Genomic DNA, 115,343 nt, shown 5'->3' with positions numbered 1-115,343 from the left:
AAACTGTTGTTTTACCAATTAGAGATGGCTTAACCATTAGCCGAAAATTATAACATGATTTGTTTCTTATGACGCTTGAGTATTTACATAAGATTTTTTCTTACTATTTTGAATATTGTCGTTTATAGTTTGATAAAACTCGTAATTATCAAAAGGTTTTGTTATTACTTGGTTATACCCAATGTCTAAATAGTTTTGTTTTACCTCTTCAATATCGGCAGCAGTTAAGGCTATAATAGGAATATCTTTATTAAATGCTCTTATGGTTTCTGTGGCTTCGTTTCCATTCATGATAGGCATATTAATATCCATTAATATTAAATCGTAAGTACCATTTTTAGCTTCGTATAACGCATCTCTTCCATTTTCTACAATAGTACATTTGTAGTGTTGCTTTTCTAATAATTTTTTGGTTACTACTTGGTTTATTTTATTGTCTTCGGCTAATAAAATATTACACTTCTCATTAGTGTTTACCAAGCTTTTTATAGCTTTTAAATTGGACTGTTTATTGTTGGTGTAATTGTTTTTAATTTCATCCTTTTCAAAATCTATTATAAAGCTAAATTTTGTACCAACACCTTCTTGACTTTCTAATTTAATTTCGCTTTTAAATAGCTCTATTAGTTTTTTAGTAATTGACAACCCCAAACCTGTGCCTTGGTAGTTTATATTACTATCCTTTAGTTGAGAAAAGTTTTCAAAAATACTTTCAAATTTATTTTTTGGAATACCAACGCCATTGTCCTCGACCTCAAAACCTAGACTAACCATTGCGCCATATGTTTTTATTAATTTTACTCTTAAATTAATGGTGCCATTTGTTGTAAATTTAATGCTGTTTCCAATAAGATTAATTAAAACTTGAGACAACCTTACTTTGTCGCATTTAATTGTTTTAGGGATATCGCTATCAAAAGAAACCTTTAAATGGTTATTTGTTTCTTGTAATTTATAGTCGAAAGAATTTACAATATTTTCTAGCGTACTTTTTAAATTAACAGAGGTGTTTTTTAATTCTATTTTATTGGCTTCCATTTTACCAAATTGAAGAATATCGTTTATTAAATTCAATAAATAATCGCCAGAATATTTAAGCGATTTTATATATTTTTTGTCGCGTGCTCCTAATGTACTATTTTCAAGTAATAAAGAAGTAATTCCAACCACTCCATAAAGCGGAGTTCTTAATTCGTGCGATACATTAGATATAAATTTAGTTTTTAATTCTGATGATTTTAAAGCCTCATTTCTAGCTATTTCCAATTGTTTGTTTCTTAATGCTAGTTTAGAGCTTAATTTTCTTTTAGAAATGTACCCAAAACAAATTATAACTAAAGAAATTAACAAGAGTATTGATACTACAATAACGATACTATTTACTCTTTTAATTTTATTTGCTATTTCTATTTGGTGCAGTTTTTCTGTATTTGCTTTTTCGGCATTATTTTTATAATCTTCTATTAAAAATTTAGAGTTTACAATTAAATTTTGTTTTACCTTCTCTTGGCTTAAAAACTTCTCTTTATAACTATTATGTTTTAATAAATTTAAAAAAGCATCTGCATTATTACCAGACTTAGCTAAAGATATTGATAATTGTTTGTGTACTTTACTTAAAAGCATGTAGTCTGTATCGCCGCCATCATTTTCTATTAAACTAACGGCTTTTATAAATTTAGCATTAGCATTATTATAAAGTGCTTTATTAGCGTAGTATGTGCCATATATATAATTATAATGACCTTGTAATGCAGGACTAATGTTATTTTTTTTTATAAAATTTCCTGCTTTTAATAAATTAATAAGTGCCTCTTGGTAATTCCCTGTATTTATATACAAGTCGCAAAGGCTTAGTCTTACTTGAAACTCGACTGTTTTAAGTAAAACTTCGTCTGATGTTCTTTGAAGATTATGTTTTGATATAGCTTTTAAAGCATATTTTAAATACTGGTGTGCTTTGGCAAACTTTTTATTGTCCTTATATAATGCTGCAATATTTTTATATGCACTAGAAATTAAATAATTATCTTCTATTTGTTTGGCTTGTTTTAATGATAAAAAATAGTAAGATTTAGCAGACTCATAATTCTCCATTAAATTATAAATATTACCAATATGATAATTAGCAAACGCACTACCATAAGCATCTTGAATAGAATCTGATAGTGTTTTAGCTATAAGAAATTCTTTAAAAGACTTTACAATATCTTTATTTTTAAATGAAACTAATGCCGAGGAATTGATATCATCAATTTCTTTAATGACATCTCTATCGTTTTTACCAAAAGACAATATGGTAATAGACAGAAAACCAACAAGTAGGATTGTTTTCATGTTCAATAATTTAGGTTTGGGACTCTAAATATATTTTAAAGAAAACACGAGGTTTTACTAATTCGTTGAATGGTAAGATTAAATTGATTAATAGACGAACGACACATCGATGAATAGACGAAAGGTTAAAATTTGCGTTTTACTGAGCCTGTAAATTCTTCAATATCATCTTTTACTTTATCCAGTTCTTTTTTTACATCTTTAGTAATGCTGGTGTCTATTCCGTTATTTTCGGCTGTTTTTGTAATTTCATGCTTAATATCGTTAGTTGCATCTTTAAGCGTACGCATACCTTTGCCTAAACCTCTGGCTATTTCAGGTAATTTATCGGCACCAAAAACCATAATGGCAATAAATAGTATAAAAGCTATTTCAGCGCCACTAATAAATAAAAATGTTGCTAGTTTAATCACGTTACAAATATAGTGAGTTGTTTTTATTTAATCATTTAACAGTTAAATTTATTAGAATAAAAAAAGCCGATTTTTATAAAAAATCGGCTTTTTTTGTTCAAGTATTAGGGTTTACATTAACCTTTTACTTTTTCTTTAAATTTATCAAACTTATTGGCTTCTTCTTTTTTAGGCCAAGAGTTATTTGAAATATCAACATCGGCAGTTTCTAAATCTGGATCGACAGTTAACCCTACAATAGCCTTATCGGTTCTAAATACTTTGCTAACTTCTCTTTCATTATATCTCCATATTTGAGCTGGAAATGTTTTTCTTTCTTTTGTTCCATCTTCATAAGCTATTTCTAAAATAATAGGCATTACTAACCCTCCTGGTTTTTCGAAGGTAACTTCGTAAAAATAGTTAGGTGCTTCTTTTATTTCAGATTTCATGTCTTCTGGTAAATTTTCAAGAAAATCATTTAATACTTTAAAATCTGATGCTTTTTTAGCGTTTTTAGGCTCTACTCCTTCTTCTAGTTCTGCGTAATAAACTAATTTATCTTTATAATCATCTAGATTCATGTTATACTTCTTAGCTGTTGCTTTAGCAGCTTCGGTTGGTTGGTCTGTTAAATAATATTGTTTAACACCTTTAACTCCTATATCTGTATAATCTGTTGTATAAAACCATCCTCTCCAGAACCAATCTAAATCCATTGCAGAGGCGTCTTCCATAGTTCTAAAGAAATCTGCTGGTGTTGGGTGTTTAAACATCCAACGTTTAGAATATGTTCTAAATGCGTAATCAAATAGTTCTGGCCCCATTATAGTTTGCCTTAACATGTATAAACCTGCTGCTGGTTTAGTGTAGGCATTAGGACCAAATTTATGTACATAGTCGCCTTGCGACATTATTGGAGAGATAAAGCTTTGATCGCCTCCCATGTAAGGTACAATATCTTTTGGAAGATTTCCTGTTATAAAGTTAGGGTCGTAATCTAACTCGGCTAAAGTTTCTACAAAAGAGTTTAAACCTTCATCCATCCATGTCCATTGGCGCTCATCGCTATTAACAATCATTGGGAAAAAGTTATGCCCAACCTCGTGTGTAATAACGCCAATCATTCCTCTTTTTAATCGCTCGGAATATGTTCCATCTGGATCTGGACGACCGTAGTTAAAACAAATCATTGGATATTCCATACCCATTTGTGCGTGTACAGATATTGCTTTACTGTAAGGGTAATCGAAAGTTAGTTTTGAGTATTCTTCTAATGTGTTTGCTACTACGCGCGTAGAGTGCTCTTCCCATAATGGGTTACCTTCTTTAGAATATAATGAAATGGCCATTACAGATTTTCCATTAATGTCTACAGCCATAGCATCGTAAATAAACTTTCTAGAAGTTGCAAAAGCATAATCTCTTACGTTTTTAGCTTTAAAATGCCATGTTTTTTCTTTTGTACTTCTTTGAGTTTCTGCTTTTTCGGCTTCCTCTTGAGTAATTACAAAAACTGGATTGTCAAATGTTTTTGTTGCTTTTTCGTAGCGTTTAAGTTGCTCTTTGGTGAAACACTCTTTTCTGTTTTGCAAATCGCCTGTTGCTTCTAACATGTGGTCTGCAGGTACGGTAATTTTAACATCAAAATCACCAAATTCTAAAGCAAATTCACTTCTTCCCCAGAATTGCATATTTTGCCATCCTTCAACATTATCATACACACAAAGCCTTGGGTAAAATTGAGCTATTACATAAGTATTGTTACCATCTGGAAAAGCCTCATATCCAGACCTTCCGCCTTCTGTAATATGATTATTTACGTTATACCACCATTTTATTTGAAATTTAAATACTTCACCTGGCGCTAATGGTTTTTCTAAATTAATACGCATCATGGTTCGGTTTATCATATATGATAAATCTGAACCATCATCGTTTTTAACATATTCTATATTAAATCCGCCATCAAAACGTTTTTTTAAGTTCGCTTTAGCAAACGATTGTGGGCCATTAAATGCAGCATTAAAACTTTCTGAATTAATATCTGGTGTTTTAGAGTCTCTTGCACGCATATTTTGGTCTAACTGAACCCATAAATATTCTAAATGATCTCTAGAATTATTATGGTATGTAATTTTTTCGTCACCAAAAATTTGGCTTTTATTTTCGTCTAAACGAATATTCATTACATAGTCTACCTGTTGTTGTGTATAGGCATGACCTGGAGCACCTGAAGCTGTTCTGGTTTCGTTTGGTGTAGCCAAAACATCTTTCATTTGTCTAAATTTGTTCTGATCGGTATGACCTTGTGGTTTTTCTTTGGTTTGCTCTTGAGCAAAAACACCAGAAAAAAGGAATACAAATGATAAGAACAGATACGCGTGTTTTCTCATAGTTGATTTTAGTTATATTAGAAAAAAATTGTTTTTTTCTAACTTTCGTTAGAAGATTATTACAAAATGTCGTCCAAAATACTAAATTCTGTACTCAGTTTACATTTATTTAATTAAATTTTAACAAAGCATTAGGATTTTTTGTAGAGAGAATAACGCTTTTATTTTTAGAGTTTATTTTTGTTTTAACAATATTTTGTTGGTCTTTCTGCAAATCGAACAAAATGCTATTGGTTATAGAAAAAGTTTCTATAGATTTCACCTGTTCAACCTCTAGGTAACACCTAACAATATCGCCCTCGTACTCTTTACCTATAAAGGTAAAATTAACGGCTTTATTATTTACAGTAAGCTTAATTTTATCTTGTAAATATTTATTAATATAAGTGTCTATTATTAAGGCTTCATCTTTCTCGGCAAGTACAATAGTATTATCGTAATTTAGTTTTAAAGCATTTTCAAAATCATCTATAAAAATTCTAGATATAATTTGAATAGATTCTTTTTCTTTTACATAATTAATTTGAGTTACACTTATATAATATTTGTGTAGCGAAGTAAATGCAAATAGCGGAATTAATAAAACAATTACCAAATATTTTAAATGTTTCATATCTATTATTTATAAGATGACTAAAGTACTTATTTTGTTTTTCAAAAAGTATTCCAAAAAAAAATTATTTTTTATCTAAATTAGAATTAAGTAAATATTGTTTATACTTTGCTCTTAAAAAAATTAAAATTTTAAAATCGGTCTGGTTTTTACAATGCTTAATAAAATTTTCATCATCTGCACAAAAATAAAAAAAGTCCATTTTTAGTGTTTCATCTAATGGGTTTGAGGCAAAAAAATCTTTTGATAGTCTACCTTTAATACTTTGCATTAGAGTTTCTTTTTCTTCAATTTTAACTCTATTTTTTAACATTTTTGTTCGTCCTGTTAAGGCGTTTATTAATGGTGTAAACGAAACAGAGCCTCCCATCCCTCCTAAAGATCCTCCTGCTTTTGGAGCAAAGTTAGAAGCTTCACTTAACCGCCTTTCACTCTGGGTTGCTGGTTTTCCTGTATAACCTGGAATACCTACATCGTAAAAATTAATTGGCGCTTTCCCTTCTACGTTATTAATATCTTGCATTAAATTGCCAGATAACACTTTACCTACAACAACCTCGTCTAACTCATTAATTTGTTCATTTAACACCACGTAAACAACCTTATTTTTTATTATTTCTTTTGATACAATGATATCTTTTAATTTATGTTGAATTGAAGAAAAGGTTAAGGTATCGTTTATTTTTGCCGTAATAGTAAAATGCCCACGTTTGTCTGTAATAGTAAAAACTTGAGCTGTTTTATTTATAACATGAATGTTTTCTACATTAGTTTTACTTTCTACCCGTCCTAATATTTCTATAGATTGGCTTAAAGCAGTAATTGGCAACAAAGCAAATAGTAAATTTGTAAATACGCGACTCAAATTAATTATAAATTAGAGTATAAAGAACGTATTTCAAATCTTAAAGAAAACGTAAATAGCTTGTAATGTTTTGTTAAAAGCTTTTATTTTAGTTTTATCTATCCTTTAGTATTTAAAAACTCTGCGCTTTTAATATTTAAAAATTCTAGAAACTCCATTTCTTTTCCGTAGTTAAGCAAAGCATAATCAAAATTGCCACGTTCAATAAACCTAATAAACTCTTCCACGCGGTGTTCTGGTATTTTAAAATTATCAACTAAAAACTCTGCGCCAAAGTAATATTTAATAGCCTTAATAGGTACATCGGGCACACCTGCTTTTTTATTATCTTTTAATTTAGACCTAAATAAAGGTAACAGTAATTGGTCTACAACATTAACAATATTTAAACCATTTACCATAGGTAAGTGTTGCCTATCTACTGTAACATTACTTACCTCGGTTTTATAATCTTTTTCAAAATTATATTCTTTACTGTTTTTAACACCAAAATACAAGGCATCTAATTGCGGTTTAAATGGTTTGGTAGCTTCTAAATCGGTATTTAAATTACCCGAAAGCCCTTTAGTAAAAACAATAACCTCGTCTAACTTATTAATTTCTTCTATTAAAAAAAGCTTCATTTTTTTAGACTTAATAATAGCTTCATTAACCTTAAAACTTATATTTTGGTACTGTAATGCGCTTACCTCAATATTATCATTTAAGGTTACTTTTAAAGTAAACGCCCCATTCTCATCGGTAATTGTTCCGGTATTTGATGATGTATTAAAAACGGTTATACCAGAAATATCACTACCCTCTACTATAATTTTACCAGAAACCTCAATTCTTGTATTATTTTGAGCCGATAAGCTAATGGCACTTATAAAAGTTAAAAATAGAATGAATTTTTTCATGATTTTTTTATTCTTTAAATTACCACTTTTAATTTAAATGATAAAGCAAAACACATTAATTTTTTTATAAAAAACCAATTTTATGCTTTGCTTTTTTAACACCTAAAATACACCATGCAAAACATTATTATTGCAAGCACCTCTACAATACATGGTAGCGGATATTTAGACTATATTCTAGAAGATTTAAAAATATTCTTCAATCAAATAAACACCATACTTTTTGTACCCTATGCAAGACCAAGTGGTATATCGCATAATGCTTACACCCAAATAGCAGCAAAAGCCTTTTCAAAAATTAATATAAAAGTAAAAGGTATTCATGCATATAAAACCCCTGCCGAAGCCATAAAAAAAGCCGAAGCCATTTTTGTTGGTGGCGGCAATACATTTGTATTAGCAAACCAACTGCACAAAAACAATATAATACAAGCACTAAAGGAAACCGTGCAAAACGGAACACCATATTTAGGCACAAGTGCTGGCAGTAATATTTGCGGCTTAACAATAAAAACAACTAACGACATGCCCATTGTGTACCCTCCAAACTTTAATGCATTAGGCCTAGTACCATTTAACATAAACCCACATTATCTAGACCCAAACCCTAAAAGCAAACACAAAGGCGAAACCAGAGAAACACGAATTAAAGAATTTCATAACTACAACACCCAACCCGTTATTGGTCTAAGAGAAGGCAGCTGGCTACATGTAAAAAACAACTCTATACTATTAAAAGGGAAGCTAACAGCACGAATTTTCGAATACAACAAAACACCTTACGAAGTAAATCCGGGTACAGAGTTAAATCTATTAAAATAATTTGGGCGTGCCCCAAGGGTCGGGCTATTCGCTACAAGTCCTCGCTCGTACCTCGCTGTGGGCTATCCGCTACTATCCCTCACGCAAGTAAGTACATATTTACCAAAGCATATAACAAAAACATATGCATAAAAAAAGCTTCATCGTTTTTGATGAAGCTTTTTTTTAGAGCGGGAGACCAGGTTCGAACTGGCGACATTCAGCTTGGAAGGCTGACGCTCTACCAACTGAGCTACTCCCGCCTTTTAAATTTAAGACTGCAAATATATAAACACTTTTTTACTGTGCAAGAAAAATTATAGCTTTTTTATAAAATGATACCCCAAAATTTTAAACCCCTCGTTATAATAAAATTTATGTGACTGATAATTACTAACATAAGTATTTAACTCCATAGCCTCATACCCCTTTTCTGTAACATAATTATAAATCCATTTAAAAAACTGCTTACCTAAACCCTGTCCTCTATAAGCATCATCAATAAAAACATGATCGGGCTCTACACTTTTACCAGAATAATGTCTAGTACAATACCATAATCCACAAACACCTATTAGTTTATCATCATCATAAACTACAGCGCACTCATAATTTTGCTTAATCATTTCAGCAAAACGCACCTTTAAAAGCGCTTCAGAAATCTTAAATCCATTTAACCTTTCTACCAAAGGTATAATATCATTAATACTTTCTTTTTCTATGATTTTAAATTTAAACGACATAAAATTATTTTTAAGTGAAGATAATAATTCTACAAATTATTTTTAAGTTTGGTTTACATAAAAAATCAACACTATTAAAACAACCAGTTACAAAATAAAGCTAATAAGCGCAACCGAAACTTACCCAGTAAGACACCCCGTTTTAAGGGCCGGAAAACCCATATCAACGTGTGCTTTTAATGGCGATAATCTTGAAACAACCTTTCATTTAGGACTATTTACAAATTCTAAATTAATAGCAGTTGCTTCATTTTTAAAAAACAATAACCTCAATATAACAACAACCAACCAATATCAATTACGAGGCATGGCTGTTTTAAAAACTTTTCAAGGCAAAAGCTTAGGCAAAATAATTTTAAAACACGGCGAAACCTTATTAATAGAAAAAAACACTACTACAATATGGTGCAACGCAAGAGAAATAGCTGTTAATTTTTACAGAAAATGTGGTTATCAAACCATTGGAGAATCGTTTAACATTAAAGACATTGGTAAACATTATACCATGTACAAAAACCTATAAAACAAAGCATTTGTGACTAAATAAAAAAGCAAGTGTCTAAATATACATAAACTAAAATTTTGTAATTTTAGTTTCTAATTATTTTATGATGAGAGGAAAAAACCTAAAAGTTAGACTACTTATTGGCGTAGCAATTGCCTTATTCTTTGTATTAAAAAGGTGTAGCCAAAGAGAAGAAAACCCATATACAGGTAGGATGCAAACCATATCGATGACGCCCGATAAAGAAATTGCTATAGGTTTACAAAGCGCACCGCAAATGGCACAGCAACACGGTGGTTTACACCCAAACAAGCAATATCAAGCCTTGGTAGACAATGTTGGAAATAAATTAGTTAACAATAGTATTGCAAAACAAACCCCATACAGATACGAATTTCATTTATTAGCAGACCCAAATACAATTAATGCTTTTGCATTACCAGGCGGCCAAATATTTATAACTCACGCCCTTTTTGCAAAACTAGAAAACGAAGACCAATTAGCTGGTGTTTTAGGACATGAAATTGGGCATGTTTTAGGCAGACATAGTGCCGAACGAATTGCAGAAAGCGAATATTGGCAAGGCTTAGCCACAGCAGGATCTGTTGGTGCAGATATGGGAGGCCTAGTAAGTGGTATTGGCCAAAACACACTATTAACAAATGGAAGAGATGATGAGTTGGAAAGTGATGACTTAGGCGTTAAATTTATGATTAAAGCTGGTTACAACCCTAAAGAAATGATTGGTGTTATGGAAATTTTAAAAGCTGCTGCAGGCCCAAATCGAGTTCCCGAATTTAAAAGCACACACCCAGACCCCGATAACAGGATTGAAAAAATTGAAGAAGCTATTAATAAGTATAAAAATTTATAGCACAAAAAAAGCCTCGAAATTCGAGGCTTTTTTTGTGAGTGACTAGCTCAAATAATTATTTAATATTTTTATTTTTTTCTCTTTTTAGCAGCTTTAGCATCAGCAATTGCCTTTACTAAAATAGCCTCAGCATCTTTAGCACCGTGTATCTGCGCATATTTTAAAGCTGTCATGTTTTTATCAGACTTAGCTTTTAAATTAGCTCCATGTACAATTAACAGTTTTAAAATATCTGTTCTGTTAAACTTTGCAGCGTACATTACAGGAGTCATACCGTTAGATTTGGCATTTACATCTGCACCTCTACTAATTAGTTTTTGTACCGTTTCTAAATCGCCTTTAGCAATAGACACACAAAACGAGTTTACTTTAAAAAAAGCAGCCGTTTCATAATTAACATTTAAATTTACTGGTGTTGCATTTACAGATACAATTGAAAAGCATAATGCGATTGCGGAAATAATGATTGTTTTTTTCATGATGAAAGATTTTAATTTGATTTATTGATTTATGTTTTTTGATTATACTATTAAAGACGTAAATAATTTCAAAATGTTACACCAACTAAGCTTTATAACATTTTTTTAACATTTGTTTCACACATTATTAACGAAATCGTTTTCTTTTGCAATTACTGTATAAATGCTTAATAAATAAGGGTTTTCAAAGGTTTTATATCCGCTTTTATAAGTTACTTTCATATATTTGCTTAGTTTTAAAATTTTAACAACAAAAATGAACAAAAAAGTTATTTTAATGATTCTTGATGGCTGGGGTAACTCTCCAGACCCTAAAGTTTCAGCTATCGACCACGCCAATACACCTTTCATAGATGCCCTACATAAAAAATACCCTTATGCCACTTTACGAACAGATGGATTACATGTTGGCTTACCAGAAGGCCAAATGGGAAATAGCGAAGTTGGTCACATGAATTTAGGTGCTGGTAGAATTGTATATCAAGATTTAGCCAAGATTAATTTAGCAATAGAAAAGGACACCTTAAAAAACGAAGCTGTTTTAGTTGATGCTTTAAAATATGCATCTAAAAACAATAAAAACGTTCATTTTTTAGGCTTATTAAGTAACGGTGGTGTTCATGCACACACCAATCATTTAAAAGGTTTTATTGATGCAGCAAATAATGCTGGAGTAAATTCTTTTGTACATGCATTTACAGATGGTAGAGATGTAGACCCTAAGTCTGGAAAAAGTTATGTTGATGATTTAGAAAACTACATACAAGGTACAAATACAAAAATAGCAACAATAACGGGTCGTTATTACGCCATGGATAGAGATAATCGATGGGAACGCGTACAACTAGCCTATAATGCAATTACTAACGGCGTTGGTACAAAAACTACAAACCCTAAGTCTGTAATTCAACAAAATTACGATGCAGATATTACAGACGAGTTTATTAAACCAATAATAGTTACAAATAATAGTAATGAACCTATAGCTACCGTTAAAAAAGACGATGTTGTTATCTTCTTTAATTTTAGAACCGATAGAGGTCGAGAATTAACAGAAATGTTAAATCAAAAAGATTTCCCAGAGTATAACACAAAAAAAATAGATTTATACTACGTAACCATTACAAACTATAGCGATGCTTTTAAAGGCATAAAAGTTATTTTTAATAAAGATAATATAACCGAAACCTTAGGCGAAGTACTATCTAAAGCCGGAAAAAAACAAATAAGAATTGCTGAAACCGAAAAATACCCGCACGTAACATTTTTCTTTTCTGGCGGACAAGAAACACCTTTTAATGGCGAATCTCGTATTCTTAAAAACTCACCAAAAGTTGCCACCTACGATTTAAAACCAGAAATGAGCGCTTACGAGTTAAAAGATGCTTTAGTACCCGAACTAAAAAAAGGCGAAGCAGATTTTGTATGCTTAAATTTTGCAAATGGCGATATGGTTGGCCATACAGGAGTTATGGAAGCCGCCATAAAAGCTTGCGAAGCTGTTGACGAATGTGTAAAAGACGTTGTAACTACTGGATTAGAAAACGGATACACAACACTTTTAATAGCAGACCATGGCAACTGCGAAACCATGATAAATCCAGATGGTTCCCCAAACACCGCACATACCACCAACCCAGTTCCTATTATTTTAATAGACAATGAACTTAAAAATATTAAAGACGGCGTTTTAGGAGATGTAGCACCAACTATATTAAAACTCATGAATGTAAAACAACCTGCAGCCATGACTCAACACTCACTAATTTAAAACAGTTAAAATGAAAAGTGTACCTTTATACACATATTAAAGCCCTAAAAAATGAATTTTAGCGACACTCTTATTATTGCTGTTGATTTTGATGGTACTATTGTTGAAGACGCCTATCCAAAAATTGGAAAACCCATGTTATTTGCTTTCGAAACTTTAAAAAAGCTACAAGAAGATGGGCATAGACTAATTTTATGGACATACAGGAGCGGAGACAAACTAGAAGAAGCTGTTAAATTTTGTGAAGATAATGGCATTCGTTTCTATGCTGTAAACAAAAGTTTTACTGAAGAAGAATTTACCAACGATGTTAGCCGAAAAATAAATGCCGATTTATTTATTGACGATAGAAATGTTGGTGGCTTTCCTGGCTGGGGAGAAGTATATCAAATACTAACAAACACTACGCCTCCAATTCCTAAAAAAAAGAAAGGTTTTTTTAGCTTATTTAAATAACAGCAGTTTTTAAGTATCTTTGCACTCCTATTTTATTATTATATGATTATTGTTAAAACCAAAGAAGAAATTGAATTAATGCGTGAAAGCGCATTAATAGTATCTAAAACCTTAGGCGAATTAGCTAAATTTATTAAGCCAGGAGTTACTACACTTGAATTAGATAAAATTGCTGAAACATGCGTAAGAGATCATGGAGCTATTCCTGGTTTTTTAGGTCTATACGATTTCCCTAACACACTATGTATGAGTCCAAACTCTCAAGTAGTACATGGTATACCTAACGGAACTCCTTTGGTTGAAGGCGATATTATTTCAATTGATTGTGGCGCCTTAAAAAATGGTTTTTATGGAGACCATGCGTACACATTTGCCGTTGGAGAAATTGCTCCAGAAACAAAAAAACTACTTCAAGTTACTAAAGAATCTTTATATGTAGGTATTAGAGAATTTAAAGCTAATAATCGTGTTGGCGATGTTGGTTATGCCATTCAAAAACATTGTGAAGATCATGGTTACGGTGTTGTAAGAGAGTTAGTTGGACATGGATTAGGAGCCAAAATGCATGAAGACCCAGAAATGCCTAACTACGGTAAGCGCGGAAGAGGCAAAAAATTCGTTGAAGGTATGGTTGTAGCTATCGAGCCTATGATAAATATGGGTACACAACGTATTAAACAACATAGAGATGGCTGGACTATTACCACTCAAGACAACAAACCATCTGCACATTTCGAGCACGATGTAGCCCTAGTTAATGGTAAACCAGAGTTACTTTCTACATTTGCATATATATACGAAGCATTAGGTATTGAGAGTAATGAAGAAGATGAATTTAGACAAAAAGCACTAGTGCTTTAAAAAACATGAAACGTCTTTTTAAAACTATTCTTAATATAGTTCCTAGACCTTTACTTATTAGGGCAAGTTACTTAGTTCGACCTATTTTAGCATACTTTCTAAAAGGCAATACATTTACAGACCCTATAGATGGTAAAAGTTTTAAAACCTTTTTGCCTTACGGCTATGGTACACAGCGCAATAATGTTTTATCGCCTTCAACATTAAGCTTAGAGCGTCACAGATTATTGTGGTTATATTTAAAAAATGAAACCCGCTTTTTCTCTGCCCCCAAAAAAGTTCTTCATTTTGCACCAGAACAATGCTTCCTTAATCGTTTTAAAAAATTAAAGCATTTAAATTATACGACAACCGATTTACTATCTCCTATTGCAGATGTAAAAGCAGACATTTGTAACCTTCCTTTTAAAGATAACAGCTACGATATTATTCTATGCAACCACGTTTTAGAACACATTCCAGACGATACTAAAGCCATGCAAGAATTATATCGAGTTATGAAGCCTGGCGGATATGGTATTTTTCAAATACCGCAAGACTTAAATAGAGAAAACACTTTTGAAGATAACAGTATTACAGATAAAACCGAACGCGCTAAAATATTTGGGCAATACGACCATGTTCGCGTATATGGTCGGGATTATTTTGATAAACTACGAAGTATCGGGTTTAAAGTTAAAGAAATTGATTATACCAAAACACTTACAGAAGAAAATATTGTAAAGTACTGTTTAGCTAAAGGCGAAATTATTCCTGTGGCTTACAAATAATTAGTTATCAGGAAAGTCATTTAAAGCCAAGGTTTCAAATTCTTGATTTTCATTCTCAAAAATTAAAAACACTTTTAGTTCTGGATGCTTTTCTAAAAATGCTTTAACTCTATTTATTCCCATCGATTTAAAGGCTGTAGCATAAGCATCGGCTATCATACAGTTTTGTGCAATTACAGTAATACTTAACAAGTTTGTTTTACTTGGATACCCAGTTTCTGTATCTATTATGTGAGCATATCTATTTCCATTTTCATCAATTTTAAATTTTCTATAAGTCCCCGAAGTTGCCATAGCTTCATCTTTTAATCTTATAGATTTTAATATAGACTGTTCTCCATTAAAATTTGGCTCTTCTAAACCTACCTTCCAACGACTTTCTTTTTCTATATTAAGGCCTCTAACTCTAATTTCGCCCCCTATTTCAACTAAATAATTATCTAGAAAATTAGACTCTAAAAACTCACTAATTACATCAACAGCATAGCCTTTTGCAATGGCATTAAATTCTAAATAAACATTAGGATTCAATTTTCTTATTTCATTTTCCAGTCTATAAGTTTTATCAAATCCAACATACTGCATTAAACTATCAATTTTAACACTATCTAAAACCTTAATGGTATGTTCTGCTCCAAACTGCCATGCATTTACTACATTACCTATTGTAGGATCGAAAGCGCCTTCTGTTAACCCAAAAACTTCTTTAGAGGCATCATAAACTTTAATAAAATGATTATCAATATTATAAGATTCGTTTCTGTTTAATTTTGAAATATCAGAATTCGTTTCGTATGTTGATAATGATTTATTTATGGCATAAAATAAACTATCTATCTCTTTTTGGTAATTAACTCCAGAGTTATAAATTATTGAATAACTGGTACCAAAAACAGATCCAGAAAGTTTTGTGTTTTTATTATCTTGTTTACAGGAAATAAAGACTATTAGTAATAATGCAAAAAATTTATTCATTCTAATTCTTACTTTCAATTTAAATTCGTGTCTAAAACCTGAATGCCATTATACTCTAATAAATAATCTTGATTTAAATAAATAGGCTTTTCTTCTCCTTCGGGATTTCCTATACCAACACCTGCATATAAAACTTTTGCATCTTTTTCTCTAGCATGATTTTTAAAAGATTCCATCCAAACCACATCGTAATTATTAGGGTTTTCTGGCAAAATTACAGCTCTAACAATAACAAAAAAGTATTGCTTGTTCTTATCAATACATACAAATTGCGGATGCTTTTTAAGTTGGCTATTTATAGCAATAAACTCGAAGCCACGTTGCTCTAAATCTTTGCCAACATGATTCATGGCTAGATTATGTAATTCTTGCTTAGTTAAAGGTTTGCTCATGCCATAAAAATAATATAAAAGTTAAACAGATAATTACATTTTAAAATTGTTTCGATAAGATGATAAATAAATCATTTAACGTGCAAAAGTTAATTGAATCAACTAAAAACAAATAAATTAAAATTGGGTAGTTAACCGAAATATTAATCGTTTGGTAGTGAAGTATTTGTATTACAAACAAATAATTGTATATTTCTTTTTTACCTAGTAATTTAAAGACGTGTTGCCTTAACAAAAACACACCTAAAACATTTAATTTATGTTAAATTACAAGTAACTAAAACAACCAGAGCAGAAAATATTATAAACGCTAGCTTTGGTTTATAATGACTGAAAATTGGAAGACCATAATAATATATCACAAGAATTATTAGAAATTATAGAACGTTACTTAAACGGTTCTTTAACTATACAAGAATTAAAAGATTTTAACCAGCTACTAGAACTTGATAACGATTTTAAGCTTAAAGTAGAAGCTATTAAAGCAAAGCATGAAAAAACAACATTAAAAAGGCACAGTTTAGAACCTGAAAAAAAACAACAAAATAAGGCTAGACTATTAAATTACAAAAAAATAACATTAGGAATAGCTATTACAATTGCCATTAGCAGTATTTGGTTTTTTAATACACCACAAAACGAAAAATTATATAATAAATTTTTTAAGCCTGCTCCGGCCTTACAAAACATTAAAAATGATGCTTCTAACTTTAATGATGGTATGTCCAATTACAAAAATGGCAACTATAAAACAGCCATAAATAAATGGAAAGTTTTACAAGAAAATAAAAGTAAAAATGACTCGCTTAACTATTTTTTAGGAGTTGCTTATTTAGCAAGTAAAAATACAATTGAGGCTATTCCTTTTTTAGAACGTGCTATTGAAGCTAATGATAGTTTTGCTTTTATAGACGAATCTTACCTCTACCTTGGGCTTGCTTATTTAAAAGAAGGCAATATTAAATTAGCAAAAAAATATTTAAATTCTAGCGAGACAGATACTGCTAAAATAATTATTAACGAATTAGAAAATTAAATATCTTATATCTAATCTAGTTTAAACCATTAATAAGCTAAATACATATTAAATCTTGCTTATTTACTATAATTTCTAAAAATTATATTAAGCATATTGCAATAATGCTTAAAACCCAAAATACCGTAAGAATAGAAGCCTCATTTATAAAAAAAGTGGTTATTAACTCCGCTTACAGCCTAAAAATTATAAACCTAAAACCCTACCTATAATCCAATCCTGTTTATCAATTTAATTACAACTATTGTTTTTTTATACAAGTAAGACAAATGTTTTATCAAATGATATAAATAAGATAAAAAAAACACACTTAATCGGAAAAATAACACGTTTTATCTTTTATTTGTAATATTTGTTTTATATATTGCAGTTTAATCCTTACAAGAGTTATTATGTTCGATCCCTTAAAGTTATTAGACTCTACAAAAAATAGTGCATATTTAGATTTTATACAAAGTTATGCCGAAATTGGCACATGGGAATTTGATATTAAAGACTCCATTTTAAATTGGAGCGCGCAAACTAAATTAATACACGAAGTTTCTACAAACTATATACCAGAAGTAGATACAGCGCTTAGTTTTTACAAATCCGGTTATAGCTATAATACCATAACTAATGCATTTAGTAATTGCGTAGAAAACTTCAAGGATTATGATGTCGAACTTCAAATAGTAACAGCAAAAGGAAAAGAAAAATGGGTAAGAGCCATTGGCAAACCTATAGTAGAAAACGGAAAATGCGTTAAAGTTATTGGTTTATTTCAAGATATAGATCAAAAAACTAAAAACTCTAAAACATTAGAGCATAAAGAAGAATTACTAAGAAAAAACTTCGAACATGCCATTATAGGTATGGCTACTGTAGATTTAAAGGGTAATTGGCTATCGGTAAACAAAAGCCTTTGTAATACTTTTGGTTATACAAAAGAAGAATTTTTAAAATTAACTGTTTTAGATATAACACACCCCGACGATTTAAGAAATGGAAAAAAAGCCATGGTAGAAATGATTAATGGCCAAATAGACCATTATGAATCTGAGAAACGATATATTAAAAAAAATGGAAAAATAATTTGGGCTTCGTTATCTACCTCTATAATTAAAGATCAAAATGGTAAACCTTTACATTTTATAGCCCAAATAAAAGATATTTCGCATATAAAAAAGAGTACAAAAAAAATTGTAGATTTACTCGAAACTACAAAAAACCAAAACAAACGTTTATTAAATTTTGCCCACATTGTATCGCATAATCTTAGATCTCATTACAGTAATTTAGATATGTTATTAGACATAATTAAAGCAGATATGCCAGAAAATACTCAAAATGAAGTATTCCCTTTAATAGAACAAGCTGTAAGTCACTTAGGCGAAACCATAGAAAACTTAAACCAAGTAGCATCAATTAATGTTAGAAAAGATATTATATCTGAGCCATTAAATTTACTTAAAAATTATGAAAAAGTTGAGGCAAGTATAATAGGCTTAATTTTAGAATCTAAAACCGAAATAACAGTTAATATTAATCCTGATATTTATGTTAATGCAGTTCCTGCTTACTTAGAAAGTATTTTACTAAACTTTTTAACTAATGCAATAAAATATAAAAAACCAAATGAAATAGCTAAAATAGAATTAAACACAAGTATTGAAGATGATAATATAGTATTAGAAATAAAAGACAACGGATTAGGCATAGACCTAGATAAACATAGAAATAAACTTTTTGGCATGTATAAAACCTTCCATAAACACGAAGATTCAAGAGGCATAGGTTTATTTATAACAAAAACACAAGTTGAAGCCATTGGCGGAAAAATAGAAGTAGAAAGTAAAGTTAATGTAGGAACTACATTTAAAATCTATTTAAAACATTATGAAAAAGATTGATATTGCATGTATTATAGATGATGACCCCATATTTGTATTTGGTTTAAAAAGAATGATGAAATTAGCAAACTTTTGCGAGTCGTTCATGATTTTTAAAAATGGTGAAGAAGCTATTAATAAATTAACTCCAATTTTAAATTCTGGTGAAGATATACCCAATGTTATTCTATTAGATTTAAATATGCCTATAATGGATGGTTGGCAGTTTTTAGATGAATTTATAAAAATAGAATCGCATCGTTTAATAACCATTTATATTGTTACTTCATCTATAGACCCTCAAGACAAAAACCGAGTAAAAAAATACGAAAGTGTTTCTAACTTTATAGTCAAACCAATTACAATTGATTTATTAAAAAATATATCGGAACAATTTAGCACAAAATAGCATTTGGCAGTAATGTTATTTTAGGATTAGTGCACACATTAAATAAAAAAACCAACTCTTAATTATTAAGAGTTGGTTTTTTTATTGAAATAGGCTAGTACTAATTAGCCTCCAAAATCATCAAATCTAATATGCTCATCTGGAATACCAAAATCTTCTCCCATTTTTTGAACAGCTTTATTCATTAATGGAGGTCCACAGAAATACAACTCGATATCTTCTGGGGCGTCGTGCTTGCTTAAATAATTATCTATTACACAATTATGAATAAAACCAACAAAACCATCACCAGGCGCATCAATATCTGCTTTAACCTTCCAATTATCTTCTTCCATTGGTTCAGATAATGCTAAGTAAAATTTAAAGTTAGGGAAGTTCTTCTCTAAATCATAAAAATGATCTAGGTAAAACAACTCTCGTTTAGAACGACCACCATACCAATAAGTAACTTTTCTTCCTGTCTTTAAAGTTTTAAATAAATGATATAAGTGAGAACGCATTGGTGCCATACCAGCACCTCCACCAACGTAAAGCATTTCGCTTTCAGACTCGTTGATAAAAAATTCGCCATAAGGACCAGAAATAGTTACTTTATCTCCTGGTTTTTGATTAAATATATAAGATGAAGCAACACCTGGGTTTACATCCATCCAACCATTTTTAGCTCTATCCCATGGCGGAGTTGCAATACGTACGTTTAACATAATTTCACGTCCTTCTGCAGGGTAAGAAGCCATAGAATATGCTCTTTCTACCGTTTCGGTATTTTTCATTACTAATGGCCATAAACCAAATTTATCCCATTCAGTTTGAAACTTATCTGCCGTTTCATGCTCTTCAGGGTGTGCTGTAATATCTATATCTGCATATTTAATTTCGCAAGGCGGAATTTCAATTTGAATATAACCTCCAGCTTTATAACCCATATCTTCTGGGATTTCTACAACAAACTCCTTAATAAAAGAAGCAACATTATAATTACGTACAACTGTAGCCTCCCATTTTTTAATACCAAACACTTCTTCAGGAATGGTAATATCCATATCTTGTTTTACTTTAACTTGACATGATAAACGCGCTCCGCTTTGTAATTCTTTTCTTGAAAAGTGAGGTGTTTCTGTAGGTAAAGCTTCTCCTCCACCAGATAATACGTGGCACTCACATTGAATACATGTACCACCACCACCACAAGCCGATGGTAAAAATATTTTTTGAGAGCCTAATGTAGATAATAAACTACCTCCTGAAGCTACCTCTATTTCTCTTTCGCCATTTATAGTAATTTTTACTGGTCCAGATGGCGATAATTTTTGTTTTACAAAAAGTAACAAACTAACAAGTACTAGCGTAATTAATAAAAACGCTGCAACTGTTGCTATAATTGTTCCTGTTGTTCCTGCTGCTAAAATCATATTTACTTTACTATTTTAGTATTATCTGCTAAATCTTTAGCTTCTTCAGTTTGTGCTTTATTTACTTGTACGGCTGTTTCTGTAGCTGGTTGCTCTTCATCATCGCCTCCTGTTAACATACCTCCAAAACTTAAAAAGCCTATACCCATTAATCCTGTTATGATAAAAGTAATACCCAATCCTCTTAAAGGTGCTGGCACATTACTATATCTAATTTTTTCGCGAATTGCAGCTATAGCTAAAATGGCTAAAAACCATCCAATACCTGAAGATACACCATAATTAAAAGCTAGGCCTAAAGTTTCTATTTCGCGAGATTGCATAAATAACGAACCTCCTAAAATAGCACAGTTTACAGCAATTAATGGTAAAAATATACCTAACGAATTGTATAATGATGGTGAAAACTTTTCAACCACAATTTCAACTAATTGTACCATAGTTGCAATGGTTGCAATAAACATGATAAAAGAAAGGAAACTCAAATCATACTCTGCATACTCACTTCCTAACCATTTTAAAGCTCCAGGTTGTAATAAATATTGATCTAGTAACCAGTTTAATGGTACTGTAATTGCTAATACAAATATAACTGCCGCTCCTAAACCTACTGCAGTTGCTACTTTTTTAGATACTGCTAAGTATGAGCACATTCCTAAGAATACTGCAAATACCATGTTATCTATAAAAATCGATTTAAAAAATAATTCTATGTGTTCCATATTATTTTAATTATTTGTTATTAATTATTGACGTTTTACACCAATAAACGATAACAAAATTTAATCTTCTATTAATGCTTTATTTCTACTACGTTGTACCCAAATTATTAATCCTACTACTATTAAAGCCATAGGCGGCATTAACATAAACCCGTTGTTTTCATAACCTATTGAATACACACCAGTTTGTTCTATAGGGTCTCCAAGTACAGGTATTCCGAATAAGGTACCCGAACCTAATAATTCTCTAAAAAAACCAACAATAACAAGTATTAAAGCATATCCTAAAGCATTACCTATACCATCTAAAAATGATTTCCAAGGTCCATTACCTAAAGCAAAAGCCTCGAAACGTCCCATAATAATACAGTTGGTAATAATTAATCCAACAAATACAGAAAGGGTTTTACTTAATTCGTAAGCAAAAGCTTTTAAAACTTGATCTACAATAATTACTAAGGCTGCTACAACAATAAGCTGAACAATAATTCTAATTTTTGAAGGAATTATGTTTCGCATTAAAGAAATAACAACATTACCAATACCTAAAACGAAAAGTACAGCAATACCCATTACTAATGATGCTTTTAGCTCGGCAGTAATTGCCAATGCAGAACAAATTCCTAATACTTGAATGGTAATTGGGTTGTTATCTGTTAACGGGTCTGTAATTAACTTTGCATCTTTTTTTGAAAGTAGTCCCATATTATTTTAACGTTTTAAAGTAAGGTAAATATAATTTTAAATCTTTCTTAATCATAGCAGAAACGCCATCACCAGTAATAGTTGCTCCAGCTAAGGCATCAACTTCAAAGTCGTCTTTTATATCGTTTTTAGGATCGTTATTACCTTTAGCAACAGCTATTCCTTTAAAAACACCTGACTCTGTTAGTAATTGTTCTCCATTAAAATCGTCCATAAAATAGCGTTGCTTAATGTTTGCTCCTAAACCTGGTGTTTCTCCAGCATGATCGAAAAAAGCACCCAGAACAACCATATTTTTATCTAGAGCTACATAACCCCAAATAGCATCCCATAATCCTTTTCCTCTTATTGGCGCTATATAAAATGTTTTACCATCTTTTTCACCAACAAATAAAGGTAAGCGTCTTGTTCCGCCATTTTTAGCTTTGGCTTGTTCTTTTTTAATATCTATTAAATAGGCTTTATCGTCTTCTTTAGCTACATTATTTTCAATTACTAATTGCTTTTTAATGTACTTAGAAAATTCGTCTGCAACTTTATCTGTTCCAACGAAAGTAATATCGCCAGTTCCTTCATTTTCATTTACTCCCATAGCATACAGAATATTCTGTTGCTTTTCCATACGTTTATTCTCGTCTATATTTGGTCTTAACGATGATGCTGTAAACGCAAGTAATGAACCTACTACCAATACCATCGCCACGGCAAAGATTATAGTATATGAGTTTTTATCTGTATTAACTGCCATAATTATGCTGTTTTAACTTTTAAACGTTTCATTCTTTTCTTTACATTGCCTTGAACTACATAATGATCGATAGTTGGAGCAAATACATTCATTAATAATATTGCTAGCATAACACCTTCTGGGTAAGCAGGATTGAATACACGAATCATTATAGAAATAAATCCTACTAAGAAACCATAAATCCATTTCCCTTTATTGGTTTGCGATGCTGTTACAGGATCGGTAGCCATAAATACAGTACCAAACGCAAAGCCTCCTATTATTAAATGTTCCCAAAATGGAGCACTCATTAAACCATAAAAGTTACTACTTTCTGATATCCATTCTAGAGCCACAACTTGATTAAAAATTAAGCCCATTACAATTGCTCCAATTACTGAAGACAACATAATTCTCCAACTTCCTATTTTAGTGAAGATTAAAAACAAACCTCCTAAAAGGATTAATAAAGTTGATGTTTCTCCAACAGAACCAGGAATAAATCCTAAAAACATGTTCATTATATCGTGTCCTGCTTCGTTACCTTGAGCTAAACTACCTAAAATAGTTTCTCCAGAAATAGCATCTGGCTGAGCACCAGCTGCTAAGTCTTGAACTCTAGGATCTGCGCCATGAACCCAAACTTTATCTCCAGACATCCATGTTGGATAAGCAAAGAATAAAAAAGCTCTAATGGTTAATGCAGGGTTTAATATATTCATTCCTGTGCCTCCAAAAACTTCTTTTCCAATTACCACTCCAAAGACTACTGCTACTGCAAGCATCCATAATGGAATATCTACAGGAACAATAAGTGGCACTAACATACCTGTAACTAAATACCCTTCTTCAACTTCATGCCCTTTAATTACAGCAAAAATAAACTCTATAAGTAATCCTACACCGTAAGACACGATTACTAATGGAAGAATTTTAGCAAGCCCAACAAGAAAGTTGTCCATAGTCCAAAACTCTGCACTAAAAAATCCTCCAGAAACGGCTTGAATATCTCCAATAGCTAAATGGTGTTGATAACCTGCATTAAACATACCAAATATTAAACATGGTACCATAGCCATAATAACCGTATTCATGGTACGTTTTAAATCGTCGGCTGCTTTTATATGAGTTCCTCCTCCATGAGTAGTCTCATTTGGTAAATATAAAAACGTATGGATTGCGTTAAACGCAGGAGCCATTTTTTTGCCTCTATATTTTCTCTTTAAAATGTGTAATTTATTTTTTAAACTCATTACCCTATCTCTTTTAACATTAAGTCTAATCCTGCTCTTATTATTTTTTGATGTGGCTGTTTAGACACACATACAAATTCTGTTAATGCAAAATCTTCAGGAGCTACTTCATACATGCCTAAAGCTTCCATTTCGTCTAAATCTTGATACATACAAGCTTTTAATATTTGCATTGGAAAAATGTCTAAAGGAAATACTTCCTCATAAGTTCCTGTGGTTACAAATGCTCTATGCTCGCCGTTTGTATTGGTATTTAAATCGTATTTTTTCTTTGGGTTTAACCAAGAAAAAGTCATAGCTCTAGAGGTAGAAACCTTATTAAATACTGGCTTATTCCACCCAAACAACTCATAATCGTCTCCTTCTGGAATAATAGAAACTACATTACTATAATAATCTAAACTTCCGTCAGGACTTATTTGCTTACCTGTTAAAACATTACCAGATATAATTCTGTGGTTAGCATCTTTACTGTTAACAGCGATACCTTTATCGTAAACCAAAGTAGATATTTCGCTACCTGCAAGAGTTTTAAAATATCTTGGCTTTTCAACAGAAGATCCAACTAAAGCAACTATACGTTCTGCATTAAATTTCCCTGTTAAAAGTAACTCGCCAATAATAACTAAATCTTGAGGGTTAACCGTCCAAACAACTTCGCCTTTATTTACAGGATCTATTTTATTAATTTGAGTACCAACATTTCCTGATGGATGCGGCCCAGATACTTTATGTAACGTTATACCTGACAATCCTGCTAATGGCGAATTAGATGTTTTACCTACAGAAACATGCACTTTACCTTCGGTTAACTTACCTAAGGCTGAAATTGCAGCTTGCAACTCGGCTTCTTTACCTTGTAGTGTAAAATCTAAATCGGCAGCTAATGGTGCACTTGCATAACCTGACACAAAAATTGCTTTAGGTGTTTTTTCTGGGTTTGCAATTACATCATACGGACGTTGTTTTACAAATGGCCAACAACCAGAAGCAAGCAAATGCGCTTTTATTTCTTCGGGTTTAGAAGCATTAATATCAAACTTTCCAAAATCTTCAAAAGTTTGTGTTTTATCTGCTTCAATTTTAATGGCATCAATGCGTCTTTTTGGGCCTCTAACCACCTCAACTACGGTCCCAGATACTGGCGATAAAAACTTTATCGCTTCCTGAGATTTATCGAAAAACAAAACACCGCCAGCTTTAACTGTGGTTCCTTCTTTTGCAACAAGTTTAGGTATTACGCCGTGAAAATCTTCTGGCCTTACGGTGCAAGAGTTACTGATTATCGCTTGTTCAACGGTTTTTTCAGCTTCACCTATAAGTTTAATGTCCAGACCTTTTTTTATACGAATGTCGTTTGACATATTTATTTTATTGAAATTAGTTGTCTAAAAATCGGTGCAAAAATACGAATAAATAGCTAATTTGTTAACCAAATTATTCGCTGTTTGTTATTTATATTAATTCTAAATAAAAGACTGAGCTTAGGCATAGATTTTGTTTACCTTTACAAAAAAACTCTTAAATGTCTTTTAAACGCATTCTTAATTATTTATGCCTAATAGCTTCGGGGCTTATTTATAGCCAAGTCGCAGAAATAAACCCTCCTGATTACATAAAATCAATTACTTTTAAAAGCAATAGTACCGATTTAGGCGAATTACCTATAATAAAACTAGGTGAGACATTTTTTTTAGAATTTGATGCTCTTGTTGCCGACGAGCCTGATTTTTATTATAAAATTGAACATTGCGATTATAATTGGCAACCATCAATTTTAGTAAAACCCGAGTACCTTCTTGGTGTTGATAATTTTAGAATTCAAGATTACACAAACTCTTTCAATACTTTTAAAATGTATTCGCATTACAGTTTAGCAATACCTAATCAACAAACTAAACGCTTAAAAGTATCTGGAAACTACATCATTTCAATTTTCGATTCGTTTGGCGACTTAGTTTTCTCTAGGAAATTTATGATTTATGAAGATAAAGTAACACCAGGTATTGCTATTAAAAGATCTAGAGATGTAAGCAACATTGAAACCACTCAAACCGTTGATATTGAAATTGAATGTGGCACCCAAATTAACAACCCGCAACAAACAGTAAAAACGCTAATTATACAAAACAGCAATTTAAACACCGCTATTTCAAACCTAAAACCACAATACACCGTAGGCCATACACTCATATATAGATATACCAAAGAAACAGCTTTTTTAGCAGGAAATGAATACTTGTTTTTCGAGACTAAAGATGTTAGAGCCGCCACCAATCGAATACAATCTATTGCTTTAGAAGACATTTATCAATCTTATTTATATACTGATTTAGCTAGATACAATTTACCCTATACCTACAACCCAGATATTAACGGGCAATTTAAAATTGTTGCCATTGATAGAGATGATGTTTCTATTGAGGCCGATTATGTACAAGTACACTTTTCTTTAAATTACCCAGAACTTACAAACGGTGAAAGCATATACATTTATGGCAATTACAACAACTATGCTTTAAATGATTACAACAAAATGACCTACAACGCCAAACGCAACTTATACGAAACCAACTTAATACTTAAACAAGGGTTTTACAACTACAAATATGTAGTAGTAAATAAAGACAATACATTAAATGAAGGCGCCATAAGTGGCAACTTTTGGCAAACCGAAAACAACTATAAGGTATTGGTTTATTATAGAGATTTAGGTGCGCGCTACGATCGTATTATTGGCTTTAACCAAGTATCGTCCACCAATATTTCTAATTAAACTGAAAAAAGAGCAACAAAATAAATAAAATACAACTCGTTATAATTGATTTTTAAACAACTATTACTGATTAAAAATGCATTTTATCTAATAATTACCATCTAACACGTTAAAATTTACGTTAACCGCTTAATATTTATTATTTTAGCAGCCGATAATACTTTGCTCATCAATGGTTCAACAGGTTACAAAGGGAATAAAAATTTCAGTCGAAACTCATTTCGAAGGTTCATTTTATAAAAATTATAAAATACAGTATGCCTTTGGCTACACGGTTACCATAGAAAATCAAAGTAAAGACTCTGTACAACTTAATGCACGCCATTGGGAAATTTTAGACGCATTAAATAATGTTGAAGTGGTTTCTGGTGAAGGTGTTATTGGTAAAAAGCCTGTACTAAAACCAGGAGAATCTCACACTTACACTTCTGGCTGTTTATTAACTTCGCCATTTGGTGCTATGCAAGGTCATTATAGCATGATAAATTTTACAACTACACAAAAATTTGAAGTTGCCATACCTACATTTAAATTAAGCGCCCCTTTTGCTATTAACTAATTTTATTTGAGACTATAAATCTCTACAGCTTTCTTTATAACTTCCATTTGGGTTTGAATAGAGTTTCTTCTCCTATAATCGCTTTTGGTTTTATATGCAAGAACAACATCTATTTCTGGATAAACTGTAATATTTTGCCCAATAGCGCCTTGAGCAGAATAAGCATTTTTTAATTTATAATCATTTGTATTTTCTATTAACCACCACATATACCCATAACCTAAATCTAGACCATCTTCTTTAAGTAACGGTACATTTTTTTGAGCCTCTTTATACGAAGTACGCTGTTTAACTATTTCGCTAACCCAATGTTCTGGTATTATTTGTTTATTTTTCCATTTACCCTTTCTTAACATAAGCAACCCTAAACGCGCCATATCTCTGGTTGAAAACCACATGTGGTATGCTGGAAATTTAGAAATCTTATAATCGCCATTTTTGGTTTGCAACGATTTATCCCAATCTTGCATTTGTAATGGTAATACTAGTTGAGATTCTACTTCGTTATAAATATTGCTTTTAGTTTCTTGTTCAAAAATAAAACCTGCAACATTAAAATCCCAGTTATTATACAACCAATACGCACCTGGATTTACAGAACCTCTTTCTGGAGCAAACCTTCTAAAATCACCTCCATTAGAACCATTTAAATACACACCCGATTTAGCAGAAATTAAATCTCGTATTCTAGCTTTTTTTTCAATTGGAAGCAACGGATTTACATCGCTAATATTTAATTCGCCTAACGTTTTATCTAAGTTAATAGTACCGTTTTCAACATATTTTCCAAACAACATAGCTAAAACACTTTTTCTGCACGAAGCGATATAACTATTTTCTTCAATATCGCCATACTGCAAAACAATTTGCCCTTTATGAACAATAACTAAACCTGTAATATTAGTTTCGTTTATTATATATCGTGTAAACTGAGATCTATCAATATCATCCCAACCAGAATCCTCTGGATTTTCATTTATTAACCACTCTTTATTTGGATATATTTGAGCTTCGCTAGAACAACTTAATAGAAACGAAACCACTAAAAAAACGCATATAAATTTCATTTAACTTATAATATTAATTACAAAACTAAGTTAATAAAGTTTTAGAAAAATACTAATATCTTATTCTGCTTCTGCTGTTTAATTTATTCAAGGTTTAGCTTTTCTATCAAACCTATACACAACGCCATTTTGTTTTATATGAAAAAATTTACAGTTTGAGTAATGTATAAACTCATAATCTAGGTCGTAATTAAATCCGCTTTCGCCTATAATATATTTATCATGAACATCAATATTTCCGAAAGGTGAAATACGCTTAAAAAAATACTCGTTTTCGATTTCTGTTTTATACAACTCAAACCAAGCACCAGCAGCAATACCAGCTAACCATTGCGCATTTTTATGCAACCCCGCAACTGGCTTAGGCTTTAATGTACCTATTAAATTTACTTTATGATGCTTTAACCGATCTAAAAAACAACGTAAATTTTCACTTTGCTGAGAACCTTTAAATTGAGTAATTACACCAACCTCTGAAGCTTGATAAGGATAATTTTCGGTATCTGCCAACAATACATTACCTACCGTACTTGGTGTAAACCATTTAGAGTTTTGTAAGCGTTTTTTAATTTTAACATCTGTTACTGATGCAATTAAAGTATCGGTAACAAATCGAGCACAGTTACAAGCTCCTTTAATAAAAGCAGCATACCTTATAAAATGCTTGTTTTGCATTTTGGTTATATGAACTCGCGCTTTTTGATAATTAACTGCTTTACAAACCGAAGCTACTAGTTTCCCATCGCCATGTGTTAATTTAGGGTGTGTTGCCAAAAACTTTAAAATAGCATCTAAATTTTTAATTGCATTATTTTCTATTTCAGCTTTTAAAGGAAAACACAACTCATTATCGGTATCGTTTCCTCGAACCCTACCGTTAGGTTCGGGAGTTATATAACGTCCAAAATCATGATATTCTAAAACTCCCGTTTCCTTATTAATAAGCACCAAAGCCGCATGGCCTGCTCGCAAATAATCTTTCTTACCAATACCTAAAAATCTTAAAAAAGGCGAGAACCACTCTTCAGAAACCATAACAATAGTATCTGGATAAGCCAATGTTAAAATAATACCTGTATTATCCATTAATTATTTCTGGAATATTAAATGTATTAGTAGTTACTCTATTGCTATTAAGACTTTCATATCGCATGCTAACCTTATTATCTTGTTTTTCAATTTGAGTTATACTTGTTGTTTTTACAAAACCTCTATCCATTATTACGCCATAATCCTTATTTTCAATATCGGTATCTTTATGAAACTTTAATACCGAATTTGCATTTAAAGTATTTAAGCCCTCAAAATTTTTAAACCATTGTTGGCGTTCGCGTTGCATACTTGCATTGTACAATGTTGAAGACGACCAAATTCTAGGCTCTAAAGGCAACTCTACAAAATGTTTACACTCACCATTCCAAACAAGCTCGAAAAATTTTAAACCAAAATTCCAATCGGCTATAACCATTGTAAAAGGCTCAATACCATCCAGATTATAAGATTGTACGGTTGCTTCAATATTATTAGCAATCATAAAATCATTAGCCACAACACCTCGGCTTTTCCTATAATTTGCTTGTCTTTTATGTTTTACAAAACCACCGTTTAGTACACAAACCACACGATTTTTTTCACTAACACCAATCCATGTACCTCCCTTTTTATCTTTTGGAAAAAGTAATTTTGTATTACTAATAGTATAAAATTCTGGGGTTAACGATACTCTGTCTGGGGCCTCGTCTCTGTTTGAAGTTAACACAAAGCTAGTTCTTCCTTTTGGTATTATTGTAACTGTACACATATAAAACGTAGTCTTAAAACGCATTGGCAACTTACAAAAAATAAATAAAATTTAACTTGCTTTTAAGAAGCCATAGCCTAAAATAATACTTTAATTATTCGTAAATTTGCTGCTCATTTACTGAAAATTCTATAACAAAAAATTAAAAATCATGGGAAAAGGCTTTTTTAATGTACCAATTGCTGTTAACGAACCTGTAAAATCTTATGCTCCAGGCTCGCCAGAGCGAGATGCAGTACTTAAGGCTTACAAAGCAATGTTTAATAGTCAAATTGATGTGCCTTTATATATAAACGGTAAAAATATAGAAACTGGAAATACCAGAACCATGTCGCCTCCACACGACCACCAGCACATTGTAGGAACCTACCATTTAGCAGAACAAAACCATATAGACGATGCCATTTCCACGGCTTTAGAAGCAAGAAAAACATGGTCTAAAATGCCTTGGGAACAACGCGCAGGTATCTTTTTAAAAGCAGCCGAATTAATTGCGGGCCCTTACAGAGCTAAAATTAATGCAGCAACCATGATTGCGCAATCTAAAACTATACATCAAGCAGAAATTGACGCTGCTTGCGAGTTTATAGATTTCTTACGTTTTAACGTACAGTTCATGACAGATATTTATATGGAGCAACCAGAAAGCACAAGCGATGCCTGGAACCGTATAGAATACCGTCCTCTTGAAGGATTTACTTACGCTGTAACCCCATTTAACTTTACCGCTATTGCAGGAAACTTACCAGCCTGTATGGCTTTAATGGGTAATGTTGTGGTTTGGAAACCAAGTGACAGCCAAATATATTCTGCAAAAGTAATTATGGATGTTTTTGAAGAAGCCGGTGTACCTCCAGGGGTAATAAACGTTGTTTTTGGAGACCCTGTAATGATTACTAATACTGTAATGGCAAGTCCAGATTTTTCTGGTTTACACTTTACAGGTTCTACATTTATATTTAAAGAACTTTGGAAACAAATAGGAAATAATATACATAACTATAAAACTTACCCAAGAATTGTTGGAGAAACTGGTGGTAAAGATTTTATAGTAGCACATAAATCGGCAAATGCTAAACAAGTAGCAACAGCCATAGTTCGTGGCGCTTTCGAGTTTCAAGGTCAAAAATGTAGCGCAGCATCTAGAGCTTATATTCCACAAAGCTTATGGAGCGAGGTTAAAAACTTTGTTTTAGAAGATTTAAAGTCTTTTAAAATGGGATCGCCAGAAGACATGAACAACTTTATTACCGCTGTAATTCACGAGGGATCGTTTGACAAATTAGCAAAATATATTGATGGCGCTAAAGCTGATGCTGATGCCGAAATTATTGCTGGCGGAAATTACGATAAAAGCAAAGGTTATTTTATTGAGCCTACTGTTATTGTTACCAAAGACCCTAAATACACAACAATGTGTACAGAACTTTTTGGCCCAGTAATTACTATATATGTATATGCAGATGACGCTTACGCGGAAACTTTAAAACTAGTAGACGAAACTAGTGAGTATGCACTAACTGGAGCTATCTTAGCTAAAGACCGCTATGCAGTTACACAAGCAACTGAAGCGTTACAAAATGCCGCAGGAAACTTTTATATAAACGACAAACCAACTGGAGCCGTTGTAGGACAACAACCATTTGGTGGCGCCAGAGCATCTGGAACTAACGATAAAGCTGGTAGTGCCCAGAACTTATTACGTTGGGTATCGCCAAGAATGATTAAAGAAACATTTGTAACTCCTACAGATTACAGATACCCATTTTTAGGAGAGTAATTCCTAAAAAAACACGCATATAAAAAGAGACTATCTAAGTTTAGATAGTCTCTTTTTTTTATTACCAATATTAAATTTTATAAAACAATGGCAATACTCAAATAATAAAACAAACTAATCTATAATTATTTTTTTATTTAACTTTCCTTGCTCTGTATTTAATTTTACAATATATGTTCCTGCTGCAACCGTAAAAGGTATAGACTCATTTATAGAAGAGTTTATCTTAGCCTCTAGTACATTTTGCCCTAGAACACTATACAAGCTTATATTTGAAACATATACACCATATTTATTAACTAACTTTAATTCGCCTGAATTAGAATCATAATACACTAAAACGTTATTTAAAACCTTACTTTCTTCTGTTACCGATAATGCATTTTTACTTTGAAATACAAGCGAAAACCTATCGTTATAAACTCCTGGATCTAAAAACAAATCGAACGAATTATTATTTATATTATACGTTTCGCCAGTTGAAGCATCTTTTATAAAAAGCGCTATGTTTTCATCAAAATTTTCGATAACATCCAGCTTAATCTTTATTATTCCAGCTTGTTTAACAACTAAACCTAAACCAAACTCTTGAGAGTCATCAAACTTATCTACGCCTTGTATTACAAATTTACTTTCATCAAAATACCAATACATATCCTCTTCTGCAACATCTGTCATAAAAGCATCGTAACCCATATCAAAGTCTATCGAAGCATTTTTATTAGCCCCAACAAGTATTTGTCTATGATAGCCTTTAGGAGACTGATACATTAATTTAATTCTAGGTGTATTATTGGTTTTATTATTTGCACTACTTTTCTTTTTATTTGTAGACGATTTTACAAACATTGATGTAGAACCATCTTCGGTTGCAAATACACGTTGGCTGTTTTTAAAAATAATATCGCCTCCATCTACAGTTACTATTGGTGTACCGTTATCATTATTAAAACCATCAATAGCTGTAGACACGAAAAAACCTTGATTTACAGCAACATATTGCCCTGGTATTTTTGTTCCTGTGGCTAGATTATTATTAATCCTAGCATCATTAGAAATAGCAATTGTACCACCTGTTAAATTTCTGGTTGCATAACCACCAACATACTCGGCTAATACATGACTATTTTGTTCTCCAAAATGATCCCAGAAATATAAGGCACCATTAAACACGGTTCCTGATGTATTATTCCCACCATCGGCTACACTTAAATTATCTAATATAAACTCTTCGGCATCAATGGCAGATGGATACGGGTTACCAACCAAACGCCCCACCTCGCCAGAAGAATTATCTAACTCTAAAGTAATATCGCCATTATTTGGTATTCCGGTAAACACATAGTTTTGCTCTAAAGAAATGGCTACTGCTCCTGAAGTACCTTTCATTGTAAAACCTTCGCCAGCTGCTAAAGGTGTTGATTCGTTTATTTTTGCCCAAGCATAATAATCATTAGCTGTGCCATAATATTTATTTAGCCAATATGTACTTATTGTTTTTGCAAAACCCGGTGGTGGAGGTGTACCACTACCATTTGGGTTTGCGCTAAATAATAAACTTTGGTAAAAAGCAGACAACGAACCATCATTTAAAAAGGCGGCAATAGAGTGACTTGCATTTGATGACGATATACCCGTACCTCGAGTTGCATTATTACCTGTTATTGGACCTACTGATGACGACCAATAGTTATAATTATATCCATTTGCAGTTCCTTGTTGGTCTCTTTCGATAAAACCTCCACTATCGGCATCAACAATACTCCCTTCGGTTTGTATTAATTGCGACTCGCCAACTAAATCAATTATTCCATCAACCTCTAAATAATGCGAAATGGTTAAACCTTGTCCAGAATTTGATTCGTCTAAAAACTCATTTGGATCTGCTATGGTTAACTTTCCTCCTGTTTGTTTTAATCCTAAAAGGGCTATATTTCTATCACCCGATGTGATATTATGAGATGTTTCAACAATATTCCAATCAATTACAGTTACACCATCTAAACTTAATGTATTTGGCAATACTTGATTGGCACTTGAACTCCATGTTGCTGGGTTATCCCAAGCACCATCTGCAATGGTAACGTATGGTGCAGGAATGGTTTGCGCATCAACAATTTCTTTATCTTTATCTAAATATCTTAATCTTAAAAAATATCTTTCGTCAGCCAAACCTTCAACCGTAGTTCCGTAAAACGAATTAAAGTTATAATATGTTCTTAGGTCGCTCCAAGGTATGGTTGTAACTTCATTACTTGTAGCTGCTTGAGGCAGTACTTTTCCGTTAACATAGTCTGTCCCGCTTACATCAAATCGCTCAATTTCTTGATTCATTAAATAGCGTACTTGATTTTGCGTAAGTCCTTGGTCCCAAATATAAACTTCGTCTATTTCTCCTAAAAACGGGTTTAATATATTGTCTTTATCCACATAAACAGCACCCACCGAAAACCTATTAAAATTAGGTGTTGGTGGTTCTACATTTTGTTCAGATTTATCTAAAACACCATCGATATATAAAAATATAGTTCCGCTTTTATATACAAAACTTACTTGATGCCAATTACCATCGTTTAACACCATTGTTGATGTAAACTTTGGAGTTACATCATCATCAATCATTACTTCTACTTGATTGGATGGGTTTAATCTTAATTGTAACTTATTTCCTTTTGCCATTATTGTTCTAGTATTTGCACTAGATGTATTTTTAACCCAAGCAGAAATTGTAAAAGCTTCTATATTTAAATTTACATTATACTCGCCAACTAAATAATCGTTAGCTCCAATAGCTACCGAACGATTTCCTGATAATTTAGAAACTTTAGCAAATGTGAAAAATTTAGTGCCATCAAAATCGTACCAGGTTTGCAAATTACCTGAACCATCTGCAACTAAAGGAATAACATCAATAATATCTGTATTAGCAAAAGCATCATTATCTGCCACAACCAAAGCATATTCTTCATTAGCACCTAAAGCAAACCCACTAAATGCAGCTTCGGGAATGCTTACAAAAACATTTTTAACATCGCCATTAACATCTTCAACAGATTCTATAATTTTCCATTGTCTATCTATTCGCGTTAATGCTGTTGTTATACCACTAGACACAGTTATTGTATTAGTATTTGTTCCTGTAAACACATCGTTATTACTTCCCCAAACTAAAAAATCGCCATCTTTTTTAAATTCGTTTACATTTTCGGTATTTGTTGGAAATATTCCATTTAAGCCTATAGTTACTTCGTTTAATTGGTTTAAGGTTTTTGATTGTTTTTGATTTAAATCTGAAATGGAATCTCTTCCTATTCCTGCAACATGATAATTATAGCCCGAATTTGCGGTAATATCCCAAACTGTAGAGTTAAAAGAATTAACATAGTTTTTTTGAGCCTCGACAGATGCCCCAAGTGTTACACCGTACTTAATAGCTAAATACGATTCTATTTTTTGCCTATCGGCATCACTTACGCGTTCGGCAAACGTAAAAATTTCAGCTACTCTACCATTTAAACTACCTTGAACATCAAAATTTCTTCCAATCCAATACTGAGACCCTAAAACAGTTGGAGGACCTGGTAAACCAACATTAACATAAGCCACATCGCTTACCGTACTAGTTGTTAATACGTTCGAATTATATAAAATTTCTTGCCCTGTAAGTAATACATCTGAATCATTTCTAACATTTATAATTCCAGCATTAGAGTAAGAGGTATTAATTACTGCTTTTCCATTAAAATTTACACCACCAGGGATATCTTGATTATACGATAGCGTTTCGTTAACAAACCTTCCTGAATAATCTCCAAAACCAACCCCTGTTAAATCCCCTGGTAAACCTGTAGAAATTCCTGCAAAAACCGTATTTCTTGGAGATGCGCTAGTTATCGTAGCATCAGGTATCATAACAATAAATATATCTTGACTATAAAAACCATTTGTTGTATTTTCTAGATACTGTTCTAGTGTGGCGCCATCGTTTTCAAACTTAATAACTGGGTTATAGTTAATATTATCTGTAGCATTATCTAAATATGTTGGTTGGTTTGCTACAACAGCCTGTGTTGCATTTTTAGAGTTTGTTCCTAAATCTGCCCAAACAGATACTTTTGATGCCGTTTCGGTAACACCACGAGTAGACTTTAACCATAATCTAAAATCGGCAACAACACCTCCTGGTCCAGGAATATTATAATCAAACATTTCGGCACTTACATCAAACGAATATGTAGTATTATCATTATTACTTATATTAATTGTAGAAGTAAGCGTACCAGACCCTCCAACTGGAGCTACAAACATAACCCTAAAAATAGCATAATCGTCTGGAGCAATGGAAGCCGTATAGGGCATAGGCACTAAAGTTGGAGACAATAAAAACCCATCTAAAACAAAATCGGACAATGATGATGTGATTGATGAAATATTAAGCGCACAAGTACCTGTATTGGTTATATAAAAATCTCTAACTACTACACCTCCTTCTTCAACAACACCAAAATAAGTTCCATTTTCATCAGAAGGTGTTGTATCTCCGTGTATTACATCGGCAGGTGGATTTCCACCAATAACTGAAATAATTGGAGAGGAATTTACTTGTAGTGTAAACGAAAAATCTGCTTGATTTCTAAGATGCACAGTAACCAATGAACTTGTAGAAGAACAAGAACCACTATCGTTTACAACAACAAAGTCCGACCATTTTTTCCAATTATTACAACTTTGCGACCTTACATCTCGTCCCAGATGATTATATCCGTAAATAGAAAAATCTGCAGTATTAGTAATAGTTACACCATCTACCCTAAGCCTATTACATCCCGCGGCTGTATTTGTAATTCTAAAATCTAAAGCACTACCTGCATTAATAGATATGGTAGAACCTGAAGCAACCACAGCCCCCCCTATAACCTCTACTTGTATAACTTGAGCATTACTAATAAAGCTAAACAACGTAACAATGAAAATTAAAAAAATTTTGGAGGGATTAATTTGTCTCATAAGAGTATATTATTTGAGTATTAAATAGATTCATGTTTTTTGTGTGAGACTAACGGTTTTTAATAACCGATAGGCAAATATAATATTTTTCAACGTTAAAACGCAAAAATAATCGACAAAATACAATAAATATTATTATTTTTCAATCATCTATGTAATATTTTAAATACAAATAGTAGTTAGCCAACTCATATCTTTTTTAGATAAATTTACAAGTACTAATCCTTTTTAGTATAAAAAATATGATTAACTTTAATTTTTAATTATGGCATATTTTTTGATAATTTATAATTAATGAAAAAACTATCTCTTCTCCTTATTTTAATCTTTCCTTTGCTTGCTATAAGTCAAGTAAAAAAAATTTATAGGAAAGCCCTTAGAACCACAGATTTAAATGAAAAAATAACATTACTTAATCAAGTTATTGAAGAAGACCCTAAAAACTTAGACGCCTATTTTTACAGAGCTTTAGCCAAAAACGACTTAGGCGAATACCATAGCGCTATTGTAGATTACTCTAAAATTATAGTTGAAGAACCAGATGCTGATACCTATTATAATAGAGGAAACTCTAAATACAGTATAAAAGATTTTGTAGGAGCAAAACAAGATTATGCAAAAGCATTAATGCTAGACGATAGTTTTATTGATGCTTTATACAGCTTAGCCTGCACTAAACTAGATTTAGCAGAATACGAAAATGCTATTAAAGATTTCTCTAAAGTCATTAAAAAAGTTCCAGACAACTCCAACACCTATATATTAAGAGCTACTGCTTATAAAGCCATAGAACAATTTAAAGATGCATTAACAGATTACTCTACAGCTATTTTAATAAATCCAAGTGCAAACAACTATTTTAATAGAGGTGCTTTTTTAGTAGATATTAAATATTATAAAGAAGCACATTCTGATTTAACAAAAGCTATAAAATTAAATAAAAATAATGCCTTTGCTTATTTTTATCGAGGCGCTTCTAGTTTACTACTAGGCACTTACACCAATGCTATAGCAGATTTTACTGAAGCCATAAAATTTGACACTATGGATTTTGATGCTTATTTAGGCTTAGCCATAGCATACTATAAAACAAACGACATAGCACTTGCTAAGTTAAATTTTAAAAGAGCAAACGCTATACTTATTCCAAGTAACGCCATCTCTTCTATAGAACAATATAATAATACATTTTGGTTTCACAATCAGTATTTCTACTTCAACAATGCCCTAAATAGTTTAGTAAAAATGAAATAGCTAACCTTTATATTTCATTGGTAGGTGAACCACTTTTTTTGTTTCGTAAAAATCTTCTTCAAAATAATCGCTTAAATTATAAATTGTGGTTGTTTTATAATCTTTAAGCTCTTCTGTAAGATCGCCTCCTTTTAGATATAAGATACCGTTTTTAAGCTCGTGGTTTTGTTGTTTTGCTATTTTCCCTTTTACCCAATGCACAAATGTTGGCATTGCTGCAACTGCTCTACTTACTATAAAATCATATTTTTCATCAATTGCTTCTACTCTACTGTGAGTCGTTTTTACATTTGTTAGTCCTAATCCAGTTGTAACCTCATCAACAACTTTTAACTTTTTAGCAATACTATCTACCAAATGAAACGAGCTATCTGGAAACAAAATAGCTAAAGGTATACCTGGAAAACCTCCTCCTGTACCAACATCAAGAATTTTAGTTCCTGCTTTAAAACTTAAAACTTTTGCTATCCCTAAGGCATGTAACACATGGCGTAAGTACAGCTCGTCAATATCTTTCCTAGAAACAACATTTATTTTCAAGTTCCAATCTTGATATAAGGATTCTAGTTTTTCAAATTTATCAATTTGATCTTCAGTAAGGTTAGGAAAATACTTTAAAATAAGTTTCATAAAACAACTAATATTTCATTTAATATATATTGATACCATATTTACATCACTCCTTATTATTAAAATAAAGATTTTAGTAATACATATCGCATCAATGTTAAATTTTCAACAAAAATATGCTTTTCGCATACATTTTTTTACATAAAAACGTTCTTTGTTGCGTTGGATAATACATATCTTTGCCCTTAGATTTGTATAAACCTATTTTATAGCAATCTAGATTAAACTAAATATTATGAATAAGCAAGCCCTTTCATTTTCAAGAAAAGATCCTGCAAAATTTTTTAAAACCTTAAATAAACGTGTTAACGATTACTTTAAGGAGAACAATATAAAGCGAACTGGTAATTGGAAGCTATATACCAAAGCTATTATAATGTTTGCATTACTAATAGTTCCGGTAGTTTTAATTTTAACTATTAATTTACCTGCTTGGGCACAAATATTAGGTATGGTAATTGTTGGCATTGGTATGGCCGGAGTTGGCATGAATGTTATGCACGATGCAAACCATGGCTCGTTTTCTAGTAAAAAATGGGTAAACAAATTAATGGGAAGCAGTATTTACATTTTAGCAGGAAACGACTATAATTGGAAAGTACAACACAACGTATTGCATCACACATATACTAATATTCAAGGCCACGATGAAGATATTGATGCTGGAAGAATTATTAGATTTTCAAAGCACGCTAAATGGTTTAAATTTCATAAATATCAAAAATATTACGCCTTCTTTTTGTATGGTTTATTAACAGCAAATTGGGCTATTACTACCGATTTTACACAAACATACAAATACCTTAAAAGAAAATTAGCTTATGGCAAAATGCCACATCCGGCAACGCAATGGACTAAACTTATTATAGGTAAAATTGTATACTACTCTATTTGGGTAGTACTTCCTTTATCATTAGGTTTTGCATGGTGGGAAGTTTTAATTGGCTTTTTTGTTATGCACTATACCGCTGGTATTATATTAAGTGTAATTTTTCAATTAGCTCATGTTATGCCAAATACCGAAATGCCTTTACCCGATAAAGAAGGGAACATGAAAAATACTTGGGCTATTCACCAATTATTTACAACATCAAACTTTTCTCCTAAAAGCTGGTTAGTTGGGTTTTATACTGGTGGGCTAAATAGGCAAGTAGAACACCATTTATTTGCTAACATAAGTCATATTCATTACTCTAAAATAGCAAAAATAGTTAAAGAAACAGCTCAAGAATTTAGTTTACCATACAACGAATACAACACCTTTATACAAGCTGTAGCAGAACATTACAATCAATTAAAAATACTTGGTAAAAAACCTAGTATTGCTTAAAACATATACTTACTTTTCAAAATAAATAACCACAAATGCAATTACTATCCGATAGAATTTTAAACATGGCTACGTCTGCCACTTTAGCAATGGCAGCAAAAGCAAGAGAACTTAGAGGTGAAGGAAAAGATATTATTGGCCTAAGTTTAGGAGAGCCAGACTTTAATACACCAGACTTTATTAAAGAAGCAGCTATCCAAGCTGTTAATGATAATTACAACTCGTACACACCGGTAGATGGTTATGGCGAATTAAAAGATGCCATTATTACAAAATTTAAGCGCGATAATAATTTAACTTATACACCATCTCAAATTGTTGTTTCTACAGGTGCAAAACAATGTTTAGCAAATGTTGCAGGTGTAATGCTTAACGAAGGGGATGAAGTGCTTTTACCTTGCCCTTACTGGGTAAGCTATTCTGATATTGTAAAACTTTACGACGGGGTTCCTGTTGAAGTAAAAACATCTATCGATACAGATTTTAAAATGACTCCAGAGCAACTTGAAGCTGCTATTACGCCCAAAACAAAAATGGTTTGGTTTAGCTCGCCTTGTAACCCAAGTGGTTCTGTTTATAGTAAAACAGAGCTAAGAGCTTTGGCCGATGTATTAGTAAAACACCCAAATATTTATGTTGTTTCTGATGAAATTTATGAGCACATAAACTACGGTCAAGGCCATGCTAGTATGGCAGAATTTGAAGACATGTATAACAACACCATTACTGTAAACGGCGTATCTAAAGCTTTTGCTATGACTGGTTGGCGTATTGGATATATTGGCGCTCCAGAAAAAATCGCTAGAGCTTGTAACAAATTACAAGGACAAATGACTAGTGGTGCCAACTGTATAGCACAACGTGCTGTAATTACAGCTTTAAACGAACCACCTTCTCGTGTTCAATATATGATCGATGAGTTTAAAGAACGTCGTGATTTAATACTAGGTTTAGTAAACAATATTGAAGGCTTTAAAGCAAATACTCCAGATGGTGCTTTTTATATCTTCCCAGATGTAACACATTTCTTTGGAAAAACTTTACGAGGAAAGAAAATAAATAATGCTACCGATTTTTCTTTATACTTATTAGAAGAAGCCCTTGTAGCTACTGTAACTGGTGAAGCTTTTGGAAATCCAAACTGTATTAGAATTTCTTATGCTGCCTCTCAAGAACAAATTATTGAAGCTATAAAACGTATAAAAGAAGTTGTTAGTTAATAAACAAAAACTTTAATATTATAAAAAGCTACTATTTTATTTTAGTAGCTTTTTCTTTTTTAAAGACTCCTATTTAACGCTAAAAAATTAATTAAAAATTAAAAGAATAGCTGTTAAAAATACGGATAACTTTAATGATGTTTCCATAATACAACTTGTAGCATAGCCTCTACTCTTAATTTGCTGTCTTAAATTAAAAATTGATGCTGCCTTATTCGCTTTAAAATTAGATTTAACCACCTGCTTATATCGAGATGTTAAAAACCCTGACGGCTTATTAATTAAATCTTCTTTTTGTTTAGTTACGTTTTTAACTTTTTTGGTTGATAATACTAATTCCATGATTGATGATTTTTAATACCGAAAACAAAATCGGTATATGTTGGTTATATAATACAGACGAATGACACGAAAAAATGTAACACACTAAATCATGAAAATCAACCAACTAATAAAAAAAACTCACTTTAAAAACAATAAAAAAACGCCGTATAAACTAAGAAACATTACAACACGCATCATATTAATACGATTAATAAAAAATTAAAAATACAATAGTGAATTTATCTATTTCGCCAGAAAAAAGGGGTAAATAAGATAAGAACAGTAAATAACTCTAAACGCCCTATAAGCATTAAAAAAGAAGCCCACCATTTACCTAAAGGCGGTAATGCTGCATAATTATTTACAGGACCAAAATCGCCTAAAGCAGGACCTACGTTACCCAAAGTAGAGGCCGCCAAACCTATTGCCGATTTAAAATCTAAACCAAACATTGAAAAAACTAAAGACCCAATAATAAACGATAACATATATAAAATAAAAAAGCCAAGAATATTAAATACAATATCGCCAGAAATGGCTCTTTTATTATAACGAACAGGAACTATTGCACTTGGATGAAGCGTACGCTTAAACTCTAAAAAACCATTTTTAATTAATATTAAATGACGAACAACTTTTACCCCTCCAGATGTACTTCCTGCCGAGCCTCCTAAAAACATAAGACCGAAAAAGAAAACTACTAAAAAGGGTGTCCATAACGTATAATCTGCCGTTACGAATCCTGTTGTTGTGACAACAGAAATAACTTGAAATAATGCATGCCTAAACGCACTTTCAGCCTGTCCCCAAACCATTGGATGTGCTATTGAAGAAGCCGACACATCTGCTCTAAAATAAATTATAACCGATGCTATTATTGTAAAAATGGCAATAAACTTAAAGTACAATTTAAACTCTTCATCATGTATAACCTTTTGCACTTTCCCTTTAAAAGCAAAATAACTTAGCACAAAATTTGTACCAGCTAAAAACATAAAAAGAATAATAATATACTGGATAATAGGCTTATTATTCCAATAAGCAACACTTGCATTTTTTGTAGAAAAACCACCTGTAGACAAAGTACATAAGGCATGATTTATAGCATCAAAAAACGACATTCCTGCAACACTTAGCAATAAAGTTTCTGCAGCAGTATAACCAAAATATATTAGCCATAAACGTTTAGCTGTATCTGTAATTCTTGGGTGTAGTTTGTCGGCACTAGGTCCAGGAGCTTCGGCTGCAAAAAGCTGCATACCTCCAATGCCCAGCAAAGGCAATATAGCTATTGCCAATACAATAATTCCCATACCTCCAATCCAATGGGTTAAACTTCTCCAAAACAACACGCCTTTTGGCACAGCTTCTATATCGTTTAAAATAGAAGCTCCAGTTGTGGTGTAACCAGACATAGTTTCGAAAAAAGCATTTGTAAAGCTAGGTATACTTTCTGTAAAAACATATGGTAAAGCACCAGACAAAGACATAATAATCCAGCCAAAGCTAACCACTATATAGCCTTCACGCTTATTCATCTCTTTATTATGCTTTTTTGTAAATAGCATAGCAATAACCCCAACTATTAAAGTTGCAATTCCTGCTAAAAATATTTGAAAGGTAACACCATCTTTATAAATTAAACTTATTAAGGCAGATAGTAACATGAAACCACCGTTAAACAATAACAGAAGTCCTAAAAAATGAAAAATGATTTTGTAGTTTAATTTCATCTTAACGGAATAATTTTTCAACACCTTTTATAGACTGTAATAAACTACAAACTACAACCCTATCGCCTTCCTGTATTTTAAAATCGCCTAAAGCAATAACACCTTCTCCATTTCTAACCACACCTCCAATAATTGCAGACCTAGGAAAATCAATGTTTTTTATGTATTTATTACAAATTGATGATGTTGCTTTAACCTCAAACTCTAACAACTCGGCATTCATGTTACTTAATTTTGTCATAGCAACAACCTCGCCTTTACGAATGTATCTAAATATATTATTTGCTGCTAACAGCTTTTTATTTATTAGTGTCTCTATACCTACAGAGTGAGAAAGCTCAAAATAATCCATATTTTCAACCAAGGCTACAGTTTTTTTTACGCCTTTAGATTTTGCAACTAAACAAGACATGATGTTGGTTTCAGAGTTTGCTCCTACTGCTATAAAGGCATCCATGTCGCATATATTTTCTTCATCAAGTACATCTACATTTCTACCGTCACTTTGTATTACTAACACGTTAGGCAAATCGTCGGCAATATCAAATGCACGTTCTTTGTTAGCTTCAAAAAGCTTCACATTAAACCCTTTTGCACTTAAATCTCTTGCTGTTTTGTATCCTATTTGGCTTCCAGATAAAATCATAACATTTTTCATTTCGCTATTAGATTTTCCTGTAAGCTTACACAGTTCTTCTCCGCCACCTTCAGAGGTAATAAACACAACATTATCGCCTCTTTTAAATTCGGTATCTCCTCTTGGTATAATGGTATACTGTGTTCCAAAACGCTGAATGGCTATGGGTACAAAGTGTAATTCTGGAAAAATTCTAGCTGCATCTTTAACGGTTTTTCCAACAAACGATGCAGAGCTTGAAAGTGTTAATCCAACCATAGTTAATGCGCCTTCTTCAAACTCGTAAGTATCATTAAAGGACGATTGTTTTAGCGATAATTCTATTTCGGCTGCGGCTAAAGATTCTGGCGATATTAACTCATCTATTCCAAATTTAGTAAACCCTACTTCATCTTTATGATGAATAAATTCTGTATTGCTTATTCTGGCAATGGTTTTTTTAGCGCCCAATTGTTTAGCTAAAACACAAATAGTAATGTTTGTGGTTTCGCTTGCTGTAACTGCTATAAATAAATCGCAATTATCTACATGTGCTTCTTTTAAAATGGCTATCGAGGTTGAATCTCCTCTTATAACTTTTATATCTAGGTGCGTGTCTGCATAAGCTAAACTCTCTTTATCTGTGTCTATTAAAGTAATCTCTTGAGATTCGTAAGACAGCAATTTGGCTAAATGAAATCCTACTTCACCAGCTCCAGCAATAATAATTTTCATTGTTTATTTATCATAAAAAGTACCACAAAGATACTATAAATTAGATATTTCATCATAACTTCAATTCAATATAATTATTTATACTCCTGTTATGTAATACTTTTGTAAAAGATTATCTTTGCTGAAAATTTTTAAGATTTGTCAAAAATAAAGCCTTACAAAAACAGCGACTTAGGAAAAAAGGAGCAAGTAACAAAAATGTTTGATACCATTTCTGGAGATTACGATGGTTTAAACCGTGTTATCTCTTTCGGGATAGATGTTAAATGGCGCAAAAAAGTGGTTAATTTGATTAAAGAAACTAACCCAGACTCTATTTTAGATATTGCTACAGGAACTGGCGATTTAGCCATTAACCTTGCCCAAACCAGCGCAACCAAAATTATTGGTTTAGATATTAGCAGCGGAATGTTAGAAATAGGAAAGCAAAAAATTTTAAAAAGGGCTTTAAACAATACAATAGAAATGGTTTTAGGTGATTCTGAAAACATGCCTTTTGATGATAACTCGTTTGATGCTATAACCGTTGCTTTTGGTGTTAGAAACTTTGAAAACCTAGAAAATGGCTTAAAAGAAATTTACAGAGTTCTAAAACCAAACGGTACTTTTGTAATTTTAGAAACATCTATGCCTACTAAAACACCATATAAACAAGGTTATAATTTTTACACAAAAAACATATTACCATTAATAGGAAAGGTTTTTTCTAAAGACAGAAGTGCGTATAAATACTTATGCGAGTCTGCTTCTGTTTTTCCTTTTGGAGAAGCTTTAAACAATATTTTACGTAATATTGGGTTTATAAATGTTGAAGATTTTCCACAAACATTTGGTGTGGCAACAATTTATAAATCGTCTAAGTAACTTTATGAAGTATTTTCTTGCATTAATATCATTTTTATTTATCATTAAAACCTCTAATGCTCAACTATTTAAAAAAGAAAAAGTGAGTTATGATGCCAACCAAGGTAGAGGCTCTACAGATAACAATTTATTACGTTGGGGTTATTATTTAGGTATTAATAACTACGATTTTAATTTTGATTATAATGAAGATTTACGCGATATATATGTAAAAAAAAGCCCCGGTTTTAGCGTAGGTTTAATTGGTAATTTACGAGTAAATAAATTTATTGATGTACGCTTAGAACCAGGTTTATTAATAACCACAAGAGAACTTTATTATAGCCAAGAATGGTTTGAAGGTGTGCCAGATGTTAAAGCATCAGATTTAGTTAGAGAGGTAAAATCTACATACATCCATATTCCGCTTTTATTAAAACTTTCAACAAAACGCATTAATAATTTTAAACCCTTTATTGTTGGAGGGGTTTCAACAGCATTAAACTTATCGAGTAACGAGAATAACCCAGAAGACAATAATAATGGGCAATTTAGAACCACCAAAAACTCTATTTTTTACGAACTAGGTTTTGGTATAGACTTTTATTTTTACAATTTTAAATTCACACCTTCTATACGCGGGCTTTTTGGTATTAACGACGAACTCGTTAGAGATGAAGACCCGAATAGTCCCTGGACCTCGAACATTGCGGGCATGCAAACTCGTGGTGTATTTATTAATTTTACTTTTCAGTAAAACTTACCTTCTAAACTCACTTAATAATATAGCTGTTGCAGTAGCTACATTTAAACTTTCGGTAACTTGTAAAGCTCCAAACCGAGGGATTGATATTTTTTCTGTTACAACAGCTTCAACCGCTTTTGTTACACCATTAGCCTCGTTACCCATTACTAAAATTCCGTTTTTAGGCAACTCTTTTCTATAAACATTCTCGCCTTCCATAAAAGCTCCAAAAACAGGCAAATCGCTTGCTTTTAAAAAAGGTACCAAATCTACATAACTAATATTAACTCTAGTTATAGAGCCCATAGTAGCCTGTATAACTTTAGGGTTAAAGCAATCGACAGTTTCGTTACTACAAACCAAATCTGTTACACCAAACCAATCGCACAACCTTATTATAGTGCCTAAGTTACCCGGATCTCTAACCGCATCAAGCGCTATAACCAACCCCGATTTACCAATGGGTTTAGGTTTCGGAATTTTAAAAATAGCTAAAGCCTTATTAGGCGTTGTTAAAAAACTAATACGTTTTAAATCCGTTTCAGATATTAACACCTCATTTTTGGCATTAATATTGAACGACTCTGTTGTATATAATTTATTAAGCTCTAAATTAGATTGCAAAAGTTCTGTTATTGTTTTAACACCTTCAACAACAAAAAAACCCTCTTGCTGCCTATATTTTTTTTGCTTTAAACGCGTTATTATTTTTATTTGACTTTTAGAAAGCATTTATAAATTTTATGTTTAAATAATGTATTTTTGAACCGAATATTAAACATTCTAGTTACAAACTTACAAATACTGTTTTCTTTTAAAGTCTAAAACTTAAATTAACTATAATTTCTTTTGAAAAAACCACTCTTATACATATTAGTTTTAATATTATTTACCAGCATTTTTCTCTCTTGTAATGCTGTAAAAAGAGTAGCCGAAGATGAATATTTACTTAATAAAACATCGGTTATAGTTAATAACGAAAAAAACAATGCCGAAATAATTAACAACTTATTGTACCAAAAACCCAACAGAAAAATTTTAGGTATTCCTTTAAGATTACACATTTATAATACGGCTAGAAAAAATAGAGACTCACTTTTCGAGGCATGGCTAGATAAAAAACCAAACCGCAGGACTCGTTTAGAAAAAAAGTATTCTAAAAAACAAATAAACAAACTAAAAAACTCTGCCATAGGGTTTAATAATTGGTTAAAAAAAACTGGAGAAGCACCAACCATAGTTAATAATGAAAAAACTAAACGTTCTGTAAAACGTCTTGAAGATTATTATGTAAACAATGGCTGGTTTAATGTTAAAGCAAATTACAATATTGAAAAAAATGATAAAAAGCGTGCAGAAATAACATACAATGTTAATACTGGACCTGCCTTTTTAATTGATTCTATATCAAAAAACATAAAATCTCCAGTAGTTGATTCGTTATATCTAAATATTCAAAAAAATGCATTAATTAAAAAAGGAGAGCAATATAAAACTACTAATTTTGAGCAAGAACGCGATAGAATTTCTAACGAATTAAGAAACTTAGGAGTTTACCATTTCAACCAAGATTATATAACTTTTGAAATGGATACCATTGGCACAAACAAAAAGGTTAATGTAGGTCTTAAAATTCAAGATAGAGCTATAAGAACTTTAGATTCGGTACGACGAGAACCATTTAAAATATATAAAATTAGCGATGTTAATATAATTACCGATTATACTTTTGAGAACCGCAACAAACCCTTTCAAGACTCTATCTCTTACGGTAGTTATAAACTGTACAGTTATGGCAAAATGCGCTACCGCCCAAAAGCAATAACCGATGCTGTTTTTATTACACCCGGAAAAGTTTTTAGAGATATAGACCGAACAAGAACCTATAGATATTTAAATGAATTACGCACATTTAAATACCCTAATATAGAATATACTGAAAATCCAAACTATACACTAAGCGACACTATAAGATTAACACCATTAAAAAAGTTTAGCCTAGGGTTTAGTGCAGATGTATCTAAAAGTAATATCCAAACCATTGGCTTTTCGCTAAACCCTAGTTTACAAATAAGAAACGTTTTTGGTGGCGCAGAAACCCTCGAAATATCTGGAATAGCTTCTATTGGAGCATCGGATGATTTAAGAGAAGACAACGATCCTTTTTTCGACATAAACGAATACGGCGCCGATTTAAAATTAACAATACCAAGAATATTTTCTCCGTTTTATACCGAAAACATCATACCAAAATACATGTCGCCTAGCACCAGAATAGGCTTAGCTACCACCAGCCAGACCAACATTGGCCTAGACAAACAAACCATTAGCGGAAACTTTAGCTACAATTGGTACCCAAACAAAAAAGTTACAAACAGGCTAGATTTATTTAACGTTCAATACGTAAGAAACCTGAAAACCGAAAACTATTTTAAAATTTACGACAACTCATTTAATGCTTTAAACGAAATTGCTAAAAACATAAATTACATTAATAATACTGATGATAATTTAAGCATACCCGAAGGTGCCAATCAATTTATAAGTTACGTTTTAGGCACTCCTACTCCAACAGAAATCTCATCAGCTCAACTGCAAACAGTAAATAACATTAACGAGCGTAAAACCCGATTAACAGAAAACAACCTTATTTTATCGTCTGCCTTTAGTTTTACAGAAGACAATAGAGTTAATTTATTTGATAACGATTTTTCAATATTTCGCTTTAAATTAGAACTTGCAGGAAACCTATTAGCTAGTACATCGAAACTATTAGGACTAAAAAAAGACACCGACGAACGATACCAATTATTAGATGTTGCTTTTTCGCAATATGTAAAAACAGAACTTGATTATATAAAACACTGGGATTTAGGCAAAAAAAATGTACTTGCAACAAGAGCATTTTTTGGCATTGCTATTCCTTACGGAAACTCAAACAGCATACCCTTTGCTAAAAGTTTTTTTGGTGGCGGACCAAACGATAACCGAGCATGGTCTGCATATAACCTAGGCCCTGGAAGTTCTGAAACCACTAACGAATTTAATGAAGCCAACCTTAAAATTGCATTAAGCGCAGAACAACGCTTTAATTTATTTGGCGATTTAAACGGAGCCATTTTTGTTGATGCCGGAAATATTTGGAATGTTTTAGATAATGTAGAAGATGATAGAGCTACTTTTTCTGGGCTAAATTCGTTAAAAGACATAGCCATAGGCTCCGGACTTGGCCTACGATACGATTTTAGCTTTTTTGTTTTTAGGTTCGATGTTGGATTTAAAACCTACGACCCTTCATACCGAGAAAAAAACAGATGGTTTAATAATTACAACTTTGCCAATGCCGTTTATAATATTGGTATTAACTATCCTTTTTAGCAGTAATTTACACTTAAATTTACTATAACGTTTTAGTGTTATTTTATAGTTTTCAAACTATAAAACACCTCTTGATTATCTAAAATTTGATTACTTTTGGTATTAACTATTTACTAAATCATATTTTAAATAAAAAAAATGGGACACAACATAAAACCAGGAGTAGCTACAGGCAAAGAAGTTCAAGAAATTTTTAACCACGCAAAAGCGAACAATTATGCTTTACCAGCAGTTAACGTAATAGGATCAGACACTATAAATGGTGTTTTAGAAACTGCTAGAGATTTAAATGCCCCAGTAATTATACAGTTCTCTAATGGAGGCGCTCAATTTAATGCAGGTAAAGGCTTAAGTAACGATGGCCAAAAAGCAGCTATAGCTGGTGCCATTGCAGGTGCAAAACATGTACATACTCTATCCGAAGCTTATGGTGTTCCAGTAATTTTACATACAGACCATTGTGCAAAAAAACTATTACCTTGGATTGATGGTTTATTAGACGCTAGCGAGGTACATTACAAAGAAACTGGTAAATCATTATTCAGTTCTCACATGATTGACCTTTCTGAAGAACCTTTAGAAGAAAACATAGAAATCTGTAAGCAATACTTAGAAAGAATGTCTAAAATGGGCATGACTCTAGAAATAGAATTAGGTATAACAGGAGGTGAAGAAGATGGCGTTGACAATACCGATGTTGATGATTCTAAACTATACACACAACCAGAAGAAGTAGCCTACGCCTATGAAGAATTAAGCAAAGTAAGCGACCAATTTACAATTGCAGCAGCTTTTGGGAACGTACACGGTGTTTATAAGCCAGGAAACGTAAAACTAACTCCAAAAATTTTAAAAAATTCTCAAGAGTTTATTTCAGAAAAATATGGTGTTGAGCATAATCATATAGATTTTGTATTCCACGGCGGATCTGGTTCTACAGTTGAAGAAATTAGAGAAGGTATTAGCTATGGTGTAATAAAAATGAATATCGACACCGATTTACAATATGCTTTTATGAGTGGTATTAGAGATTATATGGGAAGTAAATCTGAATATTTAAAATCTCAAATTGGAAACCCTGATGGTGATGATTCTCCAAACAAGAAATTCTACGACCCTAGAGTTTGGTTACGCGAAGGCGAAAAAACGTTTGTAACTAGACTAAAAAAGGCATTTGAAGACTTAAATAATGTAAACACCTTATAATTAATAAGGACTTATATTACAAATATAAAAAAAAGACTCTGCAAAACACAGAGTCTTTTTTTGTTTAAACACTAAAAAACAGTATTTTACAATTATTAAACTAATAAAATTAGTAGCGCATTACCTCAAAAATAAAAAAAGGTTTAATTTTGTGCCCACGTTTTTGTTAAACACTTTTTATTTAAAAATAAAAACAATAATAACAAATACATTAGTAACCCTAAGAAGTGTTTTCGGTAATTCGAAAACTTAAAGTCTAAAATAGTAAACCAATCCGAGTATTAATTCAAGGATTTAAAACAATAAAGTAATATGTCTTGGTTTAAAAGAAAAACAAAAGGAATAACAACAAAAACCGAAGAGAAAAAAGACACCCCTAAAGGGCTGTGGTATAAATCTCCAACAGGTAAAATTGTTGATACAGAAGAATTAGAACAAAATTTTTATGTAAGTCCTGAAGATGGCTACCATGTTAGAATAGGAAGTAAAGAGTATTTCGAAATACTTTTTGATGATAATAAATTTAAAGAATTAGACGTTAATTTAGAATCGAAAGATCCTCTAAAATTTGAGGACACAAAAAAATATCCAGAACGTTTAAAATCTGCTCAAGACAAAACAAAACTTAAAGACGCCGTTAGAACTGCTGTTGGAAAATCTAAAGGAAAAGATCTTGTAGTAGCCTGTATGGATTTTGCTTTTATTGGCGGCTCTATGGGAAGTGTTGTAGGAGAAAAAATTGCTCGAGCAGCAGATTATGCCTTAAAAAACAAACTACCATTAATGGTTATTTCTAAATCTGGGGGCGCTAGAATGATGGAAGCTGCTTTATCTTTAATGCAATTAGCTAAAACATCTGTAAAACTTGCTCAATTAGCAGATGCTGGGCTACCTTACATATCGCTATGTACAGATCCAACAACAGGTGGTACAACCGCATCATTTGCTATGTTAGGCGATATTAATATAAGCGAACCTGGAGCTTTAATTGGTTTTGCAGGGCCAAGAATTGTAAGAGATACTACTGGTAAAGAACTACCTGAAGGATTCCAAACTTCGGAGTTTTTGTTAGAACATGGCTTTTTAGATTTTATAACCTTACGTAAAGATTTAAAAAACAAAGTAAATCAATATTTAGATTTAATATTAAATGAGCCTTTAAGAGCTTAATTATGCTTAAACTATAGTTTTAATAAAACCTTGATAGGCGCCCATTAATAAAGGAGACTATCAAGGTTTTTTTGTTTTCTATCCTGCCTTATGCAACTTAAAATAAATTAAAAACTCAGTACCAACGCCTACCTTACTTCTTAGTTCTATTTTTCCTCCTAAAGATTCTATTTGGTTTTTTGTTATAAATAACCCTACACCTCTAGAATCTTTATTTTTATGAAATGTTTGATAAAGTGAAAACACTTTTTCCCCATACATTTCTAAATCTATACCCAAACCATTATCTTTTACACTTAAAACTACGTACTTATTTTCTAACTTGGTTGTTAACTCTATATGGCAAGAACGATTTTTTGCTTTATACTTTATAGCATTAGTTAATAAATTAAGTAGTATACTATCTAAATAAGCTTCAATCCCTAAAACAAACAGTTGTTTATCTATTTTATTTTCAATTAAGCAATGGTTATTTTTTGCTAAAGATTTAACAACATACATAGCTTTTACCGAGAAATTATGTAAGTTAAGCGCTTTTAATTCTGTTTTATCAAATCTAGAAAACTTTGCTATTTCGGTTAAATGAATTACCGTTTCTTGCAGATTACTTATAGCTTGTTTTAAAGACACAAAAGACTCATTTGTATTTGTTTCGGCAATTTCATCTTCAACAAACCCTGTTAAAGTCATTAAATTAGAAGAATGTGTTCTTAAATTATGGGTTATTATTCTTGAAAAATTTAAAAGTCTTTCATTTTGTTCTTTTACAACACTAGCAATTATCTTTTTTTCTTCGTTTTTCTCCTTTTGCGCGGTAATGTCTTGAACTTGAGAAATAAAATATTTAGGCGCCTGGTTTTTATCTCTTACTAAAGATACCGATAGCTGAGCCCACACCATATTGCCATTTTTTTTAAAATAGCGTTTTTGCATTTTATAACTTACAATCTTACCGCCTAATAGCTTATTTAATTTTCTTAAATCAACTTTCAAATCATCTCTGTGTGTAATGTCTTGAAACGTTAATTTTAAAAGTTCGGCTTCAGTATAACCTAGTAAACTACATAGGCTATTACTAACAACAAGCCATTTTCCGTCTAGGCCAACAATAGCAATTCCGTGGTAAGCATGTTTAAAAATTTCAGGTAATAAATTTGAATCTAAGGCATCTGCAATTATTTCTTTCATGTAAAAATATAAGAAAAATTTTACTATAAATATAGTAAAAAAATTACAAAAAAAATAATTACAACTTATTAAACAATATAATCAGCTATTTAGATTTAGCAACAAAACCTGAAAAATAAAGTGGTATTAGGCACTTTTAAGATAAATTGAAAATTCGCTTCCTACATCAACCTTACTGGTTACTGCAACTTTGCCTCCTAAAGATTCTATCTGGTTTCTAGTTATAAATAACCCCAAACCAATAGCATCTTTGTTTGAATGAAATGTATTATACATTTGAAAAAGTTTATCGCCATACTTTTCCATATCTATTCCTATCCCATTATCTCCAACTTTAAAAATTACATATTCATCTTGAACAGATGCTGATAACCTTATTTTTGGTAAACGTTTGTTAGACCTATATTTTATGGCATTTGTTAAAAAATTTAGAATAATACTATCTAAATATGCTGGTATGGCTTTAACACACAAATCTTCTTCAATGTAATTAATAATAGTTGTATTTGTATTTTTAGCCATGGCCGTAATATTATAAATAGATTTTTCTACATAATCATACAGGTTTAGTACTTGTATTTGACTTGCTTCTACTGTTTTTATTTTAGCTACATCGGTTAAATGTGAAACCGTTTCTTCAAGGTTAGCAATGGCTTTTTTTAACAAATCGAAATTTTCATTTTGGCATAAAATTTTATTTTCATCCTCTAGAAAACCCGCTATTGATGATAAATTTCCTGAATGCGATCTTAAATTATGTGTAATAATATTAGCAAAAGATGTAAGTCTCTCATTTTGCTCTCTTACTACCCCAAGCATCATTTTAAGTTTATCTTGGTTTCTTTTACGCCCTGTGATATCTGATAGTTGCCAAATCATATTACTCGGTTCTCCTTTTTTATTTATAATTAAAGACACCGATATTAAAACCCAAATTATAGTTCCGTCCTTATTGAAATACCTTTGCCTAACACGATAGCCTTCTATTTTACCTTGCATTAGTCTTTCGTACTTTTTTTGATGCACTCCTAAATCTTCTCTAAAAACAATATTTTCTATATTCATATTAAACAATTCATGCCTAGAGTATCCAAATAAATTACAAATACTGTCATTTACTTTTATCCAATCGCCATCTAATGTTAAAATAACAATGCCATCATATGTATTATTAAAAATTTGTTCTAAGAAATCGTAGGTTTCAGGAGAGTTAACCCGAGGATATAGCTTTTTCATGGGTATAAATTATAAGTTGCTAGTTTGCAAACGGTTAAATAATCATTAAAAAACTTTAACACTTTTAATTTAGGAATAGAAATTACAAAAAAAACCTTACAAAAACAAGAATATTTTTTTTATATAATAAAGATTTACAACACTTTACAACAAAAACCAGAAAAAAGCAACTAATTGCTTTTAACCTACAAAACCACTTATAAAAATATTTTTTACAGTATACCCCCACAAACACTAATATTTAAAGAGGCACACTTCATTAAAAGTGTAATATAAAAGCCTCATTTTTCTTAAATACTAACTAAAAATGCACTTCATCTATAAAATTCTAAAAAAATAAGATAAATCCCATGTTTTAAAAGAAAATTCCTATATTTTTTTTAAAAAATTATATATATTGACATTGTGTTTACAAAGGCTAAAATATTCTCCCTAACAGATTTTTCTTTGTAAATATTATATTTAGTAAAAACAAATTAGTCTGCAACAATTAAATGGAACAAAAAGAAAGCAGTTTTTACACAGTAGGTATAGGTGCCTCGGCTGGAGGATTAAAGGCACTACAAGAACTTTTTGACAGTATACCTTCTAATACAGGCATGGCTTTTGTAATTATACAACACCTTTCGCCAGATTTTGAAAGCTTAATGCCCGAACTATTAAGCAAGCATACAAGCATGCCCATTTATACTGCAAAAGAAAAACAAAATTTAAAGCCAAATTGTATTTATTTAAATATAAGAACCAAAAACTTACAAATTAAAGGCTCTAAATTACACTTACAAGATAGAGACCCAAAAAGCAAATTAAACTTACCGATAGACATTTTTTTCCATACTTTAGGTGAAGAATTTAAAGACAAAGCGGTTGCTGTAATACTATCTGGCACAGGGTCCGACGGTTCTAGAGGCATTAGAACAGTTAAAGAAAGTGGTGGCACTATTATAGTTCAAAACCCAAGCAATGCGCAATTTAATGGCATGCCAAACTCTGCAATAAATACAAATACTGCAGACTACATTTTAAACATAAAAGAAATTGCAAATACTTTAGTAAAAAAACCAACAAAACTCCCTTTAATAGATACAAACACAAATTATATTGATGAGGTTGAAAATAATATTAAAAAAATACTAACAAATGTTTTTAAGTTTTCTGGTATAGATTTTAGAGAATATAAAAAAAATACGCTTTTACGTAGAATTGAAAAAAGAATGAACATTAACAACATTCATAATTTAGATGATTACGCAAAGCTAATTGAAAACAACACCAACGAAAAACAAGCTTTAAAAGAAGATTTTTTAATAGGTGTTACCCGTTTTTTTAGAGACGAAGAAGCTTTTCTAGATTTAAAAAAGCATATAATACCAGAAATTTGCACCTCAAAAAAAAGAGGCGATACTATTAGAATTTGGATACCTGGTTGCTCTACCGGAGAAGAAGTATATTCTATAGCTATTTTATTTCAAGAATATATAACAGAAAACAAATTAAATATTAATTTTAAAATATTTGCTACAGATATAGACCCGAGAGGCTTAAATATAGCTGGATTTGGCTTATACGATGTTAATATTATTAATGAGCTAGACAAAGACTACCTTGAACGCTACTTTTTTAAAAACGGCGAACGCTTTCAAATTATAAAAAGCATAAGAGAGAAAATAGTATTTTCTAACCACAATTTAATTAGCGATGCTCCATTTATTAACATGGATTTTATTTCGTGCAGAAACCTTCTTATTTATTTAGATATTAATATTCAGAAAAAAGTAATGCAAAACTTTCAGTTTTCTCTAAATATATTTGGATATTTATTTCTTGGTAATAGCGAATCTTTAAGAGGCATTTCAAAATATTTCAAAACCATTAATTCTAAATGGAAAATTTTTCAAAATATTACAAAACCAAAATATTCTTCTAATCATATTCAAGCTTTTTCAAAATTAAAGGAACAATTTAGTTCTAGAAAAAACATGTCGTTTGAATTAAAAAAACCAAGTTCAAATAATTTAGATGAATATATTTTCGATAAATATTTAAGCAGGCGTTATAGTCCAGATTCTATTTTTATAGATTCTAATTTTAATATTTTATTTATAACAGGAGGTGTTGGCAAAAAACTATACCATAGTGAAGGTGCTTTTCAAAACAACTTGCTAAAGGTAGTAAACACCGAAACGGCCAATATTATAAGAACTGGAATTAGGCGGCTTGAAAACGAAAAACAAGATATATTAATAACAAATATTATTAATAAAACCGAACATGGCAATTTTACATTCGATTTAAAATTCCATAAACCACTATATAACCAAAAATTAAATAATTACTACTTAATAGAATTTAGCGAAGAAAAAATTTCGAACAAAAAAGATAAAGATGCCGTAGTAATTAGTAACATTAATATAAGCGAAAGCTCAAATCAAAGAATTGAAGATTTAGAGTACGAACTTAACGCTGTAAAAGCAGACTTACAAAAAGCCATAGAAGAACTAGAAACTACAAACGAAGAGTTACAATCTTCTAACGAAGAACTCATGGCATCTAACGAAGAACTGCAAAGCACCAATGAAGAATTACAATCTGTAAACGAAGAATTATACACCGTTAATACAGAACTACAAGAAAAAAACGACGAACTAACAAACTTAAGTAACGATGTATCTAACCTTTTAGATAATACCGAAATTGCTACTGCATTTCTAGACACCAATTTACGTATTAGGAAATTTACACCAGCACTAAAAAACATTTTTAATTTACATGATGACGATATTGGAAGGCCATTAGCCAACTTTACGTCTAATTTTGACGATAACACCAGAAAATTAATAATTAATAATGCAAAATTAACGTTAGAAAAACTAACAACTATTGAAACCCAGTTAGAAGATAGCTATGGTAATTTTTACTTTCAAAGAATAAGCCCGTTTATAACATCAAACAAAACTATTGATGGCATTGTAATAACCATTGATAATATAAACAAAATTAAAGAAATAGAAAAAGAACTTGCCGAAAAAGACATAAAATACCACAACCTTTTTGAAAACCTAAACGAAGGTTTTATTCATGCAAAAATTATTACAGACAAAAAGGGGAAAGCTATAGATTGGCAATATCTTGACGTTAATCCTGCGTACGAAAAACTATTAAACCTAAATGCCAAAGATTTAATAGGACAACGAGTTACAAAAATATTACCCGGTTTAGTTAACGACCCTAATAAATGGATTGAAAAGTATGGACAAACCGCCTTAACAGGAGAAGAAACAAAAATAGAAGGCTATGTAAAAGCATTAGACAAATACTTTTATGTAAATGCTTTTTCACCTAAAAAGGGAGAATTTGCCGCTACCGTTTCAGATTTTACAGAGTTAAAAAGAAAAGAAGAAGCTTTAATAAAAAGCCAATACGAGCTTAATAGAGTGCAAAAAATCACCCATGTAGGCAGTTGGTCTTTAAACATTGAAACAGGTGAAGTAGAATGGACTGAAGAATTATTTAGAATTTTTAGGTTAGACTCAAAACTCTCACCTCCAAATTATGGCATTCATAAAAAATTGTTTACCAAAGAAAGCTGGAACACCCTATCAAAAGCAGTAGAAAAAACAAAAACAAAAGGCATACCGTACGAGCTCGAACTAAACATGGTTAGAGATAATAATGAAATTGGTTGGCTATGGGCCAAAGGAGAAGCCGTAAAAAACAGCAATAATAAAATTATTGGTTTAAGAGGTTCTGCCCAAGATATTACCGAAATAAAAAACAACCAAAAAGCTTTAATTTATGCAAAAAAACAAGCCGAAGCCTCAGATCTCGCTAATAGGCAAAAAAATTATTTCTTAGCCAATATGAGCCATGAAATAAGAACACCAATGACAGGTGTTTTAGGCTTTGCCGAATTACTAAAAGCAGATAATTTAAACAAAAAAGACCAATTAAAGTATATTGAAATAATAGACAACAACTCCAAACAATTACTTAACCTAATTGATGTATCGAAAATAGAAACTAACGAAATTAAGCTTGTTTATAAAGAGTGCCATATATCCAACCTTATTAAAAACTTAGAGTTAACATACAACCAAATAAAAGTTGCAAAAAACAAAAGCAACCTTAATTTTGTTTCAAGTTTCCCCAAAAATTTAGAAAATTTAGTTGTGCTTACAGATCCACAAAGGCTAGAACAAGTAATATGCAATTTACTTAATAATGCACTTAAATTCTCTGAAAAAGGCGATATAAGCTTCGGTTTTTCACAACAAGAAGATTACATAAAATTTTATGTTAAAGACCACGGTATTGGCATTGCCAAAAACAAACAAAAAGAAATTTTTGAACGTTTTAAACAACTTAACTTAAAAAACAAAGCAAAATACGGAGGCACAGGCTTAGGTCTATCTATTTGTAAAGGCATAGTAACACTTCTAGGCGGTGAAATATGGGTAGAATCCAAAAGGTACCAAGGTACTTTATTCGAATTTACCATACCATTAAAAAAAGTTAACACAAAAATTAACGGAGCACATAAGCTAACCAAAAACTTTCTAAAAAATAAATCTATTTTAATTGCTGAAGATGATAAATTAATAAGAATGTTATTAGCTGCCGTATTAAAAAACACAGGCGCAAATGTAACCTTTGCTAATAACGGAAAAATTGCTGTAAAATATTTTAAAGACAACCCCAATGTAGACATTATTTTACTAGATATTAGAATGCCAGAAATGAATGGCATTGAAGCCATGGAACACATGTTAAAAATAAACCCTAAAGCAAAAATAATAATGCAAACAGCTCATGCTATGGAAGACGAAAAAGAAATTTGCTTTAAAAAAGGATGTGTAGATTTTTTATCTAAACCCATTGTAAAAGAAAAATTATTTGAAACCATAGGAAAATGGCTTAACTAACAACTAATATTACGAATTAAAATACACTTAAAAATAAATACCTAAAGCTAAACACAAAACAATTAAAAGTAGTATATTTGCCGCTCGAAAGAAAAACTTTCGTGTACATAACAATCATTTACAATAATATTAGCATGTATTTAACAAAAGAAGCAAAAGAAAATTTGTTTGCAAAACACGGTAAAGGAAAAAACGATACTGGTTCTGCAGAAGGGCAAATTGCACTATTTACACAAAGAATTAACCACTTAACAGAGCACTTAAAACAAAATCGTAAAGATTATAACACAGAGCGCTCGTTAGTAAAATTAGTAGGAAAGCGTCGTGCTTTACTAGATTACTTAACTAAGAAAGATATTTTAAGATATCGTGCCATAGTTAAAGAATTAGGTTTAAGAAAATAATCTTAACAATTATAAAACCACGTTTTTAGCGTGGTTTTTTTTGTTTTGCGTTAGGGATTGTAATGAAAAGCCCAATCCTTGTGGTAACACCCATAAAAATATAACTCGAACGTAGGAGTTTAAACCACGTAATTTATAAAAGAAGCTAATTATAGTTTTTCATTGGTCAAAACAGACATTTATTTGTCGCACACAACAACTACACACAACAACACAACGACCATTGTTTAACATAATTTGGGTATGTATACACCTAAATTACAAGAAAAAATTTATGATTCCAAAAACATTTAAAGAGGTTATTAACCTAGGCGATGGTAGAGAAATTTCTATCGAAACCGGAAAATTAGCAAAACAAGCACATGGTAGCGTTGTGGTTCAGTCTGGAAAATGTATGCTATTGTGTACAGTAGTTTCTAATTACAAATCTGCAGATGTAGATTTTTTACCTTTAACGGTAGATTATCGTGAAAAATTTGCTGCTGCTGGACGTTATCCTGGTGGTTTCTTTAAAAGAGAAGCAAGACCTAGTGACGGTGAGGTTTTAACGATGCGTTTAGTAGATCGTGTTTTACGCCCATTATTCCCAAAAGATTACCATTCTGAAACTCAGGTAATGATTCAGTTAATGTCTCATGACCCAGAAGTTATGCCAGATGCTATGGCAGGATTAGCTGCTTCTGCTGCTATTCAATTATCAGACTTCCCATTTGAATGTCCAATTTCTGAAGTAAGAGTTGGTCGCATTAATGGTGAATTCATTATTAACCCTTCTTTTGCTCAATTAGAAGAGTCTGACATCGATATGGTTATTGGTGCTTCTGCCGATTCTGTAATGATGGTTGAAGGTGAAATGGATGAGATTTCTGAAGAAGAAATGACCGAAGCTATTAAGTTTGCACACGAAGCTATTAAAGTACAATGTGCCGCTCAAGTTGCACTTGCTGAAGCTTTTGGTAAAAAAGAAGTTCGTGAATACGAACCAGAAAGAGCAGATGAAGATTTAGCAAAGAAAATACACGATATGGCTTACGATAAAGTGTATGCTGTTGCTAAAGCAGGATCGTCTAAACATGAAAGAGGTGCTGCATTCGCTGAAATAAAAGAAGAAATTATTGCTAGTTTTTCTGAAGAAGAAATTGAAGATTACGGCGGATTAATTTCTAAATATTATTCTAAAGCTGAAAAAGCAGCAGTTAGAGATTTAACATTAAACGAAGGCTTACGTTTAGATGGCCGTAAAACTACAGACATTAGACCAATTTGGTGCGAGGTAGATTATTTACCATCTACACACGGTTCTTCTATTTTTACTCGTGGAGAAACTCAAGCTTTAGCTACAGTTACTTTAGGAACAAGTAGAGAAGCAAACCAAATAGACATGCCATCATACGAAGGTGAAGAGCGTTTTTATTTACACTACAACTTCCCTCCTTTTTCAACCGGTGAAGCACGACCAATTCGTGGAACTTCGCGTCGTGAAGTAGGTCATGGTAACTTAGCACAACGTGCATTAAAAGGTATGGTGCCAGAAGATTGCCCATATACAGTTCGTGTGGTTTCTGAAATTTTAGAATCTAACGGATCATCGTCTATGGCAACCGTTTGTGCAGGAACAATGGCTATGATGGATGCCGGTGTGCAACTTAAAAAACCAGTTTCTGGAATTGCTATGGGGTTAATCTCTGATGCCGATTCTGGAAAATACGCTGTACTTTCAGATATTTTAGGTGATGAGGATCACTTAGGAGATATGGACTTTAAAGTTACTGGTACTGCCGATGGTATTACCGCTTGCCAAATGGATATTAAAGTAAAAGGCTTATCATACGAAATTCTTGTTAATGCTTTAAAACAAGCACGCGATGGTCGTTTACATATTTTAGGAAAAATTACCGATACTATTGATACTCCAAATTCTGAAGTTAAGGAACACGCACCTACAATGATTACAAGACGCATTCCTAACGAATTTATTGGAGCGCTAATTGGTCCTGGCGGAAAAGTAATACAAGAATTACAAAAAGAAACTGAAACTACTATTGTAATTAACGAAGACCCTGTTACAGAAGAAGGTATTGTTGAAGTTTTAGGTGTTGGAAGCAAAGGTATTGATGCCGTTATTGCAAAAATTGATTCGCTATTATTTAAACCAGAAGTTGGTAGTATATACGAAGTAAAAGTTATTAAAATGTTAGATTTTGGTGCTGTTGTAGAATATACTGAAGCTCCGGGCAATGAGGTTTTATTACACGTTAGCGAACTAGCATGGGAACGTACCGAAAATGTAAGCGATGTTGTAAACATGGGCGATGTATTTGATGTAAAATACTTTGGAATAGATTCTAGAACTCGTAAAGAGAAAGTATCTAGAAAAGCTATTTTACCAAAACCAGAAGGCTATGTAGCAAGACCACCAAGAGACAACAAAGGTGGAAACCATAGAGGAAAAGATAATCGCGGACGCGATAATCGTAATCGCGACAATAAACGCGACGATAGAAAACCAAGAGAAGATAAAAAAGAAGATTAACTTCTTAATTTTTATTTAAACTTAAACATCCTGATAATTAAAACCATCAGGATGTTTTTTTTATACAAATATTAAAGTTAAAACATATATAAAATTTGTTTCATTATATTAAATGCAACAAAACAGAAAATCACTATAACCAAACAGCTTAAAATACATACAACACAAACTAGCAAATAGAAATACGTAAGTATTAAAAAAAGCTGTTAATTAAAAGGAATTATATAAAAATATGCTTATTTTTAACAATAATTAACACTTAAAAATGCTAATCTATGTGACTTTTTACAATTTTAAGAGTCTAACTATTAAAGAATTAAAAATAATTTAATCTTTTTTTGTAACAAAATCTATTATTTATACGTATAACTATTGAACGACCTATTTATTCACAATTAAATTCAGGACAACATTTAGATGAGACAACTTAAAATTACGAAGCAGGTAACTAATAGAGAAACCGCTTCGTTAGATAAATATCTACAGGAAATTGGTAAGGTTGATTTAATTACAGCCGATGAGGAAGTTGAATTAGCACAACGTATTAAAGCTGGCGATCAAGTAGCTTTAGAAAAGCTAACCAAGGCCAATTTACGTTTTGTGGTATCGGTTGCAAAACAATACCAAAACCAAGGACTTACATTACCTGATTTAATTAATGAAGGTAATTTAGGTTTAATTAAAGCTGCTCAACGTTTTGATGAAACACGTGGTTTTAAATTTATATCGTACGCCGTTTGGTGGATTCGTCAATCGATTTTACAAGCATTAGCTGAACAATCGCGTATTGTACGTTTACCATTAAACAAAATTGGATCTATAAACAAGATTAATAAAACATTTGCTTTTTTAGAGCAAAGTCATGAGCGTCCACCTTCAGCTGAAGAAATTGCTAAAGAGTTAGACATGACTATTAACGATGTTAAAGAATCTATGAAAAACTCTGGACGCCATGTAAGCATGGACGCTCCTTTAGTTGAAGGCGAAGATTCTAACTTATACGATGTATTAAACTCTGGGGAATCGCCAAACCCAGATCGAGAACTATTACACGAATCTTTACGTACCGAAATTGAACGCGCTTTAGAAACTTTAACACCTCGTGAAGCAGATGTTATTCGTTTATATTTTGGTTTAGGCAACCAACACCCTATGACTTTAGAAGAAATTGGTGAAACTTTCGATTTAACTCGTGAGCGTGTAAGACAAATTAAAGAAAAAGCTATTCGTAGATTAAAACATACGTCTAGAAGCAAAATATTAAAAACATATTTAGGATAGTAATTACTTTAAATTACGACTAAATTACAGTAACAACAGTTACAACATAACTGTTCGTTTTTTGATTGATGAAAGAACCCGCGGCTGATTACCGCGGGTTTATTTTTTAATACTAAGTTTATCTCAAAAAACAGAGTTTTTTATTTTCACAAAACAACCTTCATTACTTATATTTCACATAAAATCTACATATTTTAATTACATTTGCAGCAATTATAAAAGTATATTTAAATGAGTTCTAAATTAATTGCACCATCAGTACTTGCTGCAGACTTTGCCAACCTACAACGCGACATAGAAATGGTTAACCATAGTGATGCCGATTGGTTTCACATTGACATTATGGATGGTGTTTTTGTACCAAATATTTCATTTGGTATGCCTGTTTTACAAGCTATTACAAAACATGCTAAAAAAACTATAGATGTGCATTTAATGATTGTAGATCCAGACAGATACATAAAGACTTTTGCTAATTTAGGTAGTGATATCTTAACTGTGCATTACGAAGCTTGTACGCATTTACACCGTACACTTCAAGCAATAAAAAGTGAAGGCATGAAAGCCGGTGTTGCTTTAAACCCACACACCAATGTTAGCTTACTTGAAGATACGATAAATGATATTGATTTAGTTTGTATTATGAGTGTAAACCCAGGGTTTGGCGGTCAAAGTTTTATTGAAAACACCTACAACAAGGTTAAACAACTTAAAGAACTAATTACAAAAAAAGGAGCTTCTACCATAATTGAAATTGATGGTGGTGTTACCAATAAAAATGCAAAACAACTTATTGATGCTGGCGCTGATGTATTGGTAGCGGGAAGCTATGTTTTTAAAAGCTCTAACCAAACAGAAACAATAAAGAACTTAAAAGCCTTAGCTAACTCTTAAAGATGCTTTACCAAATAGTTTAATAAGTCTGTAGAGGTAATTATACCAACTAAATCGCCATTATCTACAATGGGTAGAGCATGAAATTCGCGTTCGGCTAAAATTTTTGCTGCTTCTTTTATTGATGTATCACTTGTAATAGTTACTACATTTTTAACCATAGCCTGCTCAATTGTAAATGAGTTGTAAACAACCGAATCTATCGTATTTTGGTTGGCAGATGTTTCTGCAAAACTAATACGCATTAAATCTGTAAAACTTAACATTCCAACTATTACACCATGAGACATTACAGGTATATGTTTAATTTTATATCTGTTAAATAACAATTCTGCTCGCTCTAAGTCTTCTCTTGGTGTTAATGCAATTATATTTTTAACCATTATTGTTGAAACTGGTATGTAAGGTCTCATAACTTTATTATTTTAAATTATTAAATAAAATTACTTCATAAAAAACATGTATAATATGACATATATCAGCTATAGAAAATTAGAAAAAAACTAAAATTGTTTTAATAAATATTTTATTAAATCTGTTGTTGTTACAATTCCAACTAACTTATTATTAGTTACTACGGGTAATGCGTGAAACTCCTTGGTTGCTAAAATTTCTGCTACTTGTTTTATTGAAGTAGACGATGTTATTGTTTCAATACTTTTTTTCATTACTTGATCTATACTAAACATATTATAAATCATTACATCTGCGGCATTATCATCGTCATTAGTTATATCTGCAAAACTTAACCTCAGCAAATCGGTATAACTTAACATACCAATAATTACTTTACCACTAACAACTGGTATGTGTCTAATTTTATAGTGCTTAAATAGGTGTTCTGCTTTTTCTAAATTATCGGTTTTATTTAATGTAATAACATTTTGTGTCATTATCATTGAAATAGGTGCTTTTCTAATCATGACATTATATTTTTTGCTTGGCTTGATAAAATTACCAAACCAAAACTTAAAATTGTATGACAAAAGTCATGGCAAAACAATTAACAATGAAGTAAAAAATAATATTTTAAATTACCTCACAAAGTATTTTACAACATACATGTAAAAACAACTCTGCTCTAAAAACAATAAACCGGAAGCAAAATTATGAGTAAACACAATCTTGTTTCCGGTTTTCTATTTGTTTGTGACCCCGACAGGATTCAAACCTGTAACCCTCAGAGCCGAAATCTGATGCGCTATTCAGTTGCGCCACGGGGCCATTTATTAAAATAAACTAGTTTGCCAATTTAGCTTTTACAATATTAGATATCGTTTTACCATCGGTTTGACCAGCTAATTCCTTACTTACTATACCCATAACTTTCCCCATATCTTTCATGCCTTGTGCGCCTACTTGATCTATAGTGGCCACAACTACTTTTTCAACTTCTTCTTCGGTTAAGGCTTCAGGTAAAAATTGGCTAATAACTTCGGCTTCATCAATTTCTGGTAATGCCAAATCTTTTCTGTCTTGTTTTAAAAAAATAGCTGCACTATCTTTACGTTGCTTAACTAATTTTTGAAGTATTTTTAGTTCCTGTTCTTCTGTTAACTCTTCATTTGCTCCACTTTCTGTTTTAGCTAATAATATAGCTGATTTTACAGCTCGTAAAGCGGTTAAAGCGGTTTGATCTTTAGATTTCATTGCTTCCTTTAAAGCAGTCATTACTTCTTGTTGTAAACCCATAATATTTTAATATTTACCTAGGTGCGAAGATAGAAAAAAGTTAGAAGCCTAAACTTAGTTACTAGAAGAAAAAGAATAAATTTAATTTTATCAATTACGAATTAATATTTTTATAAAAAACCCGAAAAGTTGAGGGAACTTTTCGGGTTATTAAATAACACACTAGGTTAAATTCGCAATAATAATTAGTCTACATTATCGTGTAGAAATGAATTATTACTTCTTAACTGGATATCATCGTTATCATCTAATCCTATACTTGTTCTAGACAAATCGGTTTCTGATGAATGTTTTGCTGCATTTAAATCTACGCCTTGTCGCTTGTATGCAGGAACTTTTTCTATATCGTCTATTTTAGCATTGTTAAATTTATAATTGAAATCTTTCATTTTACGTCTTCGTTCTTCAGCACGCTCTTTAAGCAGTTCTGAAATTGGCGTATTCATTGGGTCTATTTCGTCTACTTCTTCTTCTAAAGCAGGCTCTACAACAACTTTCTTTTCAAAAACAACTTCTTCATCAATTTCTTCTAAAACTTCTTTGGTTGTGGTTTTTGTGTTGTTTATTGCTGGTTCTTTTTCAACATAATCATCTAAAGTGTAACGAATATCGCCTTCTTCATTGGTTTCATTAACGGTTATTAATTCTACATAATCATTAACAGGAATATTCTTTACATCTTCACTTAAACTATGAGAAATAACCTCTTCTTCTGGTGCTTCGTCTACCTTTTGTTTTGGTTCAGACAAAGGCAAATCGAAGGTTAGTGTAATTTGTTGTTCTTCTTCAATATAATCTGATATCACCTCTACGTCTTGAACATCTTCTATATCGGCAGCCATTCTTGTTACTGGCTTAATGATAAAATCTTCATCTTCTTCAACATCGGGCACATTAGCTTTTACCTCATCATAAACAACATTAATATTTTTAATAATTTCTGATGTTGGTATTAGTTTAAAATCGTCATGAACGTCTTCCTTTTTAACTATTGTCTTTTTTACGGCTTCTTTTTTTATAAAAACTGGGGTTTCTTCTTGTTCTATATCTAAAGTATGGCGTACAATTGGCGCTTCTTTCTTTTCTTCTAATACTATAGTTGGCTCAATAACTACGGGTTCTTTTTCTTTTGAGTCTAAATCTTGATCTTCACTAAGCGAGTGTACTACTTTTTTTGTTTCGGTATTAGAAATTTCGTCTTGTTGTTCTATATCAAAACCTGTAGCTATAATAGTTACAGCTATAGATTCTTCTAGGGCTTCGTCTTCTCCAACTCCCATTATAATGTTTGCTCCATGACCTGCTTCACTTTGAATATGGTCGTTTATTTCACCTATTTCATCAATAGTAATTTCTTGAGCGCCAGAAACTATTAGCAGCAATACGTTTTTGGCTCCTGTTATTTTATTATCGTTTAATAATGGTGAGTCTAGCGCCTTTCGAATGGCTTCTTGAGCACGATTTTGCCCTGATGCTAATGCAGATCCCATAATAGCCGTACCGCTATTGCTTAATACTGTTTTAGCATCGCGTAAATCTATATTTTGTGTGTAGTGATGTGTAATAACTTCGGCAATACCACGAGCAGCGGTTGATAATACTTCGTCTGCTTTAGAGAAACCTGCTTTAAACCCAAGGTTTCCGTATACTTCGCGAAGTTTATTGTTATTTATTACTATTAAAGAATCTACTACATCTCTTAATTTTTCTATTCCTTTTTGAGATTGTTCTATACGCATGCGCCCTTCAAACTGAAAAGGCATTGTTACTATACCTACTGTTAAGATATCTAAATCTTTAGCCATTTTAGCAATAATTGGAGCAGCTCCTGTTCCGGTTCCGCCTCCCATTCCTGCAGTTATAAATACCATTTTGGTATTGCTATCTAACATTTGAGAAATATCATCAAAACTTTCTACAGCGGCTTGTTCTCCTATATCTGGATTGGCCCCTGCACCTAACCCCTCGGTTAAGTTTAGCCCTAATTGTATTTTGTTTGGCACACCACTATTTTGCAATGCTTGGGCATCTGTATTACAGATATAGAAATCCACACCTTTAATACCTTGTAAAAACATGTGATTAATGGCATTACTACCTCCGCCACCAACACCTATGACTTTAATAACATTTGATTGATTTTTGGGTAAATCAAAAGAAATGCTTGTTTCGAATTCTTTTTTGCTGCTCATAAAATTCTATTTTTCTGGGGTTTTGTACTTTATATTTTATTTCAATGGATTTAATTACTCTGCGTTATCTAAAAAATCTTTAACGCGTTCGGTTAACTTGTCTAGAAACGAGCGTCTTTCCTTAACTGGTTTTTCTTTAACTTCTTCTGCTGCTTCTGGTGTTTCTATATCTTCTTTAACCTCGACTTGCTGCTGCTCTACTTTCTTTCTTTCTTGACGCTTTAAACCGTCTAAAACTAAACCTACAGCTGTTGCAAATAAAGGGCTTGTAATATCATCGTCACTATCTCCAGCCAAGTGTTCGTTTGGATATCCTATTCTGGTATCCATTCCTGTAATATATTCTACTAATTGCTTTAAATGTTTTAATTGACTACCGCCTCCTGTTAAAACAATTCCTGCTATTAATTTTTTCTTTTGTTCTTCGTGACCGTAATTTTTTATTTCTACATATACTTGTTCTACAATTTCTACAACTCTTGCATGTATAATTTTAGATAGGTTTTTTAATGTTATTTCTTTGGGCTCTCTTCCTCTTAGACCTGGAATAGATACAATTTCGTTATCTTTATTTTCTCCTGGCCATGCAGATCCAAATTTTATTTTTAGTAGTTCGGCTTGTTTTTCAATAATAGAACAGCCTTCTTTTATATCTTCAGTTATAACATTGCCTCCAAAAGGTATAACTGCTGTATGACGAATAATACCATCTCTAAAAATAGCTAAATCTGTAGTTCCGCCACCTATATCTATTAAAGCTACTCCAGCTTCTTTCTCTTCTTGGCTTAACACAGCGTTTGCAGATGCTAAAGGCTCTAAAGTTATACCTTCTAGGTCCAGCCCAGAACTTTGAACACAACGCCCAATGTTTCTAATGGATGATACTTGCCCAACAACAACATGAAAATTAGCTTCTAAACGGCCTCCATACATGCCTATTGGCTCTTTTATTTCGGCTTGTCCATCAACTTTATATTCTTGTGGTAAAACGTGTATAATTTCCTCTCCAGGAAGCATTACCAGTTTATGCACTTGATTTATAAGTCTATCGATATCCTTATCATCAATAACAGTTTCTGAATTTGATCGTGTTATGTAATCGCTATGTTGCAAACTTCTAATATGTTGTCCTGCAATTCCAACGGTTACTTCATCTATTTTCATATCTGCAGCAACTTCTGCCTCTTGTACGGCTTGTTGGATAGATTGAATGGTTTGCGTAATATTATTTACAACACCACGGTGCACACCTAAGCTTTTAGATTTTCCTATGCCTAAAATTTCAACTTTACCATATTCGTTTTTACGACCAATCATGGCCACAATCTTTGTGGTTCCAATGTCTAATCCTACTGCTAAATTATGCTCCATAGCTTAAATTTTGGTACATATTACTTGGTTTTCAAACTGTAAATTCACTTTACTATAATTGTTAAGTGCTTTATCTTTTTGATTTTTTTTATAAAATGCTTTAAGGTTATTAATTTTTTTATCTAAAAAATTATTGTCTCCTAATTGCACTAAAAAATTACATTTTCGAAGCTTTAAATAAAGCCTTTTATTAATATCTTGATGAATTTCGAAAACATGTTTTCTTAAAAATTCATCGTCTTTAATTTTACGTGCTATTTTATACACGTTTATTAAATTATTTTTTTCAACATAACCAGTAACTAATGGTACTCTTGCAGAATAATTTTTTGACAATGGCATATACGAACCTTCATCGTCAATATAATAAGACGCATTTGTACTAACTCTTGCAATAGGTGTTTTTTGTTCTACATCTGCGTTAAGCGTACCATTTACAGCAACATACACTTCTGCAGTTTTTATCATTGGATTAGATTTGAGGGCATTTTCTAATTCATTCAAAACTAAAGTTTCTTTAGGCACGTTTTTAACTCCACCGTAATTTTGTATTAACAATTTACTAACAGTTTCGTTTGAGATAAAAAGGTTGTGCTCTCCAACAAAAGTTATATTAGGACTTGATATAATTCTATTTGCATTTCTTGATGATGCAAATGCAAATAGAAAGACAACAATGCCTAACAACACTATCATTTTTATGTAACTCCAATTAACCTGCAACACTAAATTCTTTTTTTATTCGTTTTACTTCTTCTCCTATATCTCCAGCACCTATAGTTAAAATTACTTGCGCACTACTCTGGTGTATTTTAGACAATAACTGGTTTTTATTTATTAATTGTTTGCTTTTATTATCTATTTTATCTAACAGCCATGACGAGGTAACCCCAGGAATTGGCAGCTCTCTAGCTGGATAAATATCTAACAGCAACACCTCGTCGAATTGAGCTAAACTTTCAGCAAATTGAGTGGCAAAATCTTGAGTTCGACTATATAAATGAGGCTGAAATACAGCCAATACTTTTTTATTAGGGTACATTTCTCTTACCGCTTGATGTACTGCATTTATCTCTTCTGGATGGTGTGCATAATCATCAATAAAAACAAAATTATCTGTTTTAATATGATAAGTAAACCTACGTTTAACCCCTTTATAAGATGCTAAAGCTTTGGCGAGCTGTTGGTGCGGGCAACCATATTCTACAGCCATCGCCAAGGCTATTAATGCATTAGACAAATTATGTCTACCAGGTAGGTTAAATTGTATATTTTTAATAATTGTTTTTGGCGTTTTTACATCGAAAACGTAAGCGCCATTTTCAATTTTTATATTTTGAATATTATAATCTGAATCATCTTCAATACCGTAAGTTATTCCGTTTAATGGTAGTCCGTTTTTAATAAATAATTTTCCGTTAGGTTTTATTTTTTTTGAAAAATCTTTGAATGATTTCACTAATTCTGAAGCATCTCCATAAATATCTAAATGATCGGCATCCATTGAAGTTATACATGCAAAATTTGGCGACAACGTTAAAAAAGAACGGTCAAACTCATCAGCCTCAACTACAGAAACCTCTGCTCCGTTTAAAATTAAATTCGAGTTGTAATTTTCGCTAATGCCACCCAAAAAAGCAGTTAATGGTACGCTACACTCATGCATTAAATGTCCTAAAATACTTGTTGTTGTAGTTTTTCCATGCGTACCTGCCACAGCCAAACAAAATGTATTTTCTGTAATTAAACCTAAAACTTGCGATCGTTTTAAAACATTAAATCCATTATTTTTAAAATAATTAAGCTGCTTATGGTGTTTTGGTATAGCAGGCGTATAAACAATTAACGTCTCTTCAACATTTTTAAATGCACTATTAATAACCGTATCGGAATCTGTATAATGAACATTAATACCTAATGCTACCAAACCATTTGTAATATCGGTTTGCGTTTTATCGTAACCAGCAACCTGCTTATTATTAGCATGAAAGTAACGCGCTAAAGAACTCATGCCAATACCGCCAATACCAATAAAATAGATGTTATGTATATTTTTTAAATTCATTTACTTTATTTCAACAGCTCCTCTACTTGGTCTGCTATATCTTTTGTAGCATTAATTAACGCTAATTTTTTTATATTTTCTGATAATATTTTTTGCTTTTCTGGCGCATTTAGTAATTGCGAAAAATTGTTTTCAAAATCGGCATCTAAATCTTCCTCTTTAATCATTATAGCGGCATTTTCTTTTACAATAGACATGGCATTTTTTGTTTGATGATTTTCGGCTACATTTGGAGATGGAATAAACACAACTGGCTTACCTACTATACAAAGCTCTGAAACAGAGCTAGCGCCAGCTCTTGAAATTACTATATCTGCCGCCGCATATGCATAATCCATATTATTTAAAAACTCATACACCTGAACGTTTTTAGTATTATTATAAATTTTATATTGTTGATAATACAATTTACCGCATTGCCATATAACTTGAATGTTTTGAGTATCGAAAAAATCTAATTTAGCTTCAATTAATTGGTTAATTCTTCTCGCCCCTAAACTTCCTCCTATAATTAGAAGTGTTTGCTTACCGTGTTTTAAATCGAAAAAGTTTTTTGCTTCAACAATTTTTGTATCTACGTTAAACAAACCTTGACGCACAGGGTTTCCTGTTTTTATAATTTTTTCTTTAGGAAAAAAACGCTCTAAACCATCATAAGCCACACATATTTTTTTAGCTTTTTTAGAGAGCAGTTTATTTGTAATACCAGGATACGAATTTTGCTCTTGAATTAATGTTGGTATTTTATTTGAAGCCGCCACTTGTAATAACGGGCCACTTGCAAAGCCACCTGTACCAATAGCCACATCGGGTTTAAAAGACTTTATAATTTTACGAGCATTCCATAAGCTATGAAGCACTTTAAATGGAAAGCTTAAATTTTTAAATGTTAGTTTACGCTGAATACCAGAAATCCATAATCCCATTATTTCGTACCCTGCTTGTGGCACTTTTTCCATTTCCATTCTATCTTTAGCTCCTACAAATAAAAACTGAGCATCTGGATAACGCGACTTTAACTCGTTAGCAATAGCGATAGCAGGATAAATATGTCCTCCTGTTCCTCCTCCAGACAATATGATTTTATAGTTACTCATTTAAATGGTTTCTGATAATATTTCTAACGGATTATCTTCGTTAATTTCTTTTTCTTTTATTTCTTCTCTTTTTGCACTTACACTTAATATTATTCCTATAGCCAAACAGGTCATCCAGATAGAGGTTCCTCCACTACTTATTAATGGCAATGTTTGCCCTGTAACAGGAAATAACTCTACAGCAACAGCCATATTTATTAAGGCTTGAAATACTATAGGGAGTCCTACTCCTAAAACCAAAAGTTTCCCAAAAATGGTATCGGATTTTTGAGCCACTATTACTATTCTAAAAAGCAACCATAAATACAAGACCATAATTACAAAACCACCTAATAAACCGTATTCTTCAATTATGATAGCAAAAATAAAATCGGATGACGATTGTGGTAAAAAATTTTTTTGCATACTTTTTCCTGGTCCAACGCCCCATATCTGCCCTGTTGCAATTGCTATTTTAGCTTTTTCTATTTGATAATCTGCCTCAGTATCTTCAGGATTAGAAAAGCTTTCTATTCTTCCCATCCAGGTATCGACCCTGTTTGGCATGGCATCTGGAAATGCTTTAGCTATCAAAATAAATAGTGTTAAAACCAATATACCCGAACCTACAATCACCGCTAAATAACGTAATGGATACCCGCCTAAAAACACTAACATTATAACCATTAAAAACATAATTGCAGCGGTTGAAAAATTTGCTGGTAAAATGAGAATTAAAACAAAAAAAACGGGTGTCCAAAGTGGTAAAATACTAGCCTTAAACGTTATTATTTCATCCTTAATTTTCGACATATAACGCGCTACATAAACCATAAGTACTACGGCTGCTAAGGTGGAGGTTTGAAATGACATACCTACAAATGGAATTTGAATCCACCTACTTGCATTAGCACCATCAATAGTTTTTCCTTGTAAAATAGTTAAACCTAACAACAACAAAACCACAGGAATCATTATTAAAGATAACCCTTTAAAGTACCTATATGGTATTTTATGCACCCCATAAATTATTGCAAAACCCAAAAACAAATGCACAAAATGCTTAACAAAAAAAGTAAAAGTACTACTACCCGCCCCTTTATAAGCCAAATTACTAGCTGCACTATAAACAGGCAAAAACGAAAGAATAGCCAATAGCGCAACTATAGCCCATATTAAACGATCTCCTTTTATGTTTTTAAATAACGTTTGCACAAAATTTATTTTACAGGTTTCTTACAGCTTCTTTAAATTTACGTCCACGATCTTCGTAGTTTTCAAACAAATCAAAACTCGCACATGCTGGCGATAATAGTACGTTATCTCCAGACTCTGCAACTTTATAAGCTATTTTTACAGCTTCAGTCATAAATTGAGTTTCCACTATAACATCAACCATATTACCAAAGGTTTTTATTAATTTTTCATTATCTACACCTAAACATATTATAGCTTTCACTTTTTCGTTTACAAACTGAAATAACTCTTGGTAGTTGTTTCCTTTATCGACACCACCAACAATCCAAACAGTTGGCGCCCCCATGCTCTCTAACGCATAATATGTTGCGTTTACATTTGTAGCTTTAGAGTCGTTAATGTATTGCACTTTATTAATTTTAAGTACATTTTCTAATCGATGCTCTACACCTTGAAAGTTCTCTAAACTCTCTCTAATAGTTTGTTTTCTTATTTTTAACAAATGTGCCACAGTTGAAGCAGCCATTGCGTTTTTAATATTGTGCTTTCCTTCTAATTTTATTTTTGCTGTCGGCATAATTATTTCGTTGTTATTTATTGTTAGTTTAATATTTTCTTTATCTAAATACGCGCCATTTTTAATTGCTTTTTTTAATGAAAATGGTACTAATGTGGATTGAACTGGATGCTTTTTTAAATACTCTACAATTACATCATCATCGGCATCATAAATCAAATAATCGTTTTTAGTTTGATTCATCGCTATTCTAAATTTAGATTTGATATAATTTTCAAATTCATAATCATACCTATCTAAATGATCTGGAGTAATATTTAACAGCACCGCAATATTGGGTTTAAAATCTACAATATCGTCTAATTGAAAGCTGCTAATTTCCAACACATAGTTTTCAAAATCATCTTCAAGAATTTGCTTAGCAAAACTATCGCCAATGTTTCCAGCCAACCCAACATTTAATTCTTGTTTTAATATATGATGTGTTAATGTTGCTGTTGTTGTTTTACCATTACTTCCTGTAATTCCTACAATTGTTGCATTAGTAAATTTTGATGCAAACTCAATTTCTGAAACCACCGTTATTCCTTTTGCTCGTATTTGTTTAACCAAATGCACTTTGTCTGGAATACCTGGACTTTTCATCACAATGTCTGCATTTAGAATTTTTAATTCTGTATGCTTTTCATCTTCCCATTCAATCTCATTATGTATAAGAACTTGTTTATAATTTTCTTTTATCTTTCCTTTATCGGAAACAAAAACCTCAAACCCTTTTTCTTTCCCTAAAAGCGCCGTTCCTACTCCGCTTTCTCCACCACCAAGAACAACCAATCTTTTCATTTATCTAATTTTCAATGTCACTATTGAAAGTATAGCCAATAGTATTCCTATAATCCAAAACCGAGTAACTATTTTACTCTCGTGATATCCTGATTTTTGATAATGATGATGTAGTGGCGACATTTTAAAAATGCGACGCCCTTCTCCATACTTCTTTCTAGTGTATTTAAACCAGCTAACCTGCATAACTACCGATAAGTTTTCGGCCAAGAAAATGCCACACAATACTGGTATTAACCACTCTTTTCTTACCGCTATTGCAATTACTGCTATAATACCACCAATAGTTAAACTACCAGTATCTCCCATAAATACTTGCGCTGGATATGTATTGTACCATAGAAATCCAATAAGTGCCCCAACAAATGCTGCTATATAAATAGTAATTTCTTCTACCCTTGGTATGTACATTATATTAAGGTATTCTGAGAATACTATATTACCCGAAACCCAAGCAAAAATACCTAGTGTAAGTACTATAATTGCCGATGTTCCTGCCGCCAGACCATCTATTCCATCGGTTAAATTTGCTCCGTTCGATACTGCAGTGATAATAAAAATAGACACCAAAATAAAAATTACCCACGCATACTTTTCAAGATCTGAGCTTATCCAAGTGATTACTTTAGCGTAATCGAACTCGTTCCCTTTTACAAACGGAATTGTTGTTTTGGTAGACTTAACCTCTTTTTTAAATAGTTTTGTAGCCTCTATATCTGGGTTTTCTGCTAAAAGTACACGCTGTTGCTCTATTGGTAACTTTTCTTTCATTGTAACATCTTTATGAAAAAACAAAGTTGCTCCCACAATAATACCCAACCCTATTTGCCCGAGCACTTTAAAGCGTCCTTTTAACCCTTCCTTATCGTTTTTAAACTTTTTTAAATAATCGTCTATAAAGCCAATAACACCCATCCAAAGGGTTGTAACTATTAAAAGTATGATGTAAATATTTTCTAATTTGGCTAATAAAAAAACAGGAATTAATGTTGCTAGAATAATTATAATTCCACCCATAGTTGGTGTTCCTGCTTTTTCCTTTTGCCCCTCTAACCCCAAGTCTCTTATGGTTTCGCCCATTTGCTTTTTTTGAAGAAAACGGATAATTCTTTTACCATATATAGTAGAGATTAGCAAAGACAAAATCATAGCTAAAGCAGCCCTAAAGGTTAAAAAACCAAAAAGTGTAGCTCCTGGAAGCTGAAACTGTTTCTCTAAATATTCGAATACGTAATACAGCATATTATTTCTGTAATTGTTTTAAAAATTCTTTTACTATTTTAAGATCGTCAAAATCGAAACGCTCGCCTTTAATTTCCTGATAAGTCTCATGCCCTTTACCTGCTATTAAAATAATATCGTTAGGTTGCGCCATTTGACAAGCTGTTTTTATAGCTTGCTTTCTATCCTCAATAGTTAATGTTTTTTTGAAATTTTGCGGTTCTACTCCGGCTTCAATTTCACTTAAAATAGCATTAGGGTTTTCACTTCGAGGATTATCACTAGTAAAAATTACTTTTGTACTTAATACCGAAGCAATATGCCCCATTTTAGGACGCTTTGTTTTATCTCTATCGCCACCACAACCAACAACCGTAATTAACTCTTCATTTTTGGTGCGAATACTATTAATAGTTTCTAATACATTTTTTAATGCGTCTGGTGTATGCGCATAATCTACAATAGCTGTTATTTTATCATTTGAAACAATGTATTGAAACCTACCACTTACACTTTCTAAATTGCTTATTAAACGTAGTATTTCAACCTTTTCTAACCCTAACAATTCGGCTGCAGCATAAATAGCCAAAACATTATAAGCATTAAAATTCCCTATAAGTTTTGTCCAAACCTCGTTCTCGTTAACTTTTAACAACAAACCACCAAACTGATTTTCTAAAATTTGAGTTTTATAGTTAGCATACTGTTTAAGCGCATAGGTATATTTTTTAGCTTGAGTATTTTGCAGCATTATTAAACCATTCTTATCATCTGCATTTACAAGCGCAAAAGCTTGCTTAGACAACTCATCAAAAAATTTCTTTTTTACATCTCTATACTCTGCAAATGAATTATGATAATCTAAATGATCATGAGATAGATTTGTAAAAATCCCACCTTCAAAATGCAATCCTTCGGTTCTATATTGATGAATTCCATGCGAGCTTACCTCCATAAAGCAAAACTCTACTCCTTCATCATTCATTTGGCTTAAATACCTATTAATTGTTAGCGAATCTGGTGTAGTATGCGTGGCTTTATACGCTTTCTCATCAACCATAATTTTTACAGTAGACAATAACCCCACTTTATACCCAGCTTTTTTAAACAACTGATAAAGTAAACTTGTTACTGTTGTTTTTCCATTAGTTCCTGTAACTCCTACCAAACGCAAGTTTGCCGATGGGTTGCCGTAAAAATTTGAAGCTATAACAGCTAAGGCTTTATTAGAATTATCGACCTCTATATATGTTACTCCATCTATTAATTTAGACGGCAAACTCTCGCAAACAACACTTACTGCTCCATTTTTAATAGCCGCATCAATATACTCATGCCCATCTGTAAGCAGCCCTCTAATAGCAACAAACAAATGGTTTTTTTCAATCTTTCTTGAGTCAAAATTAACAGCACACACTTTTAAGCTTGTACTCCCAACAACCGCATTTAATGTAGCTTTATACAATATGTCTTTTAACTCCATCATGATGCTTTTAACACAATTTTTTGATTATTCTTCAGTTTTGTATTTTTACTTACAGATTGTGCTTTAACAATACCGTTTCCTTCTAACTTCACCTTAATATCTACCTGCATATTCTCTAAAAGCACCACAGCATCCATTGCCGGCATACCAACCAAGTTTGGCATAATGGTTTTATAAGTTTGTGCTGTTTTATAAAACCTTTCATACTCTTTATTAACAGCTGTTACATTAACTCTTAAAGACTCTACTTCGTCTATTAATGGTGTATCTGTATATATTTTTTGAGCCACTTTTTTAAATACAGGCCCAGAAACATCGGCCCCATAATAGCCAATACCTTTCTCTGGTTCGTGTATAACAACAATACAAGAATACTTAGGGTTTTCTGCCGGGAAATACCCCGCAAAAGACGAAATATAATTTAGTTTTTCCTTATCCCTATAGTCCTTTTGGCAGGTTCCTGTTTTACCAGCCATAGAGAAATTTTTTGAATACAAGCGATGCCCTGTACCATGCTCTTTTTCTACCACGTTTTTAAGTAAATCCTGCAGCTTTAATATGGTTTCTTTTGAACAGACTTGATTATTAATAACCTCTTTTTCAAAAGGCTCGATTACCTTATCAAACTCTTTTACCTCTCGTAAAAACCTTGGTTTTACCATTACCCCATCATTAGCAACAGCATTATAAAACGTTAAGGTTTGAAGCGGTGTAAATGAAACACCATAACCATAAGCCATCCATTGCAATGCTATACCACTCCAACGTCCATTCTTTACTCTTGGGTCTGGTATAATAGGTTTAGGCTCTCCTATTAACGGAAGATTTAAACTATCTTGAAGATTCATATCATACAACCTATCTACAAATTTTTCAGGTTGTTTTCTATATGCTTGATCAATTACTTTCACAATCCCTGTATTTGAAGAAACTTCAAACGCCTTAGAAACTGTTATTTTCCCGTAACCTCCATGCTTAGAGTCTCGTACTTTTTTTCCGTAAAAACTTAAAACTCCTTTTTCGGTATCAACAACATCACTTGTATCAATAACTTTATCTTCAAAAGCAGCAGCAAGCGCCATAAGTTTAAATGTAGAACCCGACTCATGACTTTCTCCAACCGCATAATTTAATCGTTCGTAATAGTGCCCGTTTTTATTTCTTCCTAAATTAGAAATAGCTCGTATTTCACCTGTTTTAGTTTCCATAACCACAACACAACCATGATCTGCTTTATATTTTTCTAGTTGAGCCAACAATGCATGGTGCGCTATATCTTGTATATTCACATCAATTGTAGTATATACATCGTACCCATCTTTAGGCTCAATTTCATTAGCATCGCTCAAAGGTTTCCATTGCCCTTTACCTATTTGTTGTTTTTTTCGCTGCCCATCAACACCTCGTAAATATTTTATCCCGAATGCCCCATCTATACCAGGCCTTGTAACATTACCTTTATCATCAATACGCTCGTAACCAATAGTTCTTTGCGCTATACCACCCATTGGATGTTCTCGTTTTGTAGTTTGTTCGACAATTAAACCACCTTTAAAAGCACCTAATTTTAGCAGCGGAAAATTTCTTAGGCGTATATAATCTGAATAACTAATATTTCTAGCCAATAAATAATACCTATTTTTATTTGCACGAGCGCGCCTAATAGCTTTTTCTAATTTATTAGAAGATTTACCTGTATATTTTGAAAGCGAATCGCAAAAAGGTTTTACATACTTTTCAAATGTTTTAGGCTTTGGAGTTAAAGCATCAAAACGAATATCGTACTTAGGAATAGATGTAGCCAACAAATTACCATTCACAGAATACACATTACCTCTATTTGCTGGAATTACAACATTTTTAACAACACGCTCGGTTGCTTTAGCCCTATACACATCGCCTTGCAGAAACTGAATACTTAATAATTTAAACACCACAGCAAGGCCGAAGATGAACATACATCCAGCTATAAAATACAAACGGTTCAATATGTTTTTCTCTTTTACTGCCAAGGCTACTTTTTCAATTTTGCGATTTAACTTTTATTTTTTTTGGCGGAATAACAGAAGGCGCCAACCCCTTATCTTTCATTATATTTACCACATTCGACTCCATTTTAAGCCTCATAAGTTTGGAGCGTCCATCTACAAAGGCCGACCGCATTTCTTTAACTTCGTTTTTTAACCTTGCAATCTCGTACACCTTTTTATCTGCACTATGCGAGCTTGCAATCATTATTATAGCAAGACCAGATATAAACAGGATTAAACGCCAATTCCTAAACGAGTCATCACTAACCAGAAATGTGCCTTTTAATATGTTATAGATGTTTTTTTTCACTTACAATTTTTCTGCAACTCGAAGCTTTGCACTTCTTGCTCTATTATTTATTTTAATTTCTTCTGCTGTTGGCACTATAAGCCCATTAACTTTTTTAAGAGGCACTTCAAAATTTCCAAACATATCGCGTTCGGGCTCTCCTTCAAACAAACCATTTCTTATAAACCTTTTTACCAACCTATCTTCAAGAGAGTGATATGAAATAAAACTTAATCTTCCCCCAACCCTTAAAACCTCTGGCGTTTGCAACAAAAACTCTTTTAAAACCTCAATTTCCTGATTCACCTCTATCCTAATCGCTTGATAAATTTGTGCCAACACCTTATTTTCATGGCGCGGCGGCAAAAACTTCCTTAGCACCGTTTTTAGCTGCCCACTAGTAACTATTGGTTCGTTTTTTCTAAACTCGACAATTAGCCTTGCCATTGCTGGTGCTGCTCGCAACTCGCCATATTGCAAGAAAACCTGCTTCAATTGCTCTTCCTCATAATCGTTAACCACATGAAAGGCAGACAACTCACTATCTTGATTCATGCGCATATCCAAATCGGCCTCAAAACGCGTAGAAAAACCACGCTCGGCTACATCAAATTGATGTGACGACACTCCAAAATCAGCCAAAACACCATCAACTTGCTTCACCCCATGAAACCTCAAAAAGCGCTTTATATACCTAAAATTTTCATGAATTAGCGTAAACCTATCATCATCAATTGTATTTTCAAGAGCATCAGCATCTTGATCGAAAGCAAAAAGCCTTCCGCCACTTCCAAGCCTACTAAGAATCTCTTTACTATGCCCGCCACCACCAAAGGTAACATCCACATAAATGCCATCTGGGTTTATATTTAAACCATCAACCGTTTCTTTTAAAAGTACAGGGTTATGATATTCCATGCTCATCGTCATCTTGTCCCATCACCTCTTCAGCTAAATCTGCAAAATCAATAGCTGCATCATCAATGGCTTGTTCATATAAATCTTTATCCCAAATCTCAATAATATTAATAGCCGAAGCCACTACTATATTTTTTGATATGTCTGCAAAAACGGTTAAATCTTTAGGTATTAACAACCTTCCATTCACATCAACCTCAACCATTTTTGCCCCTGCTGTAAACCTTCTAATAAAATCGTTATTCTTTTTTTTAAACTTATTTAACTTATTCATTTTCTGCATTACCGCTTGCCATTCGGCCATTGGGTAAAGCTCTAAACACTTTTGAAATACAGAACGACGAATCACAAAACCATCCTGCAAAATTGCAGAAAGTTGTTTTTTGATTGCAGCAGGCATCATTAATCTGCCTTTTGCATCAACTTTACAATCGTATGTGCCTGTAATTAAATCCAAAGCGGTTTATCTGACTTTTAAACGTTTAAGTTTCAAATATATTGAAAAATATCCCACTTTATACCACTTAATACCACTTTGTTAATAAATTTTCGTTTAAATTAGTTTTTAATCCGATTTAAAATTTTCTAACCCCGAATTACAAAGAGCTTAACCAACATTTAGTTTTATTTTTTCAGAATTATTTATATTGTTAATATATTCTATTTGTCTTTCAACAAAAAAACTACTTGAAGAATAAATGTTTCTACTTGATAAAAATTATTATGATGGAAATATGAATGAAATAACTATATTTGTTTTTATTGAATGAATGACTAACCGATTGATGACGCATCGCTTAAAAAAAGAAAAAAACTACAGCTATATAGAAGCAGGAGAAGGCACCCCTATAATTGTGCTTCACGGCTTAATGGGAGGATTAAGTAACTTTGATGCTGTAACTGATTATTTTAGCAATAAAGGATACAAGGTACTTATACCCGAGCTACCTATTTACAGCATGTCTTTAATAAAAACCAATGTTAAACATTTTGCAAAATACTTAAACGACTTTATTAGTTTTAAAGGCTACAAAGAGGTTATTTTACTAGGAAACTCATTGGGAGGGCACATAGGATTATACCACACCAAACTTTATCCAGAAACAGTAAAAGCTTTAATAATTACAGGTAGTTCTGGCTTGTACGAAAATGCCATGGGCGGCGGTTACACAAAACGTAGCGATTACGAAGTTATAAAAAAGAAAGCTCAAGATGTTTTTTACGATCCCGCAGTTGCTACCAAAGAGATTGTTGATGAAGTATACGAAACTGTTAACGACCGAAATAAACTTGTAAAAACTTTAGCAATAGCAAAAAGCGCTATAAGACATAATATGGCTAAAGATTTACCGCATTTTACAACTCCAACTTGCATTATTTGGGGTAAAAATGATAGTGTAACACCTCCAGAAGTTGCCGAAGAATTTAATGAATTACTACCAAACTCTGAATTGTTTTGGATTGACAAATGCGGACACGCTGCTATGATGGAACACCCCGAAGAGTTTAACTCTATCCTTGATAATTGGTTACAAAAAAAAGGACTTTAATTTATTAATAAGATTCCCGTATTCATGGGAATGAAAAACATTCATTATCATGAAAATAAAATCGGCCGAATTTGTAGTTAGCAACTCTGATGTTGAAAAATGCCCCAAAAGCAGGTTACCAGAATATGCCTTTATAGGAAGAAGTAACGTTGGAAAATCATCGTTAATAAACATGCTAACCAGCAGAAAAAGCTTAGCTAAAACCTCGGGTAGACCAGGAAAAACCCAACTTATTAATCATTTTTTAATTAACAAAAACTGGCACTTAGTAGATTTACCTGGCTATGGTTACGCTAGAGTTTCTAAAAGCGCAAAAAAAGTATTTCAAAAATTTATTACACAATATTTTGCTTTGCGCGAACAACTAGTTACCGCTTTTGTTTTGGTTGATGTTAGGCACAAACCACAGCCTATAGATTTAGAATTTATGCAATGGCTAGGCGAAAACGGCATTCCTTTTTCTATTGTTTTTACTAAGGCCGATAAATTAAAACCTCAAGCCATTGATAACCATGTTAATGATTACAAAAATATACTTCTAGAAACTTGGGAAGAGATGCCTAATTACTTTATTACATCATCATCGAAAAACATAGGTAAAGAAGAGGTTTTAGAATATATTGATGGTCTAAATTGTAATATGGAGCTGGATATAAATTAAAATATGTTTTAACTAAAGCTTAAAACACATCTACCTTTTATCTTTTTACATCCAACGCATCTCTTAACGCATTACCAATAAGCATAAAAGCCATAACTAGACTCATAATACAAAACCCAGGTATAATGGCTAAATATGGTTTTCCTAAAATTATATAATTGTAATGATCTTTAATCATAGCACCCCAACTTGCCATAGGCGGTTGCGCTCCTATTCCTAAAAAACTTAAACCGCTTTCTATTAGTATAGCTGCTGCAAAGTTTGCTGCCGAAATTACAATAACTGGCGCCATTATATTTGGTAAAATATGCTTAGTTATAATTCTAAAATCATTAAACCCTAGTGCTCTTGCGGCGGTTACATACTGCATTTCTTTAACACTTATTATTTGCCCACGAACAACTCTAGCTACCTCAACCCACATGGTTAAACCAACCGCTATAAATACTTGCCAAAAACCTTTTCCTAGTGCTAATGTTATTGCAATAACTAATAATAATGTAGGGATTGACCAAGTTACATTTATAATCCACATAATTACCGCATCTACTTTCCCTCCATAATAACCTGCTAAACTCCCCATAAACACACCTATTAGTAAAGAAATAATTACTGCTACAAAACCAATAAAAAATGAGATTCTGGCACCAACTAAAACTCGACTTAATAAATCGCGACCATATTTATCTGTTCCAAAAAGAAAGCTTTTTTCTTTTATATAATCTTGTACTGCATGATCTGGAAATCTAGAAAGGTTAATTGTTTTTTCTGAGCCTTCTAGCCCATCGGCTGCATATTCCTTATATGTTAAAATATTATTATTTATTTGATATTGTGAAATAGGAATTTCAGAATTAGTGTTTTTCCTTCCAAAAAAAAGTTTATTAAACCCGCTTTGTTGCGTTTTAATTTCTGAAGGTATAGTTAGCATTAACACTTTAAACCCTGGTTTTTCTGAGTGGATAGCTAAATGCATTTGATTTGCATATTGCGAATTATCTGGTGCAAAAGCATAAGCAAACACAGAAATAATTCCTACTAAAACAATAAAACAAAAACTGAAAACGCCCCAAAAGTTTTTTTTAAACTTTTGGAGCGCTAACTGTTTTAATGAGTTTGACTTATAATACATTAAATACCCTTTATGGTTTTATTTTTGTACTGTGGCCATCTTTTTAATTGGGTAAGCTGTCTTTAAATCTTCTAATACATTTAATGCTTCCTCTATATAAACATCTTTACTTAAACTAGCATGCCAGCGTTTGCGCTTTTCTTTTAAATCGGTAGTATCTTGCTCCATAAGTGCTTTTTCATAGCTATGCGACTTAAAAGTTAAATTTGTATTGTAATCGGAAATAGCTTTAAATTTACCAGCTTCTAGCTCGCTTGCTTCTAATTGATTTTTATACGTTTTATAATTTAAGGAGTATAAGGTTTCGTCTATTTTACTTTTAACCCATTTAGCGTTTTCTTCAATTAATTTTAATTGTTCGTTATTACTCATGCGGTTTTTACTTTTTTTAACCGTAGCATCATAATCAAAATAATACTCCCAAGGCGTGTATTCGGCTGCATCAATTTCATCATAAGGCAATGGATTATCTTTATCCTTTTCTCCTACATCAATAAAACTGAAACGTCCTGGCACATTTACATCGCTCTTAACACCTTCTAACTGAACCGAACCTCCATTAATTCTGTAATATTTTTGTCTGGTAAGCGCTAGAGCTCCAAAATCTCCGCTAGTATTATTTCTTAACCAGCTATTTAAATCGATAACACTTTGAACGGTTCCTTTTCCGTATGTTTGCTTACCTCCAATAATAATAGCTCGTTTATAATCTTGCATAGCCGCCGCCATTATTTCTGATGCCGAAGCCGATATTTCGTTTACCAAAATAACCAATGGACCATCCCAGGTAATAGACTTATCTCTATCTTTTAAAACTTCTTTAGGCTGGTTTGTAGAGCGTACTTGTACTATAGGGCCGTCTTTAATAAATAGCCCAGCCATATCGACAACTGCAGGTAAAGATCCTCCTCCATTATTACGTAAATCGAGTACCAAACCTTCTATTCCGTCTTCTTTTAAACGCTCAATTTCATGTTTTACATCTTTTGCTGCATTTACATTTTTGTAATCTTGAAAATCGACATAAAAAGCTGGCAAATTTATTACACCAAATGTTTTTCCATCTTTTTCGACTACAGAAGATTTTGCGTAGGTTTCTACCAACTCTACAACATCTCTAACAATTTCTATATCTTTTACTGTACCGTCTACCTTTTTTACGGTTAAGGTTACCTTTGTACCTTTTGGGCCTTTTATATATTTTATAGCATCGTTAATTCGCATGCCTACTATATTTACAGGAAACTCCTCGTCTTCTTGTTTTACTTTTAAAATAATATCTTCAACCTCTAACTCATTACTTCTCCAAGCTGGTCCACCAGAAATTAGCTCTACTATTTTAATATAATCCATTCGCTTTTGTAGCCTTGCACCTATTCCTTCTAATTTACCAGACATTCTTTGGTCGAAATCTTCTTTTCCTTTAGGCGCTAGGTAATATGTATGCGGGTCGAACTCTTCAACTATGGTATTAACATAAATAGCAAACCAATCTTCTCTTTTTTGATCATCAATATAATCTTCAAAATATATATCTATAGATTTTAATGTAGCCTCGCGCGCTTCTTTCTCTATTTGCGTCTCAGATTTTAAAACATATTCCGGATTTTTTTCTTTATTTCTTTTTTCTTCTTCTTTAATATCATCGTAGTTTGATAGTGTAGAGAATTTTAATTGTTTTCTCCATCTATCTTTCATTTCTTTTTTGGTTTTAACAAAATTATTATTTTCATAATTTGTTTCAAACTCTTCATTAATAGTATAATCAAAAGGTTTAGACAGAACTTCCTTATAGATTGCTTTAGCCTCTTCAATACGTTTTAGCATTCGTTCGTTTACTACATTAAAAAAAGTAATGTCGGCAATTTTAAGTTGGTCGTCAATAGTTAATTTAAATTTTTCAAAATCCTTATAATCAGACTCGTAAAAATATCGTTTTACTGGATCTACAACTTCTATATAATCTACAAATAATTCTTCAGAAAACGCATCGTCTAACGTTAAAGGATCAAAATGTCCTTGCTCTAAAACAAATGTTATTATTTGAATTAGTAATTTATCTTTATCTGGATTACTAAATTTTTTTGAGGTAAAACTACAAGAAGCAAAAGCTAGTAGTAGTAATAAGGATAGTATTTTATAATTCCTTTTCATAATATTCTTCATAAGTTTATCTTTTTTGCTTCTGGAAAGCACAGCATATTTTTCACTAAAATAAAGAAAAAACCATGCCAATTCCTTGAATTGCTACTAATTTTTTGTTAAAGCAAAGAAATTGGGTGTTTACTAATGAAATTATGTATTTTAGCGATGAATATTATTAATTCTTAATGAACAAAAAGCCACTTATACTTGTTACTAATGATGATGGCATAAACGCCCCTGGCATTAGAGCTTTAATTTCTGTTATGAATACCATTGGCGATGTTGTGGTAGTTGCTCCAGACAGCCCTCAAAGTGGTATGGGGCATGCCATAACCTTAAACTCTACTTTATACTCTAAAGAAGTGCATTTTAATGACGGCCCCCAAAAAGAATTTAGCTGTTCTGGCACACCTGCAGATTGCGTAAAACTTGCCATAAGAGAACTTACAAATAAAACACCAGACCTTTGTGTGTCTGGTATTAACCATGGCTCTAACGCATCGATAAACGTTATTTACTCTGGAACTATGAGCGCTGCTATCGAGGCTGGTATTGAAGGTATTCCCGCTATAGGATTCTCTCTATTAGATTATAGTTGGGATGCTAATTTTGAAGCCTCTAAACCTTATATAAAAACTATTACACAACAAGTTTTAAAACAAGGATTACCAAATGGTGTTGTTTTAAACGTTAATATCCCTAATGTTTTAAAAGAAGATATTAAAGGTATTAAAATTTGCAGACAAGCGAAAGCCAATTGGGTTGAAGCGTTTGACAAACGAAAAACTCCGCAAGGCCAAGATTATTATTGGCTTACTGGTAATTTTGTTAATTTAGATGGCGGAGAAGATACCGATGAATGGGCACTTGAAAATGGGTACATATCTATTGTACCTTCGCAGTTCGATTTAACAGCACATTATTTTATAAAAGATTTAAATAGTTGGAATTTATAATTACCTAACCGTAAAATAACATAAATGAGAAAAGATATTTTTATTGGCATGTTTGTTGGCTTATTAGCCAATGCTATAGGCTTATTTTTAGCTGCCAATTTATTAGGTAAAGGAGACGATTTTACCCAAGTAATTAAAGCCGCCGCTAACGAAGGTTTTCTAGGTAAACTAATTAGTTTAGGTGCTATATTAAACCTTATTGCCTTTTTTATTTTTATAAAAAAAAGACAAGATTACCGCGCCAGAGGCGTTTTGTTAATTACTGTATTTATTGCCGTTTTTACATTTGTTTTTAAACTCTTCTAAATGAAGTATTATATTATTGCAGGAGAAGCTTCGGGCGATTTACATGGTTCTAACCTTATGAAAGCATTGCTAAAAGAAGATGAAAATGCTAATATTAGGTTTTGGGGAGGCGACCTTATGTCTGCCGTTGGAGGCACTTTAGTAAAACACTATAAAGAACGTGCTTTTATGGGGTTTATTGAAGTTATAATGAACCTTAACAAAATTTTCAAAGATATTGCTTACTGTAAAAACGATATTTCAAATTTTAATCCTGATGTTGTTGTTTTTATAGATAATTCTGGTTTTAATTTACGTATTGCCAAATGGGCAAAACAACAAAAGTTTAAAACGAGCTACTACATCTCCCCACAAGTTTGGGCATCTAGAGCTAGTCGTGTAAAAGCCATAAAACGCGATATAGATAATATGTATGTTATATTACCTTTTGTAAAACCTTTTTACAAAAAACATAATTACAACGTAACTTTTGTTGGTCACCCCTTAATTGATGCTATAGCCAATCGCGAACAAGTAGACGAATTTAAATTTAGAGAAAACAACCAATTAGGAAAAAAACCTATTATTGCTTTATTACCAGGTAGCCGAAAACAAGAAATTACAAAAATGCTTACCGTAATGCTAAGTTTAGCAGACAATTACCCCAATTACCAATTTGTAATTGCCGGAGCTCCAAGCCAAGACTACAGCTTTTATGAGCCATTTATTAAGTCTACCTCTGTTAAATTTATTGCAAATAAAACTTACGATTTGTTAAGCATCTCTACTGCTGCACTAGTAACTTCTGGCACGGCAACATTAGAAACCGCATTATTTAAAGTACCACAAGTTGTTTGCTACAAAGGCAGCAATATCTCGTATCAAATAGCCAAACGAATTATAACTTTAAAATTTATTTCGTTAGTAAATTTAGTTATGGACAAAGAAGTGGTTACAGAGCTTATTCAAAACGAATTTAACAAAAAGCGTTTAAAAAAAGAATTAGACAACATTTTAGACAGTAAAAACAGAGAAAAGTTGTTTTTAGAGTATTTCGAATTAGAAAAAAAACTAGGAGGCAAAGGCGCAAGCCAGAATACAGCTAAGTTAATTTACAAGTCTATTAAACCTTAATTTTTAATGTATAGAATTATAATAATCTTACTTCTATTTTTAAGTTTTAGTAGCTGTAAATCAACAAAACGCGCTAAAAACAAAAAAGCTTCAAGCACAAAAATTATAACTAAAAAAAATAAACAAAAAACACCTATAAACAAGAAAGAAGATAATAAAACTACTGCTTTTAAAGCAAGCCCTACCAAATCGAAAGCTCAAAACATTATAGATTATGCTAAACAATTTAAAGGTGTTCGCTATAAGTGGGGAGGCACAACTAAGTCTGGCATGGATTGTTCTGGATTAGTATACGAGTCTTTTAAATTTTCAAATATTATACTTCCCAGAATTTCAAGAGACATGGCTAAAAAAGGCCATAAAATTAAACTTAACAAAGTATTAAAAGGCGACTTACTTTTTTTTAAAACAGGTAACAGAAGAAACTCTATAAACCATGTTGGGCTAATTATTGATATTAGAGATAACGATATTAAATTTATTCATTCTACAACAAGCAAAGGGGTTATTATATCTGGGCTTAATGAAACCTATTGGTTAAAAGCTTTTTATGAAGCTAGAAGAGTTTTATAAGATTATTTTATATCTTACCTGAGTATGAAATTACTCAATTTCCCCATTATAAAATTAACGTTTTGTCTCGTTTTCGGGATTGGTATTGGGTATTTAATTAAAATTCCGCTACACGCATCAATAACAACAACAACATTACTATTAGCTATTTTATTTGCTTTATATTTAATTTCAAGAAAACAATTTTTTAAGTCTGTTTGGTTTGGAACAATAACATATTTAGTTACCATTTCTTTAGGTATTTTAACAACCAACTTTCATAACCCCAAAAATTTTTATAGCCATTACACAAATATTATTTCTAAGGATAATAACCCTACATTAACAATTACTTTTAAAATTCGCGAAGTATTAAAACCTAGTGCTTATCACAACAAATATGTTGTTGATTTATTACAAATTAACACTTATAAAGTAACAGGAAAAACACTTTTAAACATAAAAAAAGATTCTTTAAAACCTACTTTAAAGATAGACGATGTTTTTATTAGCAGAACAAACTTTACTAATGTAAACAATCCACTAAACCCGCATCAATTTAATTACAAAAACTATTTAGACAAAAAATATATTTACCATCAGATTTTTGCAACTAAAGCACATTTATTAAGCGTAAAATCTAACATAAAAACACTTTTAGGCTTTGCTAACAATATTAGGCAACATATTAACAAAAAACTAAAGCCTTATCGCTTTAAACCCGACGAAATATCGATAATAAACGCACTTTTATTAGGGCAACGCCAAGACATAAGTGAAGATGTTTACACAAACTACACCAATGCAGGAGCCATACACATTTTAGCGGTTTCAGGACTTCATGTAGGTGTTATTCTATTACTATTAAATTACATTTTTAAACCATTAGAACGCCTTAAATATGGTATAATAATAAAAACCATACTACTTGTTTCTATTTTATGGGGGTTTGCCTTAATAGCAGGACTATCGGCTTCGGTTACACGAGCTGTTACCATGTTTAGTATTGTTGCTTTAGCATTAAACCTTAACAGACCAACAAATATTTACAACACCCTAGCCATTAGTATGTTTTTTATATTACTTTTTAAACCTTTATTTTTATTTGATGTAGGTTTTCAACTTAGTTATTTGGCTGTTTTTGCAATTGTTAGCATAGACCCTTTATTATATAAACTTTGGAAACCAAAATACTGGATTTTAAATAAATTATGGCACACATTTACTGTAACCATTTCTGCTCAATTAGGTATACTTCCTTTAAGTCTATTTTATTTTCATCAATTTCCAGGATTGTTTTTTATATCCAATTTAGTTATCATTCCATTATTAGGCGTTATTTTAGGACTTGGCATTCTTGTTATTTTGTTAGCTCTCATTAACGTTTTACCACAAATTGGAGCAGACATTTACGGCCACATAATAAGCTACATGAATGGCTTTATTGGTTGGGTAGCAAAACAAGAGGCTTTTTTGTTACACGATATTCCTTTTAACTTTTTACAAGTTCTAGCTACTTATTTAATGATAATATGCTTTTTAAAGCTATTTATTAAAAGAAATTACAAAAACCTTAAGCTGTTTTTAATAACTATTTTTATTATTCAAGGCGTGTTTATTTTTAATAAATTTAATAGGGCACCTAACGAGTTTATTGTATTTCATAAAAGCAGATTTAGTCTTTTAGCAAACAAAACCAATAACATGCTTATAGTGGCTGATGATTTTGACAGTATTACTAAAAAAACAAACACCTTAATTACCAATTATCGCGTAGGAAACAATATAAATAAAATTAAAAACGAAACTATATCGTCGCTATATCAATTTAATAACAATTACTTATTAGTAATAGATAGTTTAAGCACCTATAATTTAAGCTCTCTTAAGCCTCGCTATGTTTTATTAAGGCAATCTCCTAAAATTAATTTAAACCGATTGATTGATTCTATTAACCCCAAACAAATTATTGCAGATGGCAGCAATTATAAATCTTATACAGAACGTTGGGAACAAGTTTGTAAAAAAAGAAAACTCCCTTTTCATCAAACTAGTAAAAAGGGAGCTTTTATTATAAAATATTAAATTTTTAAATGACCCGTTTTACAATATTATTAGCCACTTCTAGCCATTTACTTGCTCCACCTCTAACATAACCCGTTTTTCCTAGGTTATTTAAATTCATTCTTCCATCAGGTAATTTTTCTGGACTAACAAAGTGTACGGCAGGGTAGCCTCTTACTTTAAACATGCTTTGTAATTGCATATTTTGGGCTTTAATTTTTTCATCTTGAGGGGTTCTTCTAGGAAAATCTAGCTCTACTAGAACTAAATTATTGGACCATTTTTCAAATTCTGAAGTTTTAAAAACTTCGCTTTGCAATTTTTTACACCAACCACACCAGTCTGACCCTGTAAAAAACAACATTACTTTTTTGTTTTCTTTAATAGCAACTTCAAGAGCAGTATTAACATCTGTATACCAAGTTAGCCGTTCTTGAGAAAAGCTATAACCTGATATTAGTACACATAAAGTAAGTGTTATTATAATTTTTTTCATTTTTATATTTTTTGCTCTACCCTTTAAATTCTGGTTTAAATGCCTTATAATACTCGTTAAATTTTTCTTGAGTATCTAATATTTTGTGGTCGTCTTTATTAAACATCTTCAAATACAACTCTATCTGCAAAGGTGTTTTATAGCCTTTAAGAGGAAAGATCATACTTCCGTTTTCATCTAAAAAAACAATGGTTGGAAATGCTTTAATCTGGAAATACCGCGATAATTCATGAGCGGAATTTCTTCTATTTGATAAGTTCGGATTATAATTTGGATTCGTAAATGTTTTACCGTTAAAGTTAATCTCATCATTCCCTTCCGCATTAAACTTAACAGCATAATAATGTTTATTTACATAGTTTGCCACATCTTTATTCTGAAAAGTATTTTTATCTAACATTTTACATGGACCACACCAATTGGTATAAACATCCATCATTATTTTTTTTGGTGTTTTCTTTTGAAGCTCAACAGCTTCTTCAAGCGATATCCAATTAATTTGTTGTGCTGAAGCCTTTAAATTTATAAAAGTTATTGCTAACACTAATAATATTGTATTTTTCATAATTAACTAAGTTGCAAAAGTTGTTCCGAACTTACAAAAAAAGCTCCTAATTAGGAGCTTTTTGAATATTTTTTAACTATTTATTCGATTAACGCACACCGTGCATTAGCTTTTTTATAATAGGCTGAAATAAAATAGACACAACTCCAACTACAACCGAAACAATGGTTAAAATCCAAAAGAAGTAACTAATTCCGTTTTCATTAGCTATTTTATCTACATTTTCTCCAAAAACACCTGCGCCTTTCATTCCTATAGCAATAGCTAAATACCAAACCCCAAACATAAAAGCAATCATTCTTGCTGGCACAAGCTTACTAACATAAGATAATCCAACAGGAGAGATACATAATTCTCCCATAGTATGAAATAAGTAAACTAAAACAAGCCAAATGATACTTACTGAAGCCGTTTTTGCTCCGGGTTCAATTCCCATAGCCCCAAAAGCTACACAAGCCATTCCTAAAGCAAGAAGAAACATACCTATACCATATTTTCCATTGGCCGATGGATTATATTTACTCTCCCACCATTTTGAGAATAATGGCGCTAAAGTTATTATATATAATGAATTTAAACTCGCAAACCATGAAGCAGGAATTTCTAAATTATCGTCTTTAAACTGATTAATTAACATCCAAATAGCAATAGCCCAAACAATAATAAAACTGATGCTTAACACCACATTTGCCCACTTGTATTTAGCAAAAGTTTGCTTAAACAACAAATACAAAACCCAAGTTATAATTCCTAATGGTATAACTACCATACAGGAATTTACTATTCTAAAAATGGTAGCAGACGATCCGTCTAAAGTCCTATCTGTATAATCATTTGCGAATATGGTTAAAGACCCAGGAGCCTGCTCGAAAATAGCCCAAAAGAAAACAGAAAGTATAGCAAAAAATGTTACTGCTATTAATTTATCTCTAGTAATTTTAGAATACTGTGTAAATCTATAAATTAGCAACACTAGAAACAACCCTAAGGCTGTTAAAATGGCTATATTATTACCATTTTCGCCTAGGAAAGAAAACACATTTATATTGCCTCCAGAAATGGTTGTTGCTGGGGCATTTAGTATCCATAATAAACCTAACAATACCATAACAAGAATTAGACCTAATTGCCATGATGTAAAAGGCACTCGTTTATCTTTATCGAGTGCTTGAATAGAGTTTGCATCATCTTTTTTAGGTTTTAAACCAATGTTTCCAAATATATTTTGAGACAACCAAAACTGCACCAAACCAAAAAGCATAAATATTCCAGCTAAACCAAAACCTAAGCTCCAACCTATTTGTTCGCCTAAATAGCCACATAAAATAATACCAATAAATGAACCAGCATTAACACCCATATAAAAAATAGTATATGCACCATCTTTTTTCTGCGGCCTATCTTTATACATTTCTGATATAATAGATGTCATGTTAGGCTTAAAGAAACCATTGCCTAAAATTAACAGACCAAGCCCTAAATATATAGACCATTCGGTTTCAAAAGCCATTGAAGCATGTCCCATAGTCATTAACAACGCTCCTACTAACACAGCATACCTAAAGCCAATTAACTTATCGGCAAAATAACCTCCCATCATGGTTGACAAATAAACCAAACCAACATAAGAACCAAATAAAGCCATTGCATGTTCTCGTGGCCACCCCCAGCCTTCATCAAGTAATGATGCTGTTAAAAACAACACCAATAATGATCGCATTCCGTAATACGAAAAACGCTCCCACATTTCTGTAAAAAATAACACAAATAATCCTGATGGATGACCTAAAACGGTGCTTTTAAAAAATTGATCTGTTGTATTCTCTGCCATAATATTTAGTTATAATCTTGAAATTAGTTTATTAATTTTAATGTACTTTACCCATTAACTTTTTCATTAATGGAGAAAAAGCTACAACAATTAATCCTGCTCCTAATGCGTATTTAGCAATTAACATAAAACCATCGGTATATATTGTTAAAGTGTCTAAACCTCCTACATTAGCATCTGTACTTTCTACGGCTAATTGTTCAGATATAAAGCCAACTATTTGAAATGCATAGGCAGATGACAAAAACCAAACACCCATCATAAAAGCCACTACATTTTTTGGTGATAAATCTGTAATTTTAGACAATCCAACAGGCGACATAAATAACTCGCCAATAGAAATTATAAAATACATAATAAATAAATATGCAAATGGAACCATACCGTTTGCATCTGCACTAGCGCCACTTTGTGCTAAAATATAAAAACTGGCACCTGCTAAAACTAACCCTAAACCAAATTTATAAGGTGTTCTTGGGTTTAAATTCTTTTTTGCTAAATACGCCCATAACAAAGAAATTGGTATTGCTAAAATAATTATAAACATAGAGTTTAATGCATTAGTCTGGCTCGCATTCATTATACCACTTAAATCTACATTTCTTGATGCAAACAATGTTATTACGCTACCAGAAAGCTCATGAAAACCCCAAAATAGAGTCATAAAAAACGTAATTAAAACTGCCATAAATAGTTTTTTACGAGCAGTATTATCTAACTTAATCATGATGTAAACAATGTATCCTAAAACACCAAAGCCAATAAATTTAAATATAAAACCAACGTAGTTTTGTTGCCATGCAGAAAGTAAGTATGCTATTAAAGGGGCGCTTAAAAATGCTATAATAGGAATAAGTGTTTTTTGTGGAACTCCCAAAATCTTTTTTTCATAAACCTCTATGCTTGGCGGCAAGCCTCTATCTCCAAACACATTCTTTTTTATTCCACTCCAAAAGAATATTAAGCCTGTTAACATGCCTATACCAGCTAGACCAAATCCATAATGCCAACCATATTTAGCAGCTAACCACCCACATAAAAGCGGTGCTACAAACCCTCCAATATTAATTCCCATATAGAATATGGTAAAACCAGAATCTTTTCTAACATCGCCATCTTCATACAAAGATCCCACAAAAGTTGAAATATTTGGTTTAAAAAACCCATTACCTACAACAATTAGTGCTAATGCCAAAAAGAAAGCTATATTATTTTCGATAGCTAAAACAAAATGTCCTAATGCCATTAAAACACCTCCTAAAAAAATAGAGCTACGCATACCTAATATTTTATCGGAAATTTGCCCTCCAATAACCGTAGATGCGTACACCAAAGAACCGTAAGAAGCATATACAACTGCTGTTGCTGCGTCTCGCTCAACTATAGCTTTAAAAATTTCTTGCACCATGTATAGCGTAAGTAAAGCACGCATACCATAGAAACTAAAACGTTCCCATAACTCGGCAAAGAATAAATAAAACAGGCCTTTAGGGTGCCCAAACATTTGAGGTTCTTCTTTAGTTAAAATAGTTTTCGACATATTTTTATCCTTTAATTTTTACTTCTTCTTTAACTTTAGTTGGTTTTTCTTTTTCAATTTTATCTCCCAATGTTTCATGAATAAAATGAGTCATTTTTTTATATAAATGCAATCTTGTATTGCCTCCATAAATACCATGGTTTTTGTCTGGATATACAGCCCAATCAAACTGTTTATCGGCTTGAATTAAAGCTTCTGCTAATCGCATTGTGTTTTGCAAATGTACATTATCATCACCCGAGCCATGCACTAATAGGAAATCGCCTTTTAATTTTTCTACATGATTTATTGGAGAATTATCGTCATAACCACTAGCATTTTCTTGAGGCGTGGTCATATAACGTTCTGTATAAATAGAATCGTAAAAACGCCAACTGCTTACTGGAGCTACAGCAATGGCCATTTTAAAAACATCGTTACCTTTAAACAAGCAATTGCTACTCATAAAACCACCAAAACTCCAACCCCAAATCCCCATTCGGCTAGCATCAATATAAGGTAATTCGCCTAGCTGTTTAGCGGCTTGAATTTGGTCTTCTACTTCGTATTTTCCTAATTGGTTTTGTGTTATCTTTTTAAAATTGGCTCCTTTAAAACCTGTTCCTCTTCCATCTACACAAGCTATTATATAGCCTTGTTGTGCTAAATGTTGGTACCAATAATCGTTAGCACTATTCCATCGGTTAGCAACTTGCTGCGATCCAGGCCCAGAATATTGATACATTAATAATGGATATTTTTTTGATGCATCAAAATTTGCAGGTTTTATCATCCACATGTTTAAATCGTTACCATTTACATGAATGGTGCTAAACTCTTTTTTCGATGTTACATAATCTGAAAGTCTTTGTGCTGCTTTATCGTTATCTTTTATACTTTTTATTAAATTCCCTGATAAGGAGCTGTTTAAAGTATATTCTGGAGGTGTTGTTGCGCTAGAAAATGTATTTATAAAAAATGAAAAATCGGCACTAAAAGATGCATTATTTGTGCCATCGCTTTTAGTTAGTCGCTTTTTATTTCTTCCGTTTAGTTTTATAGAATATACATCTCTATTTATTGAGCCATTTTCTACAGATTGGTAAAATATGGTATTATTTTTTTTATCGTAACCATAGTAATTAGTTACCTCCCAATTTCCTTTAGTTACTTGATTAATTAATTGTCCAGTTTCATTGTAATGATAAATATGATTGTAACCATCTTTTTCGCTTGTCCAAATAAAACTATTATCGTCTAAAAAAGTTAAATTATCTGTTACATCAACATAAGCTTGATCTTTTTCTGCTAAAATTAAATTTGATGTATTTGTTTTTGCATTTACCATCCATAAGTCTAATTCGCTTTGGTGCCTATTCATGTATTGAGCACTTAAAACATTGGGATTGTTAGTCCATTTTATTCTAGGAATATAAAAGTCTTGATATGCTTTATCAACTTTAACGGCATTGGTTTTATTTTCATTTAAATTATAAATATGAAGCGATACTTCAGAATTTGCTTCACCAGCTTTAGGGTATTTAAACACTTGCTGCGTTTGGTAAAGTTCTGTACCATAAACATCCATAGAAAATTCTGGTACATTAGTTTCATCAAAACGGATAAATGCTATTTTATTACTATCTACATTCCAATCAAAAGCGCGTACAAAGCCAAATTCCTCTTCGTATACCCAATCGGTTATACCATTAATAATTTTATTTTTTTCACCATCGGTTGTTATTTGGGTAATTGTTTCAGAATTTAAATCTTTAACATAAAGGTTATTTTCTTTAACAAAGGCTACTTTTTGTCCATCTGGAGACAATGTAGGTTCTTGAATTTTCTCTTCAGATATTAAGTTTAATGTAGCATTATTTACATTATACACATAATAGTTACCTAATACGGAGTGTCTATAAATTGCTGTTTCATTGGTTGCTAAAATCACTTGTTGCTCGTCTTTACTAAATATATAATTAGTAAAATAAGGTATGGCCTCTAAATTTGCAGAGCTTACCAATGTTTTTACCTTTTGCAAGGTTTTATAATCGTATATATCTATTGAAGTACTTCGCGTTTCTCTATCGAAATTTAAAACCGAGTATTGTTGGCCATTCTTCATAGAGTGTAAAGCATCCATACGCTCTGTTCTAAAAGTGCCATTTTTCCATATATCTTCTAACGTAATTGTACTTGTTTGTGCAGAAATAATTGTAGTTACAAAAAGGCAAATGTAAAGGGAGAATTTTATTTTTTTCATGTAATTATGTTGGTTGTTTTTAAAACTTTAAAAAACATCTAATTAACTATGTTTCAGCATAAAAAAATTAGTCAATTATAGACGTTTTGTTTAAAAAAGTACTTATTTCATAAAATGATGTCAAGTTTACTAAAAATTATGCAAAAAACCCTATTTATTAACACTTAAATAACTTGGTTTGCTTCCTAGTGTTAAATATTCATACCAAGAATAGTATCTTTGCGTTGCAAAATTGAATACTATGAGCAAAACTATTGCTGGCTTTTCTAAATTATCGAAATCAAAAAAAATTGATTGGATTGTTGACACCTATTTTTCTAATGCCCAAGATGCTAAAGATATTTTAAAGCAATATTGGAATACAAATAACAAACTCCAACAATTACATGATGAGTTTATAGAAAACACCATAACTAATTATTACTTACCGCTAGGCGTAGCACCCAACTTTTTAATAAACGACAAACTTTACACCATACCTATGGCTATTGAAGAAAGTTCGGTTGTTGCGGCTGCTAGTAAAGCTGCAAAATTTTGGTTAGAACGTGGAGGCTTTAAAACCCAAGTTATTTCTACCACTAAAATTGGGCAAGTACATTTTAATTATAAAGGCGATTTTAATAAATTAAAACAGTTTTTTATAGCAGTAAAACCTAAGCTTATTAAAGATACCAAAACCATTACAAAAAACATGCAAAAACGTGGCGGAGGTATTATTGATATAGAGTTAAAAGATAAAACAACAGAAATTGACAACTACTATCAGCTACATGCTTCTTTTGAAACGTTAGATGCCATGGGAGCCAATTTTATTAATTCTTGCTTAGAGCAATTTGCCAAGACATTAAAAAGTGAAGCATTAACTTTTAGCTTATTTACTAATGAAGAAAAAAAATTAGATATTATAATGAGTATTTTATCTAATTACGTTCCAGATTGTTTGGTTCGTGCAGAAGTAAGCTGCCCTGTTGATGATTTAAGTGAAAATGAAACAATAACCGGAAAAGATTTTGCCAACAAATTTATACAAGCTGTAAATATTGCAGAAGTAGAACCATATAGAGCCGTTACTCATAATAAAGGTATAATGAATGGTATAGATGCTGTTGTATTAGCTACAGGAAACGACTTTAGAGCTGTTGAAGCTGGCGTACATGCATATGCATCAAGAAAAGGGCAATACAGTAGTTTAACACATGCTAAAATTGAAAACGGAACATTTACTTTTTGGTTAGAAATACCGTTAGCCTTAGGTACAGTAGGTGGTTTAACAGGCTTACACCCATTAGTAAAATTAGCTTTAGAGTTATTACACAAGCCATCGGCTAAAGAGCTTATGCAAATAGTTGCTGTTGCTGGATTAGCTCAAAATTTTGCTGCTTTACGATCGTTAACAACAACAGGTATCCAGCAAGGACACATGAAAATGCATTTAATGAATATATTAAACCAGTTTAATGCTAATAATGAAGAAAAACGGATATTAATTGAACATTTTAAAAGTATTCCTGTATCGCATAGCGCTGTGGTAGAAGCTATAAATAAATTAAGAGTTACAAGTGAAAAATAAAACGTTTTACAGCCACGGAAAACTTTTACTTTCTGGCGAGTATGTTGTACTAGATGGTGCTATTTCGTTAGCAGTTCCAACTAAATATGGGCAATCGCTAAATGTTTCACCTTCACAAGAACACAAATTCTCATGGAAAAGTTTTGATGAGCCCAAGGACATTTGGTTTGAAGATAATTTTGGTCTTGATGATAACTCGACAAACGATATAACACAACGTTTAATTAAAATATTAAATACTGCAAAAATTTTAAATCCTGAGTTTTTAAAAGATTCCTGTGGTTTTAATGTTGAAACTCATTTAGAATTTCCAAAAAACTGGGGTTTAGGTACATCATCTACGCTTATTAACAATGTCGCAAAATGGGCCAACGTTAATGCCTACAAGCTACTTGAAAACACTTTTGGAGGTAGTGGCTACGATATTGCTTGCGCTCAAAACAACACGCCTATTACCTATAAACTAAACCATAACAAACCAGAAATAAAAACCATCAACTTTAACCCTCAATTTAAAGAGCATATATATTTTGTTCATTTAAATAAAAAGCAAAACAGTAGAGATGGTATTAAACACTACCATAAAAACAAAGCAAATATACCATCTGCTATTAACTCTATAAATTCAATTACTTTAAAAATGATTGATTGTAAATTGCTTGAAGTGTTTCAAAATTTAATAACCGAACATGAAAGCATAATAGCTAACATAACCAAACAAACCCCGATTAAGGATTTACTTTTTGCAGACTTTAATGGTGCTATAAAAAGTTTAGGAGCTTGGGGAGGCGATTTTATTATGGTAGTATCAAAAAACAGCCCTAACGATTACTTTAATACAAAAGGCTACAAAACAGTCATATCATACAAGCATATGGTTTTGTAAACTACACAAACCTTTAAACATAAAAAAAGAGCTTTATTTAAAGCTCTTTTTTTTATACCTATTCTTTTTTTACTCTACTGCACTTGAGTAGTAGCTCTATTATCTTCTATATCTGCAGCAGCTTTTAATGCATTGTATAATTTTGAATTTACAGTTGCAGCTTTTTGCTGTTCTACTCTATTGGCAGCAGCTTGATAATTATCTAGCTCAACAGCTGGTGTAACCTTAGTTACCTGAACCATATAAACACCATTTGTTCCATCTATTAATCCAGATGTTTCTCCTTCATTTAAACCAAATGCTGCACCTACTACTAGAGGTTCTCTTCCGCCTCCAGATATTGTTGGGTTTTTCATGCTTATACCATTAGAGGTTCTTACATTAGTGTTTTCTGCAGTTGCTAAATCGTCTAAAGTACTTACAGAAACTCTATCTCTTATTAATTTTGCTTTTTTCTCTTTTCTAATTATTGGTAATACTCTTGCTGTTGCATCATCTGCAGACATTAAGCCTGCTTTATGTTTTGCTACTAGCTGCGCTATTACATAACCATTTGTTACATTAAAACGCTTAATATCTCCTATTTCAGCATCTTCTTCAAAAGCCCAACGTACTATTGGTCTTTGGTTTCCAACACCAGGAATATTTTCATCTAAAACTTTAATACCATTTACTGGGCGCAATGTGTATTTATTTTCTTTTGCTAATGCTTCAAAATCTCCTTTTCCGGCATTAATCTCAAAGTTTGAAGCATCTCTAAATACTTTATCTGTAGTTGCTTCTGAAGGTTCAATTTTTCTTGAAATAGTACCTACTTGAACGGCTTTAGTTTTATTTTTTTGCCCTTCAACTTCAATAATATGAAACCCAAATACTGTTTTAACAACACCTAAATCTCCTGTTTTTCCTTCAAATTCGAAATCATTAAATTCTGGAACCATTGTATTGTATGGATGCCAATCGTAACGTCCTCCTTTTTCAACACTTCCTTGATCTGATGAGAATGCTTTAACAAATTCTGGAAATTTAGAGCGGTTTCTTTTAAGTATAGTTAATAAGCTATCTGCTTTTACTTTAGCTTCTGCCTCTGTAGCTGTTACATCTGGTGCTGCGCTTTGAGCGCCTTGAAAAGGAATTAAAATGTGTCTTACCTTTGCAGAGTCTGGTATTTGTTTAACAGCAATTACTTTTGTTACTTTAAAAGCTCCATCGTGTTTGTATGGACCATAAACTTCACCTTCGTTTAAATTATAAATAGCTTCGGCTGCTTCGGTTGGCAAGCTAGATTTAAATACAAAACGTTTATCAAATTTTATATCTGAACCTGCAATGGAGTTTATATACTCTTCATTGTTTTTCACTTTAGAAAAAGCAATAATAGTATCTTTTCTTCCTCTTTCATCAACTAATTGACCATTAACATAGGTGTTTAATTCTGTTTTAATAGCATTTTCATCATCAATTGAAGCTACTTCTTTAAACTCAACAAAACGAATATCTCTTGAAGCTTCTACTTCAAATTGTTTTTTATGGTTATTAATATAGTTTGTAATATCAGATTTTGATACTTGTACTGTACTATCAGGAATTGTAGAGAAATTAACTTGAACATATTTAATATCTACTTTATTTCCTTCTAATTCATGATCTAATTTACCTTCGGCAAGTGTTCCTGTTAAACCAGCTTTTACCATATTAAAGTAGTTTTGGTTTAATGCGTTTGATGCAACTTGCTTTTCGTAATTCACCCAACTTTCGAAACCTGCAGGCGATGTTTCTTTTAAGTTAGCTATGTATTCGTTCATTTTATTTTCATCAAAAATACCAGCTTCGTTTAAGAAGTTTTGGTTTGTTGCCAATGAGGTTTTAAGTAAATCTCTCATTTGGTCTTTCTCAACAGATATCTCTAACTCATCAAATTGAGTTTCCATAACGGCTTGTCTTACTTCTTGTTCCCAAACTCTATTCATAACTTGAGTACTCGTAGCATTTGGTCCCATTTGTCTTTGTAGCTGTTCTACTTTTTGCATAAAATCTTCTCGAGTAAGATCTTTACCATTAATAGTTGCTACTATATTTTGCGACTTAGATGTTAATGCATCGCTATTTTTAAATAAATCTGCTAATACAAAAGAAAATAGCGCTAATGCTATAATTAGTATTAAGAATAGTGAACGTTGTCTTATCTTATTTAAAACTGCCATTTGTTAATTTAATTTTTAATATCCTTTGTTGGAATTGCTTGTTTAGTTTGTGCCAATGTAATAAACTGACAAAAATATCGTGCGCGAAAATACCATTTTCTATTCAATAATAAAAGTAGAACTTTGTATTTTAATCTTCCTCTAACACTTTAACTTCTACAAGGTCTATTTTAGTGTTAGATACTTCTAAAATTGTAAATTGAAATGTATTAATTTGAACGATATCGTTTTGAGTAGGTATCTCTTCGGTATGGTTTACAATTAAGCCTCCAAGTGTTTCGTAATTTTCGCTATCTGGAAGATTTATTTTATAGGTTTCATTAATATAATCGACTTCTAATCTTGCCGAAAATTTATACACATCATTATCTAGCGTTTCTTCTATTAAATCGACAGAGTCATGTTCGTCTTCAATTTCTCCAAATAGTTCTTCAACAATATCTTCAACAGTCATTATACCCGAAGTTCCTCCATATTCATCTAAAACAACAGCTATACTTCTTCGTTTTTTGGTTAGAATATTTAATACGTCTTTTACAAGTACTGTTTCTGGAACAAACTCTACTGGGGTTAGCATAGACTTAATGCTTTTTCTTTTTTTAAATAACTCGAAAGAATGAACATAGCCCACAATATCGTCAATAGTATCTTTATAAACCAGTATTTTAGTTCTTCCAGATTCAGTAAATAAGGCGTTTAACGATTTTACTGAGTCTTTAATTTCTACAGCTATAATTTCTGTACGTGGCACCATAACCTCGCGGGCTTTTACTTCTGAAAATTCTAAAGCGTTTTGAAAAATTTGTATTTCGGTATCTACTTCATCTTGCTCTTCAACAGATTCCATTTGTTCGCTTATATAATTTCCTAACTCTACTTTTGTAAATGCAAGTTGTATTTGATCGCCTTCGGTTTTAAAAAACACTTTTAATACAAAATCTGAAATCCAAATTACAAAATCTGAAATAAAAGTAAATAACATATAAAACATATAGGCCGGAATAGCTAATGCTTTTATAAGTGTATTAGCATAAATTTGAAAAAATACTTTTGGTAAAAACTCTGCAGTAATTAATATAACAAATGTTGATATTATGGTTTGACTTAGCAGACTTAAATCGGTTAATAAATAATCTAAAAACGGATATGAAGTAGGTAATAAAGATTGAAACCAATTAACCAACAAATCGCCCATAAAAAACCCATAAATTACTAATGCAATATTGTTGCCAATAAGCATTGTGGTAATAAATTTTGAAGGTTTAGCGGTAAGTTTTGTTAATGCTTTAGCAAGTATGCCGTCTTGTTTTTTTTCAATTTCTATATGAATTTTATTTGACGATACATAAGCTATTTCCATCCCTGAGAAAAAAGCCGAGAGTATTAATGATACAATTATGATTATTACATAAATGCTCATTTATTAAGAGTTATCTTTGTTTTCAATTTTTTTACTAAATTTTCTTCTAAAAAAATACATAAAAATAGCTAAAGCAGCTAATCCTAAAGAAATGTAAGCACCATTGGTGCCATTACCCCATTTTGAAATACCATCGTATATAAATAGTACAGCAAAAACCAAATAGGCGTATTGAAAAATCTTAGTATATTTCATTTATAAAATTGAATTTTAAGAGTATAAAGATACTTAAATTTGATTGATAAAAATTAATCTTCCAAAGTAATTATACCTGTTACCTCAAGAACTTCGGCATTTGTAAATTCTGAATTTGAATCAAAACCATTGCCATTTATAATGTCTTGATCGGTTTTAAAACTTACTGGTTTGTTTGTAGATAACCATTCTTTTTTCTGATCGTAAAATAATTGATCGGTTTTTAAAACCCTATTATCATAAGTTGTAATAACAACATTGTCTTGCATATCAATTAAATCGGTATTGGTGTAAACATAAGCATTATCTGCCACTACCGTGCTTTTTTTGTTTTCCTTATCGTAAATATATAAGGTAACACCATCTGTAAATTGATGAAAAGGAAAATCTCTGTTAGAATAATCTAACATTTTGGTACTTATTAAATTTGCTGAAACACGCCCAGAGTCTGTATATTTTACATTAATGTTGTAATCTATCCCTATAGGTTCGTTTTCTGAAATACCTATTTTTTGTACCTGTTTAAAACTATCATTACATGAAAAAAACATAGTCACAATAAATATTGTGACTATGTTAAATGTTATATTTAATATACTTTTTTTCATTAAATGCTTGGCACCGTTACAGATGCTCCTATCCAACAACCTATTTTTATAGTTTGTCCTGCTCTACCAGAACTAAATATTTCTGATTTTTGTGGCGCTTTTGCATTGTAATTAGCAACCGATTGAGATGCAGCCTTGCTTAAAGTAGGATCTACTCTAGCTGCTTTTCTAGCTTCGGCAGCTGCTAACCAATATACGGCTCTTTTATCAAAATTGCTATCGCCACAGTTATTTGCGCTTTTTGCATACATAGCAGCAATTGCTATATAAGGACGTCCGTTAGATGGGTTAAGTTTTAAAGCTTCTCTATAATAACTTCTTGCTTTACCATAACTACCTCTTGCTTTTAATTTAGTAGCAATTCTGTAATATAATTTAGATTTTTTAAAGCTATCTGTTTCTAAGCTTATAGCTTGCTCAAAGAATGAAATTGCGCCGCTTGTATCGCCATCTTTATCTTTTAATAAACCAAGATAGTAAGCAGAATTTGCAGATGGGCTTATGTTATGGTAAGCGTTTACTAACTCGAAAAATAGAGGGTCGTCTGTACATTCTTTTTGCGACATTTTACCTGCTGCTCTTTGCAACCAAACTGCGTTACCTTTATTAGCTTCAAAATCTTTTCTGTATAATGGAATAAGGTTTTCGCAATTTGCTCTATCTCCTAATTTACCATCAATACTTCCTGATATTTGATCGTAAGCTTTCAAATAACTTTCGTAATACTTTTTATACTTACCTTCTTTTTTTGTTAAAGCTGTACCTGCAGCTTCTTTTTCTATAAGTTTATTTAGTTTTCCTGAAAAGCTGTTTACTTCGTCTTCTACTTTTTCAAATACATCATCATATTTGTTAAATAAATCTGCTGCTGGTTTCTTACCTGCGTCATATAAATCTACCATTAAAGAAAAGTAAGTATATAAACTTTTTGGGTTTGTAAAAGTTTTTTTATCTGCTTGATAAGCTTCATCAAAACTATTGTATAACTCTTCATTAGTTTTATTTAACTCTTTTCTGTTATCATACATTAATTGAGCGGCTTGCGCAGCATATTTTCCTTTTGGCGTTTTACTAGCAAAATGCTCTGCACGTTGCTCCCATAACTTTAAAAGGTCGTTTATATATGCAATTTTATCGGCTCCAGTTGCTTTATCTATTTTATGTCCTAAAATCTTTTCTCCGTCAACATATATGGCATTGTTAAATTTTGGGCATTTATTTCTTACAGCCATCCAAGGCTCGTAAGCAGCATCGTAGTTTTTAGCTTTTGTATATTCATGGAATATAGAAAGCTTTGTCATACATTCTTCATCTTGTTGAGCAAAACTTGTGTTAAACCCAATAAATAAAAAAGCTAGTAATAATGTAATTTTTGTTTTCATGATAATAATTTTGTCCTGTTTAATCATACTTTCGTTTCTGGAACCATCTATCGTTCAAAGATAAACTTAATTGTAAACTAATAAAATTCTCTTGAATTAAATTGCTGTTTTTTGTTCCGCGTTGTCCAATTTCAAAACCTAAATTTGCATTAGATAATAATCTTGCGTCTCCAACTGGTATACCTACTCCAAAAGATATGCCAAACTCTTTTATTGACTCTCCATTTATATTTAATCCTGTTTCTTCGGTTCTAAAACCTGCTCTGTAAACCATTCGTTTTAAGTAGTTTCTAAACGAATTGTATTGTGGTATATAAAAACCTCCTATTGCAAAAGAATAAGCGTCTTCATACTTAATTTCTGTATTATTACTAAATAGGTCGTTTGAGAATTTACTGGTTTTTAAAAAAGTAGTTTCTGCTCCTACAAACCATTTTCTAGGCTCTCCAATACCTGCTCCAAAAGAAAGTTTTGAAGGTAAAATTAAATCGGTTTCTTTTAAACCTAAAGATTCTAAATCGCCATCAATAGTATTTCTTATACCTTCAGACCCGCTAGAGCTTATTGTTACTGTTGATATAGAACGTTCATTTTTAGATGTTAACACACTTTCTGGCGAGTAAGTTACACTAGAAACGAGTTCTAATTTATTTTTAAGCATCGTTTTATACGATAGCCCAAAATTTAAGTTTAAACCACTTAAATCTGATCTATTATTTTCTTTTGATTGGTAATTTATTGGAATTCCATCAGAGTATTGATAGTTAATTATATCGTTTTGAATATTACCGAAGTTATACTGAAAATCGACACCAACACTTAAACCTTTAGCTAATTGATAACCAAAACCTAGAAAAGCTTTATTAAGTCCTCCCTCTCCTTCAAACCTGTTTTCTATATTATCACTATCATCCGAAACTAACGTTTCTAATTTATAACCAACAGATGTGTAAGGCATTAACCCAAAACCAAAGCCAACTTTACCAATAGGAATACTAACAGCTAAATAATCAAATGTAGATGATGATGCTTTATCGTTTCCAGAGTTACTTTTTAAATTAGTGCTGGTATAACTTCCTCCAACAGCAAATTTAACAGGTCTGCTTTCTTTGCCCCATATTTCTAGGTTTTCACCTGCGTACGATGCTGGGTTTCTTAAATTAACATGAATACTATCGTTATAGATACTCAAACCTCCCATACTACGGTTCTCTACAGTACCTTTAAATTTTAAACTTCCAATACCATAAAAAGAATAAGGAGAAGTTGTTCCTTGTTGTCCATAACCGTAAATCGCAATTGTTGCAATAAAAACTAATACAAGTTTTTTTATCATTCGTTTGAGTTAAATTGTAAAATAAAGTTTAATCCCTCTAATAGAAAATTAGGATTGGCAAATATGCTACTTTTTAATTGTTTTGACAAGAATTTAGTATCTCCGCCTGTTAAAATTACTGTTAAATCTGAATATTTAAGTTTATATGATTGTATAATGCCCTCTATTTCGTTTAAAACACCAAAAACTACCCCAGAGTGAATAGACTCATTTGTTGAATCTCCTATAATATTTTTAGGCATTGTTGTATTTAATAACGGTAAATTAGCTGTTAAATTATTTAGAGATTTGTAGCGAGTACGAATTCCTGGTGAAATGGCGCCTCCTAAATATTCGTTTTTATTATTTATAAAGTCGTAGGTTATGCATGTACCAGCGTCAATAATAAGTACATTTTTACTTGAAAATTCTCTTATAGAAGCACATACTAAAGCAATTCTGTCGACACCTAAGGTTTTTGGTGTTTTATAAAGGTTTTTAAAAGGTATGTTTGTATTAGCATTTAATATTGTTGTATTAAACAAGCCTTCTATTTCTTTTATTTCTTTCTTTTTAAGTCGCCCTACAGAAGATATGATAGCTTTATGTATAGTATTTTTTTTATTAATATCTTTTATTCCATTTATAACTTCATCTATTTTAACAGATTTTTTATAACACAACTCATTATTTTTAAAAACAGCAAGTTTTACAAAAGAGTTTCCTACGTCTATTATTAAATTCATAATTCTAAAAAAGGTATAAAACTACAAAATATCTTTTTTTAAACCATCTTACATATAAGCTATATTATTAATTTTAAATAAGTTATTTTAAAATTAACACCTATTTAAAATATTTAGTGTAAAATTTTATAAATTTCTCTTGGCGAATTACAAAATTGAATATATATTTGCAACCGCTTTGGCGAGGTACCTTAGCTCAGTTGGTAGAGCAAAGGACTGAAAATCCTTGTGTCCCTGGTTCGATTCCTGGAGGTACCACTTAAAAAACCTGTAATTCTTTAAACAAGAAATTGCAGGTTTTTTGCTTTAAAATATTTAATCTTGATTCTATTCAATATTATTTATTAATAAAAATAATCTAGATCTACCTTATTTATTATCATAAAATTTATTCATAGCAAGCTTCACACTTCCCTTCAATTAATATTTGTGAAGCTGTTACTTCTCTATTAGGTATTTTAGGAATGTTTAACTCTACAGATAAACATTCAATTTTGCCACAATCTGTACATTGAAAATGCGGATGTGTATCAATATGTTTAGTCTTTGAACACCCATTACATTTAGCGTACCATGTAATACCTGTCTTATCTAAAAAAGAATGTAAAGTGCCATCATCTTTAAGTTTATCTAAAACACGATAAATAGTAGTTTTATTTATTTTAGAATCTAACCGTTTTATAAGCTCAATAACAGAGATAGCATTTGATGTTTCCTCAAATTCGTTTAACAACAACTTTACTGATGCTGTTTGCCTTACAATACCCATAATAATAAATTTAAAATTGAACCAAGTTGCAATAACAAATATAATAATTATATTTGCAACTAAGTTGCATTAAGTAAATTGTCAAATGAAATTAGCATTAAACAAACCAGACTTCTTTGGTGCCTTAGCAAGTACACTTTGCTTAATACATTGCCTTGCTACACCATTTATATTTATTGCTCAAGCATGTTCTATAAATGATGGTTGTGCAAATTCACCAATATGGTGGCAAAGTTTAGACTATTTATTTTTGGCAATATCGTTTATAGCTATATACCTATCAACTCAAAAATCATCCAATAAAATAATAGCAGCTGCACTATGGGCTAGTTGGACATTATTAGTGATAATTATACTAAATGAGAAAATAGCCTTTTTTGAGCTACCTGAATATTACACATACGCATCGGCAATTTTATTAACTGGTTTACACCTATATAACTTAAAATACTGCCAATGTAAAACCAAAAATTGTTGTGTTAAAAATGAATAAAGAGCAAATTGAAATAATAGGCAATAATCATATAACTACAAGCATAGAAACCCCTATGCTAGCTGATGCATTTAAGAAGTCTGATGATGAAAAAATAAAAAACATACAATACCATTTTAAAAAAATAATGGAAGAATTGGGTTTAGATTTAACAGATGATAGTTTATCGGGCACACCCTATCGTTTTGCTAAAATGTATGTAAAAGAATTATTTTATGGCTTAAACCCCAAAAACAAGCCTAAACTTTCTACTTTCAAAAATAAATATAAGTATAAAAAAATATTAGTAGAACAATATATTAATATAGATTCTGCATGCGAGCATCATTTTTTACCCATTACAGGATACGCACACATTGGCTACATACCTAGCAAAAAAGTAATTGGATTGTCTAAAATTAATAGACTAGTCGATTATTATTCGCACAGACCTCAAGTGCAAGAACGTCTTTCTATACAAATTCTAAAAGACCTACAAAACACATTACAAACCAACAACGTAATTGTTATGATTTTGGCTAAGCATTTATGTGTATCCTCAAGAGGAATTAAAGATAAAAATAGTTACACAACTACTCTTGAATACGGTGGATGCTTTAATAAAAAAACTGCTCGAAATGAATTTTTAAAAATAATTAGCAATCAAAAAATTTAATAATGATTAATAAAAAACTACCAGTAACCGTTTTAAGTGGCTTCTTAGGTGCTGGAAAAACAACCTTACTTAACCATATTCTGCACAACAAACAAGGCTTAAAAGTAGCTGTTATTGTTAATGATATGAGCGAAATAAATGTCGATGCAGATTTAGTAAAAAGTGAAAACACACTATCTAGAACAGAAGAAAAGCTGGTAGAAATGAGTAATGGTTGCATTTGCTGTACACTACGAGAAGATTTAATGGTAGAAGTAGAACGGTTGGCAAAAGAAAATAGATTTGACTATTTGCTTATTGAAAGTACAGGCATTAGCGAACCCATTCCTGTTGCACAAACCTTCTCGTTTATTGATTCTGAAAATGATATTGATTTATCCCGCTTCAGTTATGTAGACACCATGGTAACTGTTGTAGATGCTTTTAACTTTTTTAAAGACTTTGGCAGCCCAGAAACTTTAATAGACAGAGCATTAACCAACATAGAAGGAGACTACCGTACAATAGTAAATTTATTAACAGATCAAATTGAATTTGCCAATGTAATCGTTTTAAATAAAACAGACCTGGTTACCCAGCAAAATTTAGCAATTTTAAAAGCAACCATACATAAATTAAACCCTGTTGCCAAAATTATTGAGTCATCATTTAGCAAAGTAAATCCAAAAGAAATATTAAACACAAAACTGTTCGACTTTGAGCAAGCAGAACAAAGTGCAGGCTGGATAGAAGAATTAAATAAAAAAGAACATACTCCCGAAACCGAAGAATATGGTATAAGCTCCTTTGTATACCGTAGTAAAAAACCATTCGACCCTGTTCGATTCTGGGCATATGTTCAACAAAAATTTCCAAATAACATTATACGTAGCAAAGGTCTATTCTGGATAGCTTCTCGACCAGAGCAAGCCTTAATTTGGGGGCAAGCAGGTGGCTCTTTAAGAGCAGATAGTGCTGGCGTTTGGTGGTCCAGCATGTCTTTTAGCCAAAGGTTTGAGCACCCAGCTTTTATTAATAATCAAAAAGAAATAGAAAGCGATTGGGATAGCACTTATGGCGACCGAAAAAATGAAATCGTATTCATTGGGCAAAATATGGATGAAGAACTCATAAAAACAAACCTTGATGCTTGTTTGTCTACCAATAAAGAGTTAGCTACTCTAAAATGGAAGAACGGGTACAATGACAGTTGGCCTGTTGAAAAAGCATACTCAATTTAAATTATAAATATTAATCATAAAACAAATAAGAAATGATAACAAAGCAAGAAGTATTGAATGCCCAAAAATTATGGGGAGATGGCGTAATAAAAATTGGCTCTTTAAAAGAGAATAGAGACGAATGTGAAGCGTTTACTAGTAGCTTTATTGATAATCGTTATGCTTTCGAAACAGGAAAAACTTTATTCAAACCAACGAGATGCGAAATTAAACAGTTTAGACCTACTAAAGCTAAAGCGTTGTCATATTTTATAGCAGGAAATGATAGGGTTTGCAATGAAGATAAAGGCTTTGCTATACAACCATGGACAAAAGTGCGATTTGAAAATTCAGATTTTATTTTAGAAAGAGACCATGCTATTGCAATGGGTAATTACTTTTTTACAGACTTACAAGGCAATGAAGCCAAGGTAGAATATACATTTGGTTATAAATTAATAAATGGAAATCTTAAAATTAATCTACACCATTCTTCATTTCCTTACACAAATCCAGATAATATAGCATAATGCGCAAAACACTATTCCTTTTATGCCCCACAGATGCTTTAGAGGTAACGATTAATAGAATATATAAATCTGAAAATTATTTCTATACCTCGTTAGGTAATTCTTTTAACCCTAATTCTAAAACAATAAAGCATCTAAAAGAAATAGTTGTAAAAAACTCTATAAAAGAAATAAATTTTGTCCTTTCAAAAGATAATCAAATCGTGCTAGATGCTATGAAAGGGCAATCTTTTTCTAATATTAAAGCATTACAAAAATTACATAAAGAAATTAATCATCATAAAAAAATATCTGAAATAACTTGGAAAACAGGTAACACCCCTTATTTAGTTCTGTCTTATTACTTAAATCAAAAAATAAAAGAATTACAAGTTAATTTAAACAAATTACCAGTTCAACCAGTAATTAAAGGCAAAATTTATACTAAACATAACAATATGTTAACCAATACCTACTCAAATTTACTTTGTTTAGAGAAATTTTATTTCAATTAAAATCTTATGGAATACAGTAGAAGAGAATTTATCTCATTTTTAGGAAAGGCAAGCTTAGGAACATTAATTATACCGCCTTTTTTAATAGGCTGCGCTAGCACAGCATCTGCTGTAAAAATCAAAAAACTATCTAACCAACGGATAAAACAATTAAAAAATGTCACTTTAAAAAACATTTTACCTTCAAGCAAAGATGATTTAATACTTACAGAAGGTTTAAACCACCACATTATAATAAAATGGGGCGATAAAATTAATAATACTGACACATTTGGCTTTAATAATGATTTTACATGCTTTATACCTTTAGATAAAAACAATCCAAAAGATGGACTACTTTGGGTAAATCATGAATATATAAACCCGTTGTTCGTATCAGACTATAATTACCGAAACAAGAATGCCACAAGAACTAAAAAACAAATAGATATAGAAATGTATAATGTTGGTGGTAGTATTGTACGAATTAAAGAAGAAAATGGGGTTTGGAATGTAGTTAAAAATGATCCTCATAACAGGCGCATTACAGCCAAAACCCCAATTAAACTTAATTGGGATACACCTATAAAAGAAAAAACTACTGCAATTGGAACACTTGCAAATTGCTCTGGAGGCATTACACCATGGCACACCTTTTTAACCTGCGAAGAAAATTATGATGGCTTCTATGGTGAAACCATTTATGATAAAGAAAATAATCCTAGCCATGTAAAAAGTACACAATACAATTGGGATAATTTTTACAATTATCCGCCAGAACATTATGGTTGGGTTGTTGAAGTAAACCCAAAAAACGGAAATACTCAAAAACATGTTGCTTTAGGCCGCTTTGCTCATGAGTGTTGTACATTATATCAACTAAACGACAAACGCGTTGTTGCTTACTCAGGCGACGATGCTAATAACGAACATTTATATAAATTTATATCCTCAAAACCTAATTCTTTAAAAGAAGGTACATTATATGTTGCAGATACTATAAACGGGAAGTGGTTAGCTCTAGACTGGGAAAATAACCCCTTATTAAAATCTAAATTTAAAAATCAAACCGAAGTATTAATAAGAACCCGAGAAGCTGCCAAATTATTAGGAGCTACAGAACTAAATCGACCAGAAGATATCGAAATAGATCCTATAACTGGTCATATATTAGTCTCATTAACAAATAACACAAAAAAAGGAGATTATCACGGTTCTATTTTAAAAATTAAAGAGAAAAATGGAGCATTTGATGCTTTAAACTTTAAAGCATCAACTTACAAAGCTGGAGGTGAAGAAAATGGATTTTCATGTCCAGATAATTTAGCTTTTGATTTATCTGGTAACTTATGGTTAACTTCAGACATGTCTGGGAGTAAAATGAATAAAAAAGGAAGCCCTTACATGCCATACAAGAACAATAGTTTGTTTGTAATTCCTAGATACGGAAAAGATGCAGGTAAGGTTATAAGAGTGGCATCTGCACCAAAAGACGCAGAATTAACAGGGCCTTGGTTTTCACCAGATGGGAAAACTTTATTTTTAAGTGTACAACATCCAGGCGAACAAACAAAAGATATTGACAACCCTACTAGTACTTGGCCTTTCGATGGGAGCAATACCCCTAAACCCGCTGTTATTGCAATTACTGGAGATTTAATTGAGAAAATGAATTATTTAAATCAAATAGAAGGCTAAATAATTTACGACACGTCCTAGTAAGACACAATGAAATTTAAATAAATAATAAGGCTATAATACGGTATCCAGAAGATACTATTTAGCAATAGGTTCTAAAATCATATAAAAGGATTTAAAAAAGGGCAAAAAAAATCCCGACTCTAAATTAGAATCGGGATTGAAAAAGGCAACGACCTACTCTCCCACAAATGTAGTACCATCGGCGCAAATGGGCTTAACTTCTCTGTTCGGAATGGTAAGAGGTGAGCCCC

The 115,343-nt window shown here is 31.8% G+C and carries 100 protein-coding genes, 3 tRNA genes and 1 rRNA gene (1 of these 104 running past the window's edge); 43 read left to right on the top strand and 61 right to left on the bottom strand.

Going from position 1 to position 115,343, the window contains the following annotated elements; genetic code table 11:
• On the top strand, positions 1-53 hold the end of the coding sequence (locus ACNG5D_RS12625) for an O-methyltransferase (RefSeq protein ID WP_418183883.1). It extends 592 nt beyond the left edge of the window; the window shows 53 of its 645 coding nt (coding positions 593-645); the start codon falls outside the window, past its left edge; it ends in the stop codon at positions 51-53.
• 13 nt (positions 54-66) lie between these two features.
• On the opposite strand, the gene ACNG5D_RS12620 is transcribed toward ACNG5D_RS12625, so the two are convergent.
• The 6 genes from ACNG5D_RS12620 to ACNG5D_RS12595 all read right to left on the bottom strand — a co-directional run bounded on the left by ACNG5D_RS12620 (position 67) and on the right by ACNG5D_RS12595 (position 7,502).
• Complete coding sequence (locus ACNG5D_RS12620) at positions 67-2,337, bottom strand: response regulator (protein WP_418183882.1); 2,271 nt, start codon at positions 2,335-2,337, stop codon at positions 67-69.
• A 125-nt stretch (positions 2,338-2,462) separates the two neighbouring features.
• Entirely contained in the window at positions 2,463-2,750 is a 288-nt protein-coding gene (locus tag ACNG5D_RS12615) for a Sec-independent protein translocase subunit TatA/TatB (protein ID WP_418183881.1), read from the bottom strand.
• A gap of 116 nt (positions 2,751-2,866) precedes the next feature.
• Positions 2,867-5,125 (bottom strand): M1 family metallopeptidase, encoded by a 2,259-nt coding sequence (locus ACNG5D_RS12610; RefSeq protein ID WP_418183880.1) that lies wholly within the window; start codon positions 5,123-5,125, stop codon positions 2,867-2,869.
• A 109-nt stretch (positions 5,126-5,234) separates the two neighbouring features.
• The gene (locus tag ACNG5D_RS12605) at positions 5,235-5,738 is read right to left on the bottom strand and encodes a DUF6702 family protein (protein WP_418183879.1); all 504 of its coding nucleotides are present in this window, start codon (positions 5,736-5,738) and stop codon (positions 5,235-5,237) included.
• A gap of 64 nt (positions 5,739-5,802) precedes the next feature.
• Entirely contained in the window at positions 5,803-6,603 is an 801-nt protein-coding gene (locus tag ACNG5D_RS12600) for a hypothetical protein (protein WP_418183878.1), read from the bottom strand.
• A gap of 98 nt (positions 6,604-6,701) precedes the next feature.
• On the bottom strand, positions 6,702-7,502 hold the full coding sequence (locus tag ACNG5D_RS12595; protein WP_418183877.1) for a carboxypeptidase-like regulatory domain-containing protein: 801 nt from the start codon (positions 7,500-7,502) through the stop codon (positions 6,702-6,704).
• 114 nt (positions 7,503-7,616) lie between these two features.
• Here ACNG5D_RS12595 and pepE point away from each other — a divergent pair, with 114 nt between their 5' ends.
• Complete coding sequence (gene pepE / locus ACNG5D_RS12590; protein WP_418183876.1) at positions 7,617-8,324, top strand: dipeptidase PepE; 708 nt, start codon at positions 7,617-7,619, stop codon at positions 8,322-8,324.
• 169 nt (positions 8,325-8,493) lie between these two features.
• On the opposite strand, the gene ACNG5D_RS12585 is transcribed toward pepE, so the two are convergent.
• Together ACNG5D_RS12585 and ACNG5D_RS12580 are read right to left on the bottom strand one after the other, a co-directional pair.
• Positions 8,494-8,566, bottom strand: a tRNA-Gly gene (locus tag ACNG5D_RS12585).
• A gap of 54 nt (positions 8,567-8,620) precedes the next feature.
• Positions 8,621-9,046 carry a GNAT family N-acetyltransferase gene (locus ACNG5D_RS12580; protein WP_418183875.1) on the bottom strand — a complete coding sequence of 142 codons (426 nt, stop codon included), beginning with the start codon at positions 9,044-9,046 and terminating at the stop codon, positions 8,621-8,623.
• 64 nt (positions 9,047-9,110) lie between these two features.
• Between ACNG5D_RS12580 and ACNG5D_RS12575 the strand changes: the two genes are divergently transcribed.
• A complete protein-coding gene (locus ACNG5D_RS12575; RefSeq protein WP_418184075.1) occupies positions 9,111-9,569 on the top strand; it encodes a GNAT family N-acetyltransferase in 459 nt (152 codons plus the stop codon).
• 88 nt (positions 9,570-9,657) lie between these two features.
• Positions 9,658-10,425, top strand: coding sequence for a M48 family metalloprotease (locus ACNG5D_RS12570; RefSeq protein ID WP_418184074.1), 768 nt, complete (start codon positions 9,658-9,660; stop codon positions 10,423-10,425).
• A 68-nt stretch (positions 10,426-10,493) separates the two neighbouring features.
• Here ACNG5D_RS12570 and ACNG5D_RS12565 read toward each other — a convergent pair whose 3' ends face one another.
• Positions 10,494-10,904 carry an ankyrin repeat domain-containing protein gene (locus tag ACNG5D_RS12565; protein ID WP_418183874.1) on the bottom strand — a complete coding sequence of 137 codons (411 nt, stop codon included), beginning with the start codon at positions 10,902-10,904 and terminating at the stop codon, positions 10,494-10,496.
• A gap of 256 nt (positions 10,905-11,160) precedes the next feature.
• Between ACNG5D_RS12565 and gpmI the strand changes: the two genes are divergently transcribed.
• Genes gpmI through ACNG5D_RS12545 form a run of 4 tightly spaced genes read left to right on the top strand, consistent with a single transcriptional unit; the run spans position 11,161 to position 14,762 of the window.
• Positions 11,161-12,675, top strand: coding sequence for a 2,3-bisphosphoglycerate-independent phosphoglycerate mutase (gene gpmI, locus ACNG5D_RS12560; protein WP_418183873.1), 1,515 nt, complete (start codon positions 11,161-11,163; stop codon positions 12,673-12,675).
• Between the two features lie 51 nt (positions 12,676-12,726).
• The gene (locus ACNG5D_RS12555; protein WP_418183872.1) at positions 12,727-13,131 is read left to right on the top strand and encodes a BT0820 family HAD-type phosphatase; all 405 of its coding nucleotides are present in this window, start codon (positions 12,727-12,729) and stop codon (positions 13,129-13,131) included.
• 42 nt (positions 13,132-13,173) lie between these two features.
• A complete protein-coding gene (gene map / locus ACNG5D_RS12550; protein WP_418183871.1) occupies positions 13,174-13,992 on the top strand; it encodes a type I methionyl aminopeptidase in 819 nt (272 codons plus the stop codon).
• A gap of 5 nt (positions 13,993-13,997) precedes the next feature.
• Complete coding sequence (locus ACNG5D_RS12545) at positions 13,998-14,762, top strand: class I SAM-dependent methyltransferase (protein ID WP_418183870.1); 765 nt, start codon at positions 13,998-14,000, stop codon at positions 14,760-14,762.
• On the opposite strand, the gene ACNG5D_RS12540 is transcribed toward ACNG5D_RS12545, so the two are convergent.
• Both ACNG5D_RS12540 and ACNG5D_RS12535 read right to left on the bottom strand, forming a co-directional pair.
• Positions 14,763-15,737, bottom strand: coding sequence for an FAD:protein FMN transferase (locus tag ACNG5D_RS12540; RefSeq protein WP_418183869.1), 975 nt, complete (start codon positions 15,735-15,737; stop codon positions 14,763-14,765).
• Between the two features lie 14 nt (positions 15,738-15,751).
• Positions 15,752-16,129, bottom strand: a complete 378-nt coding sequence (locus tag ACNG5D_RS12535) for a Na(+)-translocating NADH-quinone reductase subunit F (protein ID WP_418183868.1) — start codon at positions 16,127-16,129, stop codon at positions 15,752-15,754.
• A gap of 337 nt (positions 16,130-16,466) precedes the next feature.
• On the opposite strand from ACNG5D_RS12535, the gene ACNG5D_RS12530 reads away from it, so the two are divergent.
• The 3 genes from ACNG5D_RS12530 (at position 16,467) to ACNG5D_RS12520 (ending at position 19,445) form a co-directional block, all read left to right on the top strand.
• Positions 16,467-17,165, top strand: a complete 699-nt coding sequence (locus ACNG5D_RS12530) for a tetratricopeptide repeat protein (protein WP_418183867.1) — start codon at positions 16,467-16,469, stop codon at positions 17,163-17,165.
• A gap of 392 nt (positions 17,166-17,557) precedes the next feature.
• Entirely contained in the window at positions 17,558-19,057 is a 1,500-nt protein-coding gene (locus ACNG5D_RS12525; protein ID WP_418183866.1) for a PAS domain-containing sensor histidine kinase, read from the top strand.
• On the top strand, positions 19,044-19,445 hold the full coding sequence (locus tag ACNG5D_RS12520) for a response regulator (protein ID WP_418183865.1): 402 nt from the start codon (positions 19,044-19,046) through the stop codon (positions 19,443-19,445). Before ACNG5D_RS12525 ends, ACNG5D_RS12520 begins: the two co-directional genes overlap by 14 nt.
• Before the next feature lie 104 nt (positions 19,446-19,549).
• Here ACNG5D_RS12520 and nqrF read toward each other — a convergent pair whose 3' ends face one another.
• The 6 genes from nqrF to ACNG5D_RS12490 are packed head-to-tail and all read right to left on the bottom strand — an operon-like array spanning position 19,550 to position 25,628.
• Positions 19,550-20,857: an NADH:ubiquinone reductase (Na(+)-transporting) subunit F gene (gene nqrF, locus ACNG5D_RS12515; RefSeq protein ID WP_418183864.1), complete on the bottom strand. Its 1,308-nt coding sequence runs from the start codon at positions 20,855-20,857 to the stop codon at positions 19,550-19,552.
• A 2-nt stretch (positions 20,858-20,859) separates the two neighbouring features.
• Positions 20,860-21,579, bottom strand: coding sequence for an NADH:ubiquinone reductase (Na(+)-transporting) subunit E (nqrE, locus tag ACNG5D_RS12510; RefSeq protein ID WP_418183863.1), 720 nt, complete (start codon positions 21,577-21,579; stop codon positions 20,860-20,862).
• A 60-nt stretch (positions 21,580-21,639) separates the two neighbouring features.
• On the bottom strand, positions 21,640-22,284 hold the full coding sequence (locus ACNG5D_RS12505) for an NADH:ubiquinone reductase (Na(+)-transporting) subunit D (protein ID WP_418183862.1): 645 nt from the start codon (positions 22,282-22,284) through the stop codon (positions 21,640-21,642).
• 1 nt (position 22,285) lies between these two features.
• Complete coding sequence (locus ACNG5D_RS12500; RefSeq protein WP_418183861.1) at positions 22,286-23,032, bottom strand: Na(+)-translocating NADH-quinone reductase subunit C; 747 nt, start codon at positions 23,030-23,032, stop codon at positions 22,286-22,288.
• A 2-nt stretch (positions 23,033-23,034) separates the two neighbouring features.
• Positions 23,035-24,264, bottom strand: coding sequence for an NADH:ubiquinone reductase (Na(+)-transporting) subunit B (locus ACNG5D_RS12495; protein WP_418183860.1), 1,230 nt, complete (start codon positions 24,262-24,264; stop codon positions 23,035-23,037).
• Positions 24,264-25,628: a Na(+)-translocating NADH-quinone reductase subunit A gene (locus ACNG5D_RS12490; protein ID WP_418183859.1), complete on the bottom strand. Its 1,365-nt coding sequence runs from the start codon at positions 25,626-25,628 to the stop codon at positions 24,264-24,266. The genes ACNG5D_RS12495 and ACNG5D_RS12490 overlap by 1 nt, the downstream gene beginning before the upstream one ends.
• Positions 25,629-25,789: 161 nt before the next feature.
• Here ACNG5D_RS12490 and ACNG5D_RS12485 point away from each other — a divergent pair, with 161 nt between their 5' ends.
• Together ACNG5D_RS12485 and apaG are read left to right on the top strand one after the other, a co-directional pair.
• A complete protein-coding gene (locus tag ACNG5D_RS12485; protein ID WP_418183858.1) occupies positions 25,790-27,040 on the top strand; it encodes a type IX secretion system plug protein in 1,251 nt (416 codons plus the stop codon).
• Positions 27,041-27,212: 172 nt separating this feature from the next.
• Complete coding sequence (gene apaG, locus ACNG5D_RS12480; protein ID WP_418183857.1) at positions 27,213-27,599, top strand: Co2+/Mg2+ efflux protein ApaG; 387 nt, start codon at positions 27,213-27,215, stop codon at positions 27,597-27,599.
• Positions 27,600-27,601: 2 nt separating this feature from the next.
• Here apaG and ACNG5D_RS12475 read toward each other — a convergent pair whose 3' ends face one another.
• From ACNG5D_RS12475 to ACNG5D_RS12465, 3 genes are all read right to left on the bottom strand, one after another.
• Positions 27,602-28,666 (bottom strand): serine hydrolase domain-containing protein, encoded by a 1,065-nt coding sequence (locus tag ACNG5D_RS12475; RefSeq protein WP_418183856.1) that lies wholly within the window; start codon positions 28,664-28,666, stop codon positions 27,602-27,604.
• Between the two features lie 87 nt (positions 28,667-28,753).
• On the bottom strand, positions 28,754-29,752 hold the full coding sequence (locus ACNG5D_RS12470) for a DUF6695 family protein (protein ID WP_418183855.1): 999 nt from the start codon (positions 29,750-29,752) through the stop codon (positions 28,754-28,756).
• On the bottom strand, positions 29,745-30,467 hold the full coding sequence (locus ACNG5D_RS12465; protein ID WP_418183854.1) for an NRDE family protein: 723 nt from the start codon (positions 30,465-30,467) through the stop codon (positions 29,745-29,747). The genes ACNG5D_RS12470 and ACNG5D_RS12465 overlap by 8 nt, the downstream gene beginning before the upstream one ends.
• A gap of 151 nt (positions 30,468-30,618) precedes the next feature.
• Between ACNG5D_RS12465 and pruA the strand changes: the two genes are divergently transcribed.
• Positions 30,619-32,247, top strand: a complete 1,629-nt coding sequence (pruA, locus tag ACNG5D_RS12460; RefSeq protein ID WP_418183853.1) for an L-glutamate gamma-semialdehyde dehydrogenase — start codon at positions 30,619-30,621, stop codon at positions 32,245-32,247.
• Positions 32,248-32,361: 114 nt separating this feature from the next.
• Here the strand turns inward: pruA and ACNG5D_RS12455 are convergent, their stop codons facing one another.
• Positions 32,362-37,254, bottom strand: coding sequence for a DUF8202 domain-containing protein (locus ACNG5D_RS12455; RefSeq protein WP_418183852.1), 4,893 nt, complete (start codon positions 37,252-37,254; stop codon positions 32,362-32,364).
• A gap of 294 nt (positions 37,255-37,548) precedes the next feature.
• Between ACNG5D_RS12455 and ACNG5D_RS12450 the strand changes: the two genes are divergently transcribed.
• The gene (locus ACNG5D_RS12450; RefSeq protein ID WP_418183851.1) at positions 37,549-38,508 is read left to right on the top strand and encodes a tetratricopeptide repeat protein; all 960 of its coding nucleotides are present in this window, start codon (positions 37,549-37,551) and stop codon (positions 38,506-38,508) included.
• On the opposite strand, the gene rsmG is transcribed toward ACNG5D_RS12450, so the two are convergent.
• On the bottom strand, positions 38,509-39,138 hold the full coding sequence (gene rsmG, locus ACNG5D_RS12445; RefSeq protein ID WP_418183850.1) for a 16S rRNA (guanine(527)-N(7))-methyltransferase RsmG: 630 nt from the start codon (positions 39,136-39,138) through the stop codon (positions 38,509-38,511).
• 235 nt (positions 39,139-39,373) lie between these two features.
• On the opposite strand from rsmG, the gene ACNG5D_RS12440 reads away from it, so the two are divergent.
• Both ACNG5D_RS12440 and ACNG5D_RS12435 read left to right on the top strand, forming a co-directional pair.
• Positions 39,374-40,468, top strand: coding sequence for a fatty acid desaturase family protein (locus tag ACNG5D_RS12440; protein ID WP_418183849.1), 1,095 nt, complete (start codon positions 39,374-39,376; stop codon positions 40,466-40,468).
• Positions 40,469-40,503: 35 nt separating this feature from the next.
• A complete protein-coding gene (locus tag ACNG5D_RS12435) occupies positions 40,504-41,688 on the top strand; it encodes a pyridoxal phosphate-dependent aminotransferase (RefSeq protein WP_418183848.1) in 1,185 nt (394 codons plus the stop codon).
• An 87-nt stretch (positions 41,689-41,775) separates the two neighbouring features.
• Here the strand turns inward: ACNG5D_RS12435 and ACNG5D_RS12430 are convergent, their stop codons facing one another.
• The 3 genes from ACNG5D_RS12430 to trkA all read right to left on the bottom strand — a co-directional run bounded on the left by ACNG5D_RS12430 (position 41,776) and on the right by trkA (position 45,096).
• On the bottom strand, positions 41,776-42,030 hold the full coding sequence (locus ACNG5D_RS12430) for a hypothetical protein (protein WP_418183847.1): 255 nt from the start codon (positions 42,028-42,030) through the stop codon (positions 41,776-41,778).
• 221 nt (positions 42,031-42,251) lie between these two features.
• A complete protein-coding gene (locus tag ACNG5D_RS12425; protein WP_418183846.1) occupies positions 42,252-43,745 on the bottom strand; it encodes a TrkH family potassium uptake protein in 1,494 nt (497 codons plus the stop codon).
• 1 nt (position 43,746) lies between these two features.
• Complete coding sequence (gene trkA, locus ACNG5D_RS12420; protein WP_418183845.1) at positions 43,747-45,096, bottom strand: Trk system potassium transporter TrkA; 1,350 nt, start codon at positions 45,094-45,096, stop codon at positions 43,747-43,749.
• 138 nt (positions 45,097-45,234) lie between these two features.
• Between trkA and ubiE the strand changes: the two genes are divergently transcribed.
• The gene (ubiE, locus tag ACNG5D_RS12415) at positions 45,235-45,960 is read left to right on the top strand and encodes a bifunctional demethylmenaquinone methyltransferase/2-methoxy-6-polyprenyl-1,4-benzoquinol methylase UbiE (RefSeq protein WP_418183844.1); all 726 of its coding nucleotides are present in this window, start codon (positions 45,235-45,237) and stop codon (positions 45,958-45,960) included.
• A 4-nt stretch (positions 45,961-45,964) separates the two neighbouring features.
• Positions 45,965-46,696 carry a type IX secretion/gliding motility protein PorT/SprT gene (gene porT, locus ACNG5D_RS12410; protein ID WP_418183843.1) on the top strand — a complete coding sequence of 244 codons (732 nt, stop codon included), beginning with the start codon at positions 45,965-45,967 and terminating at the stop codon, positions 46,694-46,696.
• A gap of 3 nt (positions 46,697-46,699) precedes the next feature.
• Here porT and ACNG5D_RS12405 read toward each other — a convergent pair whose 3' ends face one another.
• Positions 46,700-47,416, bottom strand: coding sequence for a TrmH family RNA methyltransferase (locus tag ACNG5D_RS12405; protein ID WP_418183842.1), 717 nt, complete (start codon positions 47,414-47,416; stop codon positions 46,700-46,702).
• Positions 47,417-47,533: 117 nt separating this feature from the next.
• Here ACNG5D_RS12405 and tamL point away from each other — a divergent pair, with 117 nt between their 5' ends.
• From tamL to accD, 3 genes are all read left to right on the top strand, one after another.
• Positions 47,534-50,062 (top strand): translocation and assembly module lipoprotein TamL, encoded by a 2,529-nt coding sequence (tamL, locus tag ACNG5D_RS12400; RefSeq protein WP_418183841.1) that lies wholly within the window; start codon positions 47,534-47,536, stop codon positions 50,060-50,062.
• 138 nt (positions 50,063-50,200) lie between these two features.
• Positions 50,201-51,268, top strand: a complete 1,068-nt coding sequence (gene fbaA, locus ACNG5D_RS12395; RefSeq protein WP_418183840.1) for a class II fructose-bisphosphate aldolase — start codon at positions 50,201-50,203, stop codon at positions 51,266-51,268.
• 312 nt (positions 51,269-51,580) lie between these two features.
• On the top strand, positions 51,581-52,438 hold the full coding sequence (gene accD / locus ACNG5D_RS12390; RefSeq protein ID WP_418183839.1) for an acetyl-CoA carboxylase, carboxyltransferase subunit beta: 858 nt from the start codon (positions 51,581-51,583) through the stop codon (positions 52,436-52,438).
• A gap of 78 nt (positions 52,439-52,516) precedes the next feature.
• On the opposite strand, the gene ACNG5D_RS12385 is transcribed toward accD, so the two are convergent.
• Entirely contained in the window at positions 52,517-53,626 is a 1,110-nt protein-coding gene (locus ACNG5D_RS12385) for a sensor histidine kinase (RefSeq protein ID WP_418183838.1), read from the bottom strand.
• Positions 53,627-53,752: 126 nt separating this feature from the next.
• Positions 53,753-54,862 carry a sensor histidine kinase gene (locus ACNG5D_RS12380; protein ID WP_418183837.1) on the bottom strand — a complete coding sequence of 370 codons (1,110 nt, stop codon included), beginning with the start codon at positions 54,860-54,862 and terminating at the stop codon, positions 53,753-53,755.
• Between the two features lie 494 nt (positions 54,863-55,356).
• Between ACNG5D_RS12380 and ACNG5D_RS12375 the strand changes: the two genes are divergently transcribed.
• The 5 genes from ACNG5D_RS12375 (at position 55,357) to rpe (ending at position 64,896) form a co-directional block, all read left to right on the top strand.
• Entirely contained in the window at positions 55,357-59,784 is a 4,428-nt protein-coding gene (locus ACNG5D_RS12375; RefSeq protein WP_418183836.1) for a chemotaxis protein CheB, read from the top strand.
• A gap of 134 nt (positions 59,785-59,918) precedes the next feature.
• Positions 59,919-60,188: a 30S ribosomal protein S15 gene (gene rpsO / locus ACNG5D_RS12370; protein WP_418183835.1), complete on the top strand. Its 270-nt coding sequence runs from the start codon at positions 59,919-59,921 to the stop codon at positions 60,186-60,188.
• A 274-nt stretch (positions 60,189-60,462) separates the two neighbouring features.
• Entirely contained in the window at positions 60,463-62,721 is a 2,259-nt protein-coding gene (locus ACNG5D_RS12365; protein WP_418183834.1) for a polyribonucleotide nucleotidyltransferase, read from the top strand.
• A gap of 417 nt (positions 62,722-63,138) precedes the next feature.
• Positions 63,139-64,002, top strand: a complete 864-nt coding sequence (locus ACNG5D_RS12360) for a sigma-70 family RNA polymerase sigma factor (protein ID WP_042497104.1) — start codon at positions 63,139-63,141, stop codon at positions 64,000-64,002.
• 231 nt (positions 64,003-64,233) lie between these two features.
• The gene (gene rpe, locus ACNG5D_RS12355) at positions 64,234-64,896 is read left to right on the top strand and encodes a ribulose-phosphate 3-epimerase (protein ID WP_418183833.1); all 663 of its coding nucleotides are present in this window, start codon (positions 64,234-64,236) and stop codon (positions 64,894-64,896) included.
• On the opposite strand, the gene ACNG5D_RS12350 is transcribed toward rpe, so the two are convergent.
• From ACNG5D_RS12350 to mraZ, 17 genes are all read right to left on the bottom strand, one after another.
• The gene (locus ACNG5D_RS12350; RefSeq protein WP_418183832.1) at positions 64,893-65,309 is read right to left on the bottom strand and encodes a CBS domain-containing protein; all 417 of its coding nucleotides are present in this window, start codon (positions 65,307-65,309) and stop codon (positions 64,893-64,895) included. The genes rpe and ACNG5D_RS12350 overlap by 4 nt on opposite strands.
• 90 nt (positions 65,310-65,399) lie before the next feature.
• On the bottom strand, positions 65,400-65,819 hold the full coding sequence (locus ACNG5D_RS12345; protein ID WP_418183831.1) for a CBS domain-containing protein: 420 nt from the start codon (positions 65,817-65,819) through the stop codon (positions 65,400-65,402).
• Between the two features lie 227 nt (positions 65,820-66,046).
• Positions 66,047-66,120, bottom strand: a tRNA-Arg gene (locus ACNG5D_RS12340).
• Between the two features lie 15 nt (positions 66,121-66,135).
• Entirely contained in the window at positions 66,136-66,588 is a 453-nt protein-coding gene (locus ACNG5D_RS12335) for a GatB/YqeY domain-containing protein (RefSeq protein WP_418183830.1), read from the bottom strand.
• Positions 66,589-66,773: 185 nt separating this feature from the next.
• Positions 66,774-68,780 carry a cell division protein FtsZ gene (gene ftsZ / locus ACNG5D_RS12330; RefSeq protein ID WP_418183829.1) on the bottom strand — a complete coding sequence of 669 codons (2,007 nt, stop codon included), beginning with the start codon at positions 68,778-68,780 and terminating at the stop codon, positions 66,774-66,776.
• A gap of 54 nt (positions 68,781-68,834) precedes the next feature.
• Complete coding sequence (gene ftsA / locus ACNG5D_RS12325; protein WP_418183828.1) at positions 68,835-70,151, bottom strand: cell division protein FtsA; 1,317 nt, start codon at positions 70,149-70,151, stop codon at positions 68,835-68,837.
• A gap of 3 nt (positions 70,152-70,154) precedes the next feature.
• Positions 70,155-70,847, bottom strand: coding sequence for a cell division protein FtsQ/DivIB (locus ACNG5D_RS12320; protein WP_418183827.1), 693 nt, complete (start codon positions 70,845-70,847; stop codon positions 70,155-70,157).
• Positions 70,848-70,863: 16 nt separating this feature from the next.
• The gene (gene murC / locus ACNG5D_RS12315; RefSeq protein ID WP_418183826.1) at positions 70,864-72,216 is read right to left on the bottom strand and encodes a UDP-N-acetylmuramate--L-alanine ligase; all 1,353 of its coding nucleotides are present in this window, start codon (positions 72,214-72,216) and stop codon (positions 70,864-70,866) included.
• A gap of 5 nt (positions 72,217-72,221) precedes the next feature.
• Positions 72,222-73,313 (bottom strand): undecaprenyldiphospho-muramoylpentapeptide beta-N-acetylglucosaminyltransferase, encoded by a 1,092-nt coding sequence (gene murG / locus ACNG5D_RS12310; RefSeq protein ID WP_418183825.1) that lies wholly within the window; start codon positions 73,311-73,313, stop codon positions 72,222-72,224.
• A complete protein-coding gene (locus ACNG5D_RS12305) occupies positions 73,314-74,507 on the bottom strand; it encodes an FtsW/RodA/SpoVE family cell cycle protein (RefSeq protein WP_418183824.1) in 1,194 nt (397 codons plus the stop codon).
• A gap of 10 nt (positions 74,508-74,517) precedes the next feature.
• Positions 74,518-75,849: a UDP-N-acetylmuramoyl-L-alanine--D-glutamate ligase gene (gene murD / locus ACNG5D_RS12300; protein ID WP_418183823.1), complete on the bottom strand. Its 1,332-nt coding sequence runs from the start codon at positions 75,847-75,849 to the stop codon at positions 74,518-74,520.
• Complete coding sequence (gene mraY / locus ACNG5D_RS12295; RefSeq protein ID WP_418183822.1) at positions 75,850-77,091, bottom strand: phospho-N-acetylmuramoyl-pentapeptide-transferase; 1,242 nt, start codon at positions 77,089-77,091, stop codon at positions 75,850-75,852.
• A 1-nt stretch (position 77,092) separates the two neighbouring features.
• Positions 77,093-78,556 (bottom strand): UDP-N-acetylmuramoyl-L-alanyl-D-glutamate--2,6-diaminopimelate ligase, encoded by a 1,464-nt coding sequence (locus tag ACNG5D_RS12290; protein WP_418183821.1) that lies wholly within the window; start codon positions 78,554-78,556, stop codon positions 77,093-77,095.
• Positions 78,553-80,514, bottom strand: a complete 1,962-nt coding sequence (locus ACNG5D_RS12285; protein WP_418184073.1) for a penicillin-binding protein — start codon at positions 80,512-80,514, stop codon at positions 78,553-78,555. Before ACNG5D_RS12285 ends, ACNG5D_RS12290 begins: the two co-directional genes overlap by 4 nt.
• Positions 80,515-80,578: 64 nt before the next feature.
• Entirely contained in the window at positions 80,579-80,896 is a 318-nt protein-coding gene (locus ACNG5D_RS12280; protein WP_418183820.1) for an FtsL-like putative cell division protein, read from the bottom strand.
• A complete protein-coding gene (gene rsmH / locus ACNG5D_RS12275; protein WP_418183819.1) occupies positions 80,897-81,793 on the bottom strand; it encodes a 16S rRNA (cytosine(1402)-N(4))-methyltransferase RsmH in 897 nt (298 codons plus the stop codon).
• Positions 81,780-82,250, bottom strand: a complete 471-nt coding sequence (mraZ, locus tag ACNG5D_RS12270; RefSeq protein WP_418183818.1) for a division/cell wall cluster transcriptional repressor MraZ — start codon at positions 82,248-82,250, stop codon at positions 81,780-81,782. The genes rsmH and mraZ overlap by 14 nt, the downstream gene beginning before the upstream one ends.
• Before the next feature lie 328 nt (positions 82,251-82,578).
• Between mraZ and ACNG5D_RS12265 the strand changes: the two genes are divergently transcribed.
• Together ACNG5D_RS12265 and yihA are read left to right on the top strand one after the other, a co-directional pair.
• Positions 82,579-83,343 (top strand): alpha/beta fold hydrolase, encoded by a 765-nt coding sequence (locus tag ACNG5D_RS12265; protein WP_418184072.1) that lies wholly within the window; start codon positions 82,579-82,581, stop codon positions 83,341-83,343.
• A gap of 49 nt (positions 83,344-83,392) precedes the next feature.
• Positions 83,393-84,004, top strand: coding sequence for a ribosome biogenesis GTP-binding protein YihA/YsxC (gene yihA, locus ACNG5D_RS12260; RefSeq protein ID WP_418183817.1), 612 nt, complete (start codon positions 83,393-83,395; stop codon positions 84,002-84,004).
• Positions 84,005-84,041: 37 nt separating this feature from the next.
• On the opposite strand, the gene ACNG5D_RS12255 is transcribed toward yihA, so the two are convergent.
• A complete protein-coding gene (locus ACNG5D_RS12255) occupies positions 84,042-85,136 on the bottom strand; it encodes an ABC transporter permease (protein WP_418183816.1) in 1,095 nt (364 codons plus the stop codon).
• A gap of 18 nt (positions 85,137-85,154) precedes the next feature.
• Entirely contained in the window at positions 85,155-87,290 is a 2,136-nt protein-coding gene (locus tag ACNG5D_RS12250; RefSeq protein ID WP_418184071.1) for a carboxy terminal-processing peptidase, read from the bottom strand.
• A gap of 176 nt (positions 87,291-87,466) precedes the next feature.
• Here ACNG5D_RS12250 and surE point away from each other — a divergent pair, with 176 nt between their 5' ends.
• The 5 genes from surE to ACNG5D_RS12225 are packed head-to-tail and all read left to right on the top strand — an operon-like array spanning position 87,467 to position 92,293.
• Positions 87,467-88,237 (top strand): 5'/3'-nucleotidase SurE, encoded by a 771-nt coding sequence (gene surE / locus ACNG5D_RS12245; protein WP_418183815.1) that lies wholly within the window; start codon positions 87,467-87,469, stop codon positions 88,235-88,237.
• Positions 88,238-88,261: 24 nt separating this feature from the next.
• Positions 88,262-88,543 carry a hypothetical protein gene (locus tag ACNG5D_RS12240; protein WP_418183814.1) on the top strand — a complete coding sequence of 94 codons (282 nt, stop codon included), beginning with the start codon at positions 88,262-88,264 and terminating at the stop codon, positions 88,541-88,543.
• On the top strand, positions 88,544-89,656 hold the full coding sequence (gene lpxB / locus ACNG5D_RS12235) for a lipid-A-disaccharide synthase (protein WP_418183813.1): 1,113 nt from the start codon (positions 88,544-88,546) through the stop codon (positions 89,654-89,656).
• 6 nt (positions 89,657-89,662) lie between these two features.
• The gene (locus ACNG5D_RS12230) at positions 89,663-90,229 is read left to right on the top strand and encodes a C40 family peptidase (RefSeq protein WP_418183812.1); all 567 of its coding nucleotides are present in this window, start codon (positions 89,663-89,665) and stop codon (positions 90,227-90,229) included.
• 24 nt (positions 90,230-90,253) lie between these two features.
• Positions 90,254-92,293, top strand: coding sequence for a ComEC/Rec2 family competence protein (locus ACNG5D_RS12225; protein WP_418183811.1), 2,040 nt, complete (start codon positions 90,254-90,256; stop codon positions 92,291-92,293).
• 4 nt (positions 92,294-92,297) lie between these two features.
• Here the strand turns inward: ACNG5D_RS12225 and ACNG5D_RS12220 are convergent, their stop codons facing one another.
• The 5 genes from ACNG5D_RS12220 to ACNG5D_RS12200 all read right to left on the bottom strand — a co-directional run bounded on the left by ACNG5D_RS12220 (position 92,298) and on the right by ACNG5D_RS12200 (position 98,946).
• Positions 92,298-92,768, bottom strand: coding sequence for a thioredoxin family protein (locus ACNG5D_RS12220; protein WP_418183810.1), 471 nt, complete (start codon positions 92,766-92,768; stop codon positions 92,298-92,300).
• A gap of 16 nt (positions 92,769-92,784) precedes the next feature.
• Positions 92,785-93,333 (bottom strand): thioredoxin family protein, encoded by a 549-nt coding sequence (locus ACNG5D_RS12215; RefSeq protein WP_418183809.1) that lies wholly within the window; start codon positions 93,331-93,333, stop codon positions 92,785-92,787.
• A gap of 88 nt (positions 93,334-93,421) precedes the next feature.
• Positions 93,422-95,164 carry a peptide MFS transporter gene (locus ACNG5D_RS12210; RefSeq protein ID WP_418183808.1) on the bottom strand — a complete coding sequence of 581 codons (1,743 nt, stop codon included), beginning with the start codon at positions 95,162-95,164 and terminating at the stop codon, positions 93,422-93,424.
• Between the two features lie 37 nt (positions 95,165-95,201).
• On the bottom strand, positions 95,202-96,704 hold the full coding sequence (locus tag ACNG5D_RS12205; protein WP_418183807.1) for a peptide MFS transporter: 1,503 nt from the start codon (positions 96,702-96,704) through the stop codon (positions 95,202-95,204).
• A gap of 4 nt (positions 96,705-96,708) precedes the next feature.
• Entirely contained in the window at positions 96,709-98,946 is a 2,238-nt protein-coding gene (locus tag ACNG5D_RS12200) for a S9 family peptidase (protein ID WP_418183806.1), read from the bottom strand.
• A 241-nt stretch (positions 98,947-99,187) separates the two neighbouring features.
• Between ACNG5D_RS12200 and ACNG5D_RS12195 the strand changes: the two genes are divergently transcribed.
• Together ACNG5D_RS12195 and ACNG5D_RS12190 are read left to right on the top strand one after the other, a co-directional pair.
• Positions 99,188-100,516, top strand: coding sequence for a hydroxymethylglutaryl-CoA reductase, degradative (locus ACNG5D_RS12195; RefSeq protein ID WP_418183805.1), 1,329 nt, complete (start codon positions 99,188-99,190; stop codon positions 100,514-100,516).
• A complete protein-coding gene (locus ACNG5D_RS12190) occupies positions 100,506-101,402 on the top strand; it encodes a GYDIA family GHMP kinase (protein WP_418183804.1) in 897 nt (298 codons plus the stop codon). The genes ACNG5D_RS12195 and ACNG5D_RS12190 overlap by 11 nt, the downstream gene beginning before the upstream one ends.
• Before the next feature lie 74 nt (positions 101,403-101,476).
• Here the strand turns inward: ACNG5D_RS12190 and ACNG5D_RS12185 are convergent, their stop codons facing one another.
• The 7 genes from ACNG5D_RS12185 to ACNG5D_RS12155 all read right to left on the bottom strand — a co-directional run bounded on the left by ACNG5D_RS12185 (position 101,477) and on the right by ACNG5D_RS12155 (position 109,272).
• A complete protein-coding gene (locus tag ACNG5D_RS12185; RefSeq protein ID WP_418183803.1) occupies positions 101,477-103,606 on the bottom strand; it encodes a peptidylprolyl isomerase in 2,130 nt (709 codons plus the stop codon).
• Between the two features lie 130 nt (positions 103,607-103,736).
• A complete protein-coding gene (locus ACNG5D_RS12180; RefSeq protein WP_418183802.1) occupies positions 103,737-105,026 on the bottom strand; it encodes a hemolysin family protein in 1,290 nt (429 codons plus the stop codon).
• A 3-nt stretch (positions 105,027-105,029) separates the two neighbouring features.
• Positions 105,030-105,221, bottom strand: a complete 192-nt coding sequence (locus ACNG5D_RS12175) for a hypothetical protein (protein WP_418183801.1) — start codon at positions 105,219-105,221, stop codon at positions 105,030-105,032.
• Positions 105,222-105,274: 53 nt separating this feature from the next.
• Positions 105,275-105,829: an LPS export ABC transporter periplasmic protein LptC gene (lptC, locus tag ACNG5D_RS12170; RefSeq protein ID WP_418183800.1), complete on the bottom strand. Its 555-nt coding sequence runs from the start codon at positions 105,827-105,829 to the stop codon at positions 105,275-105,277.
• Positions 105,829-107,211, bottom strand: a complete 1,383-nt coding sequence (locus ACNG5D_RS12165) for a tetratricopeptide repeat protein (RefSeq protein WP_418183799.1) — start codon at positions 107,209-107,211, stop codon at positions 105,829-105,831. The genes lptC and ACNG5D_RS12165 overlap by 1 nt, the downstream gene beginning before the upstream one ends.
• 19 nt (positions 107,212-107,230) lie before the next feature.
• A complete protein-coding gene (locus ACNG5D_RS12160; protein WP_418183798.1) occupies positions 107,231-108,547 on the bottom strand; it encodes a hypothetical protein in 1,317 nt (438 codons plus the stop codon).
• The gene (locus tag ACNG5D_RS12155; protein WP_418183797.1) at positions 108,544-109,272 is read right to left on the bottom strand and encodes a type III pantothenate kinase; all 729 of its coding nucleotides are present in this window, start codon (positions 109,270-109,272) and stop codon (positions 108,544-108,546) included. The genes ACNG5D_RS12160 and ACNG5D_RS12155 overlap by 4 nt, the downstream gene beginning before the upstream one ends.
• Before the next feature lie 185 nt (positions 109,273-109,457).
• Between ACNG5D_RS12155 and ACNG5D_RS12150 the strand changes: the two genes are divergently transcribed.
• Positions 109,458-109,530, top strand: a tRNA-Phe gene (locus ACNG5D_RS12150).
• Positions 109,531-109,660: 130 nt separating this feature from the next.
• On the opposite strand, the gene ACNG5D_RS12145 is transcribed toward ACNG5D_RS12150, so the two are convergent.
• Positions 109,661-110,041, bottom strand: a complete 381-nt coding sequence (locus ACNG5D_RS12145) for a Fur family transcriptional regulator (protein WP_418183796.1) — start codon at positions 110,039-110,041, stop codon at positions 109,661-109,663.
• Positions 110,042-110,126: 85 nt separating this feature from the next.
• Here ACNG5D_RS12145 and ACNG5D_RS12140 point away from each other — a divergent pair, with 85 nt between their 5' ends.
• Genes ACNG5D_RS12140 through ACNG5D_RS12115 form a run of 6 tightly spaced genes read left to right on the top strand, consistent with a single transcriptional unit; the run spans position 110,127 to position 115,089 of the window.
• On the top strand, positions 110,127-110,534 hold the full coding sequence (locus ACNG5D_RS12140) for a MerC domain-containing protein (protein WP_418183795.1): 408 nt from the start codon (positions 110,127-110,129) through the stop codon (positions 110,532-110,534).
• Positions 110,527-111,189 carry a GTP cyclohydrolase I FolE gene (gene folE / locus ACNG5D_RS12135; protein WP_418183794.1) on the top strand — a complete coding sequence of 221 codons (663 nt, stop codon included), beginning with the start codon at positions 110,527-110,529 and terminating at the stop codon, positions 111,187-111,189. The genes ACNG5D_RS12140 and folE overlap by 8 nt, the downstream gene beginning before the upstream one ends.
• A gap of 2 nt (positions 111,190-111,191) precedes the next feature.
• Positions 111,192-112,409, top strand: a complete 1,218-nt coding sequence (locus ACNG5D_RS12130; protein WP_418183793.1) for a GTP-binding protein — start codon at positions 111,192-111,194, stop codon at positions 112,407-112,409.
• A 32-nt stretch (positions 112,410-112,441) separates the two neighbouring features.
• Positions 112,442-112,918, top strand: a complete 477-nt coding sequence (locus ACNG5D_RS12125) for a hypothetical protein (protein WP_418183792.1) — start codon at positions 112,442-112,444, stop codon at positions 112,916-112,918.
• Positions 112,918-113,412, top strand: coding sequence for a hypothetical protein (locus ACNG5D_RS12120; RefSeq protein ID WP_418183791.1), 495 nt, complete (start codon positions 112,918-112,920; stop codon positions 113,410-113,412). Before ACNG5D_RS12125 ends, ACNG5D_RS12120 begins: the two co-directional genes overlap by 1 nt.
• Positions 113,413-113,418: 6 nt before the next feature.
• Complete coding sequence (locus tag ACNG5D_RS12115; protein WP_418183790.1) at positions 113,419-115,089, top strand: PhoX family protein; 1,671 nt, start codon at positions 113,419-113,421, stop codon at positions 115,087-115,089.
• Positions 115,090-115,253: 164 nt separating this feature from the next.
• On the opposite strand, the gene rrf is transcribed toward ACNG5D_RS12115, so the two are convergent.
• A 5S ribosomal RNA gene (gene rrf, locus ACNG5D_RS12110) occupies positions 115,254-115,343 on the bottom strand; the annotation flags it as partial.

It is taken from the genome of Algibacter ulvanivorans, assembly GCF_048381495.1.
GTDB classification, from domain to species: domain Bacteria; phylum Bacteroidota; class Bacteroidia; order Flavobacteriales; family Flavobacteriaceae; genus Algibacter_B; species Algibacter_B ulvanivorans.
Note: the sequence above shows the minus strand (reverse complement) of the source record. Positions and strands in the feature narration are given on the sequence as shown.

Coding starts and splice junctions, on each gene's coding strand:
- yihA (WP_418183817.1), top strand. CDS start 83,393: ATGAAAATAAAATCGGCCGAATTTGTAGTTAGCAACTCTGATGTTGAA.
- ftsA (WP_418183828.1), bottom strand. CDS start 70,151: ATGGAGCATAATTTAGCAGTAGGATTAGACATTGGAACCACAAAGATT.
- ACNG5D_RS12455 (WP_418183852.1), bottom strand. CDS start 37,254: ATGAGACAAATTAATCCCTCCAAAATTTTTTTAATTTTCATTGTTACG.
- pepE (WP_418183876.1), top strand. CDS start 7,617: ATGCAAAACATTATTATTGCAAGCACCTCTACAATACATGGTAGCGGA.
- ACNG5D_RS12545 (WP_418183870.1), top strand. CDS start 13,998: ATGAAACGTCTTTTTAAAACTATTCTTAATATAGTTCCTAGACCTTTA.
- ACNG5D_RS12185 (WP_418183803.1), bottom strand. CDS start 103,606: ATGGCAGTTTTAAATAAGATAAGACAACGTTCACTATTCTTAATACTA.
- ACNG5D_RS12155 (WP_418183797.1), bottom strand. CDS start 109,272: ATGAATTTAATAATAGACGTAGGAAACTCTTTTGTAAAACTTGCTGTT.
- ACNG5D_RS12610 (WP_418183880.1), bottom strand. CDS start 5,125: ATGAGAAAACACGCGTATCTGTTCTTATCATTTGTATTCCTTTTTTCT.
- ACNG5D_RS12495 (WP_418183860.1), bottom strand. CDS start 24,264: ATGAGTTTAAAAAATAAATTACACATTTTAAAGAGAAAATATAGAGGC.
- ACNG5D_RS12570 (WP_418184074.1), top strand. CDS start 9,658: ATGAGAGGAAAAAACCTAAAAGTTAGACTACTTATTGGCGTAGCAATT.
- ACNG5D_RS12465 (WP_418183854.1), bottom strand. CDS start 30,467: ATGTGTACAGTTACAATAATACCAAAAGGAAGAACTAGCTTTGTGTTA.
- ACNG5D_RS12255 (WP_418183816.1), bottom strand. CDS start 85,136: ATGTATTATAAGTCAAACTCATTAAAACAGTTAGCGCTCCAAAAGTTT.
- rsmH (WP_418183819.1), bottom strand. CDS start 81,793: ATGGAATATCATAACCCTGTACTTTTAAAAGAAACGGTTGATGGTTTA.
- ACNG5D_RS12360 (WP_042497104.1), top strand. CDS start 63,139: ATGAGACAACTTAAAATTACGAAGCAGGTAACTAATAGAGAAACCGCT.
- ACNG5D_RS12205 (WP_418183807.1), bottom strand. CDS start 96,704: ATGTCGAAAACTATTTTAACTAAAGAAGAACCTCAAATGTTTGGGCAC.
- ACNG5D_RS12435 (WP_418183848.1), top strand. CDS start 40,504: ATGCAATTACTATCCGATAGAATTTTAAACATGGCTACGTCTGCCACT.
- ACNG5D_RS12285 (WP_418184073.1), bottom strand. CDS start 80,514: ATGTTCATCTTCGGCCTTGCTGTGGTGTTTAAATTATTAAGTATTCAG.
- ACNG5D_RS12425 (WP_418183846.1), bottom strand. CDS start 43,745: ATGAAATTAAACTACAAAATCATTTTTCATTTTTTAGGACTTCTGTTA.
- ACNG5D_RS12565 (WP_418183874.1), bottom strand. CDS start 10,904: ATGAAAAAAACAATCATTATTTCCGCAATCGCATTATGCTTTTCAATT.
- rpe (WP_418183833.1), top strand. CDS start 64,234: ATGAGTTCTAAATTAATTGCACCATCAGTACTTGCTGCAGACTTTGCC.
- nqrE (WP_418183863.1), bottom strand. CDS start 21,579: ATGGAACACATAGAATTATTTTTTAAATCGATTTTTATAGATAACATG.
- ftsZ (WP_418183829.1), bottom strand. CDS start 68,780: ATGAGCAGCAAAAAAGAATTCGAAACAAGCATTTCTTTTGATTTACCC.
- ACNG5D_RS12450 (WP_418183851.1), top strand. CDS start 37,549: ATGAAAAAACTATCTCTTCTCCTTATTTTAATCTTTCCTTTGCTTGCT.
- ACNG5D_RS12195 (WP_418183805.1), top strand. CDS start 99,188: ATGAGCAAAACTATTGCTGGCTTTTCTAAATTATCGAAATCAAAAAAA.
- ACNG5D_RS12535 (WP_418183868.1), bottom strand. CDS start 16,129: ATGAGCAAACCTTTAACTAAGCAAGAATTACATAATCTAGCCATGAAT.
- fbaA (WP_418183840.1), top strand. CDS start 50,201: ATGGGACACAACATAAAACCAGGAGTAGCTACAGGCAAAGAAGTTCAA.
- folE (WP_418183794.1), top strand. CDS start 110,527: ATGAATAAAGAGCAAATTGAAATAATAGGCAATAATCATATAACTACA.
- ACNG5D_RS12240 (WP_418183814.1), top strand. CDS start 88,262: ATGAGAAAAGATATTTTTATTGGCATGTTTGTTGGCTTATTAGCCAAT.
- ACNG5D_RS12520 (WP_418183865.1), top strand. CDS start 19,044: ATGAAAAAGATTGATATTGCATGTATTATAGATGATGACCCCATATTT.
- ACNG5D_RS12500 (WP_418183861.1), bottom strand. CDS start 23,032: ATGGCAGTTAATACAGATAAAAACTCATATACTATAATCTTTGCCGTG.
- ACNG5D_RS12115 (WP_418183790.1), top strand. CDS start 113,419: ATGGAATACAGTAGAAGAGAATTTATCTCATTTTTAGGAAAGGCAAGC.
- rpsO (WP_418183835.1), top strand. CDS start 59,919: ATGTATTTAACAAAAGAAGCAAAAGAAAATTTGTTTGCAAAACACGGT.
- surE (WP_418183815.1), top strand. CDS start 87,467: ATGAACAAAAAGCCACTTATACTTGTTACTAATGATGATGGCATAAAC.
- accD (WP_418183839.1), top strand. CDS start 51,581: ATGTCTTGGTTTAAAAGAAAAACAAAAGGAATAACAACAAAAACCGAA.
- ACNG5D_RS12365 (WP_418183834.1), top strand. CDS start 60,463: ATGATTCCAAAAACATTTAAAGAGGTTATTAACCTAGGCGATGGTAGA.
- ACNG5D_RS12475 (WP_418183856.1), bottom strand. CDS start 28,666: ATGAAATTTATATGCGTTTTTTTAGTGGTTTCGTTTCTATTAAGTTGT.
- ACNG5D_RS12405 (WP_418183842.1), bottom strand. CDS start 47,416: ATGCTTTCTAAAAGTCAAATAAAAATAATAACGCGTTTAAAGCAAAAA.
- ACNG5D_RS12130 (WP_418183793.1), top strand. CDS start 111,192: ATGATTAATAAAAAACTACCAGTAACCGTTTTAAGTGGCTTCTTAGGT.
- ACNG5D_RS12335 (WP_418183830.1), bottom strand. CDS start 66,588: ATGGGTTTACAACAAGAAGTAATGACTGCTTTAAAGGAAGCAATGAAA.
- ACNG5D_RS12485 (WP_418183858.1), top strand. CDS start 25,790: ATGTCTTTTAAACGCATTCTTAATTATTTATGCCTAATAGCTTCGGGG.
- murC (WP_418183826.1), bottom strand. CDS start 72,216: ATGAATTTAAAAAATATACATAACATCTATTTTATTGGTATTGGCGGT.
- ACNG5D_RS12385 (WP_418183838.1), bottom strand. CDS start 53,626: ATGAAAGAAATAATTGCAGATGCCTTAGATTCAAATTTATTACCTGAA.
- ACNG5D_RS12580 (WP_418183875.1), bottom strand. CDS start 9,046: ATGTCGTTTAAATTTAAAATCATAGAAAAAGAAAGTATTAATGATATT.
- ACNG5D_RS12125 (WP_418183792.1), top strand. CDS start 112,442: ATGATAACAAAGCAAGAAGTATTGAATGCCCAAAAATTATGGGGAGAT.
- ACNG5D_RS12290 (WP_418183821.1), bottom strand. CDS start 78,556: ATGATGGAGTTAAAAGACATATTGTATAAAGCTACATTAAATGCGGTT.
- map (WP_418183871.1), top strand. CDS start 13,174: ATGATTATTGTTAAAACCAAAGAAGAAATTGAATTAATGCGTGAAAGC.
- ACNG5D_RS12505 (WP_418183862.1), bottom strand. CDS start 22,284: ATGGGACTACTTTCAAAAAAAGATGCAAAGTTAATTACAGACCCGTTA.
- ACNG5D_RS12180 (WP_418183802.1), bottom strand. CDS start 105,026: ATGAGCATTTATGTAATAATCATAATTGTATCATTAATACTCTCGGCT.
- ACNG5D_RS12165 (WP_418183799.1), bottom strand. CDS start 107,211: ATGAAAACAAAAATTACATTATTACTAGCTTTTTTATTTATTGGGTTT.
- apaG (WP_418183857.1), top strand. CDS start 27,213: ATGGTTCAACAGGTTACAAAGGGAATAAAAATTTCAGTCGAAACTCAT.
- ACNG5D_RS12215 (WP_418183809.1), bottom strand. CDS start 93,333: ATGAAAAATACAATATTATTAGTGTTAGCAATAACTTTTATAAATTTA.
- ACNG5D_RS12430 (WP_418183847.1), bottom strand. CDS start 42,030: ATGGAATTAGTATTATCAACCAAAAAAGTTAAAAACGTAACTAAACAA.
- ACNG5D_RS12265 (WP_418184072.1), top strand. CDS start 82,579: ATGACGCATCGCTTAAAAAAAGAAAAAAACTACAGCTATATAGAAGCA.
- mraY (WP_418183822.1), bottom strand. CDS start 77,091: ATGCTGTATTACGTATTCGAATATTTAGAGAAACAGTTTCAGCTTCCA.
- ACNG5D_RS12350 (WP_418183832.1), bottom strand. CDS start 65,309: ATGAGACCTTACATACCAGTTTCAACAATAATGGTTAAAAATATAATT.
- ACNG5D_RS12540 (WP_418183869.1), bottom strand. CDS start 15,737: ATGAATAAATTTTTTGCATTATTACTAATAGTCTTTATTTCCTGTAAA.
- ACNG5D_RS12595 (WP_418183877.1), bottom strand. CDS start 7,502: ATGAAAAAATTCATTCTATTTTTAACTTTTATAAGTGCCATTAGCTTA.
- ACNG5D_RS12250 (WP_418184071.1), bottom strand. CDS start 87,290: ATGAAAAGGAATTATAAAATACTATCCTTATTACTACTACTAGCTTTT.
- ACNG5D_RS12220 (WP_418183810.1), bottom strand. CDS start 92,768: ATGAAAAAAATTATAATAACACTTACTTTATGTGTACTAATATCAGGT.
- ACNG5D_RS12620 (WP_418183882.1), bottom strand. CDS start 2,337: ATGAAAACAATCCTACTTGTTGGTTTTCTGTCTATTACCATATTGTCT.
- ACNG5D_RS12605 (WP_418183879.1), bottom strand. CDS start 5,738: ATGAAACATTTAAAATATTTGGTAATTGTTTTATTAATTCCGCTATTT.
- nqrF (WP_418183864.1), bottom strand. CDS start 20,857: ATGATTTTAGCAGCAGGAACAACAGGAACAATTATAGCAACAGTTGCA.
- porT (WP_418183843.1), top strand. CDS start 45,965: ATGAAGTATTTTCTTGCATTAATATCATTTTTATTTATCATTAAAACC.
- ACNG5D_RS12120 (WP_418183791.1), top strand. CDS start 112,918: ATGCGCAAAACACTATTCCTTTTATGCCCCACAGATGCTTTAGAGGTA.
- gpmI (WP_418183873.1), top strand. CDS start 11,161: ATGAACAAAAAAGTTATTTTAATGATTCTTGATGGCTGGGGTAACTCT.
- ACNG5D_RS12375 (WP_418183836.1), top strand. CDS start 55,357: ATGGAACAAAAAGAAAGCAGTTTTTACACAGTAGGTATAGGTGCCTCG.
- trkA (WP_418183845.1), bottom strand. CDS start 45,096: ATGAAAATTATTATTGCTGGAGCTGGTGAAGTAGGATTTCATTTAGCC.
- ACNG5D_RS12145 (WP_418183796.1), bottom strand. CDS start 110,041: ATGGGTATTGTAAGGCAAACAGCATCAGTAAAGTTGTTGTTAAACGAA.
- ACNG5D_RS12440 (WP_418183849.1), top strand. CDS start 39,374: ATGAATAAGCAAGCCCTTTCATTTTCAAGAAAAGATCCTGCAAAATTT.
- rsmG (WP_418183850.1), bottom strand. CDS start 39,138: ATGAAACTTATTTTAAAGTATTTTCCTAACCTTACTGAAGATCAAATT.
- ACNG5D_RS12225 (WP_418183811.1), top strand. CDS start 90,254: ATGAAATTACTCAATTTCCCCATTATAAAATTAACGTTTTGTCTCGTT.
- ACNG5D_RS12525 (WP_418183866.1), top strand. CDS start 17,558: ATGTTCGATCCCTTAAAGTTATTAGACTCTACAAAAAATAGTGCATAT.
- ACNG5D_RS12140 (WP_418183795.1), top strand. CDS start 110,127: ATGAAATTAGCATTAAACAAACCAGACTTCTTTGGTGCCTTAGCAAGT.
- ACNG5D_RS12175 (WP_418183801.1), bottom strand. CDS start 105,221: ATGAAATATACTAAGATTTTTCAATACGCCTATTTGGTTTTTGCTGTA.
- lpxB (WP_418183813.1), top strand. CDS start 88,544: ATGAAGTATTATATTATTGCAGGAGAAGCTTCGGGCGATTTACATGGT.
- ACNG5D_RS12345 (WP_418183831.1), bottom strand. CDS start 65,819: ATGATTAGAAAAGCACCTATTTCAATGATAATGACACAAAATGTTATT.
- murG (WP_418183825.1), bottom strand. CDS start 73,313: ATGAGTAACTATAAAATCATATTGTCTGGAGGAGGAACAGGAGGACAT.
- ACNG5D_RS12160 (WP_418183798.1), bottom strand. CDS start 108,547: ATGATAAAAAAACTTGTATTAGTTTTTATTGCAACAATTGCGATTTAC.
- ACNG5D_RS12490 (WP_418183859.1), bottom strand. CDS start 25,628: ATGTCAAACGACATTCGTATAAAAAAAGGTCTGGACATTAAACTTATA.
- ACNG5D_RS12200 (WP_418183806.1), bottom strand. CDS start 98,946: ATGAAAAAAATAAAATTCTCCCTTTACATTTGCCTTTTTGTAACTACA.
- pruA (WP_418183853.1), top strand. CDS start 30,619: ATGGGAAAAGGCTTTTTTAATGTACCAATTGCTGTTAACGAACCTGTA.
- murD (WP_418183823.1), bottom strand. CDS start 75,849: ATGAAAAGATTGGTTGTTCTTGGTGGTGGAGAAAGCGGAGTAGGAACG.
- ACNG5D_RS12320 (WP_418183827.1), bottom strand. CDS start 70,847: ATGATAGTGTTGTTAGGCATTGTTGTCTTTCTATTTGCATTTGCATCA.
- lptC (WP_418183800.1), bottom strand. CDS start 105,829: ATGAAAAAAAGTATATTAAATATAACATTTAACATAGTCACAATATTT.
- ACNG5D_RS12555 (WP_418183872.1), top strand. CDS start 12,727: ATGAATTTTAGCGACACTCTTATTATTGCTGTTGATTTTGATGGTACT.
- ACNG5D_RS12380 (WP_418183837.1), bottom strand. CDS start 54,862: ATGAAAAAGCTATATCCTCGGGTTAACTCTCCTGAAACCTACGATTTC.
- ACNG5D_RS12470 (WP_418183855.1), bottom strand. CDS start 29,752: ATGGATAATACAGGTATTATTTTAACATTGGCTTATCCAGATACTATT.
- ACNG5D_RS12230 (WP_418183812.1), top strand. CDS start 89,663: ATGTATAGAATTATAATAATCTTACTTCTATTTTTAAGTTTTAGTAGC.
- ACNG5D_RS12210 (WP_418183808.1), bottom strand. CDS start 95,164: ATGGCAGAGAATACAACAGATCAATTTTTTAAAAGCACCGTTTTAGGT.